This window comes from Tenacibaculum profundi (genome assembly GCF_057162725.1).
This window is the reverse complement of sequence record NZ_CM169894.1, coordinates 1,268,774-1,384,116: the sequence shown is the minus strand read 5'-3', so window position 1 is coordinate 1,384,116 and position 115,343 is coordinate 1,268,774. Positions and strand designations below refer to the sequence as shown.

At 30.3% G+C, this 115,343-nt stretch carries 86 protein-coding genes, 3 tRNA genes and 1 pseudogene (1 of these 90 cut by a window edge); 38 read left to right on the top strand and 52 right to left on the bottom strand.

What is annotated here, in order from left to right; all coding sequences use genetic code 11:
- The 4 genes from AC2GW8_RS05520 to AC2GW8_RS05505 all read left to right on the top strand — a co-directional run.
- Positions 1–172, top strand: partial view of an SDR family oxidoreductase gene (locus AC2GW8_RS05520; RefSeq protein ID WP_440881781.1) — the final stretch only. 629 nt of this gene lie to the left of the window's left edge; 172 of the gene's 801 nt are visible here — the last part of the coding sequence; the start codon falls outside the window, past its left edge; it ends in the stop codon at positions 170–172.
- A gap of 49 nt (positions 173–221) precedes the next feature.
- On the top strand, positions 222–875 hold the full coding sequence (fsa, locus tag AC2GW8_RS05515; protein WP_440881780.1) for a fructose-6-phosphate aldolase: 654 nt from the start codon (positions 222–224) through the stop codon (positions 873–875).
- Between the two features lie 101 nt (positions 876–976).
- On the top strand, positions 977–2,635 hold the full coding sequence (gene menD, locus AC2GW8_RS05510) for a 2-succinyl-5-enolpyruvyl-6-hydroxy-3-cyclohexene-1-carboxylic-acid synthase (RefSeq protein WP_440881779.1): 1,659 nt from the start codon (positions 977–979) through the stop codon (positions 2,633–2,635).
- On the top strand, positions 2,635–3,048 hold the full coding sequence (locus AC2GW8_RS05505; protein ID WP_440881778.1) for a S1 RNA-binding domain-containing protein: 414 nt from the start codon (positions 2,635–2,637) through the stop codon (positions 3,046–3,048). Before menD ends, AC2GW8_RS05505 begins: the two co-directional genes overlap by 1 nt.
- Before the next feature lie 78 nt (positions 3,049–3,126).
- Here AC2GW8_RS05505 and AC2GW8_RS05500 read toward each other — a convergent pair whose 3' ends face one another.
- The 4 genes from AC2GW8_RS05500 to AC2GW8_RS05485 all read right to left on the bottom strand — a co-directional run bounded on the left by AC2GW8_RS05500 (position 3,127) and on the right by AC2GW8_RS05485 (position 9,161).
- On the bottom strand, positions 3,127–5,727 hold the full coding sequence (locus AC2GW8_RS05500) for a zinc-dependent metalloprotease (RefSeq protein ID WP_440881777.1): 2,601 nt from the start codon (positions 5,725–5,727) through the stop codon (positions 3,127–3,129).
- Positions 5,728–5,896: 169 nt separating this feature from the next.
- A complete protein-coding gene (locus AC2GW8_RS05495) occupies positions 5,897–6,382 on the bottom strand; it encodes a hypothetical protein (protein WP_440881776.1) in 486 nt (161 codons plus the stop codon).
- A gap of 225 nt (positions 6,383–6,607) precedes the next feature.
- Entirely contained in the window at positions 6,608–7,216 is a 609-nt protein-coding gene (locus AC2GW8_RS05490; protein ID WP_440881775.1) for a hypothetical protein, read from the bottom strand.
- Between the two features lie 706 nt (positions 7,217–7,922).
- Positions 7,923–9,161: an alpha/beta hydrolase-fold protein gene (locus tag AC2GW8_RS05485; RefSeq protein WP_440881774.1), complete on the bottom strand. Its 1,239-nt coding sequence runs from the start codon at positions 9,159–9,161 to the stop codon at positions 7,923–7,925.
- A gap of 86 nt (positions 9,162–9,247) precedes the next feature.
- On the opposite strand from AC2GW8_RS05485, the gene AC2GW8_RS05480 reads away from it, so the two are divergent.
- The 3 genes from AC2GW8_RS05480 to AC2GW8_RS05470 all read left to right on the top strand — a co-directional run bounded on the left by AC2GW8_RS05480 (position 9,248) and on the right by AC2GW8_RS05470 (position 12,513).
- Positions 9,248–10,087, top strand: coding sequence for a 1,4-dihydroxy-2-naphthoyl-CoA synthase (locus AC2GW8_RS05480; protein WP_440881773.1), 840 nt, complete (start codon positions 9,248–9,250; stop codon positions 10,085–10,087).
- A gap of 663 nt (positions 10,088–10,750) precedes the next feature.
- A complete protein-coding gene (locus AC2GW8_RS05475; protein WP_440881772.1) occupies positions 10,751–11,794 on the top strand; it encodes a M12 family metallopeptidase in 1,044 nt (347 codons plus the stop codon).
- A gap of 110 nt (positions 11,795–11,904) precedes the next feature.
- Positions 11,905–12,513, top strand: a complete 609-nt coding sequence (locus tag AC2GW8_RS05470) for a fumarylacetoacetate hydrolase family protein (protein WP_440881771.1) — start codon at positions 11,905–11,907, stop codon at positions 12,511–12,513.
- A 23-nt stretch (positions 12,514–12,536) separates the two neighbouring features.
- Here the strand turns inward: AC2GW8_RS05470 and AC2GW8_RS05465 are convergent, their stop codons facing one another.
- Both AC2GW8_RS05465 and AC2GW8_RS05460 read right to left on the bottom strand, forming a co-directional pair.
- Positions 12,537–13,511: an NAD-dependent epimerase/dehydratase family protein gene (locus tag AC2GW8_RS05465; RefSeq protein ID WP_440881770.1), complete on the bottom strand. Its 975-nt coding sequence runs from the start codon at positions 13,509–13,511 to the stop codon at positions 12,537–12,539.
- Positions 13,511–14,296, bottom strand: coding sequence for an SDR family NAD(P)-dependent oxidoreductase (locus AC2GW8_RS05460; RefSeq protein ID WP_440881769.1), 786 nt, complete (start codon positions 14,294–14,296; stop codon positions 13,511–13,513). Before AC2GW8_RS05460 ends, AC2GW8_RS05465 begins: the two co-directional genes overlap by 1 nt.
- Before the next feature lie 97 nt (positions 14,297–14,393).
- Between AC2GW8_RS05460 and AC2GW8_RS05455 the strand changes: the two genes are divergently transcribed.
- From AC2GW8_RS05455 to AC2GW8_RS05410, 10 genes and pseudogenes are all read left to right on the top strand, one after another.
- On the top strand, positions 14,394–15,641 hold the full coding sequence (locus tag AC2GW8_RS05455) for a CinA family nicotinamide mononucleotide deamidase-related protein (protein WP_440881768.1): 1,248 nt from the start codon (positions 14,394–14,396) through the stop codon (positions 15,639–15,641).
- A gap of 82 nt (positions 15,642–15,723) precedes the next feature.
- Positions 15,724–15,963: a 50S ribosomal protein L28 gene (gene rpmB / locus AC2GW8_RS05450; protein ID WP_093669052.1), complete on the top strand. Its 240-nt coding sequence runs from the start codon at positions 15,724–15,726 to the stop codon at positions 15,961–15,963.
- 30 nt (positions 15,964–15,993) lie between these two features.
- Positions 15,994–16,176 carry a 50S ribosomal protein L33 gene (rpmG, locus tag AC2GW8_RS05445; protein WP_440881767.1) on the top strand — a complete coding sequence of 61 codons (183 nt, stop codon included), beginning with the start codon at positions 15,994–15,996 and terminating at the stop codon, positions 16,174–16,176.
- A gap of 26 nt (positions 16,177–16,202) precedes the next feature.
- Positions 16,203–16,355, top strand: a complete 153-nt coding sequence (locus AC2GW8_RS05440; RefSeq protein ID WP_440881766.1) for a DUF4295 domain-containing protein — start codon at positions 16,203–16,205, stop codon at positions 16,353–16,355.
- Between the two features lie 168 nt (positions 16,356–16,523).
- Entirely contained in the window at positions 16,524–17,477 is a 954-nt protein-coding gene (gene ftsY / locus AC2GW8_RS05435; RefSeq protein ID WP_440881765.1) for a signal recognition particle-docking protein FtsY, read from the top strand.
- 689 nt (positions 17,478–18,166) lie between these two features.
- Positions 18,167–18,493: pseudogene (locus AC2GW8_RS05430) on the top strand (trehalase family glycosidase).
- Positions 18,494–18,712: 219 nt separating this feature from the next.
- Positions 18,713–18,880 carry a hypothetical protein gene (locus tag AC2GW8_RS05425; protein ID WP_440881764.1) on the top strand — a complete coding sequence of 56 codons (168 nt, stop codon included), beginning with the start codon at positions 18,713–18,715 and terminating at the stop codon, positions 18,878–18,880.
- 135 nt (positions 18,881–19,015) lie between these two features.
- Positions 19,016–20,671: an amidase family protein gene (locus AC2GW8_RS05420; protein ID WP_440881763.1), complete on the top strand. Its 1,656-nt coding sequence runs from the start codon at positions 19,016–19,018 to the stop codon at positions 20,669–20,671.
- A 57-nt stretch (positions 20,672–20,728) separates the two neighbouring features.
- Positions 20,729–22,045 (top strand): 30S ribosomal protein S12 methylthiotransferase RimO, encoded by a 1,317-nt coding sequence (gene rimO / locus AC2GW8_RS05415; RefSeq protein WP_440881762.1) that lies wholly within the window; start codon positions 20,729–20,731, stop codon positions 22,043–22,045.
- Between the two features lie 103 nt (positions 22,046–22,148).
- Positions 22,149–22,889: a Dph6-related ATP pyrophosphatase gene (locus AC2GW8_RS05410; RefSeq protein ID WP_440881761.1), complete on the top strand. Its 741-nt coding sequence runs from the start codon at positions 22,149–22,151 to the stop codon at positions 22,887–22,889.
- Here AC2GW8_RS05410 and AC2GW8_RS05405 read toward each other — a convergent pair.
- The 3 genes from AC2GW8_RS05405 to AC2GW8_RS05395 all read right to left on the bottom strand — a co-directional run bounded on the left by AC2GW8_RS05405 (position 22,886) and on the right by AC2GW8_RS05395 (position 25,772).
- The gene (locus AC2GW8_RS05405) at positions 22,886–24,040 is read right to left on the bottom strand and encodes a sensor histidine kinase (protein ID WP_440881760.1); all 1,155 of its coding nucleotides are present in this window, start codon (positions 24,038–24,040) and stop codon (positions 22,886–22,888) included. The two genes, AC2GW8_RS05410 and AC2GW8_RS05405, sit on opposite strands and share 4 nt — an antisense overlap.
- On the bottom strand, positions 24,040–25,137 hold the full coding sequence (locus AC2GW8_RS05400; RefSeq protein WP_440881759.1) for an FIST signal transduction protein: 1,098 nt from the start codon (positions 25,135–25,137) through the stop codon (positions 24,040–24,042). Before AC2GW8_RS05400 ends, AC2GW8_RS05405 begins: the two co-directional genes overlap by 1 nt.
- Positions 25,138–25,205: 68 nt before the next feature.
- A complete protein-coding gene (locus AC2GW8_RS05395) occupies positions 25,206–25,772 on the bottom strand; it encodes a PAS domain-containing protein (RefSeq protein ID WP_440881758.1) in 567 nt (188 codons plus the stop codon).
- Positions 25,773–26,906: 1,134 nt separating this feature from the next.
- Here AC2GW8_RS05395 and AC2GW8_RS05390 point away from each other — a divergent pair.
- From AC2GW8_RS05390 to AC2GW8_RS05375, 4 genes are read left to right on the top strand one after another with little or no spacing between them, the layout of a single operon-like run.
- Positions 26,907–27,866 carry a hypothetical protein gene (locus AC2GW8_RS05390; protein ID WP_440881757.1) on the top strand — a complete coding sequence of 320 codons (960 nt, stop codon included), beginning with the start codon at positions 26,907–26,909 and terminating at the stop codon, positions 27,864–27,866.
- A gap of 20 nt (positions 27,867–27,886) precedes the next feature.
- A complete protein-coding gene (locus AC2GW8_RS05385; RefSeq protein WP_440881756.1) occupies positions 27,887–29,071 on the top strand; it encodes a hypothetical protein in 1,185 nt (394 codons plus the stop codon).
- Positions 29,055–29,615: a hypothetical protein gene (locus tag AC2GW8_RS05380; protein ID WP_440881755.1), complete on the top strand. Its 561-nt coding sequence runs from the start codon at positions 29,055–29,057 to the stop codon at positions 29,613–29,615. Before AC2GW8_RS05385 ends, AC2GW8_RS05380 begins: the two co-directional genes overlap by 17 nt.
- 8 nt (positions 29,616–29,623) lie before the next feature.
- Complete coding sequence (locus AC2GW8_RS05375; RefSeq protein ID WP_440881754.1) at positions 29,624–38,476, top strand: LamG-like jellyroll fold domain-containing protein; 8,853 nt, start codon at positions 29,624–29,626, stop codon at positions 38,474–38,476.
- 25 nt (positions 38,477–38,501) lie between these two features.
- On the opposite strand, the gene AC2GW8_RS05370 is transcribed toward AC2GW8_RS05375, so the two are convergent.
- The 3 genes from AC2GW8_RS05370 to AC2GW8_RS05360 form a co-directional block, all read right to left on the bottom strand.
- Positions 38,502–39,266 carry a TIGR02757 family protein gene (locus tag AC2GW8_RS05370; RefSeq protein WP_440881753.1) on the bottom strand — a complete coding sequence of 255 codons (765 nt, stop codon included), beginning with the start codon at positions 39,264–39,266 and terminating at the stop codon, positions 38,502–38,504.
- A 176-nt stretch (positions 39,267–39,442) separates the two neighbouring features.
- Positions 39,443–40,102: an ABC transporter ATP-binding protein gene (locus tag AC2GW8_RS05365; RefSeq protein WP_440881752.1), complete on the bottom strand. Its 660-nt coding sequence runs from the start codon at positions 40,100–40,102 to the stop codon at positions 39,443–39,445.
- Positions 40,103–40,181: 79 nt separating this feature from the next.
- Positions 40,182–42,662 (bottom strand): DUF5916 domain-containing protein, encoded by a 2,481-nt coding sequence (locus AC2GW8_RS05360; protein ID WP_440881751.1) that lies wholly within the window; start codon positions 42,660–42,662, stop codon positions 40,182–40,184.
- Between the two features lie 245 nt (positions 42,663–42,907).
- On the opposite strand from AC2GW8_RS05360, the gene sucC reads away from it, so the two are divergent.
- A complete protein-coding gene (gene sucC / locus AC2GW8_RS05355) occupies positions 42,908–44,110 on the top strand; it encodes an ADP-forming succinate--CoA ligase subunit beta (RefSeq protein ID WP_440881750.1) in 1,203 nt (400 codons plus the stop codon).
- Between the two features lie 62 nt (positions 44,111–44,172).
- Here the strand turns inward: sucC and uvrB are convergent, their stop codons facing one another.
- From uvrB to AC2GW8_RS05295, 12 genes are all read right to left on the bottom strand, one after another.
- The gene (gene uvrB / locus AC2GW8_RS05350) at positions 44,173–46,164 is read right to left on the bottom strand and encodes an excinuclease ABC subunit UvrB (RefSeq protein WP_440881749.1); all 1,992 of its coding nucleotides are present in this window, start codon (positions 46,162–46,164) and stop codon (positions 44,173–44,175) included.
- Between the two features lie 37 nt (positions 46,165–46,201).
- Positions 46,202–50,740, bottom strand: coding sequence for an FIDD domain-containing protein (locus AC2GW8_RS05345; RefSeq protein ID WP_440881748.1), 4,539 nt, complete (start codon positions 50,738–50,740; stop codon positions 46,202–46,204).
- Positions 50,741–50,788: 48 nt separating this feature from the next.
- A complete protein-coding gene (locus tag AC2GW8_RS05340) occupies positions 50,789–51,625 on the bottom strand; it encodes an ABC transporter permease (protein WP_440881747.1) in 837 nt (278 codons plus the stop codon).
- An 18-nt stretch (positions 51,626–51,643) separates the two neighbouring features.
- On the bottom strand, positions 51,644–52,543 hold the full coding sequence (locus tag AC2GW8_RS05335) for an ABC transporter ATP-binding protein (RefSeq protein WP_440881746.1): 900 nt from the start codon (positions 52,541–52,543) through the stop codon (positions 51,644–51,646).
- 108 nt (positions 52,544–52,651) lie between these two features.
- Positions 52,652–53,350, bottom strand: coding sequence for a response regulator transcription factor (locus tag AC2GW8_RS05330; protein WP_440882187.1), 699 nt, complete (start codon positions 53,348–53,350; stop codon positions 52,652–52,654).
- Positions 53,351–53,366: 16 nt separating this feature from the next.
- Positions 53,367–54,902, bottom strand: coding sequence for a sensor histidine kinase (locus tag AC2GW8_RS05325; protein ID WP_440881745.1), 1,536 nt, complete (start codon positions 54,900–54,902; stop codon positions 53,367–53,369).
- A gap of 148 nt (positions 54,903–55,050) precedes the next feature.
- Positions 55,051–55,638 (bottom strand): dephospho-CoA kinase, encoded by a 588-nt coding sequence (gene coaE, locus AC2GW8_RS05320; RefSeq protein ID WP_440881744.1) that lies wholly within the window; start codon positions 55,636–55,638, stop codon positions 55,051–55,053.
- A gap of 6 nt (positions 55,639–55,644) precedes the next feature.
- Positions 55,645–56,574, bottom strand: coding sequence for a CdaR family protein (locus AC2GW8_RS05315; protein ID WP_440881743.1), 930 nt, complete (start codon positions 56,572–56,574; stop codon positions 55,645–55,647).
- 50 nt (positions 56,575–56,624) lie between these two features.
- Positions 56,625–56,942, bottom strand: coding sequence for a preprotein translocase subunit YajC (gene yajC / locus AC2GW8_RS05310; protein WP_440881742.1), 318 nt, complete (start codon positions 56,940–56,942; stop codon positions 56,625–56,627).
- Positions 56,942–57,412 (bottom strand): DUF1573 domain-containing protein, encoded by a 471-nt coding sequence (locus tag AC2GW8_RS05305; RefSeq protein WP_440881741.1) that lies wholly within the window; start codon positions 57,410–57,412, stop codon positions 56,942–56,944. Before AC2GW8_RS05305 ends, yajC begins: the two co-directional genes overlap by 1 nt.
- Positions 57,413–57,449: 37 nt before the next feature.
- A complete protein-coding gene (nusB, locus tag AC2GW8_RS05300; protein WP_440881740.1) occupies positions 57,450–58,388 on the bottom strand; it encodes a transcription antitermination factor NusB in 939 nt (312 codons plus the stop codon).
- A 73-nt stretch (positions 58,389–58,461) separates the two neighbouring features.
- On the bottom strand, positions 58,462–59,562 hold the full coding sequence (locus tag AC2GW8_RS05295) for a Glu/Leu/Phe/Val family dehydrogenase (RefSeq protein WP_440881739.1): 1,101 nt from the start codon (positions 59,560–59,562) through the stop codon (positions 58,462–58,464).
- 148 nt (positions 59,563–59,710) lie between these two features.
- Between AC2GW8_RS05295 and AC2GW8_RS05290 the strand changes: the two genes are divergently transcribed.
- Entirely contained in the window at positions 59,711–61,465 is a 1,755-nt protein-coding gene (locus tag AC2GW8_RS05290) for an ABC transporter ATP-binding protein (RefSeq protein ID WP_440881738.1), read from the top strand.
- Positions 61,466–61,554: 89 nt separating this feature from the next.
- A complete protein-coding gene (locus AC2GW8_RS05285) occupies positions 61,555–61,911 on the top strand; it encodes a PUR family DNA/RNA-binding protein (RefSeq protein WP_440881737.1) in 357 nt (118 codons plus the stop codon).
- 85 nt (positions 61,912–61,996) lie between these two features.
- On the opposite strand, the gene AC2GW8_RS05280 is transcribed toward AC2GW8_RS05285, so the two are convergent.
- Positions 61,997–63,031, bottom strand: a complete 1,035-nt coding sequence (locus tag AC2GW8_RS05280) for a chorismate-binding protein (protein ID WP_440881736.1) — start codon at positions 63,029–63,031, stop codon at positions 61,997–61,999.
- A 257-nt stretch (positions 63,032–63,288) separates the two neighbouring features.
- The gene (locus AC2GW8_RS05275; protein ID WP_440881735.1) at positions 63,289–63,708 is read right to left on the bottom strand and encodes a PaaI family thioesterase; all 420 of its coding nucleotides are present in this window, start codon (positions 63,706–63,708) and stop codon (positions 63,289–63,291) included.
- Positions 63,709–63,768: 60 nt separating this feature from the next.
- Here AC2GW8_RS05275 and AC2GW8_RS05270 point away from each other — a divergent pair, with 60 nt between their 5' ends.
- Both AC2GW8_RS05270 and AC2GW8_RS05265 read left to right on the top strand, forming a co-directional pair.
- Positions 63,769–64,278, top strand: coding sequence for an IS1096 element passenger TnpR family protein (locus AC2GW8_RS05270; RefSeq protein ID WP_440881734.1), 510 nt, complete (start codon positions 63,769–63,771; stop codon positions 64,276–64,278).
- A complete protein-coding gene (locus tag AC2GW8_RS05265; protein ID WP_440881733.1) occupies positions 64,278–64,898 on the top strand; it encodes an L-threonylcarbamoyladenylate synthase in 621 nt (206 codons plus the stop codon). Before AC2GW8_RS05270 ends, AC2GW8_RS05265 begins: the two co-directional genes overlap by 1 nt.
- A 142-nt stretch (positions 64,899–65,040) precedes the next feature.
- Here AC2GW8_RS05265 and AC2GW8_RS05260 read toward each other — a convergent pair whose 3' ends face one another.
- Both AC2GW8_RS05260 and AC2GW8_RS05255 read right to left on the bottom strand, forming a co-directional pair.
- The gene (locus AC2GW8_RS05260) at positions 65,041–66,039 is read right to left on the bottom strand and encodes a glycosyltransferase family 2 protein (protein WP_440881732.1); all 999 of its coding nucleotides are present in this window, start codon (positions 66,037–66,039) and stop codon (positions 65,041–65,043) included.
- Positions 66,040–66,073: 34 nt separating this feature from the next.
- Positions 66,074–66,523, bottom strand: coding sequence for a type I restriction enzyme HsdR N-terminal domain-containing protein (locus tag AC2GW8_RS05255; protein ID WP_440881731.1), 450 nt, complete (start codon positions 66,521–66,523; stop codon positions 66,074–66,076).
- 71 nt (positions 66,524–66,594) lie between these two features.
- On the opposite strand from AC2GW8_RS05255, the gene holA reads away from it, so the two are divergent.
- Positions 66,595–67,599: a DNA polymerase III subunit delta gene (gene holA, locus AC2GW8_RS05250; RefSeq protein WP_440881730.1), complete on the top strand. Its 1,005-nt coding sequence runs from the start codon at positions 66,595–66,597 to the stop codon at positions 67,597–67,599.
- Positions 67,600–67,757: 158 nt separating this feature from the next.
- On the opposite strand, the gene AC2GW8_RS05245 is transcribed toward holA, so the two are convergent.
- From AC2GW8_RS05245 to AC2GW8_RS05160, 18 genes are all read right to left on the bottom strand, one after another.
- Positions 67,758–68,663 (bottom strand): hypothetical protein, encoded by a 906-nt coding sequence (locus AC2GW8_RS05245; RefSeq protein ID WP_440881729.1) that lies wholly within the window; start codon positions 68,661–68,663, stop codon positions 67,758–67,760.
- 231 nt (positions 68,664–68,894) lie between these two features.
- Positions 68,895–69,542, bottom strand: coding sequence for an SGNH/GDSL hydrolase family protein (locus tag AC2GW8_RS05240; RefSeq protein ID WP_440881728.1), 648 nt, complete (start codon positions 69,540–69,542; stop codon positions 68,895–68,897).
- Between the two features lie 289 nt (positions 69,543–69,831).
- The gene (locus AC2GW8_RS05235) at positions 69,832–70,869 is read right to left on the bottom strand and encodes a M28 family metallopeptidase (protein WP_440882186.1); all 1,038 of its coding nucleotides are present in this window, start codon (positions 70,867–70,869) and stop codon (positions 69,832–69,834) included.
- 63 nt (positions 70,870–70,932) lie between these two features.
- Positions 70,933–71,730 (bottom strand): ABC transporter ATP-binding protein, encoded by a 798-nt coding sequence (locus AC2GW8_RS05230; RefSeq protein ID WP_440881727.1) that lies wholly within the window; start codon positions 71,728–71,730, stop codon positions 70,933–70,935.
- Positions 71,723–72,757 (bottom strand): FecCD family ABC transporter permease, encoded by a 1,035-nt coding sequence (locus AC2GW8_RS05225; protein ID WP_440881726.1) that lies wholly within the window; start codon positions 72,755–72,757, stop codon positions 71,723–71,725. The genes AC2GW8_RS05230 and AC2GW8_RS05225 overlap by 8 nt, the downstream gene beginning before the upstream one ends.
- 4 nt (positions 72,758–72,761) lie before the next feature.
- The gene (locus AC2GW8_RS05220; protein ID WP_440881725.1) at positions 72,762–73,340 is read right to left on the bottom strand and encodes a non-canonical purine NTP diphosphatase; all 579 of its coding nucleotides are present in this window, start codon (positions 73,338–73,340) and stop codon (positions 72,762–72,764) included.
- 306 nt (positions 73,341–73,646) lie between these two features.
- On the bottom strand, positions 73,647–74,120 hold the full coding sequence (rlmH, locus tag AC2GW8_RS05215) for a 23S rRNA (pseudouridine(1915)-N(3))-methyltransferase RlmH (RefSeq protein WP_440881724.1): 474 nt from the start codon (positions 74,118–74,120) through the stop codon (positions 73,647–73,649).
- A gap of 149 nt (positions 74,121–74,269) precedes the next feature.
- On the bottom strand, positions 74,270–74,482 hold the full coding sequence (locus AC2GW8_RS05210; protein ID WP_440881723.1) for a heme-binding protein: 213 nt from the start codon (positions 74,480–74,482) through the stop codon (positions 74,270–74,272).
- Entirely contained in the window at positions 74,464–74,625 is a 162-nt protein-coding gene (locus AC2GW8_RS05205; protein ID WP_440881722.1) for a hypothetical protein, read from the bottom strand. Before AC2GW8_RS05205 ends, AC2GW8_RS05210 begins: the two co-directional genes overlap by 19 nt.
- Positions 74,626–74,895: 270 nt before the next feature.
- On the bottom strand, positions 74,896–75,846 hold the full coding sequence (locus AC2GW8_RS05200) for a hypothetical protein (RefSeq protein ID WP_440881721.1): 951 nt from the start codon (positions 75,844–75,846) through the stop codon (positions 74,896–74,898).
- 191 nt (positions 75,847–76,037) lie between these two features.
- Positions 76,038–76,976: a hypothetical protein gene (locus AC2GW8_RS05195; RefSeq protein WP_440881720.1), complete on the bottom strand. Its 939-nt coding sequence runs from the start codon at positions 76,974–76,976 to the stop codon at positions 76,038–76,040.
- Positions 76,977–77,399: 423 nt separating this feature from the next.
- Positions 77,400–78,296 (bottom strand): hypothetical protein, encoded by an 897-nt coding sequence (locus tag AC2GW8_RS05190; protein WP_440881719.1) that lies wholly within the window; start codon positions 78,294–78,296, stop codon positions 77,400–77,402.
- A gap of 179 nt (positions 78,297–78,475) precedes the next feature.
- On the bottom strand, positions 78,476–79,381 hold the full coding sequence (locus AC2GW8_RS05185) for a hypothetical protein (protein ID WP_440881718.1): 906 nt from the start codon (positions 79,379–79,381) through the stop codon (positions 78,476–78,478).
- 14 nt (positions 79,382–79,395) lie between these two features.
- Positions 79,396–80,232: a hypothetical protein gene (locus AC2GW8_RS05180; RefSeq protein WP_440881717.1), complete on the bottom strand. Its 837-nt coding sequence runs from the start codon at positions 80,230–80,232 to the stop codon at positions 79,396–79,398.
- Positions 80,233–80,997: 765 nt separating this feature from the next.
- Complete coding sequence (locus tag AC2GW8_RS05175; protein ID WP_440881716.1) at positions 80,998–81,900, bottom strand: hypothetical protein; 903 nt, start codon at positions 81,898–81,900, stop codon at positions 80,998–81,000.
- Between the two features lie 243 nt (positions 81,901–82,143).
- Complete coding sequence (locus AC2GW8_RS05170) at positions 82,144–82,992, bottom strand: hypothetical protein (RefSeq protein WP_440881715.1); 849 nt, start codon at positions 82,990–82,992, stop codon at positions 82,144–82,146.
- A 164-nt stretch (positions 82,993–83,156) separates the two neighbouring features.
- On the bottom strand, positions 83,157–84,140 hold the full coding sequence (locus AC2GW8_RS05165; RefSeq protein WP_440881714.1) for a hypothetical protein: 984 nt from the start codon (positions 84,138–84,140) through the stop codon (positions 83,157–83,159).
- A gap of 89 nt (positions 84,141–84,229) precedes the next feature.
- Positions 84,230–85,219: a hypothetical protein gene (locus AC2GW8_RS05160; RefSeq protein WP_440881713.1), complete on the bottom strand. Its 990-nt coding sequence runs from the start codon at positions 85,217–85,219 to the stop codon at positions 84,230–84,232.
- Positions 85,220–85,413: 194 nt separating this feature from the next.
- Between AC2GW8_RS05160 and nadC the strand changes: the two genes are divergently transcribed.
- Together nadC and AC2GW8_RS05150 are read left to right on the top strand one after the other, a co-directional pair.
- Positions 85,414–86,277: a carboxylating nicotinate-nucleotide diphosphorylase gene (gene nadC / locus AC2GW8_RS05155; RefSeq protein ID WP_440881712.1), complete on the top strand. Its 864-nt coding sequence runs from the start codon at positions 85,414–85,416 to the stop codon at positions 86,275–86,277.
- A gap of 265 nt (positions 86,278–86,542) precedes the next feature.
- Positions 86,543–88,645: a M3 family metallopeptidase gene (locus AC2GW8_RS05150; RefSeq protein ID WP_440881711.1), complete on the top strand. Its 2,103-nt coding sequence runs from the start codon at positions 86,543–86,545 to the stop codon at positions 88,643–88,645.
- Between the two features lie 96 nt (positions 88,646–88,741).
- Here the strand turns inward: AC2GW8_RS05150 and AC2GW8_RS05145 are convergent, their stop codons facing one another.
- Complete coding sequence (locus AC2GW8_RS05145) at positions 88,742–90,847, bottom strand: M43 family zinc metalloprotease (RefSeq protein ID WP_440881710.1); 2,106 nt, start codon at positions 90,845–90,847, stop codon at positions 88,742–88,744.
- A gap of 230 nt (positions 90,848–91,077) precedes the next feature.
- Here AC2GW8_RS05145 and AC2GW8_RS05140 point away from each other — a divergent pair, with 230 nt between their 5' ends.
- The 3 genes from AC2GW8_RS05140 (at position 91,078) to folE (ending at position 94,340) form a co-directional block, all read left to right on the top strand.
- The gene (locus AC2GW8_RS05140; RefSeq protein WP_440881709.1) at positions 91,078–92,019 is read left to right on the top strand and encodes a YihY/virulence factor BrkB family protein; all 942 of its coding nucleotides are present in this window, start codon (positions 91,078–91,080) and stop codon (positions 92,017–92,019) included.
- A gap of 225 nt (positions 92,020–92,244) precedes the next feature.
- A complete protein-coding gene (gene hisS / locus AC2GW8_RS05135) occupies positions 92,245–93,609 on the top strand; it encodes a histidine--tRNA ligase (protein ID WP_440881708.1) in 1,365 nt (454 codons plus the stop codon).
- A 41-nt stretch (positions 93,610–93,650) separates the two neighbouring features.
- Entirely contained in the window at positions 93,651–94,340 is a 690-nt protein-coding gene (folE, locus tag AC2GW8_RS05130; RefSeq protein WP_440881707.1) for a GTP cyclohydrolase I FolE, read from the top strand.
- Between the two features lie 195 nt (positions 94,341–94,535).
- Here folE and AC2GW8_RS05125 read toward each other — a convergent pair whose 3' ends face one another.
- Together AC2GW8_RS05125 and gyrA are read right to left on the bottom strand one after the other, a co-directional pair.
- Entirely contained in the window at positions 94,536–95,780 is a 1,245-nt protein-coding gene (locus AC2GW8_RS05125; RefSeq protein ID WP_440881706.1) for a tetratricopeptide repeat protein, read from the bottom strand.
- Between the two features lie 19 nt (positions 95,781–95,799).
- Positions 95,800–98,316, bottom strand: coding sequence for a DNA gyrase subunit A (gene gyrA, locus AC2GW8_RS05120; RefSeq protein WP_440881705.1), 2,517 nt, complete (start codon positions 98,314–98,316; stop codon positions 95,800–95,802).
- A gap of 321 nt (positions 98,317–98,637) precedes the next feature.
- On the opposite strand from gyrA, the gene AC2GW8_RS05115 reads away from it, so the two are divergent.
- Positions 98,638–101,190, top strand: coding sequence for an ATP-dependent Clp protease ATP-binding subunit (locus AC2GW8_RS05115; RefSeq protein ID WP_440881704.1), 2,553 nt, complete (start codon positions 98,638–98,640; stop codon positions 101,188–101,190).
- 48 nt (positions 101,191–101,238) lie between these two features.
- Here the strand turns inward: AC2GW8_RS05115 and AC2GW8_RS05110 are convergent, their stop codons facing one another.
- Positions 101,239–102,006 carry a C40 family peptidase gene (locus AC2GW8_RS05110; RefSeq protein WP_440881703.1) on the bottom strand — a complete coding sequence of 256 codons (768 nt, stop codon included), beginning with the start codon at positions 102,004–102,006 and terminating at the stop codon, positions 101,239–101,241.
- 20 nt (positions 102,007–102,026) lie between these two features.
- The gene (locus AC2GW8_RS05105; RefSeq protein ID WP_440881702.1) at positions 102,027–103,202 is read right to left on the bottom strand and encodes an acetyl-CoA C-acyltransferase; all 1,176 of its coding nucleotides are present in this window, start codon (positions 103,200–103,202) and stop codon (positions 102,027–102,029) included.
- 103 nt (positions 103,203–103,305) lie between these two features.
- Between AC2GW8_RS05105 and AC2GW8_RS05100 the strand changes: the two genes are divergently transcribed.
- From AC2GW8_RS05100 to AC2GW8_RS05080, 5 genes are all read left to right on the top strand, one after another.
- A complete protein-coding gene (locus AC2GW8_RS05100) occupies positions 103,306–105,369 on the top strand; it encodes an HD family phosphohydrolase (RefSeq protein WP_440881701.1) in 2,064 nt (687 codons plus the stop codon).
- A gap of 99 nt (positions 105,370–105,468) precedes the next feature.
- Positions 105,469–105,551, top strand: a tRNA-Ser gene (locus tag AC2GW8_RS05095).
- 25 nt (positions 105,552–105,576) lie between these two features.
- Positions 105,577–105,651, top strand: a tRNA-Pro gene (locus AC2GW8_RS05090).
- 5 nt (positions 105,652–105,656) lie between these two features.
- Positions 105,657–105,730: transfer RNA gene (locus AC2GW8_RS05085), tRNA-Arg, on the top strand.
- Positions 105,731–107,907: 2,177 nt separating this feature from the next.
- Positions 107,908–109,896: a fibronectin type III domain-containing protein gene (locus AC2GW8_RS05080; protein WP_440881700.1), complete on the top strand. Its 1,989-nt coding sequence runs from the start codon at positions 107,908–107,910 to the stop codon at positions 109,894–109,896.
- 1,077 nt (positions 109,897–110,973) lie between these two features.
- Here AC2GW8_RS05080 and AC2GW8_RS05075 read toward each other — a convergent pair.
- Positions 110,974–114,441 carry an immunoglobulin-like domain-containing protein gene (locus AC2GW8_RS05075; RefSeq protein ID WP_440881699.1) on the bottom strand — a complete coding sequence of 1,156 codons (3,468 nt, stop codon included), beginning with the start codon at positions 114,439–114,441 and terminating at the stop codon, positions 110,974–110,976.
- Positions 114,442–115,343: the final 902 nt, after the last annotated feature.

The window sequence follows — 115,343 nt, the reverse complement described above, 5'->3', positions numbered from 1 at the left end:
TGGTGCAGACCCGATTCAAATGGCTAAAAAAGTACAAGCTATCATTGAAACTAAAAATCCAAAAACACATTACAAAGTAGGGGCTTTTATGGAGAAGTTTTCAATTGTATTAAAGAGAATTTTACCAGATAAAGTTTATGAAAAGCTCTTGATGAATCATTATAAGTTGTAAATTCGCAGTGTATTATAAAACTAAACACAACAAAAATAAATAAAAACAAATGAAATTTTTTATTGATACAGCTAATCTTGATCAAATTAAAGAAGCGCAATCTCTTGGTATTCTTGATGGAGTTACAACAAACCCATCTCTTATGGCTAAAGAAGGAATTACAGGGACGGAAAATATTTTAAATCATTATAAGGCAATCTGTGATGTCGTTGAAGGAGATGTTTCAGCAGAGGTTATTGCTACTGATTTTGAGGGAATGGTAAAAGAAGGAGAGGCTTTAGCAGCTTTAAACCCTCAGATAGTTGTAAAATTACCTATGATAGCAGATGGTATCAAAGCATGTAAGTATTTTGCTGATAAAGGAATTAAAACAAATGTAACTTTGGTTTTCTCTGCAGGACAAGCTTTACTAGCTGCAAAGGCAGGTGCCACATATGTATCACCTTTCATAGGTCGTTTGGATGATATTTCAACAGATGGGTTAAATTTAATTTCTGAGATTCGGTTGATATTTGATAATTATATGTTTGATACGGAAATTTTAGCTGCTTCTGTTAGGCATACTATGCATATCATTGATTGTGCAAAGCTTGGTGCTGATGTTATGACGGGGCCATTAAGCGCAATTTCTGGATTGTTAAAGCATCCATTAACTGATATTGGTTTAGAAAAGTTTTTAGCTGACTATAAAAAAGGAAATTAGGGTAATCAAAAATTAGATACAAGTCAGTAGTGAAATATGCAATTTAGAACTACTGACTTCAATCAAAACTAAACTTTATAAAAACTGTCTTAAAGTAACCAATGTATCCAAAAAAAGAACTAGCACAACTTGTGGTTTCTGCGTGTGGTCATTATCATGTTGATTCCGTAATTATATCACCTGGTTCAAGAAATGCTCCTCTCACTGTTGGTTTTTCAAATTACCCAGGAATAAAGACTTATAGCTTAGTAGATGAGCGTTGTGCAGCTTTTTTTGCATTAGGGATAGCTCAACAAACCAAAAAGCCTGCAGCTATAGTTTGTACATCGGGTTCCGCCTTACTGAACTACTATCCTGCAATTGCAGAAGCTTTTTACAGCAGAATACCGCTACTTATTATCTCTGCCGACAGGCCTAAGCATTTAATAGATATAGGAGATGGACAAACTATTCGTCAGGAATATGTTTTTAATAATCATATTCTTTTTTCAGCAAACTTAAAGGAGGATAAGGAAAAAAAGAGTGAGAATATTCAGTTATTAAGTGTAGCCGTTAAAAAGGCTATAGAGGGGAAAGGGCCAGTTCATATTAATATACCCTTTGATGAGCCACTGTATGAAACGGTTGATATAATTGGTGATTTTGATTTTCCAAAATTAATACAAGGTCAAGAAATACTGAATTTTCAGTACGATACGGCGGTGAATGTTTGGAACGAATCAATGAAAATTATGATTTTGGTAGGGGAGAATTTCCCGTCTGAAGAAGTCAATAAATGTTTGGAAGAATATTTCAGTGATGAAAAAGTAATAATACTTACTGAAACAATCTCAAATATTTATCATCCGAATATTATCAATTCTATTGATCAGGTAATTACTCCGTTTACAGAAAAAGATTTTGAGGTTTTTAAACCGGAATTATTAATTACGTTTGGAGGAATGGTAGTTTCAAAGAGAATCAAGCAATTTTTACGTAAGTATTCTCCAAAGCACCATTGGCACATTGATGAATCAAGAGCGATGAACACTTATTTCTGCTTGACAGCTCACATTACCTTGAAGCCAGAACGTTTTTTTTCTGAGTTTTATGAGTTGGTAAAGAAGAAAGAAACCAAGTCGACCTACCAAAGAAGTTGGTTGGAGGTAAAAGCAGAAAGAAAGGAGAGGCATATACAGTTTTTAAAGAATGTTGCTTACTCTGATCTTGGGGCCTGTGAGATTATATTATCATCGATACCTGATCATTGTCAATTACAAATTAGTAACAGTTCGGTTATTCGTTATACGCAATTATTTGATTTGAATCCTACCTTAAAAGTTTTTTGTAACCGAGGAACTAGCGGAATTGATGGTAGTACGAGTACTGCAGTTGGAGCTGCTGTTGAATCAAAGGAGCAAACAGTTTTTGTTACAGGGGATATCAGTTTTTATTATGATAGTAATGCTCTATGGAATTCGTATATTCCGAAAAGTTTTAGGATTATTATTTTGAATAATTCAGGAGGAGGTATATTTAAAATTATTCCAGGACCGCAATCAACGAACGTATTGAACTATTTTGAAACTCCTCACGATTTAACTGCTGAATATTTAGCAAAGACATATGGATTTGGATATCGCTCAGTTTTTAATAAAAAAGAATTGAATAGTAGCTTGGCTGATTTTTATCAAGAATCTGGTCAACCAGAAATTTTGGAGGTTTTTACACCTTCTGATATAAATGATGTAATATTAAAGGAATATTTTAAAAATTTATAATGGAATTAAAAGTAGGAGATAAGGTTGATTTAATTATAGGGTTACAGTCGCATTTAGGCTTTACTGTATTAATCAATGAGAAATATGAAGGGTTACTTTATAAAAATGAAGTATTCACTGAATTAGAGGAAGGAATGAAAATGATTGGATATATAAAAAAAATCAGAGAAGATGAACGAATTGATGTGTCATTACAACCTCAAGGATTTAAGAATGTGATTGATAAAGACGTTGAAAGAGTTTATAATAAAATTAAAGAAAAAGGAAGTTTAAGATTAACTGATAAAAGCTCTCCTGAATCTATAAAGTTTCATTTACAAATGAGTAAAAAAGCATTTAAGCGTGCTATTGGTAATTTGTATAAACAACAAATGATAGATCTTAAGGAAGATAGAATTGAATTGAAACACTAGTTTAATTTTATTGAAAAAAAAAATAAAAAAGCCTCTATCAAAAACTATAGAGGCTTTTTCGTAGCTCCTTTTTAGATGTTATTTAACTTCTTTTAAAGAGTTATTAATTAATAATTTTAGTTGGTTTTTATGCGCTTTCGTCGAAATGTTACCAGTTGCACTACTTACCCAAGATTTAATTTTGTTTAAGTTATAAAGAGCCATTGCTTTGGCTGCATTTGTATATCCTTTACTCTTTTTACCAACAACTATGTTTAAAAGCATTTTTGTATACTCTGTTTGCAAATTCTGACGGAAAGAGTTTACATTTTTATATAAATCAGCTTTAAAAATAGCGTTGTTTAAATCTGTCATAAAAGCAGATAAAGTATATTGGTTTCCATACAGTTCTGAATCAGTAATCCTTTGTAAAGTATTTCTGTGTAAGATATGGTTTAGTACATTTTTTTGGTATCTTAAAACTTGTGCATGAATTTTTGGATCTTCAGGGCCACTAAAGAAGTTGTACCCACGTCTCTGTCTTGCTAAATAGTTGTATAAATCAGCAGGAGCTTTGAAGGCATTTGGTGCAAAAACATAAGTTTTTAAAGCGTCCATGGCTCTTTTTTGATCTGCTAAACTTACAGGTGTATAAGGTTGTGTTCCTCCTTCTTGGCCAATAATAGATCTGTCTACATAAACTCCACCAATAAAGCGAGAAATAACGCCTCCAGCCGTTGCAGCTTGACTACTCAAAATGTAATATGCATTTCTAAGTTCTTCGTAAGTTTCTCCTTCATTAGAAAAACGCGACTTAATATTTTTCATGATATTATTCGCTAATTTTATTCTGTCAATTGAATAAGCGATTTGATCATTCGATAAATCACCGATCATTACTCTTGGGTCAATTGCTTTTCCAGGAGCGCGCATGTCATCTGCGTCATTACCAAAAATTAATTCTGGTTTAGTTGATTGCGCTAAAAGAGCTTTTCTTTCTGAATCGTTATTGAAAGGAGTATATCCATATTGAATAGCCCAAACATCGTAAGGACCAACGGCAGTATCGTAATACTGTCCTTGTTTTGATCTATCTAGAGTTAAATTGATGGCAGCATAATCCATAACAGAACCCGTTAGGCATTTTCCTTCAATAAAATCAGCATCTGCTAATTGTTCAGGAGAAAATAATTGACTAGCCTTCATGTTATGATTCAAACCAAGAGTATGTCCCACTTCGTGCATAATTAAGGCTTTCATAGCTTCTCTTTTCATTCCTTCCATTTCCAAATCAGAAGCGCCTGAAGCAGCTAACACAGCTTTACCGAACATGGTGTTTTCATGCATTAAATGCCCAGCAGAGCAGAACATGTAATTGTCTTTGTGAGCAAAAATATTTTGCGCTTCTTCTTGTGTTGAAGTGTTGGATACGCTGCTAAAGATTTTGTCATATTTAACTCTGTTTGTAAAATGAACATATTCTAACATAATATCAGCACCTAAAATCTCACCAGTTCTTGGATTTACAAAACTAGGTCCGTAACCACCAAAAGGAGGATTTGGAGACGAAGTCCATCTTAATACATTGTATCGAACATCACCAGCATCCCAATCAGCATCCTCTGGCTGAATTTTTACTTCCATCGCATTTTTAAATCCAGCCTTTTCAAAAGCTTCGTTCCAAGCTAAAACACCTTCTTTGATGGTTTCAATAAATTCAACAGGAGTTGAATTCTCAATCCACCATGTTATCGGTTTTACAGGCTCAGATATCGCTAATTCAGGATTCTTTTTAATTAGTTTCCATCTATGAATAAAATCTCTGTAGTTTACTGCTTTGGTAGAGGTCATGTCGTTGGTAGTAGTCAAAAAATAACCAACTCTAGGATCATCCATTCTTGATTCATAATCGCTTTCAGGCATATTCATGAAAGTATGAAAAACTTTAATAGAAATAAATCTACCATCTTTTATCGCTTGTGAACCTCCATTTAAAACAGAAGGGTTGTTGTAAACATATTCCGTTTTAATGTTAGTGTTTTCTGGGTAATTCTTGATTTCACTAATTTTCGATTTTTTCTTATCGAAATTTCCCAGTTTAAAAGCAAAAGGAGGTCTTCCAGGAAAATTAGGAGGCTTTATTCTTGTTAGTAATTCAGAAATAAAAAGAGCATTTGCATCAATTAAATACTCTCCCGTTTTTGTATTCGATGATAAAATTTTTGTACTTGCTATAATAGCATCACTTATGTTTGCCCTTGAAGATTTAGAGATCGGATTAGTTTTATCAAAGTAAAATGCTGTGTTTGGAGAAATAAATTCTATTTTATTAAAATGTTTTTTAATATTGAGAATAGTTGAACCTCGATAAGAACCTCTGAATGTTTGGATTTCAGTGATTCCATCGGCTATTTGAGAAAAATAAATATAATCTTTGTTTAATTGCTTCTCTTTAACAATTAATTTAATATCGCCTGAAATAGTATCTTGATAAATAGGAAATAAGCCATCAAATTTTTTGCTACTTTTGGTCAGTTCTGTAATTGTTTTTTCTGCTTTTTTCTTTTTTTGTTTAACTTCAGTTTTATTTTTACTTCTTCGTTTCTTTTTTCTTTGTGCACTTATATCTTGAATGCCTAGGATGGAGATAGTTGTAAGACTGAATAAAAATAATTTAAGGATATATTGTTTTTTGCTCATATTTTTTATTTTGAAAAGCGAATTTACAATATATTGAAAGTAAATATGTTAATTTTCATTAAAATAGAATAGTATATTATTTTTTTTAAACAAAAAAGTCGTTTACAAACGAATGTAAAACGACTTATTGTTTAATGTCCTCTAGGAAATTTATTCTTTTTAATCGCAGTTAATTGTCATTTTGTTTATTTTCATCTTTATCTTCATTCTTTTCTATTGGAGTTTCTTTTTCTTCTTTCTGCTTTTTCATTAAATCATTGACTCGTTTAATGTTTTCGTAAAATTCGTTGGTATTTGGGTCAGAAAGATTCATTTTTCCATAAGCAGCTTTGTAATAAAAGTCAGCTTTTTCATAGTCTTTTCCTAATTCGTAGTATTTTCCAACATAAAAATCGCCCAAGTGAAGCTCAGGATATTTAATCGCTACAAAATCACCCAAAACTCTCAGATAATCTCCATCTTTTTTATCAATTACTATTCCTTCAATGGCATAAATATCCTCTAACCGAACGTTTAAATTAGAGTCATATAAAAACTGAATATCCAAGTATTTTTGCTCCAGATATTTAATAGCTTCTAGCGGGTCTAGATCTTTTATGTGTTCTTCAAATTCAGACTTCGATATTTTTGAATAGATAGAAAAAATATCAGTCATAGCTCTTGGTATGGTTTCAGAAATAGTTGATAAGAAACTAGGTGAATTTTCAAATTTATCAAAGGTTACAAGTAAATTCTTTGAATCAAAAGAGTTTAAATAAGTGCTAATTTCGCTGAATTTTTCAAAGAGTTTTCCAGTTGTTTGTTTTTCACAATTACTTCCGTATATAAAGTAAGTGTTATCAATATTTTCAAGTCTTTTAAGAGTATATGATTTAATTATTTAATAACCACCTCTTAGTCTGAGTTGAATTCCATTGTATATAACTGATCTATTGCCTGATTTAAACTTACCTTTTTTAATTCCACCAATATAGTAAGTAATACCATCTCTAACATACCACCTATTAGGATTAGTACTTCCAATGTAGCTAGCTTTTCCTTTTCCAGCACCATAGTTATAGTAATCAATATAAATACCACTATCTATAGATAAGAGTTTCCTTTTTTTAATTCCAGAGAAATGGTAGTCAAAATCTGTATGGTCTATTGATTTAAGTTTTCCTACTTTATGGCTATACGTCCAGTAGTCAAAATCAATGCTGCCTACTGATTTAAGTTTTCCTTTTCTAGTGCCGGCTATATAATAGTCAAAAGAAATATTTCCTTTTTCTTCAACTTTTCCTTTCCTACTACCAGACATATAGTAGGTGATAGGACCATCGATATCTATATCAATGATTTCACCCAAGTCATTAACTATCAGATATCCATCACCAACTTGAACAACAACTTCAAAATCGCCATGAATATCAATATTTACTTTCTTTAACTGGGCTAATGTATTTCCAGTTAATAATATGCTAATAATAAAATTTAAAATATGTTTCATGCTAATTGGAATGTCAAATTTAATGCCATATTTATGAAACTCTTTTTTAGAAAAAAAAATAAAACTTTTAATATCAGTAAATTATCAAAGTTTTAATTTAATTTTATATTAAATATACTTACCCACCCCATAACCTTAGTTGCTAACTTTGGGAAACTTAATTTGTTACTTAGGGCTTGCTTAAAAGTTCAGAAGTACATCTATTTTGTAATTTTTGAACATCAAGATGTGTATAAATACTCTGAATTGACAAAGTTGTAGAATAGATGTGCTTTTGGGCGGCAAAAAGTTTTCTTTAGGAGTACTCAATACACTTAGTTTTTGGGTGAATTTGGGGTGGGAATGGTATTATTCTTTTGATGCCAAATAAAAAGCAGAAATGAAAAGAATTTTATTACTTATAATTTTAAGCATTTTTTCTCAAAAAAGTAAAAAATTTAAATCAGGAGTTAAAATTGTGAAAAATGAAAAAGTAGATAAATATAAGAGATCAAAATCAATCCTGTTTATTTTTAAAGGGCATACACATTTAATTAATTATTTTCTTGATTTTAAAAAAAAGAATACAATATACTGAAAATAAGCATGTTAATTTTTCAAAAAATAGATTGACGTATTTATTTTAAATAAAAAAAAGTCGTTTACAAACAAATGTAAAACGACTTATTGATAAGTATTTTAAATAATCTATTCTTTTTAATCGTAATTAATTGTCATTTTGTTCATCTTCATCTTCATCTTCATTCTTTTCTATGGGAGCTTCTTTTTCCTCTTTTTGTTTTTTCATTAAATCATTAACTCGTTTAATGTTTTCGTAAAAATCATTGGTGTTGGGGTCAGAAAGGTTCATTTTTCCATAAGCAGCTTTGTAATAAAAGTCAGCTTTTTCATAGTCTTTTCCTAATTCGTAGTATTTTCCAACATAAAAATCGCCCAAGTGAAGCTCAGGATATTTAATCGCTACAAAATCACCCAAAACTCTCAGATAATCTCCATCTTTTTTATCAATTACTATTCCTTCAATGGCATAAATATCCTCTAACCGAACGTTTAAATTAGAGCCATATAAAAACTGAATATCCAAGTATTTTTGCTCCAGATATTTAATAGCTTCTAGCGGGTCTAGATCTTTTATGTGTTCTTCAAATTCAGACTTCGATATTTTTGAATAGATAGAAAAAATATCAGTCATAGCTCTTGGTATAGTTTCAGCAATAGTGGATAAGAAACTAGGTGAATTTTCAAATTTATCAAAGGATACATGTAAATTCTTTGAATCAAAAGAACTTAAATAAGTGCCAATTTCGCTGAATCTTTCAAAGAGTTCTCTAGTTGTTTGTTTTTCACAATTACTTCCGTATATAAAGTAAGTGTTATCAATATTTTCAAGTCTTTTAAGAGTATATGATTTAATTATTTCAGAAGAAAATCCTGCAAATTCTGGTGTTGCACAGATGTATGCGTTAAAAATTGGTTGAGGTTCTTTTAAAAAGTGAGTTACAAAATTAGCTCCTTTGCCTTCTCCAACAATTGTCATAAAAGGAGAAGTTTTAAAATTAACTTCTAAAAAAGAAGTTAACTCATGTTTAATGAAATTATAAAAATGGATACCACTTGTTGATAATAAATTGGTTGTAGAAACAATTGATATGTCTTTTGAGAAAGTCGATTTCATATCAATTCCTACAACAATCTGTCTTGGTGCTTTATCAGCATTAGCAAAAAGTTTTGCATTACCAACACACAAATCAAACAGATATCCGTCACCAAGTACAATTGTAACAGGGTAGCTTGTTGTCAGATCTTTTTCATAATTTTTAGGTAAGTAAATTTTAATACTTCGTTCTTTCTTTAGCTCTTTGGAGTTTATCGACTTTGTAATTATTTTTTGAGAGAAAGAGTTTGAAAATATGAAAAATAAAAGTAAAAATGATAGAAGTTTCATAGGGAATGATTTATAGTAGACAAATATAAAAAGAAAATAAATTATTATGTTATTTTTGTTTTTATTAATGATTTTAGATTAAAATTATGGTACAACCTGTTTGGGAAACTGTAAAAGAATATGAAGATATTACTTATAAAAAATATAATGGAGTTGCAAGAATTGCATTTAATAGGCCAAATGTCAGAAATGCATTTAGACCAAAAACAACAAGCGAATTACTAGATGCGTTTAAAGATGCGCATGAAGATACAACAATCGGTGTTGTTCTATTATCTGGAGAGGGGCCTTCGACTAAAGATGGAGTATGGAGTTTTTGTTCTGGAGGAGATCAAAACGCTAGAGGAAATCAAGGATATGTCGGGGAAGATGGTTACCATCGATTAAATATTTTAGAGGTTCAGCGTTTAATTAGATTTATGCCAAAAGCAGTGATTTGTGTTGTCCCAGGTTGGGCTGTCGGGGGAGGTCATAGTTTACATGTAGTTTGTGATTTAACCCTAGCTAGTAAGGAACACGCTATTTTTAAACAAACTGACGCAGACGTAACCTCCTTTGATGCAGGTTATGGTTCAGCTTATTTAGCTAAAATGGTAGGTCAGAAAAAAGCACGTGAAATTTTTTTTCTAGGGAGAAATTATTCTGCTCAAGAGGCTTATGAAATGGGGATGGTTAACGCTGTAATTCCACATGCTGATTTGGAGTTAACAGCTTACAAGTGGGCTCAAGAGATATTGGAAAAATCCCCAACATCAATAAAAATGTTAAAGTTTGCTATGAATTTAACTGATGATGGAATGGTAGGACAGCAAGTTTTTGCTGGAGAAGTTACAAGACTTGCCTACATGACAGATGAAGCGAAAGAAGGTAGGGATGCTTTTTTGGAAAAGCGCAGACCTAATTTTGAAAAGAAATGGATTCCATAACACGTTAATTTGAAATGTAGTTTTTTCTGAATTTCAACTATTTTACTTAGTTAGAGTAGTTGAATTTTTTTTTTGTTATAAAAATCACTAAAAGATAAAATTATTTAGACTTGATTTTATTCAGGGTAAAGGATTTTTACTATACTCTGAATGAAATGTTCTTAATAGTTATAAAATGTTTTCCAGAACTAATTAGAGTTATTTTTTGATATAAATTAGTGCTTTATCTTGAAATGAAAACTATATTGAGTTGTTTGCTAAATTCACTCTTTACCTACCTTTAGTTTATTTAAAAAAATATGTCAAGCTTATGCAAAGGCTATTTTGAAATTTTACTTATTGAAACCCTTTAACACATTCTGATAATCACTCATGCTCTAACCTACTATATTTTGGATAAGTATTACAGTTAAAAGTGAAAGTGGAATCTGTAAAAAAAATCATAATTTTTTACTAAATTTTTAAAATTAAGTTGGTTTTAGATTGTCTTTTTTAATAGAAAATAAAGGCGATAGATTTACTTTTTGTTATTTATTTCTTATTTGAAACAATAAAAGTTAAATATAACAATTATTGTAAATCTGTATGAAATAAAACTAAATGATTATTATTTAATATTTTTAGATAATATTTGCTGAATTAATAACAAAAAAACCCTTATAAATGAAAAAACTGAAAAAATTCAGAAACTTTAACTTTTTAAAATTATCTGTTCTTACAGTTCTCATGATGTCGTGTAATAGTGAGAATAAGTTTGACGGTCCTGATGCAGCCTCTTTAGAGACAGTTGAACAAGCTTTTCCTGATTTAAGTGGACAAATTAAAGAAGGCTATTATGAAGGATCAGAAGTAATCTATGAAAATATCGATGGTAATTATGTTTACGAAGGAGATATAATTTTAGATAAAAAATTTGTAACTGATCACGTTGAAGATTTAATCCACAACGAAGGAGACGATGTTAATACATCTAGAAGCGTTGGACGTACTAGAGCAAGGTGGCCTAACAATACTGTTTACTATAGTATTGCATCAAATTTACCATACAAATACAGGGTAACAGATGCAATAAGACATTGGGAAGCAAATACTAATGTTAAGTTTGTTAAAAGAACTAATCAAAGAAATTATGTTTATTTCAGACCAGGTAGAGGATGTTCTTCATACGTTGGAATGATTGGAGGTAGACAAGATATAAATTTAGCCTCTGGATGTAATACAGGTACTACAATACATGAAATTGGGCATGCTGTAGGCTTATATCACGAACAAAGTAGAAAGGATCGCGATAGGTACTTAACAGTTAATTTTAATAATATAACGAATGGAATGGCACATAATTTCCAAACGTATTCACAAAGGCGTAGAGATGGAGATGAGTACACAAGGGCATTAGATTTTAATTCAGTTATGCTTTATAGTTCTTATGCATTTAGTAGAAATGGTAGGCCGACAATTACTAAGAAGAATGGAAGTACCTACAGGACTAATAGAAAAGGTCTGTCTTCAGGAGATATTGAAGGTATAAATAAGATGTATCCTGGTTCAGGTTCAGGCTCTGGTGGAGGCGGTGTCAAATATGTTAATGGTCAGTACTATCGAATAGACGGCTTGAGAGTTTATAGATACCATGATGTGTGGTGGTATTGGACCAGATCAGGCTGGAGACAAGTTAAGAACGTTAACGGACGATGGTATTGGGTTTAGAAAAATAATTTAAATATCCTTTCAGAATATTGATAGTCTTTTTAGACTATCAATATTTTTTTTATGATATTTTTGTTTCAAAGAAGATTATAAACATAACAAAAGAATTAATGAAAATAATTTGTATTGGCCGCAATTACGCAAGCCACATTGAAGAGCTTGCTAATGAAAAACCTACGAGTCCTGTTATTTTTTTAAAGCCTGATTCAGCCATTTTACCTAAAAATCACCCTTTTTTTATTCCTCCTTTTTCAAACGATATCCATTATGAAATTGAAGTTTTAGTTAAGATAAATAAGGTAGGAAAATATATCTCGCCAAAGTTTGCAAACAAGTATTACGACGAGGTTGGTTTAGGAATTGATTTTACAGCTCGTGATGTTCAAGCAAAATGTAAAGAAAAAGGATTGCCATGGGAAAAAGCCAAATCTTTTGATGGTAGTGCTGTGATTGGAATGTTTTATCCAAAAGAAGAATTAGATTTAAATAATCTTACTTTTCAGTTGATAAAAAATGGAAAAGTAGTTCAAGAAGGCAATACAAAATCAATGTTATGGAAAGTGGATGAATTAATCAGCTATGTATCTGAGTATTTTACTTTAAAAAAAGGGGATGTTATTTTTACAGGAACTCCAGCTGGTGTGGGAAGCGTTAGAGAAAATGATGTTCTCGTAGGAACAATTGAGGATAAAGAGGCGCTTCGAATTAAAATTAAATAAAGACAAGATTTTGTAAGGAAACGCTATTTTAGTTTAAACCATTTTGAAGCTTCGGAAATTCCCTTTTCAATAGGATTTTGCTGTAGTTTCAATTCTTGTAATGCCTTTTGATTAGAATAATAGTTATGAGTACACAATGTTTGAATATTCGTTAACGATATATCTGTTTGTATTTTAAAAAAACGCAGTAGATTACCAAAACAACCGATGGTATATAGCAAGTATTTTGGAATTCTAATAAAAATAGATTTTTGTTTTAATTCCGAAGTTACTTTTTTATAGAATTCTAGATATGTTAAGTTTTCTCCAGACAAAATATAAGACTCCTCGTGTTTTCCGAAGGCAATAGAGTTTATAACCGCAGCAGCTACGTCTGTAACATTAATAAAACTTTTTCCTCCCGGTGGATAAAAAATTACTCGTTTCCTATAGGCACTCAATACTAGTCTTCCAGAGCTAGGTTTGGTATCGTAAGCTCCAATCATAAATGTTGGGTTTACAATTACCAGTTTGGTTGCAGAGTGGTTTTTAGCTATTTCTAAAAGATTATCTTGTCCCGCCAATTTACTTTTTGCATACAAAGACTTGTCAAAAGGTGTTTTTATGCTTATGGTTTCCTTCCCGGGCGACTCTAAAGAACCGTATCCAAAGCAATTTGCCGTACTTACGTATATAAACTGTTTTATTTTGTTTTTTATGGCACTTTTATACAGTTGTGTTGTAGCAAGGTTGTTTACTTTATCGTAAACGTCATAATCAACGATATTTTGGCTAGTTAGTGCAGCAACATGGATAATACAATCCACTTTTTCAAGAAGATGCAGGTACGATAATGGTTTGGTAATATCTCCTGTGGCTAAAATCAAATTCTTGTGACCGAATAAAGCAAAACTTTTTTTATTCCGCAAGAAACCAATTACCTTTTGATCCACTTTAAGGAGTAAATTTATAATATTTGTAGCCAACAATCCATTAGCTCCAGTAACCAAAACTTTCATTACGCTTCTATTTCTTTTTTTATGGCTTTGCTAAGTAGTCTTATTTTCGTTTTTAAAGGGAGGAAATATAAAATCCATTTACTCAATTTATTTATCTTCCCAGGTATTACGCGCATTTTTCCGTGTAGCATACTTTCAATACTCTGAAAGGCTATAACTTTTGTGTCAACTACTCCAAATTTTACAAAAGCACTTTGTTTTTCAATTCTAGAAGATACTTTATTATTTGTTTTCATAGGTCCAGGATATAATATGGTAATGGAGATGTTTTGATTTTTAAGCTCTTCCGCTAGGCCTAAAGAGAAATGTTCAATAAACTTCTTAGAGGCAGGGTATACTGTTTTATAGCCAATCGGGCTAAAAGCCGCCATGCTGGATACATTTAAAATATAACTCTTTTCTTGTTGCTCTAGGTTTGGTAGGAGTAATCTCGTTATTAAAGAGGTTGCAACTGTATTTAATTCAATAATAGTATGTATGTATTGTATTGAGGCCTCAGAGATTTTTTTTGAGCCACCGCAGCCTGCATTATTGATAAGTGCAGTAATGGGATATTGGTTTGCCCAATTGCACAAATCAATTATATTTTTTTGCTCTGTTAAATCTGTTTCAAAATAAATTACTTCCACATTCGACTTTTTTCGAATAGTAGTGGTTACTTCTTTCAGATTTTCACCGGGTAAAGAGGCTAATAGTAAACTATATCCTCTATGGGCTAGTTCTTTTGAAAGTGCCAAACCTAAACCGGTACTTGCACCGGTAATCAAAGCAAAATTAGTATTCATTCTATTCTTTTCAATAAAGACTAAAAACTATATGTTCTGTGACGCTTTATTAAGAGATATTAGTTTTATATTTGTTTAATACTGTAAAAAGATACTTTTGAAAGCAGAAATTATTACCATAGGAGATGAAATTTTGATAGGTCAGATTGTTGATACAAATTCGCAATGGATTGGACAAGAATTAAATAAAATAGGGGTTGCCGTTTATCAAATTTCGTCCATACAAGATGAAAGACAGCATATATTAAATGCGTTATCAGAGGCACAAAATAGAGCAGATATAGTAATCTTAACTGGAGGGTTAGGGCCAACAAAAGATGATATAACAAAAAAGACACTTGCAGAATACTTTAAAGATTCAGCAATAGTTGAGTATCCTGAAGTTATTCAAAATATTGAACGTATTCTTAAAAAGGTAAATCATCCTTTTAATAAAGTCCAAAAATATCAAGCACAACTTCCATCAAAAGCAACTATGCTCATGAACCGTTTTGGGACAGCCCCAGGTATGTGGTTTTATGAAAATAATACAGTTTTTATCTCATTGCCTGGAGTTCCGTACGAAATGAAGGGATTAATTACAAATGAAGTTTTACCAAGGTTAGAAAAAGAATTTAAGCTTCCTGTTATTATTCACAAAACAATAATGACCTATGGGACAGGAGAAAGCGTAATTGCTGAAAGAATAGTAGATTGGGAGGAAGCCTTACCAACTCATATAAAGCTAGCATATTTACCGTCTTTTGGAAGAGTAAGGTTAAGGCTTTCGGCTAAAGGAAATAATAGAGAGGTTTTAGAACAAGAGATCGAACAAAAAATAATAGAATTAAATGAATACATAACAGACATAACCTTAGGACTAGAAGAAGGTGATTCAATAGAAAAGAGTGTAGGTAGGTTGTTGACAATAAATAACAAAACATTGTGTACAGCAGAGAGCATGACCGGAGGAAAAATAGCATCAACTATTGTTTCCGTCCCAGGCTCTTCAGCATATTATCAAGGGAGCTATATAACATATAATGTTAGCTTAAAAGAAAAGTTATTGGATGTTCCTAAAGAGGTAATTATTAATAATAGTTCAGTGAGTTTTGATGTAGCAAAAGCAATGGCCGTTAATGCACGAAAAAAACTAAAAACAGATTATTCTATCGCTGTTACAGGGAATGCAGGGCCAACTACTGACAATAATGATATAGATATAGGAGTAGTTTATATTGCCATTGCAAATGGAGACAAGGTTGATGTGAAAAAATTTGATTTTGGACAACCTAGAGAAAAGGTAATAAATAGAACGGTTACAAAGGCTTTGGAGCTTTTGCAAAGAAATATTCTAGAAAATTAATATGTAATATGTTGTTTAATTCTTTCAAAAATTAGTATATTTGCACCTCGTTTAGAAATAACACTATAAAACTGTCAAGAAGATGTCTAGAGTTTGTGAATTAACAGGGAAAAAAGCGATGGTAGGTAACAACGTATCTCATGCCCTAAATAGAACTAAAAGAAAGTTTAACGCTAATTTAATGACTAAGCGTTTCTATATACCAGAAGAAGATAAATGGATAACATTAAAAGTTTCAGCTTCTGCATTAAAAAATATTAACAAAAAAGGAATCTCTGCTGTTCTTAAAGAAGCTAGAGAAAAAGGTTTCTTAACGAAGTAATTCCTTAAAACCAGATAAAAATATAAACAGATGGCAAAAAAAGGAAACAGAGTTCAGGTAATATTAGAGTGTACTGAACATAAAGGAACTGGTGAACCAGGAACTTCTCGTTATATAACTACTAAGAATAAAAAAAATACTCCGGACAGAATGGAATTAAAGAAATTTAATCCAGTTTTGAAAAGAATGACAGTTCACAAAGAAATTAAATAAAAGCTACGGCATAAATTTTATATAAAATGGCAAAGAAATCAGTAGCAACGTTACAAACAGGGTCAAAAAGATTAACAAAGGCAATAAAAATGGTAAAATCTCCGAAAACAGGAGCTTATACGTTTGTTGAAGCAATAATGGATCCTACACAAGTTAACAACTTTTTAGCAAAAAAGTAATTCTTGTATACAGTTTAGAAAAAGCTACTTTCAATTATTGAAAGTAGCTTTTTGTATGTAAAAAATCAGTATTTTTGATTATAATATTTTACATATAATGTAACTACAGAAACGATAAAAAATCTTTTCAGGAGTTATAGTTTAAATGTGAAACCGATATGTTTTATTATGAGTTTTTTTAAGAAAATATTCTCGAAAGAGAAAAAGGAAACATTGGATAAAGGCTTAGAAAAAACGAAATCAAGCTTTTTTTCGAAATTAACTAAGGCTGTTGCAGGTAAATCTAAAGTGGACGATGATGTGCTTGATAACTTAGAAGAAGTATTAGTATCTTCTGATGTTGGAGTAGATACTACGTTGAAAATTATTGAAAGAATCGAAAAACGTGTTTCTCGCGACAAATATCTAGGTACAGAAGAGCTTAATAAAATATTACGAGATGAAATAGCAGGACTACTTTCTGAGACAAATTCTGAAGATGATACCGAGTTTACTGTACCTAAAAATACCAAGCCTTATGTTTTAATGGTTGTAGGGGTAAATGGTGTAGGAAAAACTACAACTATTGGAAAGCTTGCTTCTCAATTTAAAAAAAGAGGGCTAAAAGTTGTTCTTGGAGCAGCAGATACATTTAGAGCGGCTGCAATTGATCAGTTACAAGTATGGGCTGATAGAACAGAGGTTCCGATTATACGTCAAGAGATGGGATCCGACCCTGCTTCTGTAGCTTTTGATACAGTAACTTCAGGAATAAATCAAGAAGCAGATGTTATTATAATTGATACGGCAGGGCGCTTGCATAATAAGGTGAACTTAATGAATGAGTTATCTAAAATAAAAAGGGTTATGCAGAAAGTAGTTCCTGATGCACCGCATGATGTCTTATTGGTTTTGGATGGCTCAACAGGACAAAATGCTTTTGAACAGGCAAAACAGTTTACGAAAGCAACAGAAGTGACTTCTTTGGCTGTAACAAAATTAGATGGAACGGCTAAGGGAGGCGTTGTGATTGGTATTTCTGACCAGTTTCAAATCCCTGTTAAGTATATTGGAGTAGGAGAAGGGATTGATGATTTACAGGTATTTAATAAGTTCGAGTTTATAGATAGTTTTTTTAAATAATAGATTCAGGTAGATTTTCTAATAATTAAATTTGTTCAGTGTTACAATGCTAGGAGGTATTTCTGTTTTAGATTTAATCTCTCTAAGTAAAAGTTGACAGCTTTTTTTATCCACTTTTTTTCTGAATGATTACAGCTGATAGTTCAGGTGTTATAATTGACGGCATAAATTAATTACTAAAATCAAAAACGGCAATGTCTTTTGAGACATCAATTTCTTTGTCTTCAAAACACTTCATAGCACTAATTGCTCCAATACCCCTAATCGTAAAAATAAAATAGTATCTTAATGTTGTTCTAATAGAGCTTTCGTTGCCATATAGCCATCTTTAAAACCTGAATTATTAATACAATTTATATAAACCTTTTATTCATTGTTAATTAACGTTTTCTGGTAACTTAAAAATCTATCAATTCAATTCTGAGGTATCAGTCTTGCTCTAAAATGTGCTATTTTTTTGTAACCTTTATTTATTAAGTATGAAACACCATTATATGCTACTTGCTTATCGTTTATAACTTCTTTAGATCAATGAATAGATTTTGATATTTTATCAAAAATTTAATACATCAATTCAAGATTATATTAACATCTTGCTGAAAAATATGGTGACTCTTTAGCAGAACTGATAAAAAACTAAATCAAAAAAAGATAGCCAAATAGAAGAGTATTTTGAACATGATAGAAGTATGAGGGAAAGTGGTAATGACACAATGACAAGACTTGATAATATATCTTCTAACTTAAATACGTTAGATTTAAACAGTTTATCATACAAATATGAAATGGATTTATGTTTCCTTACAAAACAATATTTTGATTATAGATTTCAATTTGAAGTTAAGGTATTAACTTCTGAAGATTGGTGTGTAAAGGTTCGAGAAAGAAAGAACGATTTAATCTAGAGCGATGATGAAAACAAATTATACGATTATGATTTTCGCCTTAATAAGAAAAGAAAGTATATCCTTATTACTAACTTTTATCCGTTATGGACAGGTATTTGTAATCAATAACAAACTAATTTAATGATAATAAGGTGTTTGTTGAGGTTTATTTGTAAGAGTGGATTAGCATTCATGTTGAAAGTAAGTACGTTTGACAAGGAACCAGAACCATAATAGGATTGCCCTTTTGGTTGGTCGCTTCACATAATATTGCCTTGTTGATGTTAGCTCAGTTATTACTTCGGAAATGTAGTTTAAGAATTAATTTACAGATGGATGTAGTTATGCATGAGAACTGTAGCTGATTGTAATGGTTTAATTCCAAAAATAATCAACATTGTAGTGCCCCATAAAGTTTCTGCTGAGCATAGAGATTTAGAAACTCATTTTAAGTATATAAATAAGGTGGATTCGGATGGACAAACGCATCGATTAAATTGGAAGATAAATTGTTGAAAATAAGTGGATAGAGCTAAATTACGCGACTTAATTGATCTTCAAGGAGTTTTTCGTTTAAAAAATGTATTTTTAAAAAAGTATCGAGTCATTTAGTTCAAAACTATAAGTTTAATATTTATTAAGAAATTTTTCATGAAAAACATATACTATTTTTTGGCAATCGTATTTTTTATAAGTTGTAAAAATGAAGTTCGTAAAATTGATTATTTTAAAAGGTATAATGAAGATACTGAAATTTTAGAGCAGCAGCGTCATGAAAACCCAAGGATGAAATTCAAACTTATACAATCAAATTACCTTGATTTGAATAGGGAATTTAGACCGTTTATGAAGGATTTGGAAGGTTTTTCTGAAGAAGAATATAATATTTTAAAACCCTTGATACTAGAAAAAGATATTCCATCAATACAAGAAAGCGTTATGAAGGGAAAGTTAACGTATGAAAAGTTAACATTATTTTATTTGTATAGAATTCTGAAGTTCGAGAGGGATAGTACTAAGTATTTAAATGCAGTGATAAGTTTGAATCCTAACGTTTTAAATCAAGCGCGAGAAAAGGATCAGAACAAGGCTTCAGGGATATCTAAGTTTTCACTTAATGGAATGCCTATTATCCTTAAAGATAATATTGATACCAAATATATGAACACAACAGCCGGAGCTGTTGCTATGAAAGATCATCTTCCCAAAAAGGATGCATTTATAGTTGAACGTTTAAAAAATTCAGGAGCTCTAATTTTAGGGAAGGCAAATTTAAGTGAGTGGGCATATTTCTTTTGTGAGGGGTGTCCATTAGGTTATAGTGCTTTGGGTGGACAAACACTCAACCCCTATGGAAGGAAAGAGTTTGAAACTGGAGGCTCAAGTTCAGGAAGTGGCGTTTCAGTTGCAGCAAATTATGCTGTTGCAGCGATAGGCACAGAAACTGCCGGTTCTATAACATCGCCATCAAGTATGAATTCTGTAGTGGGATTAAAACCAACAATAGGATTGTTAAGTAGGTCTGGCATTATTCCTATTTCAAATACTTTAGATACTCCGGGACCAATGACAAAAAGCGTCATAGATAATGCTATTCTATTAGAAGCCTTAATAGGGTTAGATACAAATGATGAAACGCAAGTGCTAGCTAACTTTTCAAATGATCAATACATTGATTTCGAAAAAAAATATGATTTTTTGAAAGAGAAAAGAGTAGGAGTAATTGCGGATTTGCTCCAAGATTCTATTTATAATAAATCAGCTCAGAAAATTGCAAAAGTAGGAGCCAATATAATTAAACTTGCGCCAGAAGAGATGAATTACGATGGTTTCTTGACCTTGCTCGCTGCTGATATGAAACGTGACTTTCCTAACTATTTTAAGAGGCTAGATTTAAATAAAAATGATATTATTACTCTAGGGAACGTTGTGAATTTCAATAATGAGAATATTTTAAAGCGTGCTCCATATGGACAACAGTTATTCGAGAAAATTGTCAATGATACGACATCAGATATACAACTGGTTACTGTAAGAGAAAATTTAATAAAGAGAGGGAGGAAGTATTTTAAAGCTTTAGAAGCTAACGAAGTAGATGTAATACTTTCTATAAATAATACACATTCTGCTGTTGCTGCCGTAGCAAAATTCCCAACAATTACAGTACCAATGCAATATAAAGAACATGGAGAGCCAGTTAGTTTGACATTCATCGGACGGCCAAATACAGAAAAAGAAATGCTTGCATTTGCATTTGCATTTGAACAATTAACGAAGGTAAGAAAGATGCCAAAAAACTATCAGTAGACATCCGAGAATTAAATCGTTAAAAAGTCCTACTTTTGTATTCAGAATTTTTTGAAGATGCGTACAAAAACAATAAAGCAAAATAAGATCAATGTGGTTACCTTGGGGTGCTCAAAGAACATTTATGATAGCGAAGTTCTTATGGGACAATTAAAAGCAAATGGTAAAAATGTTGTACATGAAGACGAAAATGATGAAGGTAATATTGTAGTTATCAATACTTGCGGTTTTATAGGTAAAGCTAAAGAGGAAAGTGTTGATACAATTTTACATTATGCTCAGAAAAAAGAAGCTGGCGATGTAGATAAAGTTTTTGTTACAGGTTGCTTGAGTGAGCGATATAAACCTGATTTAGAAAAAGAAATTACGAATGTTGATCAGTTTTTCGGAACACATGACTTGCCAAATCTATTGAAGGTCCTCGAAGCTAACTATAAGCATGAACTTGTAGGAGAACGATTAACAACAACTCCAAAGCATTATGCTTATTTAAAAATAGCTGAAGGTTGCGATAGGCCTTGTTCATTTTGTGCAATACCCCTAATGAGAGGAAAGCATAAATCCACACCTATTGAAGATCTAGTTGTTGAAACTAAAAAACTTGCGGCTGATGGTATCAAAGAAATAATGCTGATAGCTCAGGATTTAACATATTATGGATTAGATTTATATAAAAAGAGAGCCCTAGCAGACTTACTAAAGGAATTGGTAAAAGTTGAAGGAATTGAATGGATTCGTTTACACTATGCTTTTCCAACTGGTTTTCCAATGGATGTATTAGAAGTGATGAAAAATGAACCTAAAGTTTGTAATTATTTAGATATACCGCTCCAACATATTAATTCAGAGATTTTAAAATCTATGAAGCGAGGAACAACCCATGAGAAAACAACTCAACTAATTAGGAAGTTCAGAGAATATGTGCCTAATATGGCTATTAGAACCACCTTAATTGTTGGATACCCTGGAGAAACTGAAGAACAGTTTAAAGAACTTAAAGACTGGGTAGAAGAAATGCGTTTTGAAAGGTTAGGAGCTTTTGAATATTCACATGAAGAGAATACAGGAGCCTATGCTCTTGAAGATGATGTACCTGCAGATATTAAATTTCGAAGAGTGAATGAAATTATGGAGGTACAATCACAAATATCATGGGAGTTAAATCAAGAAAAAATAGGAAACACTTATAAATGCTTGTTTGATAGGAAAGATGGTGAATATTATTATGGAAGAACTGAGTTTGACTCTCCTGATGTTGACAATGATGTACTTGTAAACGCCAAAGATCATTACATCAAGTTAGGAGAATTTATAGATATTAAAATATTCGAAGCCGGTGATTTTGATTTACATGGAAAACCAGTAACTTCATAATAATAGCTACAATATTTTACAGCTGATGCAGATAAAGCGATTTAATAATCATCAATTATAAGAGTTTGTTCTCATTTATTATTGATTGAAATTTTTTAATTACATGAAGAAAGCATATTTTAATTGGAGCTCAGGTAAAGATTCAGCATTAGCGTTATATAAAGTTTTAAAAGAAAAAAAAATAAAGGTAGATAAATTAGTAACAAGCATGAATAGAGATTATAAGAGAGTCTCTATGCATGGTTTACACGAAAGTTTATTGGAGGTACAAGCAAAAAGCATTGGAATAGCATTACATAAAATTTATTTTTCATCAAATGTAACCATGAAAACTTATGAAGGTGTAATGGATAAAGAAATGACTTGCTTAAGAGAAAAGGGATTTTATAAAGCCGTTTTTGGCGATATTTTTTTAGAAGATCTAAGAAACTACAGAGATTTAAAATTAAAAGAGGCTGGACTCCTTGGGGTGTATCCTTTGTGGAAGCAAAACACAAAAACATTATTAAATGAGTTTTTAAGTTTAGGATTTAAAGCAATTACAGTTTGTGTAAATGCGGATTTATTAGGGAAAGAATTTGTGGGAAGAATCATTGATGAAGAGTTTATAAAAGAGTTGCCTGAAAATGTAGATATATGTGGCGAAAATGGAGAATTTCATACATTCTGTTTTGACGGTCCAATTTTTTCAAAAGCGATAGACTTTGAGATAGGAGAAAAAGTATTAAAATCCTATCCACTTCTTGATGATAATGATAATTGTTTTAAAAAACCAAATCAAAAAGATAAAAAAACGCATAGCTCAAAGTTTTGGTATTGTGATTTAAAGATGGGGTGCGGTTAATTAGTTAGTGTAAAGAAGAAAGTAGTTCCCTTTTTTAATTTGGAGGTTAACCATATTTTTCCACCGTATCTATCAATAATTTTTTCAACAATTGAAAGCCCGATGCCTGTTGAATTTTTGTCACTTTCCAATTTCTGAAAAACATTAAATATTTTTAAATGATATTTTTCTTCAATTCCTTTACCATTATCTTTAACGTAATAAACATATGTTTCATCAGTTTTCATAAAGCCAACCTCAATTTCACCAGCTTCCTTATCGTTATATTTAATAGAATTACTTATTAAGTTTTGAAATAACTGTTGTAGCCTATGGGTGTCTCCAATTACAGACGGAAAGTCATCTAATACAGTAATATTGATGTTTTTTGGTATGTAAATATGATTAATAACGTCTTTTAAAATAGTATTTAAATCTATTTTTGACATTTTAAAATTCTTGATTCCTATTGTAGAGTATTCCAATATGCCACTAACAAGAGACTCCATTCTACTTATATTTTCACTTATTAATTCAATGTATTTCAAAGAATCTTCAGAAAAATCTTTGATATGATCTTCTTTTAACCAAGAGACTAAGGCGTCCATATTTCTTAGAGGAGATTTTAAATCATGAGAAACAATGTGTGCATAGTTATTTAGCTCTTCGTTACGTTCTTCTAATTTTTTTAGTAATATCTTTTGGTTATCATGAGCCTCACACGCTTTTATCGTAATAGAAAATTTATTAATTACAGGAATTAACTGATTCAAATCTTTTCGGTAAAGGTTATTTTTAATTGAATAGAGAAAAAGGTAAGTGTCTGTATCTAATCTTATAACAGCGATAGTTCCATTTTCAATAGGTATTGTAGATAATTCATTGAATAAAAAATGATATTCTTCAAGAGTGTATTGATCTATATTTTCTAAGTAATCATTAGCCCATTTTGAAATTTCTTGTTTTTGGTTAATTTCACCAAAGGGAATAGAGTATTCTGTTCGTAAGTTTTTATCTATTAGTTTTAATATCCAACAAGCGTTTAAGTTTTTTCTTTTTAAAAGTAGTTGCAAGAAACGTTCACAGTTTTCAGAATAATCAAGTGATTTACCAATACTCATAGAATATTCATATAAGCGTAGTATATCAAGTATTTGATTATTTTCTTCCATTATTCAAACAAGCCTACCACTATGGTTTTATTATAGAATTCTATATATCCATTTCCATAAGATGAGATTTCTCCTAATGTTAATGCACCACATACTTGAATATCTGGAAATTTATTTTTTATGGTTTTAGAAACAGACTCTAATTCATACTTGAAGTCATCTTTCAAGTATAAAATTCTAGATATACAGTCAATTATGATGGCATTTTTTGCTTTTTTTGTTTGATTAACAACCTCTTCTGTAGCAATTTTTGCAGCATTAATTAAGGATTTATTTTCTCCTTTCATAATATTGACCATTGTGTTTTCTTCAACTTGACCTACACAGATTAGAAAACGATCATCTTTAACAGATAGAGGATCCCTAATAATATGTTCTGCTCCTTCTTTGATAATACCTAGTGGATAACCACTAGCTAATTCAAAGAAATTTTGATCGTCGAAATTTCTATTAGCATTCTTTTCAACTACTTTTTTATATGTAGAAAAAGGATTTTCCCAGTTAATTTCTTCTATGGTATTCTGATGAGCTTTTGTTACAATAAAGGGACCGTCTAGTTTTTTCCAACCGTGTTTAACACCAATATTTGATTTCATTTTATTCACACAAACGACTGCCGCATCTTCAAAAAATCCATTTTTTGAAAAAACGCATGGTTTTTGTTTTAAACTCAAACTACCAGCGCCTCCTCCAAAGTAAGTTGTTTGCATTCCATAGTTTTCATATAAGTTGCTTAGAAAAGTTGAAATATTTGATGTCAAGCCATCAACAAAAGTAATTAAACTATAATTGTTATTTGGTTCAAAATCTATAGGCGGTATTGTATATTTTTTTAGACTAATGTTTTTTATCGTGGAAATATTAATTACACTAGTTAAACGGTGAATAACAATGCCTCTTTCGTTAACATCATTCTGATATACAACCATTGGAAAAATTCCACCAATAAAATTAATAGATTGCTTGTTTAAAAAATATATAAGTTTATGGATATCAACATTTGTTTTTTCTCCAACTGTTATAAGCGCAGTGTCTTCACCTACATAATTTTTTATCAGCCGTGTAATTTTAAACGGATCTTCAGAATTGATTAGCATAAAAGAATATTTCTTCTATGAAATATACTAAAATATAAATTAATATTTGTAAAACAGTACGTTGACTTTTATAAAGCTATTTTTTCTAGTGCTAAAAAGTGTGTAGTAAAATTATTTTTTAGAGGGAAGATACTAATTTCACACTTGTAAGTAGATTTATCTTTTTTATGATTTATAATAACCTCTTTGAAAGGAGTACCAAGAAGTAATTTTTGCTGAATCCTTTTTTTGGTTTCTTGAGAGGTATGGCTACCTTGCAGAAACCTCGGCGTTTTGTTAATAGCAAATTTTTTAGAGTACCCTGTCATTTCAGAAAAGCCAGTGTTAACCCAAACTATTCTTTTTGATAAATCTGTAAGAACAAGAGCTTCGAAACTGTTATTTTTAAAAATACTATCCAAATCATTTGACCAATTATATTTCTTAGACATGTTCTTGACGGTAAGAATGTCATTATTTCGTGAAATTTGATTTCTGATTTGATGAAAATTTTGAAGGTAAACATCAAAGGATAGTAAATTCAAATTGGGACTATCATCGCTTTCTTGGAAGTTGATAATTTGATTAACTTTTTCTTTTGAAAGAGAAGATAAATAAATATCCAAAGATTTCATATTCAGTATGCTTTTCTTCATGTTTTTTGCTTTTGGTTTTAAAAGTACTAAAACTTTTTTTATCTACTAGGAAGAAGAGAAAAAGATCTTTTAAGCCAGTCAATATTTTGGTTGTAAAGAATTCATTTCTGTTTTATCCGGTATATTATTTATTTGAAACTACAAAATACTAAATTGATAGATTTTAATTGATGATTACTAGTTTGTTAACTAGGATTTAAAAGAAAGTGTTTTTATTTAGTAAAAAAATATTCATGATATTTATTTAAAAGGGCTATAAATTTATTAATAAATGTGTAACTTTATTTTGATATTAAAGGATTTTTAAGGAGTTTGTTGTAGTGTGGTTAAAATGAATTTAATAGAAATGATTTTTAAAATCTACTATATAATTTAGGTTTAGCTTTCAATAAATCTAGCTAGCAAATTCTAATTTTTTTAGCCTAAAAATGTAATAGCATATTGAAATATAAAGATTTGAAGGGATTTTAAAAATATTATAGGTCTTTTACTTTTGTGATAAACTTTTATACCAATTAAATAGAGGTTAATTAGAAAGTTTTATGGTTTTTCGCAAAACTGTCAAAAAAATGACCTAGTACTTTAATGTAAAAACAATTAACTAAACATAAAAACTATCTACAAATGAACGAATTAATTTTAAAGTCATCAGGGTTCCATATAAGAAGAATACACCTAACTTTTTTTGAAATAAATAAAATAAATAGCATTATTGCAGGCCTTGAAAAGATGTTAGAAAATAATTTCAAAAAAGCACTAAATTTTCTACTTGCGAGTTACATAGTTGATGTCTGATCTTTCAAAAACTTCAATTAACAAAAGATAACGTATGTTTTATCAAAGAGATAAAAATCGGTTATCTAAAAAATAAATATTAAAGGGCAACATTTTATTTGAGTCTAACAAACTTTATAAAGTCATATTGTATCTCGGACAATATATTTAATGTGGATAATTAATTTACAAGACTCGATTAGCCCTTACAATCGTTATTTAAAATTTTCTTAGGCTATAGCAAATCTAGTCAAAAACTGTCAATACCTATATGTTTTTATAACAATATGGGCTTGATTTTTTATGCCATATTTTGATGGTCTTTAGAAGTTATTAACTAAACATAAAAACAATCCGAAAATGAACAAAACACTTTCAAAATTAGTATACTTATTAGGAATAGGATTACTATCATTTTCTTTAAAAGCACAACACGAAATCAAAACAGTAAGGGGTATTGATATAAAAGCTGATACAGATGGAAAAGGAGGATTAGAAGGAATTAGGTTTTTTGCAGAAAATAAGCAACTGGCTGATTTTAACCCAAAAAATACAATCTTCAAGGTAAAAAACTTTTTTTTAAAAGAAGTAATTACTCAAGACAAAAGTTATTTTAAGGATGAATCTTATTTTTTTAAGAAAATTAGTGCCTATGGAGATATCAAAGTTACAGGTAAAGGGATCTTTAACTCTGAAATAGGTATTGGAATAGAACCGCAAGAAGGACTTCATTTGAGTAACAGAAATATTCGTGTGGATGAGGGACAATATCAGAGCTGGGGTCCTATAGAGCTTCACCCTGATACTGATAATTCTGGTGATGATACTATTTCTTTTAGAAACAGTATAAATGAGGAAATGGCAAAACTCCAAGATGGAGTGTTAACACTAAATTTTAATAGTGCTATTGAGTCTAAAGGTATTCTAAGTATTTGTCCAGGAAAAGAAAATTCTCAAAATGATATAGTTTTATTTAAAAATGGAGACAATGAGGAAATGGCAAAACTCCAAGATGGAACGTTGACCTTAGATCAAATCCGATTAAACATAACAACCTTTCCTGATTATGTGTTTAATAGCAAATATACTTTAATGCCACTGAATGAATTAGCTTCTTTTATAGAGAAACATAAACATTTGCCAAAAATACCTTCTGAAAAAGAGGTTGTTGAGCAAGGGATGGATGTTGGTTTTATCAATAAAATTTTGGTAGAAAAAGTAGAGGAGCTAACCCTTTATACAATAGCTCAAAACAGAAAGCTCAAATTATTAGAAGAACGATTAAACGAATTAGAGGGAGGTAATGAACCCAAAAAGTAATACCAATAAAAACTATAAAGATGAACAAACCAATTTTAAAATCATTTTTCCTTTTACTAATAGGAATACTATCATTTAATTTAAATGCGCAAGACCAACAAATATGGCATTCCCGTAAGACGATTGTAATACAAGCAGATGTAAGAGGAGAAGGTAGTGACTATAAGGGGGTTCAACTGTTTTCATATAATCAAATGTTAGCTAATTTTAATCGAAAATATACAAGGTTTTATAAGCCACTAGGCTGGGGGAATGTAGAGCCACAAGAAGCAATCCATTTGGAAAGACATAATATCCGTGTAGATGGTGGACAATATATGAGTAATGGACACATACGGTTATATCCAGATGTTGATAAAACTGGTGATGATGTTATTTCTTTCAAAAACAGTGAGGATCAGGTAATGGCCTGGCTTCAAGATGGCGTATTAAGATTAAACTTCGATAGTGCAGTTGAATCTTCAGGGAACCTTAGTATTTCTCCAGGTAAAGGAAATACTAATCAAGATGCTATTATTTTCAGAAATGGCCAAAATGATGAAATGGCCAAGCTCAAAGATGGCGTATTTAGATTGAACTCCAATGGTAGAATCGAATCTATAGGAGCGCTTAATATTTCTCCGGGTAAAAGTAGGGTTAACGAGGATGCTATTATTTTCAGAAACGGTCAAAATAATGAAATGGCCAAGCTTAAAGATGGCGTATTAAGATTAAACTTCGATAGTGCTATTGAATCCTCAGGGAATCTTAGTATTTCTCCAGGTAAAGGAAATGCTAATCAAGATGCTATTTCTTTCAAAAATGGCCAAAATAAGGAAATGGCTAGGCTTCAAGATGGTGTACTATCTCTAAACCAAGTTCGGTTGAATATAACCTCTTTTCCAGATTATGTTTTTAATAGCAAATATACTTTAATGCCACTGAATGAATTAGCTTCTTTTATAAAGAAACATAAACATTTACCAAAAATACCTTCTGAAAAAGAGGTTGTTGAGCAAGGGATGGATGTTGGTTTTATCAATACAATGTTAGTAGAAAAGGTAGAAGAATTAACACTGTATACAATTGCACAAGAAAAGCAAATAACCAAACAAAAAGAGCATACGATTGCACAACAAAGGCAAATAACCAAACAAAAAGAAGCTATCAAACTTTTAGCAGAACGTTTAACTCAAATAGAAAAGAGGTATGAAACTAACAAATAATTTTACAAATTGTTTTTGGACTACCTTAGTCTATTGCTTTTGCTGTTTTAATTCTTTTTTAGTTGCTCAAGAAACGAATCTTTACAGATTTATTTATGAAGGCCATAACGAAAAAATAAAAAAAGCTTTATGTCACAACACTAAAACAAATTTAGCTGAAATAAGTAAAGTATCTTCTAACGAGTTTAGCAGAGTAAAAGGCTATTTAGACGCTTTTATCTTGTATGGTGTACCAAATGAAAAAGGGCACGTTTTTATAACTTCTGCAAAAGCACCAGAATTCTTTCTAAAGGCAAACTCCAAAACGAACGAAGTCACCTTTGATAAAATTACAAAGAATTCAAACCTGGAATCTTTTAAATGGGAATTTGTACTGAATCGAGAAACTGATGGTAGTATTATTACCCTTCAAACCATCGTCAAAAATAAATTTGCCATCAAAAAAGAGAATGAACGTGCTATTATTGCAAATAGGCTTGGTGCTAAAGGTGCAGATAATCAAAAGTTTTCTTTTCGTTTAGAACAAATTGTTAATGTTTTTTAAAATAACTTATGAATATAAAAAGAAATCTCACCGTAGTTTACATGGTTTATTGCTTGCTACTCATAACTGTAACTGGAGTAGCACAGTCTAGACCCCCAGTACTAGTTTTATATGGAAATAACCAATATATAACTTATTTTGATACTCAAAATGATCTTACTACTCATTTGATAAATCAAGGTGTAGAAGATCAGGCAACCGTTGAATTCTGGGTTATGAAAGTTCATAATAAATCTTTAGCTTCCTATAAAAAAAGAGAAGGTAAATGGTTGTATTCTAATTTAAAAGAAGGTGAAAAGGAGTTTTCGTTAGCAGGAGAAAAAGGAATACTACAGTTAAAAATAGGCAATACATCAAAAGCCATTGTGTTAAGTAAAGATGAAAGCTTTTGGTATGATCAATGGCATCATATTGCCATAAGTTTTAAAGCTTCAAGTTTAAAATTGTATGTTGATGGAAATAGAAAAGCTGAACTTCCTTTCTTAAATAGCTCTTTTCAATTAGGAAACATGCTTTTTACAGAAACTCATGATAATCAATTGAATATTGCAGAATACAGAGGATGGAGCAAGCTTCGTACTGCTCAACAAATAAGAGAAAGCAGGTTGTTGACGTATTTTAATGAAAATCAAAATAATCTAGAGCGTTTGAACAGTAACGGTTTGGTAGTTGCTTATGCAGATGGAAATTTTGTTGAGAAACAAGCATCCATTTTACCAATGAAACAAATTAATTGGTATAATATAATTACGTCTGCTATTAATACGAGCATACCAAAAGCTGCAAAAGTAACTAGCTCAATAAAAGTTAAAGGAGAAAAAAACTTGATATTGGCTGAATTAAGAACCAATATTGATCATCCAATCTATAGTTTAAAAGATGTATTACTTCAAGCATCTGATGGGGATGGAGAAAATGCTGCAGGGAAAGCAATCATAAAATTAAGATGGCCCCATATTTTAGGAGCTAAGAGTTACATTATAAGTCGGAGGAATCTATCAGATTCCTTTAGTAATTTTACTTATTTAAAAACGCATAAACCAGCTTCTAACACAACCGTATCCTCTTACCTAAGTTTTGAAGATGGAGCAATTTTGCCAAACGAATTGTATGAATACCAAGTTGTCGCTGAGGGAGTTACTGATAGTAAACCAGGGTTAGATAACGGTTTTGTATTTGCAAACGGAGTGGTTAACGGTAAAATTGAAACACCTAAACATGTTGCTTCTCAAAATGTTCTTGTAACAGCGACCTCATTTCAAAAAGATCGTAAAATACCAGGAAACTCCTTACTCTTTTCCAAGAAAAGCACACCTATAATGTTCAATGAGGTTTCTTTATTCGAAGAATTAAATAACCAGGGAACTATCGAGTTTTGGTATAGAACTCCGAATACTAAATCAACTACTAACACTATTTTTAAGTTTAGCGAAATGGAGATTCGTATGACCGAAAAGGAAATTCAGTTGTTTTCAAAAGATTCTAAAACAGATAATAAATCAACTATTTACATGTCGGCTTCTAAGCCGAATGACACCAACTGGCATCATTATGCATTAACATTTGGTCCTGACGGTGGAGCTATCTTTATAGATGGAGGGAAAAAACAACCTACTAATAAAGAAAATCCTCTTACTTCGAATGGGGCTTCTCAAACCTCTTTCGAAGTAAGTTTAAATACAGTTTCTAGGTATTTTTTAAATAGCTCATTACAGAACCCTTATGAATTGGATGAGTTGAGAATATGGAAAGTAAAAAAGTCCGTTGAAGAAATTCATAAATATTGGAACATCATTTTAGGCGATAATGCGCTTCCAAACTTAGAAGCTTATTATCGATTTGATATTGGAGATAAACATAACATCTATAACCAAGCAGCACAAACCTTAGGCAGGTATAAAGGGGTTTCAACAAATGAAATATTATTACGTCCACAGCCGATAGTAAAGAAAGAAGAGGGAACTGGTTCAATTGATATTCCTATTGTTTATGGGGTATATACCAATCAAGAGGGAAGGTATAGGTTTACAAGCTTAAATTCTGGTCGTCAAAGTATCAAACACTCAAGTACCTATTTTGAGTATCGAATCATTCCATCGAAACCGAATAATGAATTTGTTCCAACCTCTAGAGTGAAAAATATTCCAAGGGAGTTGATTTTCAAAGAACCACTCTCTACTGATTTTACGAACAATTCATCATATGATATTTCTGGAAAAATTGTCTATGTAGTAAAAGGTCCCGAAGGGGATGTTGAATTTCCTACCATTAAAAATACAGGAATAAAATTAGATGGTTCAGAGGTAACTAGTACACAAGAAAGTTCTCTTGTAAGAACAAATAATGAAGGAATTTTTACAATTTCAGCTTCACCAGAAAAACATGTGATCTCTGTAGGGCAACCAAAGTTTGAGGATTTAAATATTGCGATTGATCGAGTAAGTTTAGATTTTAAAAATGATGGTTACGCAGAAATCAAAGAAAACGTATCTATTGAAGCTAATAAAGGATTTACATGGTCAGGTTTTATTAAACCAGATGTTGATATTCCTAGCACTGAAGGAAAATCACAAATACCAGAAATCCAAACGGTATTACAATGGGGAGATTTAAAATTAGAATTACACAATAATCAGCAATTACGATTGATTTCTGGAGAAAAAAAGCTCTTGTCTAAAAAGATAGAGGGGAATTCAGTATATACATTTTTCGCAATAACAAGAGATTCTTATAACCATGTTTTAGGTTTCTGGGTAAATGATGATTACCAGACAGTACCTTATTCTGATAAAAAGATAGATAGTAAGGTCTATTTAGGAGCTAGTTATAGTCCGGCTAAAGAAATGATAAACTACTCTTTAGCCAATTTGGATATCTTAGAGTTTCGAAATGCCCAATACACACCTAAAGAAATTAAAAAAATAAAAAATGGAGATATTTTAAGTAAAGATATAAGTCACTTAAAGCTTTCTTATAGTTTTGAACATAACATAGGCGCAAGAGCTGTAAATTTGGCAAGTCTTAAAAATCAAGAAAATAATTATATTTTTTTACATGAAGGAGCATTTTTTAATCAGGAATCAAGTTCACAGTACATAAGAAAATTTGATTTTGACTATGTAGCATTCCCAAGTAAGGAAAGTTCTGGTCTAATCAATCCAATAAATCAACAAGAATATTTATTTAATTTACTTGAACCAGTTGCTAATATAAATTTTGAAAATACTACCAGACGTTCATTTGTAGGGAATATTACCATTCCATGTGATAATAGTTTAGGAGATTGGACAGGTATAATTCAAAGAACAGATGTTTTATATCCTAAATACGAAAGATCGATAACAATCAACGATTTTAATCAAGAAAAGAATCTTTTTACAATTCATGATTTATTACCTGGTAAATATCGAGTTGAAATAAATAATGTGAGTAAAGGTGTTGCCATACAGTCTTCAATAATTGATTTACAAACTGGAAATAAAAGTTATGATTTTCCTTATCGAAATGATTTAAAAGTTGAATTAGTCCTTTATGATGTAAAACCAGAGGAATTAAAAGCAATGGAATCTTTTTCAGAATTAAAAACCAAAAAAATAAACCCAATATGTGGTAACGATAAAAATATTTATCAATTAGAAGCGGGGCAAAGTATTTTAGCCTCAGTATTTGTTTTCGAAGAGTATGAAGGAAGCGTATGCCCTGTGGAGGGAGCCAAAATTGACTTAAGTGGTGACATGATTTTTGCTTCAGCAAATGGAAAAACGGAGGTAAACGGAAAAAAATCTTTTTTAACCCTTGTAGGAAATCCAAATTTTATAGATGATTTTACAAGAAATTTATCTGTTTCAGTAAGTCATGAAAATCGAAATACAACACTGTCAAAAACAGCTTATATAACCGGAAGTCAAAGAGGAAATAAAGATTTTACATTAAAAGATCCTACCGTCGGTTTTATTCTTTATGATCCTCCAGGAGATGGTAGTTCTTCTACGCTGGCAAGAGGGGCAACATTTTCTTTTGGTAAGTCTGTTATTACAGGAACCGATGTAGTTACTTCAACATCAGTGACTACAGGGTCTGATGTTGAAGTTCAGATGCTTACTTTAGCACTTGCAGCACCTATGGGAGTTGGAGTGGGGACTGGGATTATAAACACAGTAGCATTACAAAAATCAAAGTTTAGAGGGAATATAAATGCAGATTTCAACTATAGGCATACTGGTCGAAATGGAACGAGTGTTTCTCTAGAACAAGCTATAAAAACATCTTCTTCATCAAGCATTACAGGAGAAGATGCTGATATTTTTATTGGGCTATCTAAAGTTTTAACATTTGGTACTGGAAAAACATTGATTATAGATGACAATTGCCAACCAAGAATTGATTACGAAAAAACGGTGGTGACGGCAGATGAGCTAACCCCTTTTGTTTATACTCGTCATGGTATAGAGGAGAATATTATTCCGGGTCTTCAGGTTCAGATATTAAAAAGACATGAAGAGTTGTTTCCTCCAAGTCAAGAAGAAGTTAATATAAGAAAATTACTTGATCTTAGATCCACCATAGATAGGCTTGATATTGATGTTAAATCGAAGAATACGGATAAAAGTATTGCCGATTATATGCATCAAGTCAAAAGGTGGCAAGAAATAATTAAAAGAAAAACAAGAGAAGAGAAACTAGATCATTTCCAAAATAACACAATTTCATTCACAGATACAACGTCTGATTTAGAGACAGTAGGAGAGGGTATGGGAACTTCTATCACTCAGTTAGATTCTCAAGTTTCTTTTAGCGGGGGAACTTCAACCACTTATACGTTAACGAGAAGTAATGAGTCAAGTACACAAAATTCAGGAGGTTCTCATATTGGAGGAGGAACAACCATTAACACTACAGCTAATATTGCAGGATTATCTTTCGGTTTTAAAACAGATATCAAAGCAATGGCAATTATTCAAGGTAGTGATGATACACAAAAAGGAAACTCTAGGGTTGATAGTTTTACCTTAACAGATAGTGATGTTGGAGACCATTTTAGTGTACGTATTAGAAGAGATAAGGTGTATGATACTCCTATATTTTTCACGGTAGGAGGAAAGAGTAAATGTCCTTTTGAGTCAGGGACGGTACCAAGAGAAGGTGTTGAAATCGTAGTTGACAATGCTGTTAAATATGGTGCAGGAGAGGAGTCTATTTTATATCATTTAACAGTTCGTAATACTCAGGTAGCTAGGGATAATACTTTTAAAAGTTACAATTTAAATATTAATGGGACTACCAATCAAAAAGGTGCACAGATATATGTTAATGGGCAACAATTGTTAAATGGTTTAAGTTATCCTGTAAGATTTCCTAATGATGAACACTCACCAGTAGGAGTTAAACAAGAAGAAAAGTTAATACTACAGATTACAAGAGGAATTGATGCACCAGAAGAAATCTCTTACGAAAATATTGATATTATGGTGTTGGCTTCATGCTATTCATTATATAATGATGATGAATATGAAGAAGTAGCGGTAAAACAATTTGATAAAGTTTCTTTAACCGCTCATTTTACAGGTAACTGTGTTGATGAAATAGAGCTAGATAAGCCTCTTGATAACTGGGTTGTTAATAATAAAAGTGATAACAAGTTAGAATTAAAATTTCGAATTTCAGAGGTGTTTAATAACCAGGTTGATGATACATTTTCGATTGTGCTAGAATACGCGATGTTAGGAAATAATAAACCGCATCAGTTAATAGAACTATCTTTAAAAGATTTAAAAGATCATATGGATACTCAAGGCAATATATCTTATAATGCCGACTTTTCGGGTTTACCAGATGGAGAATATAGTTTCAGAATAGTTCCTGTTTGTGGTAAATTTAATGATGGCTTGCCAGGTAGTAAAAAGAATCCAACAAGATTTATTGAAGGAGTAGTATCTACGGAACCACCATTAGTTATAAATACAAATCCTCAAAATGGAGGGGTATTGTCACAAGGAGATATTATGGCTGAATTTAATGAGCCTATTAATCCACATACAGCAGTAAATAGTAGTTTTTCTTTGAGAGGGATTTTTGCAGGAACAACGCAAGATTTAATATCAGCAGAGTTTGGAGAAGTAAATGATGAAGTCATAATTCCTCATCAGCCAGATTTTAATTTAGAGGATAATGCTGAGTTTACCATAGAAACATGGATTAACCCAAGTTCATTACCTAAGAGATTTCATACAGTACCTATTTTAAAAAAAGGGAGCAATTATAATGTATCATTAACCGGTGAAGGTAAAGTGGCAGTGAATGGTACTGTGTTGAGTACGGAAATATTACAACCATTTAATTGGACTCATTTAGCGATCGTTTATGATGGAAAAAAAACAATAACAATATACTATAATGGGGTTTCTGTTGGTTCTGGATCCATCACGAATTTGAAATTAAATGAAGAACCTATTGAAATAGCAAAAGCAGTCCGAGGAAATTCATTTATAGGAATACTAGATGAATTACGTATCTGGAAGGTAGCCCGTTCACCATCTGAAATTGTATCTAAGATGGACAAACAGTTAATAGGTAATGAATCAAATCTTGTTGCTTATTTTGTTTTTAATGATAATGCATTAGAAGGAACGAATGGTGCTCCAGATGAGGCTATTCGTGACTTTACTGGTAATGCTCATGGAACAACTCAAAAAGGTTTACGTTTTGTTAGAGGGATTAATAGAGCAGCTCCTCTAGATATTGGTAAAATTGTAAAGGATATACAATTTAAAGTTATTGTATCAGATAATGATACGAAGGTTCACTTATTACCCACATTTGAAGCTAATTTTGTAGAGGGAGCTCAGATTACAGCTATGGTATTAAATAAAAGATTAGAAGACCCTTATGAAAATAAAATAGCAGGGAAATCGTGGTCATTTGTAGTGAATAAAAACACCATCCATTGGAGTCAAAATAATTTGAGTATTTATCAAGAACAAGGTAAAGGAACTAAAATTTCATTTGTAGATTTAAATAATTCTAAGGGAGGAACTGCTGTAAAATATCGATTTAAACAATTGCCATCGTGGCTTACAGTTGCTAAAAGAGGAGTTGCTGTTGAGGAGAATAATTATCAAAGTTTAGCAGCTGGATTTGTAGAACGAGAGCTAGACTTTATGATAGCGCCACATTTAAATCCTGGTATTCATAGTACAGATATTTATATTGAAGTTTTCCAAATAGAGGAGAACAAAGAAAGTCCAATTGGTATAGAGGCTTTTCATTTAGAGGTAAATGTAACTTGCCCTGCTCCTAATTTTGAAGATAGTTTTAATGTTAATGATTATTATGGTGAGATGACTATTACAGGAAACTTATTTTTTGATCAAGAAAAATCTGCAGATACTCGAGATATTATTATAGCCTACATTAATGGAGAGTATAGAGGTCAAGCTAATGTAGGGGCTAACGGTCTTGTAAATTTAAGCATTTCTGGTAATCCATCAGAATTTGGAGCACTTAGTTTTAGTGTTTGGGATGCGTCAGAATGCATGGAGTATAAGCAGATTAAGGAAAAATATTCATATAGCTATAGAAGTAGTATTGGTACAATTACTAGACCAGTTCGATTTACAGTAGGAAAACGAATCGCTAGAAGAATTGTGCTAGTTAAGGGGTATCAAGAGTTGAGTTTTAATGTTAGAGATAATGATTCAGGTATGAAACTATCACTAAGCTCAATAAAAGGACTAGAGATGGGAGATGAGATACGGAATATAGAAAGTGCTAGTCTAATAGCCCGTGTTGCGCGAGATGGTTCATTTATAACTACTTCAGAAAGAATAAAATTCTTAGATGTAAGAAAAGCATATCTTATAAATTCTTCTTCGTCAAAATTGGTGAGTGTTGAAGGAGTATTGGTACCCTTAGAAACGAATATAAAAATAGAGGGCAATCATAAGGAAGTAGGGATACCATATTTTCCTAATGATCTACGAACGATACCCGTTGCGTTACGTTCTTTAAATGCAAAAATGGTCAGTATTGGAGATAGAATAAAAAGAAGAGGTTATTATGCAGAGTATACAAAGGAAGGATGGCAAGGCAATTTGACTCATCTTACACCTGGTTTAGGTTATCTGTATAAAGCAGCGAAAGAAGGAATACTAAATTACGCAGGTATTTCTAATAGAGCAATTCTAAGTATTGGAGAAGAACCTCTAGATATTTCTGAAGATTATATAAGAGAAGCAACCAAGATAAATTGGGAAGTTGATAGAAGTATCTATTTGAATTTCATGTATTTGACCGCAAAAATTGAGTCAGTTGATATTGATGTAAATAAGGATTACACTATCGGAGCTTTTGTTAATGGAGAAGTTCGAGGCATAGCAAAGCCTTTGCTTATTGATGGGGAATATAAATATTTCATGGGTATTGGAGGAAATGAAGGAGAGGCTGTAAGTTTTAAACTATATGATGGCAAAAAGATAGTTGATTTAGATAACCATCTGCCATTCATTAAGAAAGAATCTTTAGGAAATGTTGAATCACCCTATACTCTATTGTATTCAAAAAAGCTTACAGGGTCTGTACTTGAAGATAAAGACTATATTTTAGAACAAAATATAGATAATCAGACAAAGGGCTATGGTACACTAGTTTTTCAGGTTCCAATAGATCAGTTTGTAGAGGTTAGTATATACAATGTTGTTGGTCAAAAAATACAAACATTATTTTCTAAAAGAGCAAAAGGAAAAATTAAACATTCACTGAAGTTAAGAATGGATAACTTGAACCTTTCGTTTAGGTCTGGTGTTTACTTTTTTAGATTAGAAACAAAGAATAAAATGGTTACTAGAAAAATGATTATTGAATAGGAAAAGGGGGATTTCCCCCTTTTTATTAAAACTTTTCGAAAACACCGAGTCCAAAAAGTGCAAAATCATATTTTACAGGATCATTTTTATCAAAGTCTCTTAATACAGCATCTAGTTCAATTAAAGCTTTCCAATCATTTTGCTTACGTTTTAAAATTCCTATTTTACGAGCGATATTACCTGAGTGAACGTCCAAAGGGCAATGCAAATTTGCAGAGGAGTGGGATTTCCAAATTCCTAAATCTACTCCAGTTTTATCATTTCTTACCATCCAACGTAGAAACATGTTAATACGTTTTGATGCTGAATTTTTTAAAGGATCTGAAACATGTTTTTGAGTTCTTTTTTGATGTGGAATTTCAAAAAAAATTTTTTTAAAGTTATGAATAGCTAATTTGTAATTATCACTTCCATTTTTTGGTTGCAATACAAATTCTAAACTTTTGTGATTGTTATATATATTTTTTAGGGATTGTATGAAAAAAGTTATGTCTATACTGTTAAATGTTCTATGAACAAAGCCCTCGAAGCGGTCTAAATCTTTTGAGTTATGGTGCATTATAAAGTCATATGGAGAATTCCCCATATGATCGATTATTTTTTTAGCATTTTTTATAATCATTTTTCTATTTCCCCAAGCAATGGTAGCAGCTAAAAAACCTGATATTTCTTGATCTTCTTTTTTAGTGAATTGATGAGGTATTTGTATTGGATCACTTTCAATAAAGCTAACATTATTGTAGGTATTTACTTTATCATCTAAAAAATTTTTAAGGTCTTCTTTTTTCATTAAAAAATAATTGTTGAGATAATATTAATAGTTAAGAATAAGTGTTTTTTGATATTAGTAAATTAGTAAGCTTTTCAACGCCACATGTACTTTTAAATTTTTACATGCAACTAATAAATTTGTTAGTTTGATAGCAAAAATATTAGACAATAAAAAGCTTTTATTAGGAATTGGTATTAAACAATAATACCATCTTTCATAACTAATTTTCTATCAGCCATAGTAGCCAACTCATTATTATGGGTAACAATAACAAATGTTTGGCCAAAAGAATCTCTGAGTTTAAAAAAAAGTTCGTGCAGATTTTTAGCCGAGTTTGAGTCTAGATTTCCACTAGGCTCATCAGCTAAAATTACAGCAGGATCATTTATTAGAGCTCTGGCAACAGCAACTCTTTGTTGTTCGCCTCCTGACAGCTCACTCGGTTTATGGTTTTCTCGATGCGATAAGCCCAAAAAGCTGAGCAATTCTTTTGCTTTTTTTTCTGTTTCTACTTTTCCTTTTTTGGCAATAAAAGCAGGAATACAAATATTTTCTAAGGCTGTAAATTCTGGAAGTAATTGGTGAAATTGAAATATAAATCCAATATGTTTGTTTCTAAAAAGTGAAATTTCTTTATCGTTTAAATTTTTAACTGATTTTCCATTAATAATTAGTGAAAAATCTTTCTTTTTATCAGGTGAATCTAGCGTGCCAAGGATTTGGAGGAGTGTTGTTTTTCCTGCTCCAGATGGACCAACAATAGCAATGACCTCACTTTTATTTATTTGTAGATTAACTCCCTTTAGGATTTCAACACTATCGTAACTTTTATGAATATTTTCTGCACTAATCATGATAAAATCTTATTGGACGAATGTATAAAAAAGAAAAGAAATATACTTTAATAAGTTAGAATATCTACATTAAAAGTTACTAGAACACATTTCTTAGATTATTATAATCTAAGAAATAAACAAACCTTAAAGAAAAGGTATGTTGAATGTTTTCTTTAAAAAGTCTACTTAGATTATCCATAAAACTAATACTTGCCGGAGCAAAATCATCATCAGGATTAATTGAATTTCTATAAAATGCAATTAATTGACTTCCTGGAGCAAATTGCCAAACAAAATTTAAATCAATGTTCCAGCTATTAAAATTCCGATCGTGATTTTCATTATAAATATTTCTATGTAAACTTCCATTATTTGTATCTAAAGAGTAAAATTTAGAGTATGGAACTTTACTCCAATTGTGTCTAAAACTCAAAGAAAGAGAGGCAAGTGAGTTGAAACTATATTTACCTGTTATAGTGTTGTTGTATGTTGTCCAGTTTCTTTCTCCAAAAATAATTTTATCTTTAAGAGAAGTATATTGTGGATTATTTTTTATGTACTCTTCTTTAATTTTTTTAACATACCCTTGGTCGTTGTTTACATGCCTAAAACGCAATCCATACCTTAAAGAGAAACGATTGTTAAAACGATACCGTGGTGTAAATCTAAAGCCATAACGCTCTTTTGGATTGTTATCATAAAAATCATAAAACCATCTGTAATCAATGGCCATTTTTTTGCGATAGTCAGTAGATCCCCAATGAAAAAACTTAATCCTTTGAGGAGAGTTAAAATAAATACCACTACTAGTACCTTGCCTTGGCTCAAAAAAATCTTTCCTTTCTGACCGAAAATTAAAGCCTCCTCCGAAATAGAATCTTTTTCTTGTTTCTGACCAAAAATTTAATCCTAAGTTTGAATGGGTATAAGTTCCTGGATTGTGCAAGAAATTTAATCTGTGATAAAAAGAAACCTGATAATCATTAAAAATACCCTTAGGTTGCAAAAGCCTATATGATAACGAGCTATAGATAGTTTGCTCATTATTATTAAAGAGAATGCCAAGATCATTAGAGTCAAAATCTTTGTTTTTGAAGTTGTAACCTAATTCAGCTCTCCAATTCCCTGCATGTTTGCCAATACTAGTATCAAAAGTATATCCAGAACTAGATTTTGTTTCATCGTCTGAAATATGACTCATTTTAAATGAGCCATCAATATTGTAAGTACTTTTTTTATCTTCTATATGCCATAAAACTCCCGATGTATTAGCGTCTCTAAATTCACCAAGTCTGGTAACATTTGTATTAATTAGTGTAATTGATGAATTTTGGTTAAACTGTTGATCTAAAACAACTATGTTGTAGTTTGCAAGAGGATTTACGGTTACTTTTCTTGTTTTATTTGTTATTGTATCTTTTATAATGGCTTCGGTTTTATCTGTAATCGCATTAAAAAAACCGATACCGAGTCCATTTTTTGTCCGTCCTGAAATTTTAATAGCATTTAGCATATCTACTTTTTCAGGAATTTCGACAACTTCCTCGTTAGTATTTATCTGGTCTTTTACCCTAAACTGATCGATTGGTTTAGAACCAATGCGTCTTGAGTAAAAGAGATCTCCTTTAGTGAAAAGCTCAGTACCCTCGCTAAAAAATTGTCTTTGTTCAACAAATTCTTGTTCAAAGGGACTAAGGTTTAAGATAACGTTATCAAATGCAGCTTGACTAAAGTCAGGAATTAGAGTTGCGTCAAGTGTAAAGTTTTCTGTAATACCATATTTAATATCCATTCCTACACTCCAATCAAAATTAGTATCTTTTTTATCAACCACAACATTTGATGATGCATATGGGTAAAATAATAAGCGTTTGGGAGGTTTCAGGTTTTTTAAATTTTCAAGTAAACCATCGTACTGTGTCCAAGTACCTATTTTATTATTGATGAAATTCCATGTAAACTGGGCATTTAAGTTTTGTACCCTCCTGTGAAAATTGACACCCCATGTCTGTACTTTTTCATTCGCAAATCTTAAGGCTCGATATGGAATTTTCATCTCAAGAATCCAAGCATTTTTGGTAAATCGTATACTACTTTCCCAAACGGCATTCCAATTTAAGTCTTCATTTCCATTGGATATTTTGGCATCAGATTGAACACCAGAGCTACTTACTGAAAATTGAAAAGGATTTTGACCATCATCATTAGGATTTATTGTAACCATAAAAAAATCTGCATTTCCATTATCATCTCTATTTGTAAATTCTGCGGGAATTTTGGATGGATTTGGATCTTCCATTACGGCCCTAATATAAATGGCTGCATCGTCATAAACTAATTTTACTTTTGTTCTGTGAGTTTTTGGTTCGGGCTGTCCATTGTTAGGACGCATCATGAAAAAATCACCTACTTCTTTAGTGTTTTTCCATGCATCGTCATTAATTATACCATCTATTTTGGGAGCTTTGACTATTCTTGTGGCTGAAATTTTTTTACGATTTGTATTTGGGGATTGCGATACTATTATTTGGGGGAGTATTAAAAGTACAGGAAAGAAAAAGAAAATATTTTTATGCATTTTCGAAAGAGTATAATGGGCAGCTAAGGTATTAATGCAATTTTCCATGGGTTCACAAAATGTTGTTAATTAAGCTAAAGACATGTTAAATTTCCAAATGTTACAATTTAGTAATAACTTTATGCAAGTTCGAGTGAGGCGGTCAGATTGAGATTTTGTTACGTTATTTAAATTAAATAATTATTTTTTATAAAATACAAATTGAATTTGTATTTTTGTTCGACTTTAAAAAACATTCTTATCCAATGAACTTACACGAATATCAAGGTAAAGAAATTTTAAGCAGTTTTGGCGTTCGCACGCAGCGCGGAATTGTAGCAAATACTCCAGAAGAGGCTGTTGAAGCGGCAAAAAAATTGACGGAAGAAACAGGAACAAGCTGGCACGTAATAAAGGCTCAAATTCACGCAGGAGGCCGTGGAAAAGGAGGGGGAGTCAAGTTAGCTAAAAGTTTAGATGATGTAAAAAATATTTCAAATGATATTTTAGGAATGATGTTAATTACCCCTCAAACACCAGCTGAAGGAAAATTAGTAAATCAGGTATTAGTTGCTGAAGATGTTTATTATCCGGGAGAAAGTGAGCCAAGTGAGTTCTATGTGTCGGTATTATTGAATCGAGCAACAGGAAAGAATATGATCATGTATTCTACCGAGGGAGGAATGGATATTGAAGCAGTGGCCGAAGAAACTCCTCATCTTATATTTACTGAAGAAATAGATCCAGCTACAGGATTGTTACCTTTTCAAGCTCGTAAAATAGCTTTTAATTTAGGTCTTTCAGGTGTTGCATTTAAAGATATGACTAAATTTGTAACAGCATTATATACTGCATACGTAAAGTCGGATTCGTCTTTGTTTGAAATTAACCCTGTTTTAAAAACGTCTGATAATAAGATATTAGCAGTTGATGCTAAAGTTGCATTAGATGATAATTCGTTATATCGTCATAAAGATTATGCTGAGATGCGTGATTTACGTGAAGAAAACCCGATTGAAGTTGAAGCAAATGCAGCAGGATTAAATTATGTCGATCTTGATGGTAATGTGGGGTGTATGGTGAATGGTGCTGGTTTAGCAATGGGAACTATGGATTTAATTAAACAAGCAGGTGGAGAACCAGCGAATTTTTTAGATGTAGGTGGTACAGCTGATGCTCAACGTGTTGAAACGGCTTTTGGTATTATTTTAAAAGATCCAAATGTAAAGGCAATATTGGTGAATATATTTGGAGGTATTGTTCGTTGTGATCGTGTTGCTCAAGGTGTTGTTGATGCATATAAAAATATGGGAGATAAAATCAATGTACCAATCATTTGCCGTTTACAAGGAACGAATGCTAAGGAAGCAAAGGAATTAATTGACGGAAGTGGAATGGAAATTATCTCAGCAACAGAATTTCAAGAAGCTGCAGATAAAGTTCAGGAGGTACTTCAAGTAAAGGCTTAAAGGTTTTAGTTGATGATTCTTAGTTAAATATAAAAAAATCCCTTTAATAAAAAAGGGATTTTTTATTTTAGTTTTTCTTTTAAAATATTTATTTCATCTCGTAATTTGGCTGCATTAATAAAATCTAATGTTTTAGCAGCTTCTTCCATTAGCTTACGAGTAGAGCGAATGCGTTTTTCGATTTCTTCTTTAGGCAGATAATCTAAGTCTTGCTCAGCAACTTTCTGAGTTGCATTTTCGTAATGATAAGAGGTTGTTGTTTTTTTTGATAAAGTATTGTCTATCTTTTTATTTATTTGTTTTGGTGTAATGTTATTTTTTTCGTTAAATCGAATTTGTTTTTCCCTTCTTCTAGTCGTTTCATCAATTGTCATTTGCATACTATTGGTTATTTTATCAGCATACATAATGGCTTTTCCATTAACATTTCTAGCGGCCCTGCCTACAGTTTGAGTTAACGATCGATGGCTTCTCAAAAAGCCTTCTTTATCTGCATCTAAGATAGCCACTAATGAAACTTCTGGTAAATCGAGTCCTTCACGAAGAAGGTTTACACCAATAAGGACGTCGAAGAGCCCTTTTCTTAGGTCTTGCATAATTTCAACTCTTTCTAAGGTGTCTACATCTGAATGAATATAGCGACAGCGTATTTGAATTCTAGTCAGATATTTAGCCAATTCTTCGGCCATTCTTTTTGTTAGAGTAGTAACTAAAGTACGTTCGTCTTTTTCGACTCGAATTTGAATTTCCTCAATTAAATCATCAATTTGGTTTTGACTAGGGCGTATTTCAATTTCAGGATCTAAAAGTCCAGTTGGACGTATGACCTGTTCCACGAATAGCCCTTCGGTTTTTTGTAATTCATAATCGGCAGGTGTTGCAGAAACATAAATTACTTGATTTTGTAGTACTTCAAATTCTTCAAATTTTAAAGGTCTATTATCCATTGCAGCAGGCAGTCTAAAGCCATAATCTACTAAGTTTTCTTTCCTGCTTCTATCACCACCATACATGGCATGAACTTGCGGTACTGTAACATGACTTTCGTCAATAACCATTAAATAGTCCTCTGGAAAGTAGTCCAACAAACAGAATGGCCTTGTTCCTGCTTTCCTGCCATCTAAATAACGCGAATAGTTTTCGATTCCAGAACAATAGCCCAATTCACGAATCATTTCTAAATCAAATTCAGTACGTTCTTTTAAGCGTTTTGCTTCGAGATGTTTTCCTATTTCATTAAAGTATTCGTACTGTTTCACCAAATCATCTTGAATCTGATGAATTGCATTTTGTAATACATCGGGTGAGGTTACAAATAAATTAGCTGGATAGATATTTAATTGATCAAGTCTTGCATTTGTCTCATTAGTTTCGATATCAAAAGTTTCTATTTCTTCTATTTCGTCTCCGAAAAAATGAATTCTATATCCATTATCTCCATAGGATGGGTAAATTGTTATTACATCTCCTTTTACCTTAAAAGTTCCACTTTTTATTTCAACTTCTGTTCTAGCATATAGACTAGTAACTAACTGATGAAGAAATTTTGTTCTCGAAATCTGTTGATCAGTTTCAATAGTAATAACATTTTTTTTGAATTCAATAGGATTTCCAATACCATACAGACAAGAGACGGAAGCAACTACTAAGACATCTCTTCGACCTGATAATAGAGAAGAAGACGTGCTAATTCTAAGCCGTTCTATTTCGTCATTAATGGAAAGATCTTTTTCTATATAGGTTCCTGTAACTGGAATATATGCTTCAGGTTGATAATAATCGTAATAAGAGACAAAATACTCAACAGCATTTTCAGGAAAAAATTGCTTAAACTCAGAATATAATTGGGCAGCTAGGGTTTTATTATGAGCTAGAACCAAGGTAGGTCTATTTACTTCTGCAACAACATTAGCAATAGAAAAAGTTTTTCCTGATCCTGTAACTCCTAGTAGAGTTTGATATTTTTCATTGTTAACGATTCCACCAACTAATTGCTTTATTGCTTGTGGTTGATCTCCTGTAGGATTAAAATCTGATTGTAAATCGAAATTCATACAACAAAAATAAGGATAGTTTTCCTGGGAAACTACCTTATTTCCTTAATAAAGAAAAATGACCATTATGAAAATAATTCTTTCCACTCTTATCTATTAAATTAATTTTAAACCAATAATCGTCTGAGGGAAGTTCTTTTCCATTCGAAGTTCCGTCCCATCCACTGTTTTTCAGGTTGGTTGATGCAATAAATTTTCCGTATCTATCAAAAATATAAACGGTTACTGACGAATAAAATTCATAACTAATTCCCTTAATTTTCCATGTGTCATTGAATCCATCATTATTTGGAGTTAGAAATTTTTGGTACTCAATAACGGGTATGGATAATTTTGCATCTGGAATACAACCATTTTTATCATTAGCAATTAAGGTGTAGATTCCACCTGAAATATCGCGAAATAAAGGTTCTTCTTGAAAAGGTGTTTGGTTTCCATTTTCATCTATTAAAGAGAATTGATAGATACCTACACCTAAGTTATTGTTTTTAGTAATTACTTTAACAGCATAGGTGTTTAACCCATTGTTATTTGTGTCATCAATGACGATTACATCATCTTTTTCTAGAATAGGATTTATTGATTCATTTACGGTAATTTCTTTTACTCTCTGACAATTTGTTCCGTCTTTAGTGGTAGCAGTTACTACATAAGTTCCACCTTGTAATACATCGAGAAAAGAAGTGGTGCTTAAGGATGTATTATTTCCTTTGCGCGTCCAGTTATAATCGTAAACCGCATTAGGGTTTAAGGCTTCTAAACGGGTTTGTGGATTGTTAAGACAAACAATGGTTGGTGTTTCGATATCAAATTCTGGTAATGGATTGATAATGATATTGAAGGTCAAATTATCATTTACACAATTGGTTTGGTTATTTTGAACCCGTACAAAGATAGTTTGATTATTCGCTGTATTCTGATAGGTGTTCGTGTTTATAGGATTACTATTTGCTTGGGCATCTGCTAATGTTTCATGAAAAGTAACCGTAAACCTATTGTGATCCGTAGTCGAGTAGTTTATTAGTATCTCTGGAATTTTATTAATTAAACTAATATCGCCGTTTATGCCATTTGTGTCATCATTGTTACTATCGCTAGTGTTATCACAATCTACATAATTGTTGATGTTTATAGGTATGTTTGGTTCAGGATGAATTACAAGTTGCAGTGTAGCTATACCATATCTACAGCCTGTATTTGTGTTTTCGATCCCAATATATATAATTTCATTAGCAGGATCATCGCCGACCATGTTAGCTGGAAAGTTTGTTGTTAATGGATCGTTAGCATAATTGGTTTTAGATAACGGACTTACATTATCAATAGCATCTTGCAGTGTTTTATGATAGCTCACTAGGAATATATTAGGATCTCTTCCATCTAGTACGTCAGCATCTTTATCGCCTAAAGAAATATTTTGAGCGAGTCTATTTCTAGGGTCACTATCTATGCTGTTATGAACATCGCATACTTCTAAGTCAGGAATAGGGTTAGCAATAGTAGGCAATGGATGTATGATAATATCAAATTTTACTTTTGCATTGAAACACCCCGTAGTTTTATTTACCACTCGTACATATATAGTTTGTAAGTCTCTTATTGTGTTTGTGAAGTTACTAGGATTAGCGATAGGAGCGCTACCGGAATTGGCATCTGCTTCATTTCGATGGAAAGAAACATCATAATTCATTGGAGATAGTGAGCCAAGTATTGTACTTATTTGGGTGTTGAGATTAATATTAATATTGATTCCATCGTCAAAATTTCCGCTATCAAAATCGTCACAAAATTCTAGATTATTAGTTGGATTAATATCTGGAACAGGGTCTATATTTAAAGAGATGTGTGGTCCAAAACCAAGGCAATCATTATCTAAAGTATTATCTACGCGGACATAGATAGTTTGGGTATTAGGATAGCCAATATTTCTATAGTTGGTAATATCATTAATAGCATTTATCTCAGCAGCTGCATCCGCTTCATTACGATAATAGGTAACATCTATTTGTTGTCCTACCGCCGTAAATAGATTTCGGATTTCACTGTCAACAGAACTAAAATCAAACGAACTAATACCATCGGTATTATCATTATTAACATTGTTATTTCCATCGCTATCTAATAAGTCATCACAGTTATTAAAAGTTCTTAAAAAGCTAGCTGGAATTCCTGTTGTAGAAACGGTCAAATTAATTTGAGCTATTCTTTCACATCCATTGGTATTTGTTACTGTTGCCCAAACCGTATCTTTAGTTACTGTTCTATTCTGAAATACCAAAGGGTTTACAATAGGAGATGTATTATTTTGCGCATCTGCTAACGATCCATAATAGACAAAAGTTTCGTTTAGGTAGTCTGCAGAGATATCTGTTCTGGCTTCTTCTAGATTAAAATCGGCAAAAGCATCAGTATCATTATCACACTGTTTTAATTCGACCACAGCATTAATAATAGGAAGTTTTAATATGGTTAAATTAAAAGATATCGAAGATTCATTACATAGTGCATTTGCATTATTTTCAACTCTAACATAAATAGTTTGCGAGTCAGCTGTCTCGTTTCTATAAGGGATAGTTTTGTCAATTACATCGGTAAATTGGTCTGTTTGAGCACCAATGAGTGACTTGTGATAAGTTACCGTATACAGGTTTGGATCTAACAAACCTAAAATTTCTGAGTCTTTCGTACTTAGTAGGAAATTGTTATAAAAACCATCTGTATCTCCACCATTATTCAAATCGTCACAAACTTCATAGTTTTTAGGGTTTTTTATTATAGGTCTTCTGGTTACACTAAGATTAAATGTCCTAATATCATAACAGGCATTTGGTGCGCTAATATTATGAATTCTTGCATATATTGTTTGGTTACTAAAAGCTGTCTGGTTTGTGTATTCATTTGCTAAAGCGTTCGTATTATTATTCGCATCAGTTGGGTTTAAAAAATAAACAACTTCAAAAATTGCATTACTTTGCCCATTTAAAACCTGAGGAGTTATTTCTGCTTGTAAATCAAAAGTATTAAACCCATCGTTATCAAGATCACAAAAATTAATATCGTAAGGTTGTGAAGCAATTGTCGCTTGATAAATTTCAATATTAAATACACCTTCTTTTTCTATAAAATTACCACAATTATCTGTATGACTAACAGTTAGTCTGTATTTGCCGGCATCATTTTGAGTTAAAGAATTTAAACTAAGTTGCAGGCTATTGGAGAGAATAGATGTTGTAGTACCATTATCAAAAGTCCATTTGTAAAAAACGTTTTTGCCGATAACAGGGTCTGGTGAGATTATTTTAGAATCACCAATGCAGAGCTTGAGATTTTCGTCGTTAATTGTTAAACCAGTTTCTTTATCTTTAATTTCTATAGGAAGTAGTAGTGATGAGATGAAAGGGGGGAGGCCTTGAGTTGATTTTTTACCATTTAAATCAACAGCATCAATTGTAAATATAATATCATCGGCATTTGAGTCTGGATTTTCAATAACATCAAGATGTGTAGCAAAACCAGCAGGAGTACTGTAAGTTTGAGGTATAGTAGCATATATCTTTCCGTCGGGTCCTAACTGAAGAGCGCCCCTAAAACCATTTTGCTCATGGATTAGTCTCTTTGATGCAGGAATATTGCTATTGGATAGGTCGTATTGAAATAGTTTATAAATACTTGGAAAATTAATATCATTTGTAAAAGAGGACGTTGATGAAATATAAAGTTTTTGCGAATTTCTAGAAAATTCAACTCCGTAGGGTTCACCGTCATTGAAACTATTTAATAGCTGTCCGTCATTACTAACTTTCCCAGTAGCATTATCAAAGGAAAATAACACAGACTGATTATTGCCTTGATTTGCAATAGCTAATTTTTTACCGTCAGGAGATAGTTTTAAGTAGCCTCGTCTGTATAAAGGGATACTAACATTTGATATTACAGGTGATAGGTCAATTCCTGTTTCGGTAATTTTATAAGCGTAAAACTGAGTGTTTGTAGATGAGACTATCCAAAAAGTATTGCATTCTGTTCCTCTTACTGCGGCAACTTTTTCTGTCCAATTTACCTGATGTCCATTTGAAAGACTTTTAAAGTATGTTCCTGAGCCATTTTCATCTACTAATTCACCAAGTCCAGAATTTAAAGACATATCAATGGTGTAAACATTAAAACCTTGTCCAGGCTCAATAATATTTCCATTAAGGTCATAAGCAGGACCATCATCTACAGTGAACAAATAATAAATACTGTTTGACTTAGGTTTTGGAATAATCATTCCGGACTGACTACTTGATGGATTTCCTTTTAGATCATTGGCAAGATTTCCATTTGAATAACGCATTATTGAGTGATTTTTATCCCATACAGTTATCCCATCAGAATAAAATAGTATTTTTCCGTTTGTATCTGAAAATGAAGAGCATCCCTCCAGAGTATTCAATGCACCGTTCGTTATACTACTTGGAGGATTTGTTTCGAAATTAATCCCAGCATTTTCACCGAAATACCAAATATTCGCTTCTTTTTGTCCATGAGTTAAAAATGGGACAAATGAAAATAATAACAGTAATTTTCTGATCATATATCAATTTAGGATTGAGTATTAATCAACAAAGCTACTTAAAACAAGTTATAGATCTCTTTTTTTTAACATAAAGTATGATGAATATATAAATATTACGGTCCATATTAAAACAATTATTATGTTAAAATAGCTAACGGAATAATCTTTTGTTATTTCTTCTCCTATTTGATTTGCTATTGATTTAACAGATTTTAATCTTGTTCCTGGTTCTACAATTAAGTTCTGCATTGACTCTAGAGGAAGCAAATTTTTTACATTTTGAGCTATTTCAGAATTAGCCAAACTTTTCCATTTCAATATCCCGTATATTATCCATTCTGAAAAATACCAGATAATCATTCCCGCAACGGCAAAAGCAGAACGTTTTATTAAAATACCAAGAAATAAACCAAAAGAAAAGAAACCAGTAAGTTTTATGAAAAAAGCTAATAAGTAATCCAGATCAGAAAAAATAATAGAGAGCTCATTAAAGTCAGAGTATATAATTCCAAGCACTAGTGATGTAATGAAAACGAAAACTGTTGATAGAAAAGCAAAGGCAATAACAGTATAAAACTTAGAAAGGATGAACTCTTTTTTACTTAATCCGTCAATTAAATTTTGTTTTAAGGTTTTATGACTGTACTCATTTGCCATCATTGACACAATGACCAATAAAAAAAAGAATTTAAATATAGATGCTACATAAGTATTAAAATGCCATATATAAGGAAAGTTAAAGATGCCTTGTTCTGCTAGGTGAAATTTAATAGGACCTATATCAAATTTTATAGATGCGATTAGAGCTATTGATGTCAGGAGTGCAAAGTATATTATTGACAGAATTTTACTGGCTCTGTTGTATTTTAATTTATGAAATTCTATGGCTAAAAGGCGAAACATAATTGTAAGTTTAATAGTTTAGTTATTATTTGTTAAATCAAGAAATTGTTCTTCTAAAGAGGGTTTTCTTTTTACCAAATGTGATACAATTACATTATTTTCAAAAAGATATTTATTAAGGGTAGCTGCGGAAATATCGTTTTCTAATTGAACAATGATTAATTCATTATCGATATTAACGCTTGCTGTTTCATGGTAATTTTTTAGAACATTGACAGTTTTTTCTATACTGTGTTCCGTTTTTATCTCAACAATTCCATTTGAAGCGATCATTGTTTCAACCCTGCCACTATATAATTTTTCTCCTTTCCTCAACACAATTACATGGGTACATATTTTTTCTACTTCATCTAATAAATGTGATGCTAATAAGATAGTTGTACCAGTTTTGGCAATTTTTTTAATTATTTGACGAATTTCGTGTATTCCTTGAGGATCTAGGCCATTAGTAGGTTCATCAAGTATTAATATTTCAGGGTCATTTAAAAGGGCAGAAGCTATAGCTAACCGCTGCTTCATTCCTAAAGAATAGGTTTTGAACTTATCATCTTTTCTTTCAAATAAATTAACTTCTTTTAATTTTTCATTAATTTTATTGTTGGATACTCCCTTTATTTTGCAGATTAATTCTAAATTTTGAAAAGCTGTCATGAAGGGATAAAAGTTGGGGCGTTCTATTATAGCGCCTACTTTTTTCAATGCCTCATGTGTTGTGGTATTGCCATTAAACCAATTAAAAGCCCCAGAAGTTTTATTTACAACATTTAAAATAATTCCTAAAGTTGTAGATTTACCACTTCCATTAGGTCCTAGGATACCGTATATATTTCCTTTTTTTATTTCAAATGATAAGTCTTTTACAGCTTTAATTTTTCCGTAATTTTTAGTTAGGTTTTTAATCGATAAAATAGTTTCCAAGCTTTTGCAGTTTTAATATATAAATATGACGATTATTATTATTATTTGTTACAAAAAAAAGCCTCCTGGTTTAAGGAAGCTTTAAAGTGGTGCGAGTAATATTGTAAATTAAGACTTATCTATTAGCCTAAATCCTTCTCCATGAATGTTCAGTATTTCAACATTTTCATCATTTTTAAGGTATTTTCTTAACTTTGCTATATAAACATCCATACTTCTAGATGTAAAATAGTTATCATCCCTCCAAATTTTGGTTAGAGCTAACTCACGAGGCATTAGGTCATTTTTATGAACAGCCAACATTCTTAGTAACTTACTTTCTTTAGGAGAAAGTTTTTGAGGCTCGTTATTATTGAAACTCAGATGACGTAGTTTTGAGTTAAAATCAAAATTACCGATTTTAAATTCAAATTCTTCATTATCTGTTGACTTTTCAGTTTCTTTACGCTGAAGAATAGCTTTTATTTTGTGAAGTAAAACTTCCGAATCAAAAGGTTTGTTTAAGTAGTCATCAGCTCCAACTTGATACCCTCTGAGTACATCTTCTTTGAGTGTTTTGGCCGTTAAGAAAATAATAGGGATTTCTTTATTTGTTGTTCGAATATCTTCGGCTAAAGAAAAGCCATCTTTCCTTGGCATCATTACATCCAGAATACATAAGTCATATTCTGTATTTTTAAACATGATTAACCCGTCGATTCCATCTTTTGCATGTGTTACATTGTAATCATTAAGAGCTAAATAATCTTTTAGGACGGTTCCAAAGTTTGGATCGTCTTCTACTAATAGAATTTTTTTACTTCCCATATTGTATCCTTTCATTTTATATTAGTGGTAATTTAATTGTGAACGTACTTCCTTTACCTTTTTCACTTTCAACATAAACCGTACCCTGATGGCTGTCTATAATTTCTTTTACATATGCTAATCCTAAACCATGACCTTTTACATTATGAATATTTCCGTTATGTTCTCTATAAAATTTATCAAAAACATATTTTTGAGCATTTTTACTCATTCCAATGCCGTCGTCTTTTATTTTAAGTATGAAGTACTTATTTGTATTTTCGGTAAAGATGTCTATTAATGGTTTTTCTTCCGAATATTTAACTGCGTTTTCAAGCATGTTAACAATAACATTTGTTAAGTGAAACTTATTACCTAGGACTTTAGAAGATATGGCTTTAAAATAGGTAGAAAGCAATCCATTTTTACTGGATATTAAAAGTTTAATATGTTCGTTAGCCTCTGTAATAACATCATGCATGTCTAATGAATCTTTACTCATCTCAATTTGATTTTTTTCTAATTTCGATATTCTTAGAACATTTTCCACTTGACCATGCATTCGTTTATTTTCATCACGTATGACTTGCACATAACGTTTTATTTTTTCCTTATCTGAAATTATTTTAGGGTTTTTAATAGCATCTAAGGCCAAATTAATCGTAGCGATAGGAGTTTTAAATTCATGAGTCATATTATTTATGAAATCAGTTTTAATTTCAGATATTTTTTTTTGTCTTATTAATTGATAAAGGGATGTGGAGAATGCTGCAATAATTATACCAATAAAAAGAAGTGAGACCAATAATATTTTTATTATACCTGAAATTAGATTTTCACTTCTATGGGGAAATTTAATATAAAGCCTATATTTACTGTTCCCATTTTCATCAGCAAATAAAGGATAGTAAAAGTCATTTATAGGTTCAATATTAAAGTAACCAGATTTTAAAGGTGTGGCAAATCCACCATCGTAAACACCATATGTGAATTCTTCTGTTATGTTTCTCATTATCAATTCTTTTTTTAGAATTGATTTTAATTTATTGTTAGTTATTCTTTTATGTATTGGGGTTTCCTTCAAGGCTTCTCTATATGCTTTTTCAAGTTCATGTTTATTTAAAGCATCATAATCATCTAAAAAAGAATATTTTCTTTCTTTTAAGGTTTTGGAAGCGTAATCTTTATCACTTGATGTCATTACCTGTAGGGAGAAAACATCATTTTTTCCAGAAATTCGTTTTAGCAATATTGTATCATTATCGATAAATTTTGAAGGAATTTTAAAGTTTTCTTCTACAATGCTTGACGCAAATGTGAACTGTCTTTTTGAAACGGTATCATATTGTCGAAAAAGATAATTTTTAAACTCTGCACTTTTTCGGAATTTATTACTTCTTCTAAACTCGGCTGAATAAAAGCTAAACTTCTCAAGTTCATTTTCTTTTATTCGCTCAGAGGCGCTATTTAGGGCAATTGTAACGTCATTGTCGAATTGTTTTTGTTTGTTTCTTATAGCATCTTTTATCCAATAAATTTGGACAGATATTATTCCTACCAACGAGACGCTCATTAAAACAACAATTAAAATGAAGATTTTTTTACCCATCGTTCAAAAATAAATCAATAAACCTAAGTTTTATTTTGTTTTAACTTAGATTAACAGATTTTTTATAAATTTAAGAAAAATTTAAGAAAAAAGATAAACGTTAGTTAATTCGCTAGAGTTGGTTTGTTAAAATATTATGTATTTTAAATACTTGTTTTTCAGTGTCTTTCAGTTTTTTGTTTTTGATAACATAGTTGGATTGCATGATTTTTAAGTCATTATTCCATTGATTTTGAATTCTCGTTTTAACAGATTTTGAAGAGACTTTATCTCTTTCGATAACACGATTGATTCTAATATCTATTGGCGCAGTGACGGTAATAATTTTATCACAAAAACTATCACTTTTATTTTCAAAAAGAATAGCATTTTCATATAAAATATAATCTTTGTTTTTATTTTTTTCTACAAACTGTGTCAGGTGTTTATAAACTTCAGGATGAACGATTTCATTTAAGGTTTTTAGTTTTTCTTTGTCATTAAATACAATGTCTGCTATGTGAGTTGTGTTTAGTTGACCATTTATATATGTATTTTCTCCGAACTCATTAATCATGTTTTCTTTAATTACATTTGAAGTTATCATTAGTTTTTTAGCTTCTATATCAGCATAATAAACCGTTGTATTTTGAAATTTTGAAAATATTTTGGCAACTGTTGTTTTACCGCTGCCTATTCCACCTGTTAAGCCTATAATCATAAGGAGTTATTTACTTATTAAAAAATCTATTTTATTAGGAATAATTCTGACAGAAGAAACAATTTTAGCTTTAGATTTTAATTTAGGAATGAGATATGGGAGCTTGTTTTTTTGACATTCTTTGTAGTCGCAATAAATACTAAAAAAACTCGAATCGACTTTACTAAAATCTTTGAGTCCAATTTTGTAGATTAAAGAAACTGTTTTGGGGTAAATGTTAATTGTTTTTTTGGGAGGTAGGTTGATAACTGTAATAGGAATCTCTATTTTTCCTTCAGTAAATTTATCTACTTTAAATTTAAGCGTAGTCGTTTTATACCTTGTTGTTACTTTGTCAGGGATCAAAATATTTGTTTGCATTGCTACATCATCAGAAATATTTAAGAGTTTTATTTTTTCTGTTTTTAGAGAGTTAATTGTATCAAGTATTGATTTTGGTCCGTAAATAGTAATTGTATTTGGAGTTAAAGTTTGTTTAGATGACAAGTCAAATCCTTTTTTAAAATTTACATTGATATCAGTTACTATTTTAACTTTTTTTGAATTGAGCTTATTTATTTTGAAGAAAATAGAATCTTGATTTATATTTTTGAGAATCAGTCCAGATTTTAATTGATTTTGAATTTCAGGAATAAGATTTTTACTCAAAAGAAAATAGGTGGAATCTGTTTTTTTAATTAAGTTTTTTAAATCTATTACTAAAGGTTTATGAAAAAGGTTTGTGCCTAAGAGTTTGAATCCAACCGCGCTTATTGATAAGTTGATTTCATCAGGGGGATTGTTCAAAATTAACTTGCCTTGTTCTATGTTTTTAAAAGAGATATCTAAATTAATTTCCGTTATATATTCTTTGGAGAGATTCATTAATAGCCAAAAGAGGATAGAAGCTATAAGGAAACTTAAAAATGCTTTAGGTATTTTTAATGTTTTATACAAAACAGAGTTTATTAAAAGAAAAAGTGAGCTTTTAGCTCACTTTATTATTGTTATTTAGATGCAGTGTCGTGCTTTTGGGTTAATTCCATCGAAATTGCAGATCTTTCAAACTTTATTTTTCCTGCACTAGTTTCAATAGATACAGTGTTATCATTGTCATTTATATCAACTATTTTTCCATGGATTCCACTAGAGGTAACAACTTTGATACCTTTTTTAACAGATGAATGGAACTTTTTTTCTTTTTTCTGCCTTGCCATTTGAGGACGAATCATAAAAAAGTATAAAACTACAATCATTAAGATAAACGGTAGCATATTCATAATACTATTACTACCAGTTTGTAAAAAGAATACGTTTGCTAACATCAAGAGTTATTTTGTTGTTTTGGTGTAACCATTCCAGAAATCTTTACAATTTCAGTACCTTTTTCTGTATTTGTATAAAGTGTAACAGATTTAGATTGCTTATTGGTTTTTCCGTTAGTATTGAAGCTTACTTCAATATTACCAGTTGCACCAGGAGAAATAGGTTCCTTTGGCCAAACAGGTACTGTACATCCACAAGTTGCCTTAGCGTCTGTTATGACTAAATCTGATTTTCCTTTATTTGTAACAACAAAAGTTGTTTTTACGATTTCTCCTTCTGTTACAGTTCCGAAATCAAAGTTTTCCTTATCAAATAAAGCGATAGGTGCTCCTTTGCTAATCTCATTATCTCTTTCTGATGCATTTGCAACATTTTCTTTATTTATTTTTGATTTGGCATTACCTTTGGAGCAAGAAGTAATTATTGTGGTAGATAATAAAATAGTTAGTGATATTAGAAGTTTTCTCATAATTAAAAATTTTATAGTTGTAAAAGTAATAATATTATTATAATAATCCTCTTCCAATTTTTATCATCGTACTATTGGCTAAATATTCTTTAGCTAATTTATCTAAAACACCATTCACAAAATGACCACTTTTGTTTGTTGAATAATCTTTTGCCAATTCGATATACTCATTGATAGTCACTCTACTAGGAATAGACGCAAAATGTAAAAACTCAGTGATAGCCATTTTAATTAAAATCATATCGACGTCAGCGATCCTATCAGATTCCCAGTTAGGAGTTTTTTCTCGAATATCATTCTCGTATTTGTGGTGATTTAAAATTGTTTTTCTAAATAACTCAGATACAAATGATTTATCATCATCATCTTTATAAAGGTTTCCTAAGACAAAAGGATTTTTTGGAGATTGCTTGTTTAATGTTTTTAAAATCCATGTATTAACAAAAGGCATATCATCCACCCAAGAAATCATCTTATCTTCAAAATAATCTGCTATTTTTTCGTTAGGAGCAACGATTTCTCTAAAAAAGCTGATAACAAAGCTTCGATCAACATTATATGAGTCTTCTACTGTGTCCATGTACTTAGAGTAAAGGTTACTTTCGAGAAGCTGTTCTAGTATGATTTTAACATATTTTTCGTCTAACTCCCAGTATTTTAGTTTGTTTAACTCAATGTACCCCTCTAGACTAATACTACTTGATAGAAGATTTAACAAACGATTGTCCACAAATTTGGTGTTCGGATTTAAATCTTCTTTTGTGGCTAGAATTTTCTTTCTTGAAAGTTCTAGTCTTTTACGAGCCAATTTCTGAACTTCAACCAGCAACTGCAAGTTAAGAACATATAGATCAAACATTTTTTGGATACTATGTTTCAAAAACTTTTCCTCTCTGATTAGATCTTGATTGTTTGATTGCTGCATTGCATAAACAGATTGCATCACTTTAACTCGAATATGTCTCCTATTTATCATTTTAAAGAACTTTAAAAAAAAGAGCGTTAGATTTTTTTCTAACGCTCTGCAAAAGTATAAAAAAAAACTTAATTTATTTGTTAAGTTCCTTTTTGCGCTTATTTATTCTTGATTGTGCAATATCAAATGCAGCTCTATGAGGAGTAATGTTTTCTTTTTGAGCAAGGTAGAAAATGTCTAGAGTAGTATCATAAATATTTTCTGTTCTTTTCATAATTTCTTCTTTACCATAACCAGAAACTTCAGCATAAACATTTATAATTCCACCAGCATTTATTAAAAAATCTGGAGCATAGGCTATTCCTTTGTCCTTTAGTAGCTTTCCATGTCTTATTTCATTTTCTAGTTGATTATTAGCAGCACCTGCTATAACTTTAGCATTTAATTGATTGATCGTTTTATCATTTAAAGTTGCTCCCAAAGCACACGGAGCATAAATATCGATATCTAATTCGTAGACATCATTACCTAAGGCTACTTTTGCATTATATTTTTTGCTAAGTTCTTCCAGGCGAGATTCATTTATGTCGTTTAATATTACTTCAGCTCCCTCATCAGTTATGTATTTAACCAAAGCCTCTCCAACATGACCAATGCCTTGTACTAAAATTTTCTTCCCTTCTAGTTTGTCAGTCCCTAGTTTATGTTTTGAAGCAGCTTTCATCCCCATATATACACCATAAGCTGTGACAGGAGATGGATTTCCAGATCCTCCGATTGATTCAGATACACCAGTCACATGAGGAGTGATTTTTCTCATAATATCCATATCACGAGTTTCCATTCCGACATCTTCCGCAGTAATGTATTTACCGCTTAAAGAATGAACAAACTCAGCAAAACGCCTCATCAAGTTATCATTTTTTTGAGTTTTAGCATCGCCAATAATTACAGCTTTTCCACCACCAAGGTTAAGTCCACTAATTGCAGATTTATAGGTCATTCCGCGAGATAAACGAAGTACATCATTTAAAGCTTCCCATTCATTTTTGTATTGCCACATTCTTGTACCACCCAGAGCAGGACCTAAAGTTGTATTATGAATACCAATAATTGCTTTTAAACCTGTATCTTCGTCATTACAAAATACGATTTGTTCATGATTATCGAAGGATAATTGACCAAAGACTTTAGAGTTTTTAAGATCTTTTTGATCTAAGATTTCTGACGTCATTTATTATTAGTTTAGTATTGAGTTTATTTTGATAATCTTAAAAAAAATTGACTCAAAAATAAGAAATCACTAAAAGATAATCAAAAAAAGATTATGTATTTATTGAATTTCTAATTGGGTAGGTTTTTTTTAGATAAAAAAGTGAAGTTTGAAAGCATTACAATATTTAAATAAATATTTTAGAAAGTACAAGTGGAGATTGCTAGCAGGGATAATTATAACCATTTTATCAAAGTTTTTAGCATTAAGAATTCCAGTAATTATTAGAAATTCATTGAATTCTGTTGAAAATTACATAAAAGGTTATTCTGTTGATATAGAGGTTGTTAAATATGATTTGTTGCGAAATATTTTTTTCATTATTGGGCTAACCCTAGTTGCAGGTTTTTTTACTTTTCTAATGAGACAAACTATTATTGTTATGTCCAGGTTAATCGAGTTCGATTTAAAAAATGAAATATATGCACAATATCAGAAGTTATCCTTAAATTTTTATAAGAATAATAGAACAGGGGATTTGATGAACCGAATAAGTGAAGATGTTTCTAAGGTTCGAATGTATTTTGGTCCAGCAATAATGTATAGTTTAAATATGATTTTGTCATTCATTGTGGGTTTTACTCAAATGTATAGTATTTCTCCTAAGCTTGCTTTATATACTATGATACCTTTTCCTGTTTTATCAGTTTCAATTTTTATTTTAAGCAAGCAAATTAATAAAAGGAGTACAATAGTTCAGCAATATTTATCAAAGTTGACTACTTATAATCAAGAGTTTTTTTCAGGTATTCATATTGTCAAGTCATTTTCGATTGAAAATGACATAACAGAAAAATTTGATGCTCTGGCTGACGATAGTAAGTCAAAAAACATTGATTTATATAAAGTACAAGCTTTATTTTTTCCTTTGATGATTTTATTAATTGGCATTAGCAATATTATCGTTTTATACATAGGGGGAAAACTCTATATAAATGAACAAATACAAATAGGTGTTGTGGCAGAGTTTTTTTTGTACGTTAATATTTTAACATGGCCAGTAGCAATTGTTGGATGGGTAACGTCAATTGTTCAACAAGCAGAGGCTTCTCAACAAAGAATTAATGAATTTTTGGAACAAGTTCCTGAAATTAAAAATAATGTTGAAGAATCTACAAATATAGAAGGAGATATTGAATTTAGAAATGTTTCTTTAGTTTATGAAGATACAAATATCAAGGCGTTGAATAATCTAAGTTTCAAAGTAAAAAAAGGAGAAACTGTTGCAATTCTTGGAAGTACGGGGTGTGGGAAATCTTCCTTAGTAAATTTGATTGCAAGGTTATACGATGTTTCAGATGGTAGTGTATTAGTTGACGGTGAAGATATAAGAAAATGTAACTTATTTGATGTTAGAAGCCAAATAGGTTTTGTAGCGCAAGACCCTTTTCTTTTTTCAGATACAATTGAGAACAATATTAAATTTGGAAAAGAAGATGCATCGAAAGAAGAAATTATAGAGGCCGCAAAAAATGCTGTAATTCATGACAATATTATGAGTTTTAAAAATAATTACAGCACAGTTTTAGGAGAAAGAGGTGTAACTTTATCAGGAGGACAAAAACAAAGAACTTCGATAGCACGTGCTATTATTAAAAAACCAAAAATATTAATTTTTGATGACTGCTTGTCTGCAGTTGATACAGAAACAGAAGAGAAAATACTTTTGAATTTGGAAAAAGTTTCCAAAAATAAAACAACTTTTATTATAAGTCATAGAATTTCTTCAGTCAAAAATGCTGATAAAATTTTGGTTCTTAATAATGGTACTGTACAACAGGAAGGTGTTCATAATCAGCTGGTAATGGAAGATGGGTACTACAAGGATTTATTTCATCAACAACTTTTAGAAAAAGAAATATAGTTAAAAGCATTGTTAAGTCAAATATTTTGTTAGATTTGTTGAGTGATTCTAAACATAACAACTATATTTATTACTTAAGATAAAGAATTATGAGCGAGAGAGTAGAACAAGACGAAATTTTTTCACAGGTTTTAAGAGCAGGAAGAAGAACTTATTTTTTTGATGTAAGGGCTACAAAAGCAGATGATTATTATTTAACAATAACAGAAAGTAAAAAGTTTACTCATGATGATGGATCCTTCCATTATCAGAAACATAAAATTTACTTGTATAAAGAAGATTTTACTGATTTTAAAGAAATGCTTGAAAAAGCAACTGGTTATATTGTTAAAGAAAAAGGACAAGAAGTTATTAGCGAACGACATCAAAAAGATTATAGGAAAGAAGAAGCTGTTGAAACGGCGACAACTGAAAGCTTTACAGACGTTTCTTTTGACGATATATAGCATATCAAAAAAAACTTAACTGAAAATTCAATTCAATTTACACAGTAAAAATCACCTTGTAGCTTGTGAAGCTGCAAGGATGGTTTTATAACACCCTTTTCATTGTTTTTGATTTCTCAACAGTTTCAATCCATTCATTTTCAGATAAACTATCTTTTGTAATACCGCCACCAACGTAAATTAGAGCCTTGGAATCTTTTATTTCCATACATCTTAAATTCACGTAAAGCTCTGTTTTTTTTAAGAAATTTAGTTCTCCTAGGTATCCCGTATAGAAAGTTCTTTTATAACATTCGTTTTCTAGAATAAATTTCCTAGACATTTCTTTAGGAAGTCCACAAACAGCCGGAGTAGGGTGAAGTGTATTTATTAGTTTTGAAATAGGAGCTTCGAGCGTGCCGTTTATCTTTGTTTTTAAATGTAATAATTTACCTGCTCTAACAGTTTCTACTTTTTCTGATTTTATTACCTTACATAAAGGAGATAATTTTTTAATTATATAATCCGTAACAAGTTGTTGTTCTTCTATTTCTTTTGTTGTCCAGTTAGGAAGAATATTTTTTTGGAAAGGAAGAGTGCCTGCCAAAGACATTGTTTCGAAATTTTTGTTATTAGTTTTAATAAGAGTTTCTGGTGTGGCTCCTAGCCACAAACCTATTTTGGGGTGAAACCAAATATAAACAAAGGCACTTTCATAACTATTTAGTAAATTTTTAAAAAATTCTACGGGTTTGTTTTTTTCTAAACTAACAATTTCTTTTCTGGTTAACACTACTTTTTCAAGTTCCTTATTATAAATTGCTTCGATGCCTTTTTTTATTAAATTAACATGCTTTTCTTTGAAGGTAAGGCTGTTTAAATTTAGGTTAATATTATTCTTGCTTTTTGTTTCGGAATAAATTTCCTGTATGAAACGGGAATTTTCTTTTGGTATAATAATTGGGACATCACTATCATCAAATGGAGCAAAAATAAACCCAGAAGTATTTAGGTTTTTGTCTGAGTGGAGAATATCATCATGTTGAAAAAAACATGAAATCATATCTTCATTTGGTTTTCGGTAGCAAACAAATGGTAAATTGTTATTTAAAGAGCTTTCAATATTTTTAAAAATAGTCAATATTATTTAGGGTTTAAAAGTTTCTATTTAATTTATGTAAGAGCAAATCTAAAATAAGATTATATGTTATTTTCTTTAATTTAACAAGTTTGATTTGTTTCCGATCGAAGAATCTTGTTAAAAAACGTTTTGAATTATTTAAGTAGATTATCCAACACGATTTCTGATGAATATTCATAACTAATTGAAGTTAAATTTAGTAAAATCTTACCGGGACAATATTTTTTTATACAAGTACTATATATAAATTTTTAAACTCATTGTTTGTCAAGTACAATATTGGTTAATTTACAAACAGATATTAAATCATTTTTTTCATCTATAATTTTAATTTCCCACAAATGAGTTGTTTTTCCTTTATGTATAACAGTGGCTTTAGCATATAAAATTCCTTTTTTTTTACTTTTTATATGATTTATATTTAATTCTAGGCCTACAGTAATTTTTGTTTTTACATCAATTAAAGAACATTGTGAAGCAGCGCTTCCAACCGTTTCTGCTAAGGCAGCTGTAGCGCCTCCATGAAGTAAACCAAATGGTTGGTGAACCTTAGAATTAACAGGCATTTTTGCTGTTAGAAAATTCTCTCCTATATCAATAAATTTAATGTCGAGGGTCTCCATTAGCGTATTTTTATTTAATTGATTTAGTCGTTGAAGAATTTTTTCTTTATCCATAATACTATCATAATTATAGATCAAAAATACGTATTTTTGTAACCAAATAAAATTACCAACATGTATAAAATTAGAGCGATATTAGATTCGGAAGAAGATGTGATTAGAACGTTTCATATTAATGAGAAATCTTCTTTAGAAGATTTGCATTTTTCTATAGCAAAAGCTTTTGGTTTTGATGGTCATGAAATGGCATCATTTTATCTTTCTGATGATAAATGGAGCCAGAATGATGAGATACCTCTTTTTAACATGTCCGAAATAGGTGAAGGAGTGTCTATGTCAAATTATGTTATTACTGATGTATTAAAAGAGCAAAATAGCAAACTTATTTATGTTTATGATTTTTTTAATATGTGGACTTTTTATATTGAATTGATAGATTTTAAAGATATCTTGGTAGAAGAAGTTAAAGTGATATTATCTGTTGGAGAGGTGCCTGAAGAAAATAGCAATAATAAATTCGATATTCAAGATCTTTCGAGCAAATCAGAGGAGGACTTCGGAGGTCAATTTGATGATTTTGAAAATTTTACAAATATAGATGATATTGACTTAGATAAGTTTTAATGGCCGATTTTATAAAAGTATATGATGAAAATCCTAATGAAAAGGAAATAGATAAGCTCGTTAAGTGTTTACGATCGGGCGGTATTATTATATACCCAACAGACACTGTATATGGTTTGGGATGTGACATTACAAATACAAAAGCTTTAGAAAGAATAGCTAAGATAAAAGGTGTAAAGCTTGAAAAAGCTAACTTTTCATTCGTTTGTAATGATCTTAGTCATTTATCGGATTACATAAAACAAATTGATACAGCAACATATAAAATTTTAAAGAGATCTTTACCAGGAGCATATACTTTTATTTTACCAGGAAGTAGTTCTCTCCCAAAAGTATTTAAAAAAAGAAAAACTGTAGGTATAAGGGTTCCTGACAATAATATAGCAAGATCCATTGTAAAATCACTAGGGAATCCGATAGTTTCAACTTCAATTCATGATGAGGATGAAATTCTAGAGTATACGACTGATCCTGAGTTAATTTTTGAGAAATGGAAAAATATCGTTGATGTTGTTGTCGATGGTGGGTATGGAGGTAACCTTCCTTCTACAGTAATCGATTTAACAAAAAGTGAACCTGAAGTTATTAGAAAAGGAAAAGGAAGTTTAATTATTCTTTAGTTGTATATATCATTTTCTTCCTTTAATAATTAAATAAAAAAAATTAATCATTCTGAGTATCATAAAACCATATTTTAAATTTTATTGGACAGATGGTTTTATCTTTGTAACATACTGTGTAAAGGTACTTTTTTTGTAAACTCTATTTTAGTGTATTGTATTTTTTTCGTCTCAAAATAAAATATTGCCAAACAATAGATATGTGAGAATAATAGTTTAATTTCTTTTTTAAATTTCTCCTTTTTTTAAAAAATCTCATGAAATTTCTATAAAAGCTTACGTGGGCTTTTATAATAGCTAAGGAGTGCATTGGTTTCATTTCTATTATAAATTTAATCCCAGAAATTCCATCTAGTATAAGTCTAGAAATAATAACAAATAGAAACCAGCGATTAGGTACATTTTTAACTATATTCAGGAGACTGTTTCTGAAATTTAAAAATGTTTTATGGGGGTTAGTTTCCTGCAAAGTAGCACCTCCAACATGATATACGGTAGAGGCACCAACATACTTAATTTTATATCCTTCATTTATAGATCTCCAACAGAAATCTATTTCTTCTTGATGGGCAAAATAGTCTTCATCAAATCCTCCTAATTCATGAAAAATTTTTGATCTTATAAAAAAACAGGCTCCAGAAGCCCAAAATATTTCTGAAGTATCATTGAACTGACCATTATCTGTTTCTAGAAAATTGAAAATTCTACCTCTACAGTATGGATAACCAAATAAATCAATGAAACCACCAGCAGCACCAGCATATTCAAACTTTTTTTTATTTTTATAATCTAATAGTTTCGGTTGAATAATTGCTGTGTCGTATTCGTTTTTGAAAAGTTTAATTATGGGGATAAGCCAGTTTTTAGTAACTTCTATATCAGAGTTCATTAGACAATAAACATCTGCCTTTATATACTTTAGGGCTTCATTATATCCTTTTGCATAACCACCGTTAAGTTTATTTTGAACAATTTTAATAGTTGGAAAATACTTTTTGACATATGCTATAGAATTATCCGAAGACGCATTATCAGCTAAATAAACAGTAGCTTGGTTAGAACTAAAATTGATTACACTTGGTAAAAATTGTTCTAGTAATTTTTTTCCGTTCCAGTTTAATATGACAATGGCTATTTTCAAGAGGCTAAAAATACATTTTTAACGTGACTTTTGATTAATTATTTTCATATTTTGGTATATCTTTCAAAAATACATAGCTTTCATTTTTAGAATCAAGTTTACAATAAAAGTGCTTTAACCCATTTGTAATAATTAAAAAATTAGCGTTAAGTCTTAAGTTATATCTAGCAATTTGATCAAAGGTAGATTGTGTTATCTTCACGTTAGGGGCTTTGCATTCCACTATTATGTCAGGTTTCCCCTGTTTATTAAAAATAAGAATATCCGTTCTTTTTTTTAAGTTGTTTACAATCAGTTGCTTTTCAATAGCGATTAAAGAAGCGGGGTAATTCTTCATTGCCATTAAGTACATTACAAAGTGTTGCCTAACCCATTCCTCTGGGGTCAAGACAAAATATTTTTTTCTTAAGCAATCGAATATTAGCTTTTTATTTTCGTTACTTTTGAGCTTGAAATTGAAAGCAGGCAAGTTTAATTTTTGCATGATTCAAAAGTACATGTTTTTTTCTACAATAAGGTCTTTCGATTATTTGATTAAAAGAGATACAAAAGTATATGAATGAAGTAACACATCTTATAAACGATATAAAAAATGGTAATTATAAGCCTATTTATTTTTTAATGGGTGAGGAGCCATACTATATTGATAAAATATCTGAATATATTGAAAATTCCGTGTTGGATGAGTCTGAAAAAGAATTTAATCAATTAGTTATGTACGGGCGAGATGTTTCTATTGAAGAAATAGTATCTGCGGCTAAGCGTTTTCCTATGATGTCGAGTCATCAGGTTATTATCGTCAAAGAAGCACAGGATTTAAGTAGAACAATTGATAAAATAGAATCTTACGCCAGTCAACCACAACCATCAACTATATTGGTTTTTAACTATAAATACAAAAAGCTAGACAAACGTAAAAAAGTATATAAAGTTATTGAAAAAAATGGCTTGTTCTTTGAAAGTAAAAAATTATATGATAACCAAGTTTCAGATTGGATAAGAAAGATTCTAGGAGGGAAAAAATATCAAATAGAACCAAAAGCAGCTCAAATGCTTGTGGAGTTTCTTGGGACTGATTTAAGTAAAATAAGTAATGAGTTAGAAAAGCTAATTTCTGTTTTGTCGAAGGAAACTATAATTAATCCTGTTCACATTGAAGAAAATATTGGTATTTCGAAAGACTTTAATAATTTTGAATTACGAAAAGCTATAGGGAGTAAGAATGTTTTGAAGGCAAATCAAATTATAAAATATTTTGGAGAGAATCTGAAAAATAATCCTTTAGTAATGACCATATCTCTATTAAATAGTTTTTTTACACAGCTTTTGATGTATCACGGCTTAAATGATAAATCTAAAGCATCTGTTGCTAAAAATTTAGGAGTGAATCCTTATTTTGTAGAAGACTATGTCGTAGCTGCACGTAATTATCCAATGCGTAAAGTATCAAAAATAATTACTCTTTTGAGAGATGCTGATATGAATAGTAAAGGGGTTGGCAATAATACTTTGACACAAATTGATATTTTAAAAGAGTTATTATTTAAGATTTTGCATTAATTTTTGGAAAAATAGTGTACTGACCTTCTTGAAATTATATTTATAAATACTCTAAAGATTCAATGAAAATTAATATTTAAGTTTAGCCAGGAATGCTATAGTTACGCCAAATAATATTCATATAAGATATGATTTAAAAATTACTTAACTGTTATTCTCTATAGAATTTTACTCCAGCGAGTTCTCATTTCTGTTCCTATTTTAATGAAATCGTCTTCAATAACTCTAAAATTGCCAGAGGAGGCATTTGGTGTAATAGAATCTATCTTTATTTGAAAATCGTCATATTTTGTAGAAAAAGCAAACCCCTTTTTTATGCCATCATTAGCTCCTTTATTTAAATAAATCCTTAAAAAGGTGAATTCATTCTGGTACTTACTTTTTTCAACTCTTTTTTCAGTTTTTATTATTTTTGCAGATATAGGCTCATTCAAAAAATAAGTTCTCCATTGTTTTGGAATTTGATCTATGTTTAAACCTGGTTTAGTATTATTTTTTTTCTTGTTTTTTCTTTTAAAATAATAATCTCCTTCACTAGGTTCAATTCCTGAATTGAAAAAAGAAGCAAAATGTTGAAAATCATTTTTTTCATCATAACTTGCTAATGAATTGAATTGATCAGATAGTAGGTACTCATAATCATTCCATTTAATTATATAATATTTCGTGTTAATTTTAGAGCTAACTTGCTTGTAAGGGAATCTATTTGATTTTTCCTTAAAATCAGAGTTTAATTTATAATGGGCAATTTCTAATTCTTTAGGGGTCAAGATGATATTGTTTTCGTCTTTTTGATAGCTACCAAAATATTTTTTTGTAGTCCTGTCTCCATTTACTCTGAAAATATTTTCCGTAACGATAAATTTATTATCCTTAAAAAAATCGATTTTTTTTGAATAGTTTATACTTTTAAAAGAATAGTTAAAAATACTTTTATTCTGCTCTAAGTTTGTTTTCTTTTGAATTTCTTTTGAATTTCTTTTATGGATGCAAGAACTCAAAAGTATTATTGTACCTGAGATTAATATTATCGCGTTTAAGTTTTTCATAATCCTTTCTGTCATCTAATTGTCGCTTAATATATGAGAGGAATATATATGCTTAAAAGGAAGGGATATATATGTTCTTGAAAGAACAATATTTTAGTCTTTTAAAATTCCCCTTTAAAATAATACGCAAATATAAACTAAAGTCACGAATTTGAATATTTTATGATTGTAAATATTAGTTAATATTTACTAATTGTCTTTTTAAAATATTACTTACTTTTTTAGGTCTTAATTGATCGCTGTATTTTACTTTTTTTCAATTTCTGTTAAAAGTTTGTTAGAAATTATATTAGCTGCTACTTTAGACCCTTTTAGAGAAGGGTTATAACCATCTTTTGAGTAATAGTCAAATTTATTGTTAAGATCAAAATGATTTTTCCATTTTTTTCCAACTGGTAGTAAAATAGCATTATTAACTTTTGCTGCCTCAGAATAATTTACTATAACTTTATTAAAGTCATTGTAGTTTTTGCGAGATGGCCATACCATAAAATAACATAGCTTAGTATTATTTATACTACAAAGTTGTTTGAATTTTTTTCCAACTTCAATAAGGGTACGTTTTTCAGCTATTGAGGCTGAAGGCCCCTGTTGAAGAATAACAAAAGAGGGTTTTTTATTTGAAATTATTTTTTGAACTCTCCCTCCATTCCAATGATCTGTTATTGTATATTTCGGGTAAGCGACCATTTCAATATTGAGTTTTATCTTTTTTTGATTCATAGATCGTTTAATTAACTTTGGAAGATTATTAAAATAGGTTAGACTATTACCTATAAATAAGATACTAATTTCTTTTTTATCAGAATTACTATTTTTAATATTCTGTGAAAACGTGTAATTAGATAAAAAATAGACTAAAATGATCAAATTTTTTAATTTTAAATAATTCATTTCAAATGATTTTATTACCATTAGTCTATGCTATATATATTGTTGTAAGATAGGGGACTCGAGAAGAAATTCCTATGTTAAATACACTTTTTAATATAGTTAATTAAAATGAGGTAATTGAAAAAAATCGATAGAATTCAGTAATAGACCTATGGTTATCCAAATATGTGGATTTAATTTGAGCTAATTATAGATTGATGATTGGTTACTCAGATAAAGATTTTTTGTTATTAATTATAACTGACCACCGAATAACGATAGTTCGATAAAATTAATGACCAATCAATTCTTAATTTTTTTTATTCAATTTAATTCGTTCATTTCTATTTGCTATTTCCCACGCAGTGTGAAATATTAAACGAGTTCTTGATTCAAGTAATTTATAGTTGATTTTATCAGGAGTGTCAGTTGGTTTGTGATAATCATCATGGATCCCATTGAAATAAAATATGATTGGAATATTATGTTTAGCAAAATTGTAATGATCAGACCTGTAATAAAAACGATTTGGGTCATTTTCATCATTATATCTATAATCAAGATCTATGTTGAGGTATTTTCTATTAATAGACTCAGAAATATTATGAAGTTGAGAGCTTAATTTATCAGAGCCAATTAGATAAATATAGTTAGGTTTTCCTTTATGAATATCATCGACTCTACCAATCATATCAATGTTAAGGTTTGTAATAGTATTGGATAATGGAAAAATAGGATTTTCCGTGTAATACTTAGAACCTAATAAACCTTTCTCTTCACCTGTAACGTGCAAAAGTAAGATAGACCGTTTTGGTCCTTTTCCTTCATCAGATGCTTTTTTAAAAGCTTCTGCAATTTCTAAAACAGCTACGGTACCTGAGCCATCATCATCAGCTCCGTTATAAATTTTACCATCTTTAGAACCAATGTGATCTAGATGAGCGGATATGACAATTATTTCCTCAGGTTTTTCAGTCCCCTTGATTAGGGCCACTACATTTTCTGAGTTTTTTAGAGGTTTTTTTCCAAAAACATTTTTAGTAAAGTATTGTGAAGGAACTTTTTGATAATAGTTATTGTCATTTTTTGGAGATTTAATGCCGTTTTTTAAATAAAAATTCTTTAGATACTCACTGGCTTTTTTTTGACCAGGTTCGCCTGTATCTCTTCCTTCAAATTCATCAGAGGCATAGACGAATAAATGCTTTCCAAGATCTTTAGCTGTTATTGTTTCAGCATATTTAGTTGAATAATCAACGGTTATTTCTTTATCAGTACTTATAGTTTCTTTACTTGTACTACATGAAATACATGCAAAGAAAATAGCGAAAGGGAGTAAATTTTTTATCAATTGTTAATAATGTTTAAGGTTTAGTTAGTTATAGTTTTATAATTTGGTTAACATATAAAATTAACTTTTCTTTATTACGAACTGTTCTAATTTTTTGTTAAAACTTATCAGTTCAATGGGAAATAAAGAGCTAAAAGCATTTTTATTAATTAACTCCTTTACAGTTCCTTGGTGAGTTTTGTTTTCAGATAACAAGATTAAATTATCTGCTAGTTGTATTGCTAGGTTAACTTCATGTGTTGATATAATAATTGTTTTTTTTGCGGTTTTAACAAGTTTTTTTAAAAGAGAAAAAACTTTAAATGTATGATGAATATCTAAATGAGCAGTAGGCTCATCTAGGATAATAATTTCAGTATCTTGTGCTAAAGCACGTGCAATCATAACCCTTTGTAATTGACCATCACTTAACTCGTAAAAATACTTATTTTTTAAATGTGAAATTTCGGTTATATCAATTGACCAGGATATTTTTTTTAATTGCTCAGGTGATAATTTATCAATCCAGTTGGTATATGGTTGTCTTCCCAAAGCGACTAACTCAAATACCGTTAATTGACTTAAGGGAAGTCGTTCTGTTAATACAACGCTTAATTTAGTAGCTAATTGTTTATTAGTGTATTGCTCAATATTCTTACCGTCGAGCAGGATATCTCCATTCAAATGCTTTTGTATTTTTGAAAATGAACGTAGTAAAGTTGATTTCCCAATGCCATTTCGTCCAAGTATAGCAAAAAACTTTCCTTTTTCCAATCGCAAGTTTATGTCTGATGCAACAATCTTCTTGTTTTTTTTTGACCCAAAGCCAATAGATAAATTTTTACTTTCAAGTATGATATTATTTTCTCTATTATGCATAAACTTTCTTTTTTCTAATCAACAACCAAATAACCACAGGAGCTCCAAATAATGAAGTTATGGCATTAATAGGAAGAGTAAATGAGCTGTTTGGTATTTGTGCAATACAATCGCAGATTAATAGTAATATAGCACCTAAAATTGCTGAAGCAGGTATTAAAATTTTATGATTTGAGCTTACAAAATAAATTTTAGCTAGGTGAGGTGTTGCTATTCCGACAAATCCAATTGGACCTGAAAACGCTGTTATTACTCCGGTCATAAGACTAGTTATTAATAAAATAATATTTCTATATAGTTTAACATTTAAGCCTAAGCTTTTTGCATAATTTTCACCTAGTAACAAGCTGTTTAATGGTTTGATAATTAAGAGTATGCCAACAATACTAATGATATAAAAAACAAAAAAAACTAGAATTTCATTCCATGTTAAATTACCTAAGCTCCCTAAACTCCAATATTGATATTGTTGAATTTTATTAGCTTCACTCAAATAAGAAAGGACATTTATAACTGAAGAAGTTAAAGAGCCAAACATTAATCCAATAATCAAAATAGACATGGTGTTTCTAACTTTGTTAGCAGCAATTATAACCAAAGAAAGAACGACAAATGCGCCAATACTAGCCGCTATTGTGATTGACCAGTTAGAAACTACAAAAGTTTCCCAAAAACTTCCAAACAGAGCAGAACCTAAAATAAAAAGAGCTACACCAAGGCTAGCTCCTGATGAGATACCAAGAACAAATGGCCCAGCTAACGGATTTCTAAACAAGGTTTGCATTAAAAGCCCACTTATTGACAAGCCTGATCCAACCATAATAGCTGTAATGGCTTTTGGAAGCCTGTAGTCGATTACTATTATATCCCAGCTATTTTTAGGAGGTTCACCAATTTCCATAAGAATCGAGATGATTTTAGAAACAGGTATATGAACAGAGCCTAAACTTATATTTAGCAGTAAGAAGAGAAATAACGATAGTAATAGTAGGGCAAAATGCTTTGTGTATGTTTTAGAAATATTCAAGTATTTATGATAATTTCGAGAGGAAAGTAATTAACTTGGTAATGGCCAATCCACGATGACTAATTTTATTTTTTTCCTCTGAGGACATTTCAGCAAAAGACAACTTAGAACCATCGGGCTTAAAAATAGGATCATAGCCAAAACCTTTTTCTCCTTGTTTGCTATGTAAAATTTCACCTTTACATATTCCATCAAATAGAAATTGACTACCATTTAAATTTAAACAAATTGAAGTTTTAAAATGAGCCTTTCTGTTATCAGTAGTCTTTAACTCATTTAATAATTTTGAGATATTATTTTCAATATTTACAGGCTCACCAGCATAGCGAGCTGAATATACTCCAGGGTTTCCGTTTAAAGCGTTTACTTCAAGACCTGTGTCATCAGCGAAACAATTATATTGATAATTTTCTGAAATATGATTTGCTTTTATTTTTGCATTTCCTTCTAAAGTAGTTGCAGTTTCTGGAATTTCTTCAAAACAATTAATATCTTTAAGAGATAATAATTCAATAGTTTTGGGTAGCATCTTCTGCACTTCAGCTAATTTATTTAAATTATTTGTAGCAAAAACAAGTTTCATTTTATATTAATTCTGATTGTTTTTAAAAAAAGTGTATTTGTTACCTTTCAGCAAAGGTAAACTTTTTTGCCTTTATATTAATCTTTAAATAAAAAACATTAGACTTAAATCGGTGAAGAAAAAAAATGTTTTCTGGGAAAATTAAGTACATTTTAAATTCTATTTAATAAGAATTTTTAAAAGTTAATTTATATCTTAAAAAAATATCATAAATACTTAATGCTCTGAATAAGCTATTTTATTCTCATAGCAACATTAGAAAATTGTTTTCTATGCCTTCAGAATTTTAGAATTAATAATAAGAATTTATTCATGATGATACGGCTCGTTTTTGAGAATAGTATATCCTCTATATATTTGTTCTATAATAAAAAGACGAATCATTTGATGAGAAAAAGTCATTTTTGATAGAGATAATTTTCCATTTGCTTTTTGGTAAACTTTTTCCGAGAATCCATAAGGTCCCCCAATAGTAAATACCAATTGTTTGACACTGGAATTCATTTTTTTCTGAAGATATTGAGAAAATTCTATAGAAGTATATTGTTGTCCTTTGTCATCTAGTAAAATAAGTTGGTCAGTTGATTGAAGTCTATTAATAATTAACTCTCCTTCTCTTTCTTTTTGCTGTTCTTCATTAATGTTTTTTATATTTTTTAAATCTGGAATTATTTCTATATCAAATTTTATGTAGCGTTTCAATCGCTTCTGATATTCATTAATAAGTTGTAGTAATTGTTTGCTGTCAGTTTTGCCGATTACAAGTAGTTTTATCTTCATACAGTAAAACTACAAATGTTTTAATAAACTAAAAAGACAAAGAGGGTACTATAAAAAGTTACTCCTCTTTGTCAGCTTAAATTAGGGGAAATTATATAGCTGATGCTCTTGTTTGAGCAATAATATGATCATTTTCAATAGAACTTCTACTAACACATTGCGTTAATGATTTTTCCTAATTCATTCTTAATTGGAACACCACCTAGAAATGTAATCAAACTATTATTCGAATGTTCTATGTTGTGTAAAGTTTGACCTGGCTGAGATAGTTTTCTAAATAAACCAGAATCTGTATTAAAATAACATGTTGCCTTTACTTTTTTTATAGAAATACCAAGTGAGCCTAGCCAAGCACTGTCCATCTTTTTAAGTGTATCCAAGTTTTAAGTGTATCCAAGTTTGCTTCAGTACCTACAATAGTAATATTCATTTTAGTATTAATTAGTATTGAGTTTTGCTTGGCTTTAGTAATAGCTTTTTCTGCCTGTTCTATTGTTATACTCATTATTATTTATTTCAAATGTCAATAGTTATGTTGCAAAGATATATCTTAAGTTGTTTGAACATATTACTAAAAAGGCTCATTTTTTTTATGAAAAAAGCTCACTGTCAAAATTATTATGTAGCTATTTATGAATAATTCACTTGTATTGAATTATACGATTTTTATAGCGTTAATTAAGAAAGTTATATTGTTTACAAATTAAAAAATACTATAATATTAGGTTGGATAGATATTTAATTCTATGGAAATTAATTATCCATTACAGTAGTATTAAATAGCTCCTTTATAATAGTATATTTTGCCTGTAATAGCATATTCAATAGCCATTCCTATGAGAGCACCAAGTTCATATCCTCCAAAGCCATTACCAAGAGCACCTCTTAAAACATTAGGCCTGCCAGCAGAAACAAAAACTGTTCCTCTTCTTTTTCCAACTTCAGGTTTGTGAATTTTAACTTTAACATTGTTTGATTTCAAAACATCTTTTGTAATTAACTTTTCTTTGTAACTATATGAAATATTGTCAACATCCTCAATAGAAAATTCTGTTTGTTTATATATTACGTGAGAGTTGTCAAAAGAGTAATAACCATTCATTTTATCGTGATGTGATACATTTGTAAAAAGGGAGCTTATTTTATCGTTATATCTTTTTATTTCGTTTTTTACAAATTCAATTTCTTCTATAACAATTCGTCTGAATTTAATTAATTGTAAAAGTTCTTCTGAGTGGTCATCTATTTGTGCTGGATGAGACAAAATATTTAGATTCGTATTAATCGTGAATTTATTATAGTGTTCTATTATATCTCTTAATGTTTCTTGTATTTCAAGAATGTAAAAGAAAATATCTATAAAAAAGGTGTCTTTTTCTGTATATCCTTTGGGTGGTAAAAAAGGAATAGGCATTTGATCTATTTCTGATGTTGGGAAAAGACTACTCTCTCTGTTGAGAGTTTTCTTTTTAAAAAATTTTTTAAATTTTTGTTCTTTATTTTTTTGATGAATTAACACGTTGTTCTCAATTTTATTTTCTGAATACTTTTTATAAGCAAGTAATGAGATAGCTTGATTTTTTTTTAATAGCATTGAAATATTATTTTTCGTTTCTTGAATAGAATTTTTTTTATTTTCTGTACTGTATCTTTCTATGTTGTCTTCACAACCTGAAAAGAATATAACGAATATGTAAATAAGTAAGGTTTTTAATTTAGTTTTCATTTTTTTAGTTTATTTGATATACCTTCAAATCAAGCTAAATTTTAATTATTTTTAATAATCATGTAATATGAATTGATGGTAAATTGAAACAGTGTAAGTGGGGTGAAGGTAGCTGGGTTGATTAAACCTTTAAAATTGTGAAACTTTATAATCTTAAAGGTTTAATCGGTTGGTTTACAGTGTTTTATTTGTTATATGTATCCCTTGTAATAATATATCTTTCCAGTAATTGCCCACTCTATAGTCATGCCTACTGCTATCCCTAATGAATAAGCTCCAAAGTTATTACCAAAAGTTCCCCTTAGCATATTGGGATGTCCAGCAGAGACAAAAACAGTACCTCTTCTTGTGCCAACTTCAGGTGGGCGTATTTTTATTTTTGGGTTTTGAGATTTTAAAAAGTTTTTGGTTACTAGTTTTTCGGCATAACAATATGAAGCATTATGTATGTCTTCGATAGAAAATTCAGATTGGCTATATGGTAAATGAGTGTTGTCAGAGGAATAGTATCCTGACATTTTATGACTTCTATTTGTGTTTGGGAAAAAATTATTTATTTCTTGATTATATTTCTTTATTTCATTTTTCAAGAAAGTAATTTGTTGTCTAATTTCGTGTCTTAACCTCATAAGTTTCCCTATGCCCTCAGAACCATGTAATAATGCCGGGTGTGATAAGGTGTGTAAATTAAAATTAATAGTAAATTTATTATAGGTATCCAATGAAGCTCGAAGAATCTCTTGCATTTCAAGAATATAAAAAAAAGCATTGTTAAAAAAAAGATCTACTTGATTTTTACCGCTTGGTGGTAAAAATGGAGTAGGCATTTGTTCTGTCTTTATAGTAGCTATTTCATTAAATTCGGTTGATTGTTCTCTAGAACTTCTTCTTTCTTTAATTTTTTTAATATTTAATCTTTTGTTATTATTTGAAATAAAGGGTGGTGTTTTATTTGAGGATTGAAAGGTAGTTAACTTGTAAAATTTTTCTGAAAGTATGGGGGAGACTTCCTTTTTGTTCTCAAAATATTCTGCTTGATCAATTGTTTTGTCTAATTCCAAATTATCTTGACATCCAGATAAAGTAATTATCGTTAATAGATTTATTATTATACTTTTTTTAAGTTTCATTTTTTTAAGTTTAAATATTTTAGAATTGAAATCTAAATAAGTTTTTTTTAAGTGTTTTGCGTCTTTCCTGAAGTTTTCATTTTTCAGATATTTTTTTAACACTTAATTTGGTTATATGTTTAAAATTCAATAGTTTAAAAATGAAAAGATAAAGGGTTATTTAAATTTAATTAATTGTTAAGGGTTAGGTTAACCTATTTAACCGATCTTTCACAATTCAACTATTATTTATTGCTTTTATCAATAAATCCCCAGTATATTTAAGTCTTGTTGTTATAAGAAAAATACTTGTCGTTTATGTCTTCGACTCAAAGTGCGATTTAATTTTTAAGAATCTTAGAGTTAACAAACAGGTAATAACTTGTTGTAATGCTCACTTCGACAAACGGTTATTGTTTTAAATTAATTAAAGAGTACTTTTTATTAATAGTTCAAACCTTTATAGTAGTATACTTTTCCATTAGTGCAATAATCGATAGTCATATTTAAAACTGACTTAAGTGGGTATTTAATATTTTGTTTTTTAATAAATTCCCTCATTTGTTTGTTTTTTCTAGAAACGAAAATTGTGCCTTTTATTGCTCCACGTTTAGTTTTGTATAATTTGGATCTAATGTTTTTTGATCTAAGAATATCTTTGGAAATTATTTGATGTCTATAATTAAAAGACAAAATATTGATGTCTTCGGGTGTAAATTGATCCCTTACGAATCGAAAATGAGAATTATCAAAAGAGTAATAACCAGCCATTTTATGCCTAACGCAAACCTTTTCAAAATAAGTGTTAATTTTATTGTTGTACTCAATTATTTCATTGTTAACAATGTTTATTTTTTGTATGACAGCATGTCTTAACTTTAATAAGTTTAATAAATTTTCGGATTCATAAAGAAGCGATGATTTCGATAATACTTTTAAATTATACTGGATGATAAACTTATTATAGCACTCTAATATTTCTCTCAATATTTCTTGTATATTTAAAATATCAAAAAATGTATTTCTAAAGAATATATCTTTTTCGCTTTTGCCATTTGGGGGTAAAAATGGAGTTGCAATCTGTTTTAACTCTAATATTGGAAGTCTATTTTTAAAATTTCCTATGATTTTTATTAGTTGTTCATTCTCTAAAACAATAGATGAATTTGCTTTTCTAATTGTTAAATGGTGAATTTTTTCAGAAAGTGAAAAAATAACTTGCTTCGTTTTTAGAAAAGAAAAACTTTCCTCCTTCAAATTACTTTCATCCAAGTTATCTTGACAATTATAAGCTATGATTAGAAATATAAGGGTAAAACATAATTTTAATCTAGTTTTCATTTTTTAGCCTTTAAAAGATTTCTGAGGGCTTAAGCTAATGAAGTTTTTTTAACTAATTTGTTTTTATTGTTGTTTTTTTTAACTCTTTTGTGTATTGTTTTGTTTTTCAGGAAAAAAAACTCTAAATATATTTAGAGCTTTTTTATCTGTTGAAATTTTCAATAGTTAGAGTAAGTAATCTAATTACCTTGGTAATAGTATATTTTCCCTGTTATGGCATATTCTATTGTCATGCCAACGGCCAAACCAAGATTGTATGCTCCAAAATCATTACCAAATACACCCCTAATAGTATTGGGTTTACCAGGAGTAATAAAAACCGTTCCTCTTCTTTTTCCAACTTCTGGTTTGTGAAGCCTTAGCTTTGGAGTTTTCAATTTTAAAATATTTTTATCTATTAGTTTAAAATGATAACTAAAAGCCATGTTACTAACTTCTGTAATAGAAAATTCGTCTTGATTAAATACTTTATGAGTGTTGTCAAAAGAATAGTATCCTGCCATTTTATGATGATAACTTATTTGAGGGAAATGATTATCAATTGTATTGTTGTAATTAAGTATTTCATTTCTAACGAATGCAATTTCTTTTAGAATTATTTTACGAAATTTTATTAATCTTATAAAATCATCGGAGCTGTATATTTGCGCAGGATGTGTTAAAAAATTTAAATTGGTATGGATTGTAAATCTGTTGTAATGTTCTAATAGGTCTCTTAGCGCTTCTGTCATTTCAAGAAAATTAAAAAATCGATCTATAAAGAGAACATCTTCTCTACTGTTACCGTTTGGAGGTAAATAGGGAGTAGGCATTAGATCTATTTTTTCAGTTGAATGTACAATTAGTTTTTTCTTTGAGTAATTTGGTTTTAAATTATCTAAATCAATCTTTACAGAATTTAAATAAGACAATTCATGAATTTTTTTAGAGATTGAAGTTATGGTGTGTTTTAAATTTGAGAAAGAAATGTTGTTTTTAGATTGTTTTTGAAGATCTAGCTCACTTTGACATCCATTAAGCGAATAAATGATAATTAATATAAAACCTATTTTTAAGTTAACCATGATTTCTTTTTTTATGTTCATTGAAGTTGTAAATATTAAATCGCGTTTTTATAGTAGTATATTTTGCCAGTTATAGCATATTCTATTGTCATACCAACAGCAGCACCAAGTGCGTATGCTCCCAGGTCTTCTCCAAAAGTTCCTCTAACAATATTTGGTTTACCAGCAGTAACAAAAACAGTTCCTCTTCTATTCCCAACTTCTGGTTTGTGAAGTTTTAATTTTGGGCTTTCAGATTTTAAAATATTTTTAGTAATTAATTTTTTATGATAGCTATAGGAAAAATTATCCACATCCTCAATTGAAAATTCCTCACGGTTGTAATTTAAATGTGTATTGTCAAAAGAGTAATAACCAGACATTTTATGGTAATGACTTATTTTAGGAAAATAAAGATTTATTTTACGATTGTAATTGTTGATTTTATTCTTCAGAGACTCAATTTCGTTTATAATAATTCTTCGAAAATTGAATAGTCTTGAAAGGTCATCAGAAAATAAATGTATATAGGCTGGGTGTGACAACATATTTAAATTAGTTTTTATAGTAAACGTATTGTAATTTTCTAACATGTTTCTTAATAATTCTTCGTTCTCAAGAATTTTAAAAAAAGTATCTCTAAAAAAAAGATCATCTTCACTTTCTCCATTTGGGTATAAATAAGGGATGGGCATATGTCCTATTTTTGGTACAGGAAAATTATTGTTTATTCCTTTTGAAAGATGAGTCTTTATGTTTTTTTCTGATTTTTGATAAAAATTATTATTGTTAAAAATCCTTTTTTTATTGTTTGGGTTATCGAACTGTTCCGTATCCTGACATCCAAGTAAAATAAGGGAGCTTGCAAGGTGTAATATTAATTTAGTGTTCATTTTTATTAGTTTAATGGTTCTGAGACTGAATCTAACTAAGGTTTTTAGATGGTAACGATTTTTGTTATATTTTTCATTGAGTTTACTCATAAAAGAAATTTTTGTTAAATAGAATTGTTCATTTTTTAGTTAACTAGATTATTTATAGAAAGAGTGTTTAATTTTTAATTAATGTTTTTTGCTGTTTTTGTTTATATAAGATGTGTTTTAGATAAACAATAACCCCTTGATTAAACTGTATCTGTTGATTAAAAAAATATAATTAAATTATATTTTGTGTTATATGTGTTTGTTTTTTAGGTTTGTTTATTGGTTTTTTACATACCGTATTGAATTACAGATTGTAAAATATTTTGTTTTAAAATATTTGTTAAAAGTTAAACTTAATTGAGGTTATATGTGTTTTAATTACTACATTTGTTTCAACAAAACAAGATAAGTTTTATGAAAAAAATTAAAATAATAATGATTTCTAATCATTGATTTAAATAAGACATATAAAAAAGATAACATGTTATATGGAGATACAAAAAATTATGACAATCTAGTTGTTTTAAAAAAAGGTAAGCTAGTCGAGAAAAAGCTTTAACGAAAAGATTACCTTTGTTATTCCGTGTTATTTTTATTTCAAAATTGTAATTATTTAATGTTTTTAAATAAAAACTCTAAGAATTTATAATTCGGTTGTTAATAAACCACTGTTAGATGTAAAACAACTTCATGGTTCGTAATAATTTTTAAATCAAATAAAGATATTAATAAAAACTATTTGTAATAATATAATTCACCAGTAATGGCATATTCTATGCACATTCCTACAAGTTTACCAAGTTCACAGGCTCCAAAGTCATTACCAAAAGTACCCCTTATAACACTAGGTTTAGAAGAGTTTACAAATACAGTTCCTCGTCTAGTACCTACTTGTGGTTTATGAATTTTTGATTTATGCTGACCTGTGGTGAAAAATTTATTAGATATAAGTCTTTTTCCATAACTAAAGCTGAAATAATCAACGTCTTCTATTGAAAATTCTTCTAGATTACTAACGATAATATGAGAATTATCAAAGGAATAGTAACCAGCCATTTTATGGCCATGACTTACATTAGGAAAAAAATAACTAATTTCATTGTTATATAAATTTATTTTTTCTCTTACAATTTGTATTTCACGTTTTGCTTCTTTAACAAAACGTCTTAATTTAACGAAGGAATCAGAATCATCGATATCATGTAATTGAGCTGGGTGAGATAGTTTTAATAAGTTATTGTTTATCATAAAAGTGTTATACTTTTCTAAATAATCTCTTAGATCTTCTTTTCTATCAAGAATATAGAAGAAAGCGTCTTTGTAGCGAATATCTAATTCACTTTTGCCACTGGGAGGTAAGTATGGAGTAGGCATTATCTCCAAATCATATGTAGGAAATTTTTGTTTTGTCTTTTTAGAATTGTAAGTTCTGTTCAAATGAATGCTTGTAGGAGGTTTACTTTTACCGGGGAAGGATAATAAATCTTGTTTTTTCTCAGAAAGTAGCTCCGCTTTTTGAATTGCATCGAACTCAAAGTTACACTCGTCCATCGAGGTTTTTAATTCTAGGTCTTTTTGGCATGCAAAAAATAAACTTAGTGTAATGGTAAGTAATTGTGTTTTCAATTTAATTTTCATGTTTTGTTTATTAAAATATTTTGGGGAAATCTAATAAAGAACTCAGATTAAAAAAAATTCATATTTTAATTTAGTTTTTTGTTTATCAGTGAGTACTATTTATATTCATTTTTTTTAAATTAATTTTTCTTCTGTTGTGTCGAGTTAAGTGCAAGTGAGGGATAATAAGCGAATAAAAGGAAATGATTTCCTATCGTAGAATCATCAACGATTTCAGTGTGTCATAGGAAATAATTTAGCTGCTTATAAAGCATTTTTGTAATAGTATATTTCACCTGTAATAGCATATTCAATGGTCATTCCAATAGCAACTCCGAGAGAATAACTACCAAAATCGTTGCCAAATACTCCTCTAATAATATTGGGTTTTCCAGGAGAAATAAAAACAGTTCCACGCCTGGAACCAACTTGAGGTTTTTGAAGTTTTAGTTTTGCGTTTTTTGCTTTTAATAGGTTTTTAGTAACTAGTTTTCGATGGTAGCTATATGAAAAATTATCGACATCTTCTATAGAGAACTCATTTCTATTAAATTTAATGTGTTTATTATCAAAGGAGTAATATCCGGCCATTTTACATTGATAACTTATATTAGGAAAGTCTATTTCAATTAAACTATTGTATTTTAATATTTCATTTTTTACAAATTTAATCTCTTTTATCATTAGACGCCGATAAGCTAATAATTTTGGAAGCTCTTCTGAAATGTGTATCTGTGCGGGATGCGATAAGACATTCAGGTTGGTGTGGATTGTAAATTTATTATAATGTTCTAGTAAGTTCCTTAAAGATTCTTTTATATCTAGTATGTAAAAAAAACGATTTTTGTAGAACAAATCGGCTTCACTATTTCCATTGGGGTGTAAATAAGGGGTTGGCATTTGTTCTACTTCAGGGAGTTGAAATCCCTTTTTCGTCCCTTTTACTTTTGAAAAAATAATTTTTTCACGTTGCTTTAATTTGTTTTCTGTCTTATCGAGCCGTTTATTTATTTTAAAAGTTTCACGCTCTTCAGGGGAGAAGAGTATTTGTGTATCGTCTTGACATCTGTAAATACTTACAATCATCAAAATAATTACTGTTGTTTTATTCATATTTGATAAGTTTTAAAAATAGTTGAAAAGAGGAAGGGAATTTTATTAAGTCGAATTTAGTTTTCTTAATATATAAAATAAAGATAGAATTGTGATAATTTTTATAACAGTCTGGAAACTTTATTGAATTTTCCAAAATATTTTTTAGACTATAAAATCTAATTCTATATTGAATTTTTATAATAATAGATCTTGCCCGAAATAGCATATTCAATGGTCATGCCGATAGTAGCTCCCAAAGCATACCCTCCAAAATCATTTCCTAGTGTTCCTCTTATAATATTTGGTTTCCCTGCATTTACAAAGACAGTTCCTCTTCTCGAGCCAACTTCAGGTTTTTTAAGTTTTAGTTTTGGATTTTTTAATTTCAAAAGATCTTCGTTAACTATTTTTTGGTGAAAACAATAAGAGAAGTTGTCTATGTCTTCGATTGAAAATTCAAACTGATTATACAGAAAGTGAGAGTTATCATAGGAATAATATCCTGCTTTTTTATGATTAATACTTACGTTTGGGAAGTAAGTATTAATTCTAGAATTATAGTTACTTATTTCATTTTTTACAAAATCAATTTCCTCAGAAACAACGTTTCTCAACTTGATTAGGTTCTTAATTTCAGTAGAATTGTGTATTTGTGCTGGATGGGATAAAAAGTTTAGATTAGTCTTGATTGTAAACTTATTATAGTACTCAATTAAGTCTCTTAGGGTTTCTTGCATTTCAAGAATTCGAAAGAAAATATTTTTAAAATATAGATCAATACCACTACTCCCGTTTGGATGTAAAAAAGGAGAGGGCATTTGTTCTATTTTGAATACAGGGAGTTTATTTCTAAAATCTTTTGAATTACGACATGAGCTTCCTTGTTTAATAAGAATATTATGTAGGTCTTGTAAGGTGGATAATTGTTTTATTTTTTTTGAAAACATGCTCGTTTTTTTTTGAGCTTCATAAAAAAGAGTATCAGTGTTTTCTTGCTTTTTTAGCATCAAGTCATTTTGGCAGGAGTAAAATAAGGACAGTGTAATGAGTATATGTGTTATTTTCGCTGTTATATCTACGATTATAAGGTGGTTGATCGTTTTATTTATTTTATATGATTTTTTATTAATATTATTTAATAATGAGGAGTGTAGTTTTGATTTCATATGTTATGTTAACGTTGTATCTTAATACAAGAGAGCGTTATTTCTAGATTTAATTTTTTAAAAGAATAGTAAAATAAATATGATTTTTATTAGTCGCATCTATACACGTTTCTATAGTGATATATTCTACCAGTTATTGCGTACTCAATGGCCATTCCGATAGCTACGCCAAGAGAATAACTTCCAAAATCATTTCCTAGTGATCCTCTTATAACATTTGGTTTTCTGGAATTTAAAAAAATAGTGCCTCTTCTTTTGCCTACTTCTGGTCGATGAAGATGAAGTTTAGCATTTTTTTCTTTTAGAACATCTTTGGTGATGAATTTTTTATGGTAAGAGTAAGAGAAATTGGAAATGTCTTCAATAGAAAATTCAGATTCATTATAGCTAATATGAGAGTTGTCAAAAGAATAATATCCGGACATTTTTCGTTGATGGTTCACATCAGGAAAGTATAAATTAATTCTCTGGTTGTAATAATTTACATGCTCTTTGACAAAAGTTATTTCGTCTATTGCAATTTGCCTAAATTTAGTAACTAATATAATATCATCGGTTTGTGGTAAGGTATTTGGGTTTTTCAAGATGGTTAAATTGAGTCTTATAACTAATTTGTTATATCCTTCTATTAATTCTCTTAAAGTTTCTTGCATTTCAAGAATATTAAAAAACATGTTTTTAAAGAATAAGTCGTCTTTGCTATTGCCATTTGGAGGTAAAAAAGGGGTGGGCATTTCATCTATTTCTGGTGTTGGAATTCCTTTTTCTGATTCTTCTAATAATTTTTTTAAGTTTTCTTGCATTCTATCAAGACTTATGAATATTGGATTTTTAACACTTGTCTTTTCTTTATCTCTTTGAGCGTTTGAAAAAGAGTGATTTGAAAGGCTTTTCTTTTTGTGAAAAGAAAGATTTTGTATTTTATTTGCGAGTGTGTGTATTTCATTTTTTACTGCTTTGAAATCAATATTGAGTTCAATGTCATTTTCTGCTAAATAATCGGTGTTTATATCATTTTGACATCCATTTAATAGAAAAAGTGTAATGTAAATAAATACATTGTTTAGCTTGAAATTCATTTTGTGTTGTATTTAATTTTAGGGGCGCGAAGCTAGTGAATAAAAGCTTTTATCTGTTTTTTTAAATAAAAATAACAATAAAGGTCTTTTTTGTTTGAAAAATTATTTTTTTTGCTTTTGTAAAGGTATATGGGGATTAAATTCTTTAAAATTTTCTATTAAAAAGTTTACTTTTACCCGAACAATTTAACACTATGATATCTAGAGAACAATTTAATAAAGAATTAGATTTAATTATTGCAAATGCAATTAGAGAGGATGTGGGTGAAGGAGATCATACATCATTATCGTGCATACCAAAAGAGGCAAAAGGAAAAGCACAACTTTTAGTAAAAGATGAAGGGATTATAGCAGGGGTAGAATTTGCTAAAAAAGTATTTGATTATGTTGACAAATCAATAAAAATAGAAATCCTTAAGCAAGATGGGGACAGAGTTAAAAGGGGGGATGTAGTTTTGTATGTTTCTGGAAACTCTCAGTCGATACTAAAAGGAGAACGTTTAGTTTTAAATGCTATGCAAAGGATGAGTGCAATTGCAACAAAAACACGTTTTTATACAGATTTACTAAAAGGAACAAATACAAAAGTTTTAGATACTAGAAAAACTACGCCAGGTATAAGAGCCCTAGAAAAATGGGCGGTAAAAATAGGAGGAGGAGAAAACCATCGATTTGCTCTATACGATATGATAATGATAAAAGATAATCATATTGATTTTGCAGGAGGAATAACACAAGCTATAACAAAAACAAAAGCGTATTTAGCAGAAAAAAAATTAGATCTTAAAATTATAGTTGAAGCAAGAAACCTTGATGAAATTAGAGAAATACTTGATAATAAAGGGGTTTATAGGGTGTTGATTGATAATTTTAATTTCGAAGATACTCGAAAAGCAGTTAAGTTAATCGGCGATTCTTGTCTAACGGAATCATCTGGAGGTATTAATGAAGAAACAATCAGGAAGTATGCAGAATGTGGTGTTAATTTTATTTCATCAGGAGCAATCACTCATTCTGTATCTAATCTAGATTTAAGTTTAAAAGCAGTAGAAGAGTAATTAAAATAAAATTATATAGTTTTTAAGCTTAGAAAAAATCCATGTGACAGTGGGTAGCAAATAGTAAAAATGATTTCTTAAATAGTGTTCCTTAAGATAGGCGTTAAGATGTTAACAAATTCTTGATGTTTGTTTTTTAGTTTATATAATAAAAATAGTATTATTGTTGTGAAATTAGAAGTTTTCCCCAAATTTTATTGAATAACTAATGAAAGGATACTTAATACCGTTATGAATAAAAGTATCCATTAATCCTTAAGGAAAGATGAAAAAATACATTCTTTTTACAACTTTAACCTTTATATTAAGTTGCAAAACAAATAACAATTCAAAAGAGTCCGTAGTCATGGAAAAGATTGAAAATCCATTATTGGTAAAAAGTAATTTAGATTATGAGGCACCTGATTTTAGGAAAATAAAAAATAAGCATTTTATGCCGGCCATTATAAAGGGAATGGAGTTACAGAATAACAAAATAAGTGAAATAGTAAAGAATAAAGAGAAACCGAATTTTGAAAACACAATTTTAGCCATAGAAGAGAGTGATTCAGTTCTAGATAGAGCTATTTCAGTTTTTTATGCTTTAGCGGGTGCGCATACAAATGATACAATTAAGCAGATTCAGAAAGAATTAGCTCCGAAGCTATCAAATCATCAAGATGAGATATTACTTAACACTAAATTATTTGATAAGGTAAAAGTAGTGTACCAAAATATAGAGAATGTAAAATTAGACGAAGAATCAAAACATTTAGTAAAAGAATATTACAAGAACTTTGTTAAAGCAGGAGCGAACCTTGCCGAATATAAAAAAAAGGAATTAAAAAAAATTAATGCAGAGTTAGCTAGTTTATCAAATGACTTTGGAAAAAAACTATTGAATTCAAGCAAAAAGGGAGGACTCGAAGTAACTAAAAAAGAAGATTTGGTAGGCTTATCTGAAGATAAAATTGCTTCTTTGGAGAAAGAAGGAGTTTATTCAATTCAACTAATTAATACCACTCAACAGCCATTACTACAATCTTTAGAAAATAGAGATACAAGAAAAGCTTTATTTGAAAAGTCAATACATAGATCGGACATTGGAAACTTTCAAACAAATGAATTAGTAAAAAAGATGGTTAAGCTTCGCGCAAAAAAAGCAAATATTTTAGGATTTGAAAATTATGCGAGTTGGAGTTTACAGGGTACAATGGCTTCAAGTCCAGAGAGGGTTTTTAAGATGTTTGATGGGTTGATTTCAGGTTCTTTAGAAAAGGTTAAATCAGAGGTAAAGGAGATTCAAAAAGAAATTGATAAAGAAGGAAAAGGTTTTAAATTAGCTCCTTATGATTGGAGTCACTATGCAGAAAAAGTACGTAAGTCAAAGTATAGTTTAAATGAAAATGAAGTAAAACAATATTTTGAACTAAATAATGTCCTAGAAAAAGGTGTTTTTTATGCAGCGACAAAGCTATACGGTCTTTCTTTCAAAAGACGTACGGATATTCCAGTCTATCATCCAGATGTATTAGTTTACGAGATTTTCGAGGAAGATGGTTCCAAGTTAGGGTTATTTTATGGGGATTTTTTTGCACGCGATAGTAAAAGAGGAGGTGCTTGGATGAGTTCGTTTGTTAAACAATCTAAATTAAGAAATCAAAAACCAGTTATTTATAACGTTTGTAATTTTCCAAAACCGGCAGAAGGTGAACCAGCTCTAATTAGTTTCGATAATGTAGAAACAACTTTCCATGAATTTGGACATGCTTTACATGGTTTTTTTGCAAATCAAAAATACGAATCAATCTCAGGAACAAGCGTTGCCAGAGATTTTGTAGAATTCCCATCTCAGTTTAATGAAAATTGGGCAACGCATCCTCAAGTATTAAATAACTACGCAATCCATTACCAGTCTGGAAAGGTGATTTCAGATGCGTTACTTAAAAAGATAAAAGATGCCGGAACGTTTAACCAAGGGTATTCTATGATTGAAAACTTATGTTCCTCTAATATAGATATGCAATGGCACACCATCACTGAAGATACAAACATTGAAAGTGTAGCGAAGTTTGAGGAACATGCTCTAGCTAAGATGAATTTGGAAGTCAAAGAGGTTCCTCCTAGATATAGATCGACTTATTTTGCGCATATATTTAGTGGCGGTTATGCTGCAGGATATTATTCTTATTTATGGACAGAAATGTTAAGTCATGATGCTTTCGATTGGTTTAAAAATAATGGATTGTTAAACCGTCAAAATGGACAAAAATTTCGAGAAGATGTTTTATCAAAAGGAAATACAATGGATTATGCAGAAATGTATAAAATATTCGCGGGAAGAGATCCAAAGTCTGAACCAATGTTGAAAGCAAGAGGATTGAAGTAAATTTGGCGATTACAATAAAAAAATATTGATCTAATAAAAAAGCGTTTTAAAATTATCATTAAATAATTTTAAAACGCTTTTTTAATTACTTGCTCGTTATAGTTTTACAAAGGATTTAGCATTTTTCTTATTGTTATTTAAGATGAAATGGTATATTCCTGGCTTTAATCCAGATATATCAATAATCGGAGAGTATTTTAATTTACCTTTCATTTTTACTTGCCCCAATGTGTTAATAATTTCAAAAACAGAATTCATAGGGGAAAAATTTGTTTTAATATTAATAGAATTGGTTGCTTGACTAGGAAATAATGTGATTTTATCCTTTTTGTTGAGTAATTTATTCGATTTTACCAAAGATAAATAGTTGTCATTTAGAATGTTTTGACTTTCCCTAGGTGAATAGTCTGACTCAGACGAAATAATAACAAAATAATCTTCAATTTCACCAGCGTCAAACTCTCCACATCCAGTGGCAGCTTTTGAGTCTGTTCGATAAGCTATTCGCATAGGGTAAATTTCTCCAAAAGGAAGGTCTTTTGAAAGCTTTATAGTTATTTCTTTACGAATGTAATTTGTGTTATATTGATCATGAAAAATAGTTGGGGGTGTGAAATGAACTCTTTCATCTTGTGTAAATGAACCATCCCAATTATAGTCAATAAATACAGCAAAGCTATAGTCCATTGAGTAATTCTCAGCTCCAATGTACAATGAATTTTCTGCATCAGCTTTAAATGTAAGGAGTGTATTCCACAGAAAATTAGAGTAAAATTGGTCGTTGTAATTCGAATAATTCATCATATTGACATCATCATTAACCATTATTTCTGAAATGTGGCCAGCTTTGTATTCGATGTCATCATCGTAATCGTTATTATCATATTGGTTTTCAGTATCATTTAATTCGGAAATACCAGTTTCACATGGTGTATAATGAAGGTTGTCTGGGATATATATAAAAGAATTATAATTAACTTCATTTTTATTACGGCATACTGCTCCAATTTGTATTTCGTGTATGGCACCAGGCTCCAATTGATCTAAAACAGCCTTTGTTTTTCCATCTTTAACAGTTTTTGTATGTTCATTTCCATTTTCCGATTTATATTTTATAATATATTCATAACTGTTAAAAGGTGCATCCCATTCAATCCAAACTTTGTTGTTTATTTCGACAATTTTTCTGTAGTTTTCAACAGTTCCACATACTAGTTCTTTATCAGATTCAGCCAACTTTCTTCTTGCACCACCGTCATCAAAAACAGTTCTCATTCTTTGTTTTTGTCCTTCTGTAAAAATACTCATCACTTCGTCATCAGAGTAGTCCATGAAGTTTTCTATCATATCTAAAGAACCGCATGACATATGGCTTTTTTGGATACCATAATTGGGAGCGTCTGAATTCGGAGTATCTGCGACAAAATCATCTTCTCTACAATCACCATCGCCCCAGATATGACGTAAGTTCAAATAATGACCAATCTCATGGGTTAAGGTTTTACCGAATTCTCTTGTAGGTTTTAAATCAAAAGATGAATTCCAACGTTTATTTCCAAAGCATTTTACATTTACAACAACACCGTCGGTACTAATATCTCCTCCGGGAAACTGAGCATAACCATATAAATTCTTACCTAAGTTAACTACCCAAATGTTTAAATATTCTTCTGGATTCCATGGAGAAACACCACCTTTTGATGTTCTTTTAATATCATTGGTTTTATCAGGATTAAAATAATAAAACCAATTAGTCTTATCTGTTTTTTTTCTTGTTATTCCGTTTGTTTCTTTGCCGTTGGGATCTACTTTGGCTAGATAAAATTCAATTTCAGTATTTGCTGCTTGAGGCCATTTGTTTATTGTTCTTAGATAGGCAAAGTCTCTATTTGTAGTTGTTATCTGAGATTTTATTTGGGCGTCACTTATGTTTTCTGATTCTTCATTATATAGTATATGAACCACAACAGGAATTCTGTAAACATCTCCAGCAATTTTTTGTTGCTTTTCGTTTTTTTGTTGCTTTTTGATATTTTTTCGAGTGAATGTCTCTATTATTTCCATTCTTTTCTTTAAGAAAGGATCTTTTGATTGTTGGTATTCAAGCATTTCCATTGTAGCGCAGTAGCCTTGATTTTTTTGAGCGTATAAAACAACTGGAAAGCACACTAAAAGTAGTGCAATTTTGATAGATTTTATCATTTGTATTTGTTTGGTTAGTAGAATTCACTAACATAAAAAAAAATTATTTATTTATTCTAATTCCTACCTAATTTTTGTTTTTTGGTATCTTTTTTGGTTATAATATGGTTTTAATGGATTAAAGATTATTTCAAATAAAGTGAACTAGCATGTCAATAATTCTTATTTTTATAAACGTGTTTATTCAAATTCTAAAAAAATAAAATAAGAAGCTTTAGATGAACCAAACAATGTCAAAAAAAATAGAAAATAGTTTAAGTAAGATACCCGTAATTAATGTTGTTTATAATTTTATAAAAAAAATTAGAATTCCTGGGTTAGAAGGAATGTCTCTATATGATGTTCTTGAAATGTATGGATTAGGAATTGTTAAAGGGGCACTAACTACAAGAGCTGGTGGTATTGCTTTTAGTTTTTTTATGGCTATTTTTCCTTTTTTATTATTTATTCTTACACTAATACCCTACATACCAATTGAAGGTTTTCAGGAAGGATTGTTTTCTTTAATAAAAGAGGTATTACCTCCAAAAACCTTTGATGCTGTGGATAACGTTTTACATGATATTCTGAATAATCAATACGGAGGCTTATTATCTTTCGGTTTTCTTGTTTCTGTTTTTTTAATGACCAATGGAGTAAATGCCATCTTTGGAGGCTTTGAACATTCATACCATGTACAGGAATATAGAAGCATTATTAAAGCTTATATAATATCTCTAGGAGTATCACTATTAATGTCTTTTTTTCTGATTACAACTGTTGTAATGGTAATTCTTTACCAATTTGCACTAGCAAAAATAAATGAAAAAGGTTGGTTTAATACAAAAGATCTAGATCTGTTTTATATTGGTAGGGGTATTTTATTTTTGATTATGATTTTTACTACTATTTCACTTTTATTTCGATATGGTACTAAACAAGGTAAAGAAGTTAAGTTTTTTTCTGCAGGAGCTATTTTGACTACTGTTGTTTCTGCTTTTTCATTTTATTTATTTGGTATTTATGTAATTAAATTCGCAAAGTATAATCAATTATACGGATCCATAGGGACTTTATTGATTTTAATGCTTTTCGTTTGGTTAAATGCTATAATATTACTGTTGGGATTTGAGCTAAATGCAACGATTTATCAGTTAAAACGACAAAATAAAGCTTCAGATATTCCTAATTAATTCTCATATTTGCATGTTTAAAAACATTTTGTCTGGATTTAGATTCATAAAACAATTTTTACGTAAATGTTATCTTGATTTAAATTAAAAGTAGTTTAATCAGATTATGCTCTTTTAATTATAAAATTCTTGATTTTAGAAATAGATCTAGTATGGGGAGTTATATGAATTAGCATTTTATAAATTATAGAATTAAAAAAATCAAGACAGGCAATAAAAGTAAATATGAAACAAAGTATACCAAAAGGAACCAGAGATTTTTCATCAACCGAGGTAGCAAAAAGAAACTATATTTTTTCTGTTGTTAAGAAGTCATTTGAAAATTTTGGTTTCCAGCCAATAGAAACTCCAAGTTTTGAAAATTCTTCAACACTAATGGGAAAGTATGGTGATGAAGGAGATCGTCTTATATTTAAAATATTGAATTCAGGTGATTTTCTAAATAAAGTAGAAAGTAAGTTATTAGTTGAAAAGAATAGTAAAAAAATAACTTCACAGATTTGTGATAAAGCGTTGAGGTATGATTTAACAGTGCCTTTTGCAAGATATGTTGTTCAACATCAAAATGAAATTACTTTTCCGTTTAAACGATATCAAATACAACCTGTTTGGAGAGCTGATAGACCGCAAAAAGGACGATTCAGAGAGTTCTATCAATGTGATGCAGATGTTGTTGGAAGTTCATCTTTATTACAAGAGGTCGAGTTTGTACAATTATATGATGCTGTTTTCGATAGACTTGGATTGAAGGGTACTACGATCAAGTTAAATAATAGAAAAATTTTATCAGGAATTGTTGAGGTAATCGGAGCAAAAAGTAAATTAGTTGATTTTACGGTTGCTTTAGATAAGCTAGACAAAATAGGTAAGGAAGGTGTTGTCGCCGAAATGTTAGAAAAAGGAATCTCTCAAATAGCAATTGATAAGGTGGCTCCGCTATTTAATTTTAAAGGAACTAATGAAGATAAATTAACATCATTAGAGCAAATGTTGATAGATTCTGAGGAAGGATTAAAAGGAGTCGAAGAGTTAAAATTTATTGTAAAATCAATCAAAGAGTTAGGGTTGTTTTCTGCTAGTCTAGAAATCGATGTTACGTTAGCTAGAGGATTAAATTATTATACAGGCGCAATTTATGAAGTTGTAGCTCCTAAAGAAGTAAAAATCGGGTCTATAGGTGGGGGTGGCCGATATGATGATTTGACAGGAATCTTTGGCTTACAAAATGTTTCTGGGGTTGGAATTTCTTTCGGATTGGATAGGATTTATTTAGTAATGGAAGAATTGGGGTTGTTTAAAAAAGTTGAATTGCCAAAGCCCAAGATTTTATTTTTAAATTTTGATGAGTCAGAGTCCCTAGAGAAAGTAAAGGCTGTTAAAACTCTTAGAGAAAACGATATCAAGTCTGAAATATATCCTGATATTGCCAGTAGTAATAAACAGCAAAAAAAACAATGGAAATATGCAACAACCAGAGAAATCCATTTTGTTGTAACTAGTATAAAAGATAATAAACTTACAATTAAAAACATGCAAACCGGCGAACAAAGTTTCCTTGCAATACATCAATTAATTGATTTGGTTAAATAATAGGAGAATGTCGTATCTTTGCAAAACTAAGGTTGGATATTATGTTCGAATTCAATAACAAGATGAACGAAGAAAAAATTGACGAAATAGGCGAAAATCATGTGGGAACTTCTGCAGAAACACCATTAAGATTAGATGCTTTTGATATTTCGGATAAAGAAAAAATAAACAGAATTCAAGAAAGTGTTAAAGATATTCTTTTGACATTAGGTATGGATTTAACTGATGATAGTTTAAGTGGGACTCCAAAGAGAGTAGCTAAGGCTTTTGTTAATGAATTGTTTATGGGGTTAAACCCAGAAAATAAACCAAGTGCTTCTACTTTTGAAAATAAATATAATTATGGAGAAATGCTTGTGGAGAAAAACATAGTAGTTTATTCTACGTGTGAACATCATTTGTTACCAATAGTCGGCAGAGCTCATGTAGCTTACATTTCAAATGGTAAAGTAATAGGTTTGTCCAAGATGAATAGGCTTGTTGATTACTTTGCAAAAAGACCACAGGTACAAGAGCGTTTAACGATGCAAATCGTCCAAGCAATGCAAGAAGCTTTGGGAACTAAAGATGTTGCATGTGTTATTGATGCAAAGCACTTATGTGTGAACTCAAGAGGAATTAAAGATATTGAAAGCAGTACTGTTACTGCTGAATTTGGGGGTAAGTTCAAAGAGAAAGAAACTAAAAAGGAATTTCTCGGATACTTACAGATGGAAACTAATTTTAACTAGTTTTCAAAAGAATGAAAGGTAAAATCAGGTTACATGTATTATCATTCTAGCCTGATTTTTTATTTTAAATGTTAGAATAAAAAACTAAATAATTAACGATTTGACAAATTAATTTAGAAAAAATAAAAAAACTCGATATAAAGCTTATCGAGTTTTTTATTTAAAATAACTATAAGAATATAGCTTTTTTAAATTTTATTTTAAAGATTTATACAATTTTCTGTATTCATCTGCTTTTTCAGTAATCTCTAAAACTTCATATAAATTCATTAAAGTCTTAACAGTATCTATACTTCTATTAATGTTGTCGGCTTTTTCTAAAAAAGGTAATGCTTCTTTATAAATATCCTTTTGCTTTAGAGCTAATTCATCATATTTTTTGAAATTGGATAAGTTTTTATTCATTTCCTCCACAATATTCTTATCCTCGTCTAATATCACTACAGCTAAATTCATATATGCATCTGCATAGTCTGGTTTTAATTCAATTGCTTTTTCGTAGTGTTTTTTTGCATCTTTAACTCTACCTTGATTGTAATTTACAACCCCTAAGTTATAATATAAGGTTGGATTGTTTGGATCTAAAGAAACAGCTTCGTTCATTAACTCTCCAAATTTATCCATTCTTTTCATCTCAATATATAGCTGAGCTTCATTTAAAATAAGGTTCAGGTCTTTTGGGTTTGATTTACGAGCCTCAGCCATTGCAGCGATAGCCTCTTCATTTTTACCTTGTTCTTTTAAGATTAGGGCTATATTTTTTACAATGGTAGCTGATTTAGACTCCGTAGTCTTATCAGTAGGGTTTTTATACTGTTTTGATTTAACCATTAAGTCTCGTTGAGACTTAGATCCCAAGTTTTCTACTTTACCTGTGGTTATATTGGTCGCTAGATACTGTGTTTCTATCCCTGTGTAACCAATTTGTTTTAATTCATTATAATACTTTAAGGCAGTATCGTAATCTTTACTTTGCGTTGCGGCAACAGCAGCATTATAAGCAAAAGAAGTATCTTTTGGACTTAATTGGTAAGTAAGATAAAAGTTTTCAGAGGCAGCTTTGTAGTCTTTACCGTCATTGTATATTTTAATCGCCTTGTTTGAAACATCCTGGATTATTTTATTGAGGATTGGAGCTGCTTCATTCGAATATTTATTTTTACCAATTTTCTTTTCAAAATCAATTAGTGTATTGAAAGCATCTGCAGCAACCTTGTAATTTTTTTTCGAGGCATTTACTGACCCCTTAAGAAAGTAAAATTTACATTTATATTTATCGTCTGCATTAGCAATTAACTTTTCGGCGGCCGATATGGAAGACATCGCTTCGTTATAACTTTGTTTTTTTATTGCTTTTTCAGCAGCCTTAAGCTCTGCTTTTTGTGCAAACGCACCTAAAGACACTACTCCAAATGAAAGGGCCAAAATCTGTTTTTTCATTATAGTTCTTGTTTTATTGTTATTCTTGATTATTGTTACTATTACTATCAGTATTTTCAATTTCTATGCCATTTTCGATTTCTGTTTCTTCTTCATCTTCTTCATGCATAACTTTGGCAACAGCAGCAATACTATCATTATTTTTTATGTTGATGAGTCGAACCCCTTGCGTAGCTCTTCCCATAACACGAAGGTTTTCTACAGCCAATCTTATTGTTAAACCTGATTTGTTAATAATCATAAGATCGTTTGAATCATCAACATTTTTAATGGCAACTAAATTTCCAGTTTTTTCTGAAATATTTAACGTTTTTACTCCTTTACCACCACGATTTGTTATTCTGTAATCTTCTAATTTTGATCGCTTTCCATATCCTTTTTCTGAAACCACTAAAATATTACTTTCCATATCATTCACGGAAACCATTCCAATAACTTCATCATCTTTATGTTGTAGGGTGATACCTCTTACACCTGACGCTGTTCTACCCATGGGTCTAGTTTTCTCTTCTTCAAAACGAATTGTTTTACCCGACTTAAGTGCAAGCATTACCTGACTATCTCCTGAAGTTAGTTTAGCCTCTAGAAGTTCGTCATTATCTTTTATTGTAATCGCATTAATACCGTTTGCTCTTGGGCGTGAATATTGTTCTAAAGGGGTCTTTTTAACACGTCCTTTTTTAGTTGCCATGATCACAAATTGATTGTTGATGTAATCTTCATCCTTTAAATCGCCCGTAACCAAGAAAGCTTTAACTTTATCATCTTGTTCAATATTGATAAGATTTTGAATAGCGCGTCCCTTGGTGTTTTTACCACCTTCAGGTACTTCAAAAACACGCATCCAAAAAACTTTCCCTTTTTGAGTAAAGAACATCATATATTGATGATTAGTAGCCACAAATAAATGTTCTAAAAAGTCTTCATGTCGTGTAGTTGCTCCTTTTTGTCCTCTCCCCCCTCTATTTTGAACTTTATATTCATCGAGATTTGTACGCTTTAAATAGCCAGCATTAGAAATCGTAACGACTACCTGAGTGTTAGGAATCATATCTTCAATTCGCATATCTCCACCAGCATATTCAATAGTGGAGCGTCTTTCATCGCCATATTTCTCTTTGATGTGAAGTAGTTCCTCCTTTATGATATCATAACGTCTTGGTTCGTTCGATAGAATATCTTTCAAATCAGCAATTGTTTTGATAATTTCATCATATTCAGCTCTTAGTTTGTCCTGTTCAAGACCAGTCAATTGTCTTAGACGCATTTCAACGATGGCTCTAGCTTGAATTTCAGTTAAATCAAAACGTTGGATAAGTTTTTCGCGAGCTTCATCGGCATTTGAAGATCCTCTTATAATTTCAATAACTTCGTCTATATTATCTGATGCAATTATAAGCCCTTCAAGAATATGGGCCCTAGCTTCTGCTTTCTTTAATTCATATTCTGTTCTACGAACAACTACTTCATGGCGGTGTTCTACAAAATAGTGAATTAGTTGCTTTAGATTAAGTTGCTCAGGGCGTCCTTTAACGAGTGCAATGTTGTTTACACTGAATGAAGTTTGTAGAGGAGTAAATTTAAATAATTTATTAAGTACGATGTTAGGAACGGCATCACGTTTTAAAACGTAAACAATCCGCATACCTTTTCTATCGGATTCATCACGAATACTTGAAATTCCATCAATCTTTTTATCGTTCACTAAGTCAGCCGTTTTTTTAATCATTTCGGCTTTGTTTACTTGATAGGGTATTTCCGTTACAACAATACACTCTCTTCCTTTGACTTCTTCGATTGTAGCTTTAGCACGCATAACAATACGCCCACGACCTGTATGAAAAGCATCACGAACACCATCATAACCATAAATTATACCACCTGTAGGGAAGTCAGGAGCACTAATATGCTGCATTAATTCATCGATTTCAATATTCCTATTATCGATGTATGCAACAGTACCATTAATAACTTCTGTAAGATTATGAGGGGCCATATTAGTAGCCATCCCTACTGCAATACCAGAAGCTCCATTAACGAGCAGGTTCGGTATCCTTGTGGGAAGCACTGTTGGCTCTTGTAAAGTATCGTCAAAATTTAGTTTGTGATCTACAGTATCTTTTTCTATATCAGAGAGCATCTCTTCTGATATTTTTTGCATTCTAACCTCTGTATAACGCATTGCTGCAGGACTGTCTCCGTCAACAGAACCAAAGTTACCTTGTCCGTCGACCATCAAATAACGAACATTCCAGTCTTGAGCCATGCGAACCATTGAATCGTAAACTGAAGTATCTCCATGAGGGTGGTATTTACCCAAAACTTCTCCTACAATTCTTGCCGACTTTTTATAGGCTCCTGTTGCTTTAATTCCTAGCTCATGCATTCCAAATAAAACCCTTCTGTGTACAGGCTTTAAACCATCTCTTACATCAGGTAAAGCTCTTGATACAATTACAGACATAGAATAATCTATGTAAGCGGATTTCATTTGTTCTTCAATGTTGATAGGAATCAACTTTTCACCATCTGCCATATTTTTTTCTTTAAGATTTTTAGTATTCTTTTATTGTACAATGAAATCATTATACAATATAAAAATTCTTTCAAAAATTACATTCAATAAAAAATGCTGATTTCTAAATCGTGGCAAGATACAATTATAACCTGTTTTACGCAAAGTTTGCCCATTTTGTTTTGGCTTAGTTATCAACAATTTTTGTCGTTGAAGTTTGAATTTGAATAATATTATAGGTTATAAAGACATAACGTCATGTCATGTGTATATGGCATCTTTTTTGTATCTTTAAAAAAAAATCTAACGAACTCTAGTATAAAATAGATACAAATTAATTTTATGGACGATAATTTTTCACCACAAGTTAGAGACGTGATAACATTTAGTAAGGAAGAGGCCCTACGATTGGGTCACGACTTTATTGGTACGGAGCATTTGCTCCTTGGGTTAATTAAAAAAGGGAATGGAAAGGCTATTGAAATTTTGACAACATTCGATGTGGATTTAGATTTGGTTCGTAATAAGTTAGAAAAACTGAACCCTTCAACTCCATCTTTCGGAAATGATCAGAAGAAAAGCCTTCATTTGACAAGACAGGCTGAGAAAGCAATAAAAACAACTTTTCTAGAAGCAAAGCTATACCAAAGTAACGCAATTGATACGGCGCATTTATTACTTTGTATTTTACGTAATGAAAATGACCCTACAACAAAATTGTTGCAGAAGTACGATATAGATTATGAGCAAGCTAAGGCATTGTACAAAGAGCTTCATGTAGAAGATTACTCAAGTCCGATAGCAGAAACCCCTTCTGATGATGAGTTTTCAGAAGATAAATCAAATCCATTTGGACAACAATCATCAAGAAGTAAACAAAATAAGAAAACAAAAACGCCTGTTCTTGATAATTTTGGTAGAGATTTGACAGCGCTAGCAGAGGAAGGAAGGCTAGACCCTGTTGTTGGTAGATTGAAAGAAATTGAACGAGTTTCTCAAATTTTAAGTCGCCGAAAAAAGAATAATCCTATGTTAATAGGTGAGCCTGGAGTTGGTAAATCTGCTATTGCAGAGGGATTGGCATTGCGTATTGTTAATAGAAAAGTTTCAAGAATCCTTTTTGATAAACGAATAGTCTCTTTAGATCTAGCAAGTTTGGTAGCTGGAACAAAATATAGAGGACAATTCGAAGAAAGGATGAAAGCACTGATGAATGAATTAGAAAAGAACAGTGATATCATTCTTTTTATTGATGAAATACATACGATAGTTGGAGCTGGGGGAGCTACTGGTTCATTAGATGCTTCTAATATGTTAAAGCCAGCTTTAGCTAGAGGTGAAATTCAATGTATTGGAGCCACAACTCTTGATGAGTACAGAACTAATATAGAAAAAGACGGTGCGCTTGAACGTCGTTTTCAAAAAGTAATTGTTGACCCAACAACAGTTGAGGAAACCGTTCAGATTTTGCACAATATTAAAGGTAAATATGAAGCTCACCACCATGTAAATTATACGGATCAAGCAATTGAAGCCTGTGTTAAGTTGACTAATAGGTACATGACAGATAGATATCTCCCGGACAAAGCCATTGACGCGTTAGATGAGGCAGGTTCTCGTATCCATATAACAAATATTGTTGTACCACAGCAGATTTTAGAATTAGAAGAAAAGCTGGAGGAGATCAGAGATCGAAAGACTAAAGCAGTTAGCGGTCAAAAGTATGAAGAAGCTGCAAAGTTACGGGATGATGAGAAAAATTTAGAAATAGCACTTGAATCAGCTCAAAATCAATGGGAAGAAGATTCTAAACTTCATAGAGAAACTGTTACAGAAGATAATGTTGCAGAGGTTGTTTCGATGATGACAGGGATTCCTGTGAATAGGGTAGCGGAAGCAGAGAGTAACCGACTAGCAGAATTACCAAATATGATTAAAGGTAAGGTGATTGGTCAGGATGAAGCAGTCTCTAAAGTTGTGAAGGCAATACAACGTAATAGGGTAGGCTTAAAAGATCCAAACAAACCAATAGGGTCTTTTATTTTCTTAGGTTCTACGGGAGTTGGTAAAACACAATTAGCAAAAGTATTGGCAAGGGAGTTATTTGATTCTGAAGATTCTCTTATAAGAATTGATATGAGTGAATACATGGAAAAATTTGCAATATCAAGACTTATCGGAGCACCTCCGGGGTATGTAGGATATGAAGAAGGAGGGCAGTTAACTGAAAAAGTAAGAAGAAAGCCTTATTCTGTTGTCCTCTTGGATGAAATAGAGAAGGCGCACCCTGATGTGTTTAATATGCTACTGCAAATATTAGATGATGGACATATCACAGATAGTTTAGGTAGAAAAATAGATTTCAGAAATACTATTATTATTATGACATCAAATATTGGTGTTCGTAAATTGAAAGATTTCGGAGGGGGAGTTGGTTTTGGTACAGCTTCAAAGAAAGATCAGGAAGATGCTCATGCTAAAAGCATTATTGAGGGAGCATTAAAGAAAACCTTTGCTCCTGAATTTTTGAACAGGGTTGACGATGTGATGATATTTAATACCTTGGAGCGAAATGATATCCATAACATTATTGATATTGAGTTAGAAAAGTTATTAGCTCGTATTGCAGATCTAGGGTATAATTTAACTTTAAGTGAAAAAGCAAAAGATTATATTTCTGACAAAGGTTATGACAAGCAATATGGGGCTAGACCTTTAAAAAGAGCTATTCAAAAATACATTGAAGATGCGTTGGCAGAAGAAATAGTGAATTCGAAAGTTGATGAAGGGGATGCTATTTTTATGGACCTAGACGAAAAAACGAAAAGACTTAGCATAAAAATAGAAAAAGGAAAAAAGTCTGAAGAAACTCGAACGGAGATAGATGAAGATTAAAAATAAAAAAAAGCTCGATATTGATTCGAGCTTTTTTTATAATTAGGTTTAAATAAATCTTTTTATTACCCTTAGTTTATGAGTATGCAGGTGAGTATCTGTATTATAAATTCCACTATGGTCTAGTTTATCGATTCTAACTTTGCCATGGGCATGAATAATATTATAATCATTCATAATGATTCCTACATGGGTTATAACACCGTCTTCATTATCAAAAAAAGCTAAATCACCAGGTTCACTTTCTTCAATAAAACTTAATACTTCCCCTTGTGTAGCTTGCTCTTTTGCATCTCTTAAAAGGTGGTATCCACAAAGCTTGTATACTGTTTGTGTAAAACCGGAACAATCAATTCCAAAGGGTGATTTTCCACCCCATAAATAGGGTACATTCAGAAATAAAAATGCTTTTTCAATAATACTATTTTTCGGTAGTTGCTCACCGTTAACTTTTCCTTCATAGGTGTAGGTGTTTTTATGAATTTTTAGTTGATTATCTTTAAAAAACGGTAGGTGTGCTCCTAAAGGTATTGTGGTGAGGTTACTGGAATTGTCAGTAATAAAATCAATCAATTCGCCAGCATAATATTTTTCAGCATTGCAAAGAGATTGGTAGTCATCCTCTAAAAGGTCTTGGTATTGTTTGTTATCTATATAGCCTTCATAACCATCAAAATAAAGTTTGATTTTACTCCATTTTTTGTCTTTTTCTAAAATGATAAAATGCTCACCAAAAACGACTTGATTAACCATCTCAGATGTATCAGATGGAGATAAACGTAAAGGAACAACACTTAGATTACAAATTCCGAACATTAAATTGTTGCTAATAAAAATTAAATTCTTTCTATAACCATTGCACTGGCACCACCACCACCGTTACATATTCCTGCTGCTCCAATTTTGGCATTATTTTGTTTCAATATAGAAGTTAAAGCAATGATAATTCTTGTTCCAGAAACACCTAATGGGTGTCCTAAAGAAACTGCACCACCATTTACATTTACTTTATTAGATTCTAGGTTTAGAATCTTCATGTTAGCTAAACCAACTACTGAAAAGGCTTCGTTTAGTTCAAAAAAATCAACATCATCTAAAGATATACCAGCTTTATCAAGAGCTTTTGGTAGCGCTTTAGCTGGTGCTGTTGTAAACCACTTTGGGTCATGAGCAGCATCAGCATAACTTTTTATTTTTGCTAATGGTTTTATTCCTAGTTCTTTTGCTTTGTCTACGGACATTAAAATAATTGCGGCACCACCGTCATTAATTGTTGAAGCATTAGCAGCAGTAACTGTACCTTCTTTGGTAAAAGCAGGTCGTAAAGTTGAAATTTTTTCCATCTTTACATTTTTATACTCTTCATCTTCATTAAAAATAATTGGCTCTCCTTTTCTTTGTGGTATTTCTACAGGAATTACTTCATCATTGAATTTACCTTCCTTCCATGCTTTAGCAGATCTATTATACGACTCAACAGCGAAGCTATCTTGATCCTCTCTGGAAAATTTATATTCCGTTGCGCATTCATCTGCACAAACTCCCATAGCTACTTTACCATAGGCATCAACTAATCCATCTTTTTGCATACCATCCTCAAGTGTAACCGGTCCGAATTTACTACCACTTCTAGCATGTTGATAGTGTGGGATCATACTCATATTTTCCATACCTCCAGCTACTACAACATCAGCATCTCCTAAAGCAATTGCTTGAGCTCCTAACATCACTGACTTCATTCCAGAAGAGCAAACTTTGTTGATTGTTGTGCAGGGTGTTGTGTCTGGAATTCCTGCAAACATAGCAGCCTGTCTAGCTGGGGCTTGACCCAATCCGGCAGAGACAACGTTACCCATATATACTTCATCAACTAACTCTGGCTTTAAATTAATCTTATCTAGTGCTCCTTTAATGGCTGTTGCGCCAAGTTTTGGAGCAGGAATTTTTGATAAAGTACCTAAAAAGCTTCCTATAGGTGTTCTGGCAACTGATGCTATAACTACTTCTTTCATTTTTAGAATTTGTTTGCGTTAAATTAGTTATGCGAAAATAACTATTTTATGCTAACTACTCAAATAAAACAGAAAGGTTATATTTACGTTTTAAATTAAAAAAATGGGTCAAATAATTGATAGACTTTATAAACACAATGCCATTATTTATAAAGTTTTACTCTTTTTTCTTACCGCAGGTGCTATTGTTTATCTCTTTCCTAGAGGAGGGCAATTTAAATATGATTTCGCTTTAGGAAAACCATGGCAGTATGGGAATCTTTATGCACCTTTTGATTTTGCAATTTATAAAGGGGATATTGAAATTGAAAAAGAAAAAGAAGAGCTAGCACTTGAAAGCAAGAAATATTTTGCTTATGATAATTCGGTTCCAAATGCTGTTTTATCTCGGTTTAAAGAACAAATAAATAAAATTGCCATTTCAGATTCACTTAATAAAAAGCAAATACAAAGACTTTATAAAAGAGGAATCCTGATTATTAATCTAATATATGAATATGGCTTTATAAACGAAAATAGTGCTGAAGCAAGGGTAAATGACAAAAATGAGATGATTATACTACGAAAAGGAAACTCTGTTGAATCAATTTTATTTTCTAAACTTATCCAGTCTAAAGATATATTACCCTTTATAGATGAAAAGACAAAAGATTTCGTAGAGTATAATCAACAGTTACTTATTTCAAATTTAGCCAATGTAATTAAGCCTAACATAAGGTTTGATGAAAAGTTTACTAGGAAGGAGTTAGAAGAAGAAATTAAAAATTTATCCTATACGAAAGGAATGGTGTCAAAGGGAGAACTGATCATAGAAAAAGGAGGGATTATTGAAGGAAAACGTTATCAAATATTACAATCATATCAACAAGCATCACAATCAACAACATGGTCAAAATCCAATTATAGTTGGATTTTATCAGGTTATGCAGTTTTAGTCTCTTTGGCTTTATTGATGCTTTTACTGTTTTTAATTAGGTATCGACCTGATATCTTTAACAATAACAACAAGGTAACATTTATATTCTTTAATGTTTTTATTATGATTTTGGTTCAAACATTGGTGGTTAAAGCAAATGCAGATTATGTATATGTGGTTCCTTTGAGTATTTTACCAATTGTTTTAAAAGCTTTTTTTGATGCTCGCTTAGGTTTGTTTACGCATGTACTTACTGTTCTTCTCTTGGGTTTTATAGTTCCTAACAGTTTTGAATTTATTTACTTGCATATCATAGCAGGAATTGTTACTATTTTAACGGTTTCAGAACTTTACAAAAGAGCTAACTTATTCATAAGTATTGGGCAGATTACTTTAATTTATATGATTACATATTTGGCGTTTTCAATAATTAAAGAAGGGAGTTTCAGTGAGATTAATTGGCTATATTTTGGGTTATTTGCAGCCAATGGATTACTTTCATTTTTATCTGTATTCTTTATTTATTTTTATGAGAAATTGTTTGGATTGGTTTCCGATGTTACCTTATTAGAGCTTTCGAATACTAATTCAAAGCTGTTGAGAGAATTGAATGAGAAAGCCCCAGGAACTTTTCAACACTCAATGCAAGTAGCTAACTTAGCAGAAGCAGCAGCTAATGAAATTGGAGCGAATTCGATGTTAGTAAGAACAGGCGCATTGTATCATGATATTGGAAAAATGGTAAATCCAACTTACTTTACAGAAAATCAAGTAACAGAAGTAAGTCCTCACAATGAATTATCTCCAAAAGATAGTGCACGTATTATTTTAGACCATGTCATAAACGGAATTGAAATTGCAAAAAAGAATAATTTACCAGACAGAATTATTGATTTTATTAGAACTCACCATGGAACAAGTATAACATACTATTTTTATAAGATGGAGCTTGATAATAATCCGAATAGAGAAGTCGATAAAAAGAAGTTTCAGTACCAAGGCCCTATTCCTTTTTCAAGAGAAACCGCTATTTTAATGATTTGTGATGCAGCAGAAGCTGCTTCAAAAAGCATTAAAGAGCCATCAGCAGATAAGATAGATAAGCTTATTGATAGAATAATTGAGAAACAAAAAAACGATAATCAGTTTATAAATTCGGATATTACTTTTAGAGAAATAGAGAAAATAAAAAAAATAATAAAGAGTAAGTTAATGAATATCTATCACTTACGTATCGAGTATCCAGATTAATTTATTTTTTTTGTGAAAAAATTTGCAGGAATACTTTATCAAGTATATATTTGCACTCGCAATTTTTAATTTATGCTTTGCATGAAAAGTAAAAATTAAGGAGAGGTGGCAGAGTGGTAATGCAGCAGCCTGCTAAGCTGTCATCGTTTTTCGATGCCCGGGTTCGAATCCCGGTCTCTCCGCAAAAAAATTGTAGATGACAATTATCGGGGTGTAGCGTAGCCCGGTCATCGCGCCTGCTTTGGGAGCAGGAGGTCGCAGGTTCGAATCCTGCCACCCCGACAAATGGTCGCGTAGCTCAGCTGGATAGAGCATCTGCCTTCTAAGCAGACGGTCACAGGTTCGAATCCTGTCGCGATCACAAGAATAAGCCTCAGTATTACTGAGGCTTTATTATTTTTAATAACTTTCTTTATACTTACGGAAGTTTTTCTTTTAGGTGTTTTTTGAATGGAAATTGTGAAATTCTATAAGAAGAATAATAGTTTTAGATATAAGAAAAACTTAACTTTATAAAGATGGTTTTACTGTTGTTGTTAAAATTACCATAAAGTAAAAGAAGAACCATTTACTTTGGATTTCGTTTTTTGAAAATGAATGAGATCTAGAAAAACAAGAGTCCTCTCAACATAAGCGTCAAATTGCTTTTATTAGAAAAAAGGGAATACCTGGAGGGGATTTTCTTAGCATTTGATGACCTTAAAATTATCATTAAAATCACAAAAAAAACCTTTATTAGGTGCTCATTTATTTTAATCATAAGTTTCATATACTTAATAAAATCGTGGATTGATGAAATTAAACATTAAAAAACTCAAAAGGGATTTGAAAAGTTAAGAAACGCTAAAGTTTATCAAACAGTAATCAAATAACTAGTACTTGATAGGAAGTGTAGTCATTAATGACATTGATTATATCTTCTTTTTAGGCTTTAAATACTCGTAAGTAATAATAAGAAACAAATATATGTATCCAAAAAATGCTTAGAGCTATTTATAATTAAGCTGTAAAGAAAGTTAACGGCAGAAATAGTTTTTAAAGATGTTTTAAAAGCGTTACTGTTGAGTGCTAAACAAAGTCCGCCAAATTTTTTGATTTAACAATAAAACAAAATAAAAAATTTGATTAAGTATCAGTTATAAAATTCAGTTGTCTTAATTTCAAAATTATCCATTGCCGAAACTGTTAGTTGAGAATCTTTTTAAAAAATTCACGGCAACATAAAGTATTCAAAGTAACTAATTTTAAAAAATACTTTTATAATTCATTATTTATGAAATAATTTGTTTTGCTATTAATAAAGATAGATCCTCTTTAGATCAAATTTGACAAAACGAGGGACTCCTCTTTTTTTTATCTTTTATAGCCTACCAATTCAAAAAAACTTTTTTAAGTGTTTTTTATTTTCAAGATATAGTAAACGAATTACAATCAAAGGGTAATAAAAGAATGTAGATTGTTTTTAAACAACGTTGAGGTGATCATTCTTGCAAACCAGATGCTACCTCTATAGTATTACAAGGTGCCAAAATGAATTCTAGTTGACTTGTTTCCGAATCAAAGGAGGGAGTCATACAATCATTATCTTCATTACCACTGGAAAAAACAAAGAAAAGAATTAAAATTATACATTTTTCTATATTACAAATAATTAATTCTTAAAATTAAAAACTAGAAATAAAATCACAAACTATTAAAGATAGTATTAAGAAAAAAATAACATAAATATGTGTTTTAATATTTTGTATATCAATTAAATGTAGCTTAACTGCTTTAGTAAAGTAAAGAACATAGTAGTTGTCAAACTATTACAAGCATCATAAAATATTGAATTTTTAAAAAAATAAAATAAGATAAGCTGGTGATGTTTGACTACATGAAATCTAAACATCCAATTAACTATGTAGAGTTTGTGAGTGTAAAATGGATTTATTAAAACCAGGTAATAAGCTTTCCAAAAATCAGATGCCAGAATTCGTGTTTTTAGAAGATTTTAGGGGTTTGTTCCTTTGTTGATTTTTGCAATTAGTTAAATTATGAATAATGATTAGGCCTTATAGTTCTTTAAGTATAGAAAAGGATTTTTGACATAATTGAGATATGAGTTTGTGAAGAATGTTAAAAAATTGGTATCCATAATGCTATTTAAAATAAAAAATATACTTTCGTTAAAAAAAAATACTCAATAAAAAAGTTTGCTTTTTCAGTGAAATTAGAAAAATATATTGAATTTAAAATAGCTTACAAAATAAATAAATAAACTTTCCACAAAAAAAACTTTTATAAGTACCTTTTGGTGTCAAAAATTTAGAAAACAAGAGCAGGTTCTCTGAAAATTAAAAACGGAAAATATTTTTTGGCATGGTTATGGTAAGTAGACAAAAAATATATTAAATAAATGAATTTTTAAGATTATTTAACTCACTAACATAGAGTTTGCTTCTTTATTTTTTCGTTTTATATAATAAAAAATTGAATTACTTAATAATTCGAGATAAACCCAAATAAAAAATAAAAATCTAAAACAGATTGAAAATTATGAAAAATATTAAATTAGTTACCCCATTACTTTTGCTTTCAGCATTCTTTTTACTTTTTGGATGTAGTGAACCCGAAGAAATTCCTACCCCTTATCCTTCTGATATTACTATCACCCCTAAAGATATAAAGTTTTCTAGTTTTACGATTAATTGGACAGCTTCTATTGTAAATGGTGATAAAGACGTAGTATATGATATTTATTTAGACGATGTTCAAGTAGTTTCTGACTTAAAAGTATTAACGTACACTTTTTCAGATTTAGATGCTGAAACAACGTATAGCGTAAAAGTTAAATCAAAGTCCAATAGATATGGAACTACTTCTACTAAAGTAGTTGATATTAAAACATTAGTCAAGCTTATTCCTTCTGACATTACTATCAGATCTAAAGATATAACGTTTTCTGGTTTTACGATTGATTGGACTGCTTCTACTGTAAAGGGTAATCAAGATATAGTATATGATATATATTTAGATGATATTAAAGTAGCTTCTGATTTAAAAGCATTGACATATACTTTTTCAGATTTAGATGCTGAAACAACATATAGTGTAAAAGTTGAATCAAAGCTTAATGAGTTAGGAACTACTTCTTCTAAAATGATAGATGTTTCAACATTAGGCGTACATATTCCTTCTGATATTATCATCACCTCTAAAGATATAATGCTTTCTGGTTTTACGATTGATTGGACTGCTTCTACTGTAGAGGGTGATGAAGATGTAGTATATGATATTTATTTAGATGATGTTCAGGTAATTTCTGACTTAAAAGCATTGAGTTATACTTTTTCAGGTTTAGATGTTGAAACAACATACACCGTAAAAGTTAAGTCAAAATCTAATAAGTTAGGAACTTCTTCTTCTCAAATGATAGAAGTTACAACGCTAAATAAGCCGACCCCTTCTGACATTACTATTACTTCTAAAGATATAACGTTTTCTGGTTTTACGATTAATTGGACAGCTTCTACCGTAGCGGGTGATCAAGGTATAGTATATAATATTTACTTAGACGGTACTATAGTAACTTCTGATTTAAAAGCATTAACGTACACTTTTTCAGGTTTAAATTTTGGAGCAACATACAGTATAAAAGTTGAATCGAAATCTAGTGAGTTTGGAACTTCTTCTTCTCAAATGATAGATGTTAAAACACTAAAACCTATCCCTTCTGATATAACTGTCAACTCTAGAGATATTAAGATTACAAAATTTACGATTGATTGGAATGCTTCTACTGTAGCAGGTGATCAAGGTGTAGTATATAATGTTTACTTAGATGGTATTAAAGTAGCTTCTGATTTAAAAGCATTGACGCACACTTTTTCAGGTTTAAAATCTGAAATAACATATAGTGTAAAAGTTGAATCGAAATCTAGTGAGTTTGGAACTTCTTCTTCTCAAATGATAGAAGTTACAACGCTCAAAGGTCCTAATCCGAATGATTTCAAAATAACAATAGATGATATTGGTCAGAAATCAGCAATAATTTCTTGGACACCTTTAACCATAAATGGCCAGGGAAGCGTTCTTGCAGATATCTATATCAACGGTGAAAAAGAAGCGACTGGAGTTACATCTTCTGGATGGTTGTTTACTGATTTAAATCCGAAAGTATTCTATAATGTTAAAGTAGTAGCAAGAAGTTTAGAATATGGAACAACTTTAGAAAAAGAAGTTTCATTTACTACTAAATTATTACCACATTTTAAAGTAACTTCTGCTGAATTATATCCTAGAATAACAGCAAGTTCTGCTAGGTTAATCATTCGTTGTACAGATAGGTATTCAGTATATAATATAGTTCTTAATGGTAAACTTTATGAAGATTCAAAACATTTTGAAGACGATGGATTAATTTATATCCTTTCTGATGAGGAATTTAATATTTTAAAAAATGCTAAAACAAAAGAAGGAACTATTAATTATTTAGGTGAAGCAGGCGAAGAGGTTTCTTCTAAATTTACATATACTGTAAACTAGTTTTTTTAGTTTCAAAAGAGTAGTATTGATAGTGCACTATCTTAATATATCTCTTGAGTTATAAAATGTAAAATAAGAGTAGCTTTTAGTTATCTTATTTATAACAATTTTCCCGCTCTTTTTATGAGCGGGTTTTTTATTGAAATAAGTCGTATGTTTTTATTATGAAATTGAGAAAGAAATACATTGGGGTTAGTTAAAAATAATTGAATTTTTTTGCTTTTGAAGGCGATTATAAGTTTTAAGATAACTGTTGTAAACCTAAAAAAAAGAGATCTCGACTTTGATGATTTCTACTTTTATAACTCAGAATACTATTGGGTTAGCCTAATTAACGAAAAAAATCAAAAGAATCGCTTGTTGACTATCTCTTTTACGTAGAAAAGTAATATAATTAGTTATATCGTGCCGGCGGGTTTAGCAAAATAATAAAATTTACGCTCGGTGTTTTTGGGAATTAACTTTTTAAAACTCATTTAAATGAAAAATTATCTAAACAATTAAGTAGGTCAGATACACATAGTGTAGAATACTTTTTTTAGTTGGAAAAAGTAAAATTATTTATGAGTTAATATATTTTTTTAAAAACTTTTGTGTTTTTAATAATGTTTTTTTATTGACTGGGAGGTAATATTTATAGTTTTTGAGTTTCTATGTACCATTCCATTTTTTACACATGTACAATGAAAATAGATGTATAAACAATGCTTTATATACCAAGACTATTAATATATTTTTTATATCCAAGGTATAGGTAAATAAGCTACACTATAAATTAAGGTAGTATTACAGTATCTTTTAGTTGAAAATCGGTAATTAACAGATGTATGATAGTACGATTAACATAATTAAAAATGCAAGAGGTTATAAAAGTATTAAGGAGTAGTTTTTATAAGAGTGGTTGTTTTTAATGATTGTTAAATGAATTTTAATATAATGGATTAGACTTATTACATAGTACGTAGTTTATAGGTTATGATATACATTACCTTAAGAAGTATATTAAATTAATGTGTATAATTGAAAAATGAAAAGCCTCGATAAAATCGAGGCTTTTTGCTTATTAACAGAAAGAAATTATTCTTTAATAATTCTTTCTGAAGTTACTTTATTTTCACTGTCAATAAATTTAATAAAATATATACCGCGTGCTAAATTGCTTAAATCTATAAGGAAGTCACTATTTTTTGTGTTTTCTAAATTAGACTTTTCCTTTCTTTCTTCCACAGAAAAGGAACCTTCTAAGTTAGCTACTTTAATTATTTGGCCTAATGCATTTGAAACTGAATAAGAAACAATTGATTTTGCCGTTTTTACTTGTAGTTTATCCTGTACAGGATTTGGAAAAACACTAAATTCGTTTGCTAACGTCAAACTAGATCCAAAGTTAACGCTATCATTTCCGGTTTGTTTAACAATGTTGACAAGATAGTCTTCTACTTCTCCATATTTAAATGTTTCACATGCTTTAGGTATTCCATTATATTTCATAGATACTCGCATTCTCGTAGTTCCATTTTTGGCATTTTCAGGAATTGTAAATGTACCAATAATTGATGAAGATTTGGAAGGAGCTTTCCTTAATATAGTTTCTTCTACTTCGAAAATACCATTTTGATTAAAGTCGATCCAAACAGTGTATCCCTCTTTAAAAGAGGCTGTTGTCCAAGTAGGGGATATCGTAAGTGCATAATTTCTACTTTTTTTGATATCTACAGATTTAATACTTGATGTAAAATCAGAATACCCTGTACTTGTAATTCCTTCAATAGAGGAATTTGTTATAAGGTCAAATTTATTTTCTACATCGGTAATTACAATTTTACCTATATATTCATCTTCAGTTATTTGACCATTGGAGTCACAATAATCAAATCCATTTGATTTCACTATTACGGTTCTAAGAACTTCTTTTGCAGAATTTCCACTACTATCGCTTACATTATATGTTACTAGGTATGTTCCTTCGATACTGGTATTTATATTATTTTTGATTTTAATAGAGGTTGTTAGCTCTCCATCCATATTATCAAATGCTGTTGCTCCTAGTTCAGTATATTTATTACCGATGCTAAGATTAATTATATCGTTTCCAGTTAATGTTATAATGGGGGGGGTAGTGTCTTTGTTTACAATAATTTTTCTAACAACTTCCTTAGCAGGGTTTCCGCTACTATCGCTCACATTATAAGTTATTGTATAAATTCCAGCAATATCTGTATTGACATTATTATCATTAATATTTATAATTTCAGTCAGGTCACCATCAACATTGTCTAAAGCCGTAGCACCTTGCTCTACATATGTTTGACCGGCATCTAAAATAATTTCTGAACTACCGAATAAAGTTATAACAGGAGGAGTTGTATCTCTTACAATGACTTTTCGAATAACTTCTGTTGCTTTATTACCACTACTATCACTTACATTATATCTTATATTGTAGGTACCAGGTAAGTTTATGTTTACATCGCCACTAATATTAATTGATGAACTTAAGTCTCCATCTGCATTGTCGTGCGCTGTAGCTTTTTGCTCAATATATGCTTCACCAGCATTTAAAATAATTTCGGGTTTACCTATCAGTTTAATTTCAGGGCGAATTGTATCTACTTTAATTATTATTGTATAATCCTCAACTTCACCATAATTGAAAGTCTCACATGGTCTTGGTATTCCTTTATACTTCATAGAGACACGCATTCTTGTTGTTCCTTTCTTAGCACTTGATGGAATCGTAAATGTTCCAACAATAGACGTTGATTTTGATGGAGCTTTTTCAAATACTTTTTCATTATTTTCAAAATTACCATTTTGATTATAATCAATCCAAACAGCATAACCTTCGTTATATGTTTTTCCTAGCCATGAAGGTGTTATTGTAATTGTAGCCTTTTCACCTTTTACTAAATTAGAAGCATGCTTATCTGTATAGTCCCCATATCCTCCATTTTCAGATTCGGTTTTGTTATTAATGCTTTTAAGCTGCACATTACTAATAAATTCTTCATTAGATTTATTCCCTTTAGAATTACAATAAGTTGCTTCTACTACGTTTATCTCTCTTGTAACTCGATTAGCTCTGTTGCCGCTACTATCGCTAACATCATAATTAATTTGATGTGTTCCTAATATAAATGTATTAATGTTAGCATTTGTTGTTATGATTTCACTAGTTATATCACCATCAACATTGTCGTGAGCTGTTGCACCTGCATCTAGATATGATGTTCCCATTTCTATTGTAATTGAAGGTGCACCTTTTAACTTAATTACAGGAGGAGTTGTATCTACATTACAAGAGTTTGGTTTACCATAAAGTCTTTGAATTCCATTGATGTCGTCTTCATGTAGTTTGCTTTTAAATTCGCTGTAAAATGGCGCCATAATAGCACTATTATTATTTGAATGGTGTAAACCTAAGCTATGTCCAAATTCATGCAATGTGGTAATGTTTAATTTTATACCGTTTGTTTCATTAGGGCCTACCCAGAATTCATCATCGTCATAATGCATATCTCCTCCATATATAGGGAAGAAAGCATGAGCTAATGTGTCACCAGGACCGTCAAAAGGATCTCCGTCGCCGTGCTCTCCTTTCTCAAAAGAAATATTTATACCATTGGTACCAACTAAAAAATTTTCAGATTCGATAAAAATTAGTCCGCTAACTTTAGCCCACTCTAGCATTTCTTTGATCATGATTTTTTTCTGATCAGCTTCACTAAGTGAGGTGTTTTTGCTAAAGCCATCGAAGTAGTATTTTACTTTTGTATTACCGCATGAGTCCTTATTCGTCCATCTACTTCCTTGTAAAACAAATCCTGTATTGCTATTTCTGCTTTCTTTATTATGAGTTTTCTCATGATTACCATTTGAAAATTCTGCAGCGGGTCCATAAGGAGTTCCATGACCAGAACAGAATATGTGATTTCTATTAGTAAAGTCAATACTGCTTACATTACGTATCCAGTTAACTGATTGTTTTTTAGATATTTCTATAATGTCTTTTTTTGACATATTCATTAATAAAATATTTTTTGGTAATCCTTTTATTTTAGAGATATCTCTATTTTTATGTTTTGAATTGAATTTCCTGTAAATATTTTCAATTTCTTTAGAAGAAATATTTTTAGATAAATAGATAAGAACCTTTAACTTTTCATTATTTGATTTAAGTCCTTTTGATAAATTAAGATTTTTCGAGAACTTGTCTTCAGGCTTAAGTGTACCAAACCATTTTAAATTAGGTATTTTTTTTAAATCTATTTCTAATGGTACGTGTGCGTAAATTGTATGTTGATCGACGCTATTTAAAGATGTAATAGAAAGTTTTTTTAAGGAATTCAATGATGGAATGGTTTCCTTGAAATTTAATAATAGGTAGCTACTTTTTCTAGATTGAGCTTTTGATGCATGTTTTGAAGTACTTATTACTCTATTTTTAAGGTAAATTTTATCACCTTTTGCTTCACTTTTGTCCTGTGAGCTTGCAGACCAAGACAAAAATAAAAAGAAATTTAAGAGGTAAATGATTTTTCTCATTTTGTTTAGGGTTAAAAAATTTCTTCAAATATAATTTTCAGTTTTATCAATTTTAACATTTTAGCTACGGCAAAAACACTACAAGGTGTTGGTTTTTAGTGTTTTGTGTTTTTTCGGGATAGTTGTTTTTTGGATAAAAAGCGTTTTATTAATATTTAATAAACCAAAGTAAAAGCGGTTACAGCCAAAGAGGTTTAGGAGATTTAAATACCTTGGTTTTACTACGACAAAAACACTACAAAATTTAAAAACTATAATTTTTTTTAAATTATTATTTTCTTATTCTAAGTACGATAAATACTATTAAATACAAGTTAATCCAGTTGAAAATATGTGAGTTAAGGCTTTTTTTAAAAGTTTAGATTTCGAAAAGAGGAATTGGAGGGGCTTAGTTCTTAACTATTGATGGAATTACTTTATCAAATGAAGGTAATTTTAAAAAGAGTAAAAAATTATTTTTTAAAATATTTGAAATAAAAAAATAAATAGGTGTTGGTTGATTAAATGATTTAATCATTATGACACTATAATTTTATAAAGTTATTTTAGAAAAATTGTTGTTATTAGATTAAAAAGAGAAAAGGAGCAAAATCTACTAAAAGGCGAATAAAACCCTTCTAAAAATTCCAACGCTATAGTATATTAGATTAATGCTCCCCCTTACTATTTTATAGATAAAATCTAGTCTAAATTTTTTGCGAATTTAGTGATTTAATTGATAACTTTTAATGCTTTATTGTAGTAAAATTATAAAATTAATCTCCTTAACTATTTTATTAGTTTATTGTTTTGATTATTAGTTTTTTATGTTTTTGTTTTGTTTGTTGAAAATTTTAAATTGTATAATATAAACTAAAAAAAAATACTCAACATTGGTTAAAATAGGAGTAGAGGAGAGTTAA

Bases quoted from the DNA above. Each gene is read 5' to 3' on its own strand.
- fsa (WP_440881780.1), top strand. From the start codon at position 222: ATGAAATTTTTTATTGATACAGCTAATCTTGATCAAATTAAAGAAGCG.
- menD (WP_440881779.1), top strand. From the start codon at position 977: ATGTATCCAAAAAAAGAACTAGCACAACTTGTGGTTTCTGCGTGTGGT.
- AC2GW8_RS05505 (WP_440881778.1), top strand. From the start codon at position 2,635: ATGGAATTAAAAGTAGGAGATAAGGTTGATTTAATTATAGGGTTACAG.
- AC2GW8_RS05500 (WP_440881777.1), bottom strand. From the start codon at position 5,727: ATGAGCAAAAAACAATATATCCTTAAATTATTTTTATTCAGTCTTACA.
- AC2GW8_RS05495 (WP_440881776.1), bottom strand. From the start codon at position 6,382: ATGACTGATATTTTTTCTATCTATTCAAAAATATCGAAGTCTGAATTT.
- AC2GW8_RS05490 (WP_440881775.1), bottom strand. From the start codon at position 7,216: ATGAAACATATTTTAAATTTTATTATTAGCATATTATTAACTGGAAAT.
- AC2GW8_RS05485 (WP_440881774.1), bottom strand. From the start codon at position 9,161: ATGAAACTTCTATCATTTTTACTTTTATTTTTCATATTTTCAAACTCT.
- AC2GW8_RS05480 (WP_440881773.1), top strand. From the start codon at position 9,248: ATGGTACAACCTGTTTGGGAAACTGTAAAAGAATATGAAGATATTACT.
- AC2GW8_RS05475 (WP_440881772.1), top strand. From the start codon at position 10,751: ATGAAAAAACTGAAAAAATTCAGAAACTTTAACTTTTTAAAATTATCT.
- AC2GW8_RS05470 (WP_440881771.1), top strand. From the start codon at position 11,905: ATGAAAATAATTTGTATTGGCCGCAATTACGCAAGCCACATTGAAGAG.
- AC2GW8_RS05465 (WP_440881770.1), bottom strand. From the start codon at position 13,511: ATGAAAGTTTTGGTTACTGGAGCTAATGGATTGTTGGCTACAAATATT.
- AC2GW8_RS05460 (WP_440881769.1), bottom strand. From the start codon at position 14,296: ATGAATACTAATTTTGCTTTGATTACCGGTGCAAGTACCGGTTTAGGT.
- rpmB (WP_093669052.1), top strand. From the start codon at position 15,724: ATGTCTAGAGTTTGTGAATTAACAGGGAAAAAAGCGATGGTAGGTAAC.
- rpmG (WP_440881767.1), top strand. From the start codon at position 15,994: ATGGCAAAAAAAGGAAACAGAGTTCAGGTAATATTAGAGTGTACTGAA.
- AC2GW8_RS05440 (WP_440881766.1), top strand. From the start codon at position 16,203: ATGGCAAAGAAATCAGTAGCAACGTTACAAACAGGGTCAAAAAGATTA.
- ftsY (WP_440881765.1), top strand. From the start codon at position 16,524: ATGAGTTTTTTTAAGAAAATATTCTCGAAAGAGAAAAAGGAAACATTG.
- AC2GW8_RS05425 (WP_440881764.1), top strand. From the start codon at position 18,713: ATGAGAACTGTAGCTGATTGTAATGGTTTAATTCCAAAAATAATCAAC.
- AC2GW8_RS05420 (WP_440881763.1), top strand. From the start codon at position 19,016: ATGAAAAACATATACTATTTTTTGGCAATCGTATTTTTTATAAGTTGT.
- rimO (WP_440881762.1), top strand. From the start codon at position 20,729: ATGCGTACAAAAACAATAAAGCAAAATAAGATCAATGTGGTTACCTTG.
- AC2GW8_RS05410 (WP_440881761.1), top strand. From the start codon at position 22,149: ATGAAGAAAGCATATTTTAATTGGAGCTCAGGTAAAGATTCAGCATTA.
- AC2GW8_RS05405 (WP_440881760.1), bottom strand. From the start codon at position 24,040: ATGGAAGAAAATAATCAAATACTTGATATACTACGCTTATATGAATAT.
- AC2GW8_RS05400 (WP_440881759.1), bottom strand. From the start codon at position 25,137: ATGCTAATCAATTCTGAAGATCCGTTTAAAATTACACGGCTGATAAAA.
- AC2GW8_RS05395 (WP_440881758.1), bottom strand. From the start codon at position 25,772: ATGAAGAAAAGCATACTGAATATGAAATCTTTGGATATTTATTTATCT.
- AC2GW8_RS05390 (WP_440881757.1), top strand. From the start codon at position 26,907: ATGAACAAAACACTTTCAAAATTAGTATACTTATTAGGAATAGGATTA.
- AC2GW8_RS05385 (WP_440881756.1), top strand. From the start codon at position 27,887: ATGAACAAACCAATTTTAAAATCATTTTTCCTTTTACTAATAGGAATA.
- AC2GW8_RS05380 (WP_440881755.1), top strand. From the start codon at position 29,055: ATGAAACTAACAAATAATTTTACAAATTGTTTTTGGACTACCTTAGTC.
- AC2GW8_RS05375 (WP_440881754.1), top strand. From the start codon at position 29,624: ATGAATATAAAAAGAAATCTCACCGTAGTTTACATGGTTTATTGCTTG.
- AC2GW8_RS05370 (WP_440881753.1), bottom strand. From the start codon at position 39,266: ATGAAAAAAGAAGACCTTAAAAATTTTTTAGATGATAAAGTAAATACC.
- AC2GW8_RS05365 (WP_440881752.1), bottom strand. From the start codon at position 40,102: ATGATTAGTGCAGAAAATATTCATAAAAGTTACGATAGTGTTGAAATC.
- AC2GW8_RS05360 (WP_440881751.1), bottom strand. From the start codon at position 42,662: ATGCATAAAAATATTTTCTTTTTCTTTCCTGTACTTTTAATACTCCCC.
- sucC (WP_440881750.1), top strand. From the start codon at position 42,908: ATGAACTTACACGAATATCAAGGTAAAGAAATTTTAAGCAGTTTTGGC.
- uvrB (WP_440881749.1), bottom strand. From the start codon at position 46,164: ATGAATTTCGATTTACAATCAGATTTTAATCCTACAGGAGATCAACCA.
- AC2GW8_RS05345 (WP_440881748.1), bottom strand. From the start codon at position 50,740: ATGATCAGAAAATTACTGTTATTATTTTCATTTGTCCCATTTTTAACT.
- AC2GW8_RS05340 (WP_440881747.1), bottom strand. From the start codon at position 51,625: ATGTTTCGCCTTTTAGCCATAGAATTTCATAAATTAAAATACAACAGA.
- AC2GW8_RS05330 (WP_440882187.1), bottom strand. From the start codon at position 53,350: ATGGGAAGTAAAAAAATTCTATTAGTAGAAGACGATCCAAACTTTGGA.
- AC2GW8_RS05325 (WP_440881745.1), bottom strand. From the start codon at position 54,902: ATGAGCGTCTCGTTGGTAGGAATAATATCTGTCCAAATTTATTGGATA.
- coaE (WP_440881744.1), bottom strand. From the start codon at position 55,638: ATGATTATAGGCTTAACAGGTGGAATAGGCAGCGGTAAAACAACAGTT.
- yajC (WP_440881742.1), bottom strand. From the start codon at position 56,942: ATGTTAGCAAACGTATTCTTTTTACAAACTGGTAGTAATAGTATTATG.
- AC2GW8_RS05305 (WP_440881741.1), bottom strand. From the start codon at position 57,412: ATGAGAAAACTTCTAATATCACTAACTATTTTATTATCTACCACAATA.
- nusB (WP_440881740.1), bottom strand. From the start codon at position 58,388: ATGATAAATAGGAGACATATTCGAGTTAAAGTGATGCAATCTGTTTAT.
- AC2GW8_RS05295 (WP_440881739.1), bottom strand. From the start codon at position 59,562: ATGACGTCAGAAATCTTAGATCAAAAAGATCTTAAAAACTCTAAAGTC.
- AC2GW8_RS05285 (WP_440881737.1), top strand. From the start codon at position 61,555: ATGAGCGAGAGAGTAGAACAAGACGAAATTTTTTCACAGGTTTTAAGA.
- AC2GW8_RS05275 (WP_440881735.1), bottom strand. From the start codon at position 63,708: ATGGATAAAGAAAAAATTCTTCAACGACTAAATCAATTAAATAAAAAT.
- AC2GW8_RS05270 (WP_440881734.1), top strand. From the start codon at position 63,769: ATGTATAAAATTAGAGCGATATTAGATTCGGAAGAAGATGTGATTAGA.
- AC2GW8_RS05265 (WP_440881733.1), top strand. From the start codon at position 64,278: ATGGCCGATTTTATAAAAGTATATGATGAAAATCCTAATGAAAAGGAA.
- AC2GW8_RS05255 (WP_440881731.1), bottom strand. From the start codon at position 66,523: ATGCAAAAATTAAACTTGCCTGCTTTCAATTTCAAGCTCAAAAGTAAC.
- holA (WP_440881730.1), top strand. From the start codon at position 66,595: ATGAATGAAGTAACACATCTTATAAACGATATAAAAAATGGTAATTAT.
- AC2GW8_RS05245 (WP_440881729.1), bottom strand. From the start codon at position 68,663: ATGACAGAAAGGATTATGAAAAACTTAAACGCGATAATATTAATCTCA.
- AC2GW8_RS05240 (WP_440881728.1), bottom strand. From the start codon at position 69,542: ATGAATTATTTAAAATTAAAAAATTTGATCATTTTAGTCTATTTTTTA.
- AC2GW8_RS05230 (WP_440881727.1), bottom strand. From the start codon at position 71,730: ATGCATAATAGAGAAAATAATATCATACTTGAAAGTAAAAATTTATCT.
- AC2GW8_RS05220 (WP_440881725.1), bottom strand. From the start codon at position 73,340: ATGAAACTTGTTTTTGCTACAAATAATTTAAATAAATTAGCTGAAGTG.
- rlmH (WP_440881724.1), bottom strand. From the start codon at position 74,120: ATGAAGATAAAACTACTTGTAATCGGCAAAACTGACAGCAAACAATTA.
- AC2GW8_RS05210 (WP_440881723.1), bottom strand. From the start codon at position 74,482: ATGGACAGTGCTTGGCTAGGCTCACTTGGTATTTCTATAAAAAAAGTA.
- AC2GW8_RS05205 (WP_440881722.1), bottom strand. From the start codon at position 74,625: ATGAGTATAACAATAGAACAGGCAGAAAAAGCTATTACTAAAGCCAAG.
- AC2GW8_RS05200 (WP_440881721.1), bottom strand. From the start codon at position 75,846: ATGAAAACTAAATTAAAAACCTTACTTATTTACATATTCGTTATATTC.
- AC2GW8_RS05195 (WP_440881720.1), bottom strand. From the start codon at position 76,976: ATGAAACTTAAAAAAAGTATAATAATAAATCTATTAACGATAATTACT.
- AC2GW8_RS05190 (WP_440881719.1), bottom strand. From the start codon at position 78,296: ATGAAAACTAGATTAAAATTATGTTTTACCCTTATATTTCTAATCATA.
- AC2GW8_RS05185 (WP_440881718.1), bottom strand. From the start codon at position 79,381: ATGAACATAAAAAAAGAAATCATGGTTAACTTAAAAATAGGTTTTATA.
- AC2GW8_RS05180 (WP_440881717.1), bottom strand. From the start codon at position 80,232: ATGAACACTAAATTAATATTACACCTTGCAAGCTCCCTTATTTTACTT.
- AC2GW8_RS05175 (WP_440881716.1), bottom strand. From the start codon at position 81,900: ATGAAAATTAAATTGAAAACACAATTACTTACCATTACACTAAGTTTA.
- AC2GW8_RS05170 (WP_440881715.1), bottom strand. From the start codon at position 82,992: ATGAATAAAACAACAGTAATTATTTTGATGATTGTAAGTATTTACAGA.
- AC2GW8_RS05165 (WP_440881714.1), bottom strand. From the start codon at position 84,140: ATGAAATCAAAACTACACTCCTCATTATTAAATAATATTAATAAAAAA.
- AC2GW8_RS05160 (WP_440881713.1), bottom strand. From the start codon at position 85,219: ATGAATTTCAAGCTAAACAATGTATTTATTTACATTACACTTTTTCTA.
- nadC (WP_440881712.1), top strand. From the start codon at position 85,414: ATGATATCTAGAGAACAATTTAATAAAGAATTAGATTTAATTATTGCA.
- AC2GW8_RS05150 (WP_440881711.1), top strand. From the start codon at position 86,543: ATGAAAAAATACATTCTTTTTACAACTTTAACCTTTATATTAAGTTGC.
- AC2GW8_RS05145 (WP_440881710.1), bottom strand. From the start codon at position 90,847: ATGATAAAATCTATCAAAATTGCACTACTTTTAGTGTGCTTTCCAGTT.
- AC2GW8_RS05140 (WP_440881709.1), top strand. From the start codon at position 91,078: ATGTCAAAAAAAATAGAAAATAGTTTAAGTAAGATACCCGTAATTAAT.
- hisS (WP_440881708.1), top strand. From the start codon at position 92,245: ATGAAACAAAGTATACCAAAAGGAACCAGAGATTTTTCATCAACCGAG.
- folE (WP_440881707.1), top strand. From the start codon at position 93,651: ATGTTCGAATTCAATAACAAGATGAACGAAGAAAAAATTGACGAAATA.
- AC2GW8_RS05125 (WP_440881706.1), bottom strand. From the start codon at position 95,780: ATGAAAAAACAGATTTTGGCCCTTTCATTTGGAGTAGTGTCTTTAGGT.
- gyrA (WP_440881705.1), bottom strand. From the start codon at position 98,316: ATGGCAGATGGTGAAAAGTTGATTCCTATCAACATTGAAGAACAAATG.
- AC2GW8_RS05115 (WP_440881704.1), top strand. From the start codon at position 98,638: ATGGACGATAATTTTTCACCACAAGTTAGAGACGTGATAACATTTAGT.
- AC2GW8_RS05110 (WP_440881703.1), bottom strand. From the start codon at position 102,006: ATGTTCGGAATTTGTAATCTAAGTGTTGTTCCTTTACGTTTATCTCCA.
- AC2GW8_RS05105 (WP_440881702.1), bottom strand. From the start codon at position 103,202: ATGAAAGAAGTAGTTATAGCATCAGTTGCCAGAACACCTATAGGAAGC.
- AC2GW8_RS05100 (WP_440881701.1), top strand. From the start codon at position 103,306: ATGGGTCAAATAATTGATAGACTTTATAAACACAATGCCATTATTTAT.
- AC2GW8_RS05080 (WP_440881700.1), top strand. From the start codon at position 107,908: ATGAAAAATATTAAATTAGTTACCCCATTACTTTTGCTTTCAGCATTC.
- AC2GW8_RS05075 (WP_440881699.1), bottom strand. From the start codon at position 114,441: ATGAGAAAAATCATTTACCTCTTAAATTTCTTTTTATTTTTGTCTTGG.